At 67.7% G+C, this 113,268-nt stretch carries 108 protein-coding genes and 1 riboswitch (1 of these 109 only partly in view); of the genes, 71 read left to right on the top strand and 37 right to left on the bottom strand.

What is annotated here, in order from left to right:
* Nucleotides 1-209: 209 nt before the first annotated feature.
* Both CPH63_RS05775 and CPH63_RS05780 read left to right on the top strand, forming a co-directional pair.
* A complete protein-coding gene (locus CPH63_RS05775; protein WP_157749313.1) occupies nt 210-932 on the top strand; it encodes a hypothetical protein in 723 nt (240 codons plus the stop codon).
* 1,073 nt (nt 933-2,005) lie between these two features.
* The gene (locus tag CPH63_RS05780) at nt 2,006-2,548 is read left to right on the top strand and encodes a DsbA family protein (protein ID WP_096301966.1); all 543 of its coding nucleotides are present in this window, start codon (nt 2,006-2,008) and stop codon (nt 2,546-2,548) included.
* Here CPH63_RS05780 and nhaA read toward each other — a convergent pair.
* The gene (gene nhaA / locus CPH63_RS05785; RefSeq protein ID WP_096301967.1) at nt 2,510-3,916 is read right to left on the bottom strand and encodes a Na+/H+ antiporter NhaA; all 1,407 of its coding nucleotides are present in this window, start codon (nt 3,914-3,916) and stop codon (nt 2,510-2,512) included. The two genes, CPH63_RS05780 and nhaA, sit on opposite strands and share 39 nt — an antisense overlap.
* 57 nt (nt 3,917-3,973) lie before the next feature.
* On the bottom strand, nt 3,974-4,444 hold the full coding sequence (locus CPH63_RS05790) for a PaaI family thioesterase (RefSeq protein WP_096301968.1): 471 nt from the start codon (nt 4,442-4,444) through the stop codon (nt 3,974-3,976).
* Between the two features lie 94 nt (nt 4,445-4,538).
* On the opposite strand from CPH63_RS05790, the gene CPH63_RS05795 reads away from it, so the two are divergent.
* Nucleotides 4,539-6,785 carry an FUSC family protein gene (locus tag CPH63_RS05795; RefSeq protein ID WP_197704593.1) on the top strand — a complete coding sequence of 749 codons (2,247 nt, stop codon included), beginning with the start codon at nt 4,539-4,541 and terminating at the stop codon, nt 6,783-6,785.
* Between the two features lie 8 nt (nt 6,786-6,793).
* Here the strand turns inward: CPH63_RS05795 and CPH63_RS05800 are convergent, their stop codons facing one another.
* Nucleotides 6,794-7,477, bottom strand: a complete 684-nt coding sequence (locus CPH63_RS05800; protein WP_096301970.1) for a TetR/AcrR family transcriptional regulator — start codon at nt 7,475-7,477, stop codon at nt 6,794-6,796.
* 301 nt (nt 7,478-7,778) lie between these two features.
* On the opposite strand from CPH63_RS05800, the gene CPH63_RS05805 reads away from it, so the two are divergent.
* From CPH63_RS05805 to CPH63_RS05815, 3 genes are read left to right on the top strand one after another with little or no spacing between them, the layout of a single operon-like run.
* Entirely contained in the window at nt 7,779-8,792 is a 1,014-nt protein-coding gene (locus tag CPH63_RS05805) for a patatin-like phospholipase family protein (RefSeq protein ID WP_096301971.1), read from the top strand.
* A 15-nt stretch (nt 8,793-8,807) separates the two neighbouring features.
* Nucleotides 8,808-10,121: a YbhN family protein gene (locus CPH63_RS05810; protein WP_096301972.1), complete on the top strand. Its 1,314-nt coding sequence runs from the start codon at nt 8,808-8,810 to the stop codon at nt 10,119-10,121.
* Between the two features lie 32 nt (nt 10,122-10,153).
* Nucleotides 10,154-10,423, top strand: a complete 270-nt coding sequence (locus CPH63_RS05815; protein ID WP_096301973.1) for a hypothetical protein — start codon at nt 10,154-10,156, stop codon at nt 10,421-10,423.
* A 25-nt stretch (nt 10,424-10,448) separates the two neighbouring features.
* On the opposite strand, the gene CPH63_RS22740 is transcribed toward CPH63_RS05815, so the two are convergent.
* From CPH63_RS22740 to CPH63_RS05830, 3 genes are read right to left on the bottom strand one after another with little or no spacing between them, the layout of a single operon-like run.
* A complete protein-coding gene (locus tag CPH63_RS22740) occupies nt 10,449-10,904 on the bottom strand; it encodes a hypothetical protein (RefSeq protein WP_096301974.1) in 456 nt (151 codons plus the stop codon).
* Nucleotides 10,862-11,695: an SDR family oxidoreductase gene (locus CPH63_RS05825; RefSeq protein ID WP_096301975.1), complete on the bottom strand. Its 834-nt coding sequence runs from the start codon at nt 11,693-11,695 to the stop codon at nt 10,862-10,864. The genes CPH63_RS22740 and CPH63_RS05825 overlap by 43 nt, the downstream gene beginning before the upstream one ends.
* 58 nt (nt 11,696-11,753) lie before the next feature.
* A complete protein-coding gene (locus CPH63_RS05830) occupies nt 11,754-12,524 on the bottom strand; it encodes a crotonase/enoyl-CoA hydratase family protein (protein ID WP_096301976.1) in 771 nt (256 codons plus the stop codon).
* 99 nt (nt 12,525-12,623) lie between these two features.
* Here CPH63_RS05830 and CPH63_RS22110 point away from each other — a divergent pair, with 99 nt between their 5' ends.
* Together CPH63_RS22110 and CPH63_RS05835 are read left to right on the top strand one after the other, a co-directional pair.
* The gene (locus CPH63_RS22110; protein ID WP_157749314.1) at nt 12,624-12,800 is read left to right on the top strand and encodes a hypothetical protein; all 177 of its coding nucleotides are present in this window, start codon (nt 12,624-12,626) and stop codon (nt 12,798-12,800) included.
* Nucleotides 12,801-12,809: 9 nt separating this feature from the next.
* Entirely contained in the window at nt 12,810-13,265 is a 456-nt protein-coding gene (locus CPH63_RS05835; protein WP_096301977.1) for a hotdog fold domain-containing protein, read from the top strand.
* Between the two features lie 53 nt (nt 13,266-13,318).
* Here CPH63_RS05835 and CPH63_RS05840 read toward each other — a convergent pair whose 3' ends face one another.
* Nucleotides 13,319-14,800: an HNH endonuclease signature motif containing protein gene (locus tag CPH63_RS05840; protein ID WP_096301978.1), complete on the bottom strand. Its 1,482-nt coding sequence runs from the start codon at nt 14,798-14,800 to the stop codon at nt 13,319-13,321.
* A 496-nt stretch (nt 14,801-15,296) separates the two neighbouring features.
* On the opposite strand from CPH63_RS05840, the gene CPH63_RS05845 reads away from it, so the two are divergent.
* From CPH63_RS05845 to CPH63_RS05865, 5 genes are all read left to right on the top strand, one after another.
* Nucleotides 15,297-17,144, top strand: coding sequence for a DNA polymerase (locus CPH63_RS05845; RefSeq protein ID WP_096301979.1), 1,848 nt, complete (start codon nt 15,297-15,299; stop codon nt 17,142-17,144).
* Between the two features lie 634 nt (nt 17,145-17,778).
* On the top strand, nt 17,779-19,077 hold the full coding sequence (locus tag CPH63_RS05850; RefSeq protein WP_096301980.1) for an MFS transporter: 1,299 nt from the start codon (nt 17,779-17,781) through the stop codon (nt 19,075-19,077).
* Nucleotides 19,078-19,129: 52 nt separating this feature from the next.
* A complete protein-coding gene (locus CPH63_RS05855; RefSeq protein WP_096301981.1) occupies nt 19,130-20,287 on the top strand; it encodes an EfeM/EfeO family lipoprotein in 1,158 nt (385 codons plus the stop codon).
* Complete coding sequence (efeB, locus tag CPH63_RS05860; protein WP_096301982.1) at nt 20,284-21,522, top strand: iron uptake transporter deferrochelatase/peroxidase subunit; 1,239 nt, start codon at nt 20,284-20,286, stop codon at nt 21,520-21,522. The genes CPH63_RS05855 and efeB overlap by 4 nt, the downstream gene beginning before the upstream one ends.
* A gap of 165 nt (nt 21,523-21,687) precedes the next feature.
* On the top strand, nt 21,688-23,343 hold the full coding sequence (locus tag CPH63_RS05865) for a phospholipase C (protein WP_206745650.1): 1,656 nt from the start codon (nt 21,688-21,690) through the stop codon (nt 23,341-23,343).
* Between the two features lie 78 nt (nt 23,344-23,421).
* On the opposite strand, the gene CPH63_RS05870 is transcribed toward CPH63_RS05865, so the two are convergent.
* Complete coding sequence (locus CPH63_RS05870) at nt 23,422-24,894, bottom strand: glycosyltransferase family 39 protein (RefSeq protein ID WP_096301984.1); 1,473 nt, start codon at nt 24,892-24,894, stop codon at nt 23,422-23,424.
* 8 nt (nt 24,895-24,902) lie between these two features.
* The gene (locus CPH63_RS05875) at nt 24,903-26,477 is read right to left on the bottom strand and encodes a PucR family transcriptional regulator (protein ID WP_096301985.1); all 1,575 of its coding nucleotides are present in this window, start codon (nt 26,475-26,477) and stop codon (nt 24,903-24,905) included.
* 99 nt (nt 26,478-26,576) lie between these two features.
* Here CPH63_RS05875 and pruA point away from each other — a divergent pair, with 99 nt between their 5' ends.
* From pruA to CPH63_RS05895, 4 genes are all read left to right on the top strand, one after another.
* A complete protein-coding gene (pruA, locus tag CPH63_RS05880; RefSeq protein WP_096301986.1) occupies nt 26,577-28,226 on the top strand; it encodes an L-glutamate gamma-semialdehyde dehydrogenase in 1,650 nt (549 codons plus the stop codon).
* Nucleotides 28,227-28,242: 16 nt separating this feature from the next.
* Nucleotides 28,243-29,172 (top strand): proline dehydrogenase family protein, encoded by a 930-nt coding sequence (locus CPH63_RS05885; RefSeq protein WP_197704692.1) that lies wholly within the window; start codon nt 28,243-28,245, stop codon nt 29,170-29,172.
* Between the two features lie 132 nt (nt 29,173-29,304).
* Nucleotides 29,305-29,631 carry a hypothetical protein gene (locus CPH63_RS05890; RefSeq protein WP_157749315.1) on the top strand — a complete coding sequence of 109 codons (327 nt, stop codon included), beginning with the start codon at nt 29,305-29,307 and terminating at the stop codon, nt 29,629-29,631.
* Entirely contained in the window at nt 29,628-29,933 is a 306-nt protein-coding gene (locus CPH63_RS05895; RefSeq protein ID WP_157749316.1) for a hypothetical protein, read from the top strand. Before CPH63_RS05890 ends, CPH63_RS05895 begins: the two co-directional genes overlap by 4 nt.
* Nucleotides 29,934-30,037: 104 nt before the next feature.
* Here the strand turns inward: CPH63_RS05895 and CPH63_RS05900 are convergent, their stop codons facing one another.
* Entirely contained in the window at nt 30,038-30,760 is a 723-nt protein-coding gene (locus CPH63_RS05900) for a GntR family transcriptional regulator (protein WP_096304975.1), read from the bottom strand.
* 142 nt (nt 30,761-30,902) lie between these two features.
* Here CPH63_RS05900 and CPH63_RS05905 point away from each other — a divergent pair, with 142 nt between their 5' ends.
* The 9 genes from CPH63_RS05905 (at nt 30,903) to CPH63_RS05945 (ending at nt 41,691) form a co-directional block, all read left to right on the top strand.
* The gene (locus tag CPH63_RS05905; protein ID WP_157749317.1) at nt 30,903-32,405 is read left to right on the top strand and encodes a glycoside hydrolase family 3 protein; all 1,503 of its coding nucleotides are present in this window, start codon (nt 30,903-30,905) and stop codon (nt 32,403-32,405) included.
* Between the two features lie 107 nt (nt 32,406-32,512).
* Nucleotides 32,513-33,505 (top strand): SIS domain-containing protein, encoded by a 993-nt coding sequence (locus CPH63_RS05910; protein WP_371364875.1) that lies wholly within the window; start codon nt 32,513-32,515, stop codon nt 33,503-33,505.
* Nucleotides 33,499-34,350: an N-acetylmuramic acid 6-phosphate etherase gene (locus CPH63_RS05915; protein WP_157749318.1), complete on the top strand. Its 852-nt coding sequence runs from the start codon at nt 33,499-33,501 to the stop codon at nt 34,348-34,350. Before CPH63_RS05910 ends, CPH63_RS05915 begins: the two co-directional genes overlap by 7 nt.
* Before the next feature lie 176 nt (nt 34,351-34,526).
* A complete protein-coding gene (locus CPH63_RS05920; protein WP_197704594.1) occupies nt 34,527-35,825 on the top strand; it encodes an extracellular solute-binding protein in 1,299 nt (432 codons plus the stop codon).
* A gap of 84 nt (nt 35,826-35,909) precedes the next feature.
* The gene (locus CPH63_RS05925; protein ID WP_197704595.1) at nt 35,910-36,902 is read left to right on the top strand and encodes a carbohydrate ABC transporter permease; all 993 of its coding nucleotides are present in this window, start codon (nt 35,910-35,912) and stop codon (nt 36,900-36,902) included.
* Nucleotides 36,899-37,813, top strand: coding sequence for a carbohydrate ABC transporter permease (locus tag CPH63_RS05930; RefSeq protein WP_096301995.1), 915 nt, complete (start codon nt 36,899-36,901; stop codon nt 37,811-37,813). Before CPH63_RS05925 ends, CPH63_RS05930 begins: the two co-directional genes overlap by 4 nt.
* A gap of 4 nt (nt 37,814-37,817) precedes the next feature.
* Complete coding sequence (locus CPH63_RS05935) at nt 37,818-38,723, top strand: ROK family protein (RefSeq protein ID WP_096301996.1); 906 nt, start codon at nt 37,818-37,820, stop codon at nt 38,721-38,723.
* Nucleotides 38,720-39,859 (top strand): N-acetylglucosamine-6-phosphate deacetylase, encoded by a 1,140-nt coding sequence (nagA, locus tag CPH63_RS05940; RefSeq protein WP_096301997.1) that lies wholly within the window; start codon nt 38,720-38,722, stop codon nt 39,857-39,859. Before CPH63_RS05935 ends, nagA begins: the two co-directional genes overlap by 4 nt.
* Nucleotides 39,860-39,915: 56 nt before the next feature.
* A complete protein-coding gene (locus tag CPH63_RS05945) occupies nt 39,916-41,691 on the top strand; it encodes a hypothetical protein (protein WP_197704596.1) in 1,776 nt (591 codons plus the stop codon).
* Nucleotides 41,692-41,708: 17 nt separating this feature from the next.
* Here CPH63_RS05945 and CPH63_RS05950 read toward each other — a convergent pair whose 3' ends face one another.
* Entirely contained in the window at nt 41,709-42,515 is an 807-nt protein-coding gene (locus CPH63_RS05950; protein ID WP_096301998.1) for an SDR family oxidoreductase, read from the bottom strand.
* Nucleotides 42,516-42,670: 155 nt separating this feature from the next.
* Between CPH63_RS05950 and CPH63_RS05955 the strand changes: the two genes are divergently transcribed.
* The 3 genes from CPH63_RS05955 (at nt 42,671) to CPH63_RS05965 (ending at nt 46,334) form a co-directional block, all read left to right on the top strand.
* On the top strand, nt 42,671-43,726 hold the full coding sequence (locus tag CPH63_RS05955; RefSeq protein ID WP_096301999.1) for a CoA ester lyase: 1,056 nt from the start codon (nt 42,671-42,673) through the stop codon (nt 43,724-43,726).
* An 80-nt stretch (nt 43,727-43,806) separates the two neighbouring features.
* Nucleotides 43,807-45,144: a cytochrome P450 gene (locus CPH63_RS05960; RefSeq protein ID WP_096302000.1), complete on the top strand. Its 1,338-nt coding sequence runs from the start codon at nt 43,807-43,809 to the stop codon at nt 45,142-45,144.
* Between the two features lie 92 nt (nt 45,145-45,236).
* Entirely contained in the window at nt 45,237-46,334 is a 1,098-nt protein-coding gene (locus CPH63_RS05965) for an LLM class flavin-dependent oxidoreductase (RefSeq protein WP_096302001.1), read from the top strand.
* Here CPH63_RS05965 and CPH63_RS05970 read toward each other — a convergent pair whose 3' ends face one another.
* From CPH63_RS05970 to CPH63_RS05990, 5 genes are all read right to left on the bottom strand, one after another.
* A complete protein-coding gene (locus CPH63_RS05970) occupies nt 46,335-47,069 on the bottom strand; it encodes a 3-keto-5-aminohexanoate cleavage protein (RefSeq protein ID WP_157749319.1) in 735 nt (244 codons plus the stop codon). It lies immediately after the preceding gene.
* 27 nt (nt 47,070-47,096) lie between these two features.
* Nucleotides 47,097-47,288 carry a hypothetical protein gene (locus CPH63_RS05975; RefSeq protein WP_096302003.1) on the bottom strand — a complete coding sequence of 64 codons (192 nt, stop codon included), beginning with the start codon at nt 47,286-47,288 and terminating at the stop codon, nt 47,097-47,099.
* 453 nt (nt 47,289-47,741) lie between these two features.
* Nucleotides 47,742-48,410, bottom strand: coding sequence for an acetoacetate decarboxylase family protein (locus CPH63_RS05980; RefSeq protein WP_096302004.1), 669 nt, complete (start codon nt 48,408-48,410; stop codon nt 47,742-47,744).
* Nucleotides 48,407-50,197, bottom strand: a complete 1,791-nt coding sequence (locus tag CPH63_RS05985) for a GMC oxidoreductase (RefSeq protein ID WP_096302005.1) — start codon at nt 50,195-50,197, stop codon at nt 48,407-48,409. The genes CPH63_RS05980 and CPH63_RS05985 overlap by 4 nt, the downstream gene beginning before the upstream one ends.
* Nucleotides 50,194-50,895, bottom strand: coding sequence for a TetR/AcrR family transcriptional regulator (locus CPH63_RS05990; RefSeq protein ID WP_096302006.1), 702 nt, complete (start codon nt 50,893-50,895; stop codon nt 50,194-50,196). Before CPH63_RS05990 ends, CPH63_RS05985 begins: the two co-directional genes overlap by 4 nt.
* Nucleotides 50,896-51,046: 151 nt before the next feature.
* Between CPH63_RS05990 and CPH63_RS05995 the strand changes: the two genes are divergently transcribed.
* The 3 genes from CPH63_RS05995 to CPH63_RS06005 all read left to right on the top strand — a co-directional run bounded on the left by CPH63_RS05995 (nt 51,047) and on the right by CPH63_RS06005 (nt 54,350).
* Nucleotides 51,047-52,432 carry an NAD(P)-binding domain-containing protein gene (locus CPH63_RS05995; protein ID WP_096302007.1) on the top strand — a complete coding sequence of 462 codons (1,386 nt, stop codon included), beginning with the start codon at nt 51,047-51,049 and terminating at the stop codon, nt 52,430-52,432.
* A gap of 9 nt (nt 52,433-52,441) precedes the next feature.
* Nucleotides 52,442-53,341, top strand: a complete 900-nt coding sequence (locus CPH63_RS06000) for a carbohydrate kinase family protein (RefSeq protein ID WP_096302008.1) — start codon at nt 52,442-52,444, stop codon at nt 53,339-53,341.
* An 82-nt stretch (nt 53,342-53,423) separates the two neighbouring features.
* Nucleotides 53,424-54,350, top strand: coding sequence for a pseudouridine-5'-phosphate glycosidase (locus CPH63_RS06005; protein ID WP_096302009.1), 927 nt, complete (start codon nt 53,424-53,426; stop codon nt 54,348-54,350).
* Between the two features lie 9 nt (nt 54,351-54,359).
* Here the strand turns inward: CPH63_RS06005 and CPH63_RS06010 are convergent, their stop codons facing one another.
* The 3 genes from CPH63_RS06010 to CPH63_RS06020 are packed head-to-tail and all read right to left on the bottom strand — an operon-like array spanning nt 54,360 to nt 58,000.
* Entirely contained in the window at nt 54,360-55,154 is a 795-nt protein-coding gene (locus tag CPH63_RS06010) for a mechanosensitive ion channel domain-containing protein (protein WP_096302010.1), read from the bottom strand.
* Between the two features lie 9 nt (nt 55,155-55,163).
* On the bottom strand, nt 55,164-55,910 hold the full coding sequence (locus CPH63_RS06015; protein WP_096302011.1) for an HAD family hydrolase: 747 nt from the start codon (nt 55,908-55,910) through the stop codon (nt 55,164-55,166).
* A 23-nt stretch (nt 55,911-55,933) separates the two neighbouring features.
* On the bottom strand, nt 55,934-58,000 hold the full coding sequence (locus tag CPH63_RS06020; protein ID WP_096302012.1) for a phosphocholine-specific phospholipase C: 2,067 nt from the start codon (nt 57,998-58,000) through the stop codon (nt 55,934-55,936).
* Between the two features lie 159 nt (nt 58,001-58,159).
* Here CPH63_RS06020 and CPH63_RS06025 point away from each other — a divergent pair, with 159 nt between their 5' ends.
* Genes CPH63_RS06025 through CPH63_RS06035 form a run of 3 tightly spaced genes read left to right on the top strand, consistent with a single transcriptional unit; the run spans nt 58,160 to nt 60,336 of the window.
* On the top strand, nt 58,160-58,633 hold the full coding sequence (locus CPH63_RS06025; RefSeq protein WP_197704597.1) for a GNAT family N-acetyltransferase: 474 nt from the start codon (nt 58,160-58,162) through the stop codon (nt 58,631-58,633).
* 11 nt (nt 58,634-58,644) lie between these two features.
* Nucleotides 58,645-59,037: a nitroreductase family deazaflavin-dependent oxidoreductase gene (locus tag CPH63_RS06030; protein WP_096302014.1), complete on the top strand. Its 393-nt coding sequence runs from the start codon at nt 58,645-58,647 to the stop codon at nt 59,035-59,037.
* Nucleotides 59,038-59,046: 9 nt separating this feature from the next.
* A complete protein-coding gene (locus tag CPH63_RS06035; RefSeq protein WP_096302015.1) occupies nt 59,047-60,336 on the top strand; it encodes an adenosylmethionine--8-amino-7-oxononanoate transaminase in 1,290 nt (429 codons plus the stop codon).
* Nucleotide 60,337: 1 nt separating this feature from the next.
* On the opposite strand, the gene CPH63_RS06040 is transcribed toward CPH63_RS06035, so the two are convergent.
* A complete protein-coding gene (locus CPH63_RS06040) occupies nt 60,338-60,916 on the bottom strand; it encodes a hypothetical protein (RefSeq protein WP_096302016.1) in 579 nt (192 codons plus the stop codon).
* 320 nt (nt 60,917-61,236) lie between these two features.
* Here CPH63_RS06040 and CPH63_RS06045 point away from each other — a divergent pair, with 320 nt between their 5' ends.
* The 13 genes from CPH63_RS06045 to CPH63_RS06105 all read left to right on the top strand — a co-directional run bounded on the left by CPH63_RS06045 (nt 61,237) and on the right by CPH63_RS06105 (nt 74,264).
* Complete coding sequence (locus CPH63_RS06045) at nt 61,237-61,812, top strand: TerD family protein (protein WP_096302017.1); 576 nt, start codon at nt 61,237-61,239, stop codon at nt 61,810-61,812.
* 70 nt (nt 61,813-61,882) lie between these two features.
* Entirely contained in the window at nt 61,883-63,070 is a 1,188-nt protein-coding gene (locus CPH63_RS06050; protein ID WP_096302018.1) for a DUF475 domain-containing protein, read from the top strand.
* A 124-nt stretch (nt 63,071-63,194) separates the two neighbouring features.
* Nucleotides 63,195-63,908, top strand: a complete 714-nt coding sequence (locus CPH63_RS06055; RefSeq protein WP_096302019.1) for a tellurium resistance protein — start codon at nt 63,195-63,197, stop codon at nt 63,906-63,908.
* A gap of 107 nt (nt 63,909-64,015) precedes the next feature.
* The gene (locus CPH63_RS06060; RefSeq protein ID WP_096302020.1) at nt 64,016-65,293 is read left to right on the top strand and encodes a toxic anion resistance protein; all 1,278 of its coding nucleotides are present in this window, start codon (nt 64,016-64,018) and stop codon (nt 65,291-65,293) included.
* Nucleotides 65,294-65,377: 84 nt separating this feature from the next.
* The gene (locus CPH63_RS06065) at nt 65,378-65,878 is read left to right on the top strand and encodes a hypothetical protein (protein WP_096302021.1); all 501 of its coding nucleotides are present in this window, start codon (nt 65,378-65,380) and stop codon (nt 65,876-65,878) included.
* 26 nt (nt 65,879-65,904) lie between these two features.
* Complete coding sequence (locus CPH63_RS06070; RefSeq protein ID WP_197704598.1) at nt 65,905-66,459, top strand: TerD family protein; 555 nt, start codon at nt 65,905-65,907, stop codon at nt 66,457-66,459.
* Nucleotides 66,456-67,418 (top strand): hypothetical protein, encoded by a 963-nt coding sequence (locus CPH63_RS22115; RefSeq protein ID WP_157749320.1) that lies wholly within the window; start codon nt 66,456-66,458, stop codon nt 67,416-67,418. The genes CPH63_RS06070 and CPH63_RS22115 overlap by 4 nt, the downstream gene beginning before the upstream one ends.
* A gap of 78 nt (nt 67,419-67,496) precedes the next feature.
* Nucleotides 67,497-68,693: an HpcH/HpaI aldolase/citrate lyase family protein gene (locus tag CPH63_RS06080; RefSeq protein ID WP_096302024.1), complete on the top strand. Its 1,197-nt coding sequence runs from the start codon at nt 67,497-67,499 to the stop codon at nt 68,691-68,693.
* Entirely contained in the window at nt 68,690-71,344 is a 2,655-nt protein-coding gene (locus tag CPH63_RS06085; protein ID WP_172892166.1) for a phosphoribosyltransferase domain-containing protein, read from the top strand. The genes CPH63_RS06080 and CPH63_RS06085 overlap by 4 nt, the downstream gene beginning before the upstream one ends.
* Complete coding sequence (locus CPH63_RS06090) at nt 71,341-72,237, top strand: HAD family hydrolase (RefSeq protein WP_157749321.1); 897 nt, start codon at nt 71,341-71,343, stop codon at nt 72,235-72,237. Before CPH63_RS06085 ends, CPH63_RS06090 begins: the two co-directional genes overlap by 4 nt.
* A riboswitch (cobalamin riboswitch) is annotated at nt 72,204-72,358 on the top strand. It overlaps the preceding gene by 34 nt.
* A 33-nt stretch (nt 72,359-72,391) precedes the next feature.
* The gene (locus tag CPH63_RS06095) at nt 72,392-72,619 is read left to right on the top strand and encodes a CbtB-domain containing protein (RefSeq protein WP_096302025.1); all 228 of its coding nucleotides are present in this window, start codon (nt 72,392-72,394) and stop codon (nt 72,617-72,619) included.
* 28 nt (nt 72,620-72,647) lie between these two features.
* Complete coding sequence (locus CPH63_RS06100) at nt 72,648-73,508, top strand: CbtA family protein (protein WP_096302026.1); 861 nt, start codon at nt 72,648-72,650, stop codon at nt 73,506-73,508.
* 60 nt (nt 73,509-73,568) lie between these two features.
* Nucleotides 73,569-74,264: a (2Fe-2S)-binding protein gene (locus tag CPH63_RS06105; protein WP_096302027.1), complete on the top strand. Its 696-nt coding sequence runs from the start codon at nt 73,569-73,571 to the stop codon at nt 74,262-74,264.
* A 128-nt stretch (nt 74,265-74,392) separates the two neighbouring features.
* On the opposite strand, the gene CPH63_RS06110 is transcribed toward CPH63_RS06105, so the two are convergent.
* The 7 genes from CPH63_RS06110 to CPH63_RS06140 form a co-directional block, all read right to left on the bottom strand.
* The gene (locus tag CPH63_RS06110) at nt 74,393-74,740 is read right to left on the bottom strand and encodes a UBP-type zinc finger domain-containing protein (RefSeq protein WP_096302028.1); all 348 of its coding nucleotides are present in this window, start codon (nt 74,738-74,740) and stop codon (nt 74,393-74,395) included.
* An 8-nt stretch (nt 74,741-74,748) separates the two neighbouring features.
* Nucleotides 74,749-76,209, bottom strand: a complete 1,461-nt coding sequence (locus tag CPH63_RS06115; RefSeq protein ID WP_172892167.1) for an ATP-binding protein — start codon at nt 76,207-76,209, stop codon at nt 74,749-74,751.
* A 35-nt stretch (nt 76,210-76,244) separates the two neighbouring features.
* Nucleotides 76,245-77,921 (bottom strand): FAD-dependent oxidoreductase, encoded by a 1,677-nt coding sequence (locus CPH63_RS06120; RefSeq protein WP_096302029.1) that lies wholly within the window; start codon nt 77,919-77,921, stop codon nt 76,245-76,247.
* The gene (locus CPH63_RS06125) at nt 77,918-78,445 is read right to left on the bottom strand and encodes a hemerythrin domain-containing protein (RefSeq protein ID WP_096302030.1); all 528 of its coding nucleotides are present in this window, start codon (nt 78,443-78,445) and stop codon (nt 77,918-77,920) included. The genes CPH63_RS06120 and CPH63_RS06125 overlap by 4 nt, the downstream gene beginning before the upstream one ends.
* Before the next feature lie 89 nt (nt 78,446-78,534).
* Nucleotides 78,535-79,872 carry an MFS transporter gene (locus tag CPH63_RS06130; RefSeq protein WP_096302031.1) on the bottom strand — a complete coding sequence of 446 codons (1,338 nt, stop codon included), beginning with the start codon at nt 79,870-79,872 and terminating at the stop codon, nt 78,535-78,537.
* Nucleotides 79,869-80,342, bottom strand: a complete 474-nt coding sequence (locus tag CPH63_RS06135; RefSeq protein WP_096302032.1) for a MarR family winged helix-turn-helix transcriptional regulator — start codon at nt 80,340-80,342, stop codon at nt 79,869-79,871. The genes CPH63_RS06130 and CPH63_RS06135 overlap by 4 nt, the downstream gene beginning before the upstream one ends.
* A 141-nt stretch (nt 80,343-80,483) precedes the next feature.
* Entirely contained in the window at nt 80,484-81,098 is a 615-nt protein-coding gene (locus tag CPH63_RS06140) for an isochorismatase family cysteine hydrolase (RefSeq protein WP_157749322.1), read from the bottom strand.
* 159 nt (nt 81,099-81,257) lie between these two features.
* Here CPH63_RS06140 and CPH63_RS06145 point away from each other — a divergent pair, with 159 nt between their 5' ends.
* Entirely contained in the window at nt 81,258-82,457 is a 1,200-nt protein-coding gene (locus CPH63_RS06145; protein WP_096302034.1) for an MFS transporter, read from the top strand.
* An 85-nt stretch (nt 82,458-82,542) separates the two neighbouring features.
* Here the strand turns inward: CPH63_RS06145 and CPH63_RS06150 are convergent, their stop codons facing one another.
* Nucleotides 82,543-83,271: a hypothetical protein gene (locus tag CPH63_RS06150; RefSeq protein WP_096302035.1), complete on the bottom strand. Its 729-nt coding sequence runs from the start codon at nt 83,269-83,271 to the stop codon at nt 82,543-82,545.
* Nucleotides 83,272-83,340: 69 nt separating this feature from the next.
* Between CPH63_RS06150 and CPH63_RS06155 the strand changes: the two genes are divergently transcribed.
* The 3 genes from CPH63_RS06155 to CPH63_RS06165 are packed head-to-tail and all read left to right on the top strand — an operon-like array spanning nt 83,341 to nt 86,629.
* A complete protein-coding gene (locus CPH63_RS06155; protein WP_157749323.1) occupies nt 83,341-84,513 on the top strand; it encodes a CaiB/BaiF CoA-transferase family protein in 1,173 nt (390 codons plus the stop codon).
* Nucleotides 84,510-85,478, top strand: a complete 969-nt coding sequence (locus CPH63_RS06160) for an LLM class flavin-dependent oxidoreductase (RefSeq protein WP_096302037.1) — start codon at nt 84,510-84,512, stop codon at nt 85,476-85,478. Before CPH63_RS06155 ends, CPH63_RS06160 begins: the two co-directional genes overlap by 4 nt.
* Nucleotides 85,463-86,629, top strand: coding sequence for a CaiB/BaiF CoA-transferase family protein (locus CPH63_RS06165; protein ID WP_172892168.1), 1,167 nt, complete (start codon nt 85,463-85,465; stop codon nt 86,627-86,629). The genes CPH63_RS06160 and CPH63_RS06165 overlap by 16 nt, the downstream gene beginning before the upstream one ends.
* Here CPH63_RS06165 and CPH63_RS06170 read toward each other — a convergent pair.
* Together CPH63_RS06170 and CPH63_RS06175 are read right to left on the bottom strand one after the other, a co-directional pair.
* Nucleotides 86,611-87,402, bottom strand: a complete 792-nt coding sequence (locus CPH63_RS06170; protein WP_096302038.1) for an enoyl-CoA hydratase-related protein — start codon at nt 87,400-87,402, stop codon at nt 86,611-86,613. The genes CPH63_RS06165 and CPH63_RS06170 overlap by 19 nt on opposite strands.
* Complete coding sequence (locus CPH63_RS06175) at nt 87,399-88,352, bottom strand: TIGR03619 family F420-dependent LLM class oxidoreductase (RefSeq protein WP_157749324.1); 954 nt, start codon at nt 88,350-88,352, stop codon at nt 87,399-87,401. The genes CPH63_RS06170 and CPH63_RS06175 overlap by 4 nt, the downstream gene beginning before the upstream one ends.
* Nucleotides 88,353-88,472: 120 nt before the next feature.
* On the opposite strand from CPH63_RS06175, the gene CPH63_RS06180 reads away from it, so the two are divergent.
* From CPH63_RS06180 to CPH63_RS06195, 4 genes are all read left to right on the top strand, one after another.
* Nucleotides 88,473-89,279 (top strand): SDR family NAD(P)-dependent oxidoreductase, encoded by an 807-nt coding sequence (locus tag CPH63_RS06180; RefSeq protein ID WP_096302040.1) that lies wholly within the window; start codon nt 88,473-88,475, stop codon nt 89,277-89,279.
* Nucleotides 89,280-89,462: 183 nt separating this feature from the next.
* Complete coding sequence (locus tag CPH63_RS06185) at nt 89,463-90,344, top strand: branched-chain amino acid ABC transporter permease (protein WP_157749325.1); 882 nt, start codon at nt 89,463-89,465, stop codon at nt 90,342-90,344.
* A 32-nt stretch (nt 90,345-90,376) separates the two neighbouring features.
* On the top strand, nt 90,377-92,281 hold the full coding sequence (locus tag CPH63_RS06190; protein WP_157749326.1) for an ATP-binding cassette domain-containing protein: 1,905 nt from the start codon (nt 90,377-90,379) through the stop codon (nt 92,279-92,281).
* Nucleotides 92,278-93,183, top strand: a complete 906-nt coding sequence (locus CPH63_RS06195) for an ABC transporter ATP-binding protein (protein WP_157749327.1) — start codon at nt 92,278-92,280, stop codon at nt 93,181-93,183. The genes CPH63_RS06190 and CPH63_RS06195 overlap by 4 nt, the downstream gene beginning before the upstream one ends.
* 84 nt (nt 93,184-93,267) lie before the next feature.
* Here the strand turns inward: CPH63_RS06195 and CPH63_RS06200 are convergent, their stop codons facing one another.
* Nucleotides 93,268-94,539, bottom strand: coding sequence for a cytochrome P450 (locus CPH63_RS06200; RefSeq protein ID WP_096302044.1), 1,272 nt, complete (start codon nt 94,537-94,539; stop codon nt 93,268-93,270).
* A 20-nt stretch (nt 94,540-94,559) separates the two neighbouring features.
* Between CPH63_RS06200 and CPH63_RS06205 the strand changes: the two genes are divergently transcribed.
* The 4 genes from CPH63_RS06205 (at nt 94,560) to CPH63_RS06220 (ending at nt 97,062) form a co-directional block, all read left to right on the top strand.
* Complete coding sequence (locus CPH63_RS06205) at nt 94,560-95,096, top strand: nuclear transport factor 2 family protein (protein WP_157749328.1); 537 nt, start codon at nt 94,560-94,562, stop codon at nt 95,094-95,096.
* Nucleotides 95,089-95,580, top strand: a complete 492-nt coding sequence (locus CPH63_RS06210; RefSeq protein WP_096302046.1) for a VOC family protein — start codon at nt 95,089-95,091, stop codon at nt 95,578-95,580. Before CPH63_RS06205 ends, CPH63_RS06210 begins: the two co-directional genes overlap by 8 nt.
* Nucleotides 95,577-95,774 (top strand): ferredoxin, encoded by a 198-nt coding sequence (locus tag CPH63_RS06215; RefSeq protein WP_096302047.1) that lies wholly within the window; start codon nt 95,577-95,579, stop codon nt 95,772-95,774. Before CPH63_RS06210 ends, CPH63_RS06215 begins: the two co-directional genes overlap by 4 nt.
* A gap of 127 nt (nt 95,775-95,901) precedes the next feature.
* Complete coding sequence (locus CPH63_RS06220) at nt 95,902-97,062, top strand: ABC transporter substrate-binding protein (RefSeq protein ID WP_157749329.1); 1,161 nt, start codon at nt 95,902-95,904, stop codon at nt 97,060-97,062.
* A gap of 99 nt (nt 97,063-97,161) precedes the next feature.
* Here the strand turns inward: CPH63_RS06220 and CPH63_RS06225 are convergent, their stop codons facing one another.
* Entirely contained in the window at nt 97,162-97,656 is a 495-nt protein-coding gene (locus CPH63_RS06225; protein ID WP_096302049.1) for a nuclear transport factor 2 family protein, read from the bottom strand.
* Between the two features lie 86 nt (nt 97,657-97,742).
* On the opposite strand from CPH63_RS06225, the gene CPH63_RS06230 reads away from it, so the two are divergent.
* Genes CPH63_RS06230 through CPH63_RS06245 form a run of 5 tightly spaced genes read left to right on the top strand, consistent with a single transcriptional unit; the run spans nt 97,743 to nt 101,662 of the window.
* Entirely contained in the window at nt 97,743-98,279 is a 537-nt protein-coding gene (locus CPH63_RS06230; protein WP_157749330.1) for a hypothetical protein, read from the top strand.
* Nucleotides 98,276-99,355 (top strand): hypothetical protein, encoded by a 1,080-nt coding sequence (locus CPH63_RS06235; protein ID WP_197704599.1) that lies wholly within the window; start codon nt 98,276-98,278, stop codon nt 99,353-99,355. Before CPH63_RS06230 ends, CPH63_RS06235 begins: the two co-directional genes overlap by 4 nt.
* Nucleotides 99,356-99,391: 36 nt before the next feature.
* Entirely contained in the window at nt 99,392-99,649 is a 258-nt protein-coding gene (locus tag CPH63_RS22560; RefSeq protein ID WP_172892169.1) for a hypothetical protein, read from the top strand.
* On the top strand, nt 99,603-100,919 hold the full coding sequence (locus tag CPH63_RS06240) for a cytochrome P450 (RefSeq protein WP_172892170.1): 1,317 nt from the start codon (nt 99,603-99,605) through the stop codon (nt 100,917-100,919). Before CPH63_RS22560 ends, CPH63_RS06240 begins: the two co-directional genes overlap by 47 nt.
* On the top strand, nt 100,919-101,662 hold the full coding sequence (locus CPH63_RS06245) for an SDR family NAD(P)-dependent oxidoreductase (protein WP_096302052.1): 744 nt from the start codon (nt 100,919-100,921) through the stop codon (nt 101,660-101,662). Before CPH63_RS06240 ends, CPH63_RS06245 begins: the two co-directional genes overlap by 1 nt.
* Here the strand turns inward: CPH63_RS06245 and CPH63_RS06250 are convergent.
* Together CPH63_RS06250 and CPH63_RS06255 are read right to left on the bottom strand one after the other, a co-directional pair.
* Nucleotides 101,659-102,558: a CoA ester lyase gene (locus CPH63_RS06250; protein WP_096302053.1), complete on the bottom strand. Its 900-nt coding sequence runs from the start codon at nt 102,556-102,558 to the stop codon at nt 101,659-101,661. The two genes, CPH63_RS06245 and CPH63_RS06250, sit on opposite strands and share 4 nt — an antisense overlap.
* Nucleotides 102,558-103,751 (bottom strand): CaiB/BaiF CoA-transferase family protein, encoded by a 1,194-nt coding sequence (locus tag CPH63_RS06255; protein WP_096302054.1) that lies wholly within the window; start codon nt 103,749-103,751, stop codon nt 102,558-102,560. Before CPH63_RS06255 ends, CPH63_RS06250 begins: the two co-directional genes overlap by 1 nt.
* Nucleotides 103,752-103,921: 170 nt before the next feature.
* Between CPH63_RS06255 and CPH63_RS06260 the strand changes: the two genes are divergently transcribed.
* Nucleotides 103,922-105,412, top strand: coding sequence for an aldehyde dehydrogenase family protein (locus CPH63_RS06260; RefSeq protein WP_096302055.1), 1,491 nt, complete (start codon nt 103,922-103,924; stop codon nt 105,410-105,412).
* Between the two features lie 83 nt (nt 105,413-105,495).
* Here CPH63_RS06260 and CPH63_RS06265 read toward each other — a convergent pair whose 3' ends face one another.
* Complete coding sequence (locus tag CPH63_RS06265) at nt 105,496-106,764, bottom strand: amidohydrolase family protein (protein ID WP_096302056.1); 1,269 nt, start codon at nt 106,762-106,764, stop codon at nt 105,496-105,498.
* Nucleotides 106,765-106,841: 77 nt separating this feature from the next.
* Nucleotides 106,842-107,618: a FadR/GntR family transcriptional regulator gene (locus tag CPH63_RS06270; protein ID WP_157749331.1), complete on the bottom strand. Its 777-nt coding sequence runs from the start codon at nt 107,616-107,618 to the stop codon at nt 106,842-106,844.
* Nucleotides 107,619-107,850: 232 nt separating this feature from the next.
* Here CPH63_RS06270 and CPH63_RS06275 point away from each other — a divergent pair, with 232 nt between their 5' ends.
* From CPH63_RS06275 to CPH63_RS06290, 4 genes are read left to right on the top strand one after another with little or no spacing between them, the layout of a single operon-like run.
* A complete protein-coding gene (locus tag CPH63_RS06275; protein WP_157749332.1) occupies nt 107,851-108,654 on the top strand; it encodes an SDR family oxidoreductase in 804 nt (267 codons plus the stop codon).
* Nucleotides 108,651-109,673 (top strand): phosphotransferase family protein, encoded by a 1,023-nt coding sequence (locus CPH63_RS06280; protein WP_096302059.1) that lies wholly within the window; start codon nt 108,651-108,653, stop codon nt 109,671-109,673. The genes CPH63_RS06275 and CPH63_RS06280 overlap by 4 nt, the downstream gene beginning before the upstream one ends.
* 1 nt (nt 109,674) lies before the next feature.
* Complete coding sequence (locus CPH63_RS06285; RefSeq protein ID WP_096302060.1) at nt 109,675-110,628, top strand: LLM class flavin-dependent oxidoreductase; 954 nt, start codon at nt 109,675-109,677, stop codon at nt 110,626-110,628.
* Entirely contained in the window at nt 110,629-111,864 is a 1,236-nt protein-coding gene (locus CPH63_RS06290) for a CaiB/BaiF CoA-transferase family protein (protein ID WP_096302061.1), read from the top strand.
* A gap of 77 nt (nt 111,865-111,941) precedes the next feature.
* Here the strand turns inward: CPH63_RS06290 and CPH63_RS06295 are convergent, their stop codons facing one another.
* Nucleotides 111,942-112,463, bottom strand: a complete 522-nt coding sequence (locus CPH63_RS06295) for a nuclear transport factor 2 family protein (RefSeq protein WP_096302062.1) — start codon at nt 112,461-112,463, stop codon at nt 111,942-111,944.
* Between the two features lie 45 nt (nt 112,464-112,508).
* Between CPH63_RS06295 and CPH63_RS06300 the strand changes: the two genes are divergently transcribed.
* On the top strand, nt 112,509-113,268 hold the 5' portion of the coding sequence (locus CPH63_RS06300; protein ID WP_096302063.1) for an acyl-CoA dehydrogenase family protein. 578 nt of this gene lie beyond the right edge of the window; the window shows 760 of its 1,338 coding nt (coding positions 1-760); the start codon lies at nt 112,509-112,511; its stop codon lies beyond the right edge, outside the window.

Below are 113,268 nucleotides of genomic sequence, written 5' to 3' on the forward strand. Positions count from 1 at the left end.
AGTCCGACATTCGTTCGATTTCCGCATCGTGAGAACTTTCTTTACTGGTTTAAACCCGGCGGCTCCGCCGCCGGGGGGTGGTCGGCCTGGCGGCAGAGCTGGTCGCTCTCGCGTCGGCTGGCTTGTGTCCTCGCTTCGCTGCGGGCCCGCCAGCCGACGCCCGCTCCCCGCGCTCCGCCACCAGGCCGACCCTCGGATATCGTCGCAGCGTGGCCGCCATGTCAGACAGCATCACGCTCGGTACGTGGCCGGCGTGGATCTCTGCTGTCGGATCAACACTTGCGTTCCTTGTCGCGGCAGTCTCGTACCGTCGCAGCGTCATCATTCGACGAGAGGCGCAGGCGCGCTTGGTGTACTCGCGGATGACCGATGTGACATTTCACGAGCAAGGGGTTGCCCTGCCCATCAAAACGCCGGGGCTGATCGTCTCGGGGACGGCGGCGATAGTGCCCCCGGGGACCATGACAACCCTGGCGTCAGAATTCACCCTGAAACCAGCCGTGCAGATGACGATCACGATCTACAACGGCAGCCCAGAACTTGTCGGGCCTGTAAAGGTCCGTGTGGTGAACAATGGTCTGAGGGAGGTCTTGGAGGACTTCGCCTTTGTATTTGCGTCGATCCGCCCTACCTCCGAAGAGTCGGTCACATTCACATTTCCCTGGACGCAGGCCCCCGGGCAACCGAGTCTTGGGAGCACGATCGTATTCCGTGATTCAAGCGGCACATGGTGGCGACGACACTTGGTCGAGCCAATCGAACGAGTGCACGCCGACCCGGAGAACGGGAGCTTGCCCAAGGCGATGCGTGACCAGTTCGCCGCGAATGCCGCGGCCATGGGATCCGAGCCAACGCCCGAGCCGAGGGTTTCCTGGCGCACCAGACTTGCACGCCGAGTTCGAACTATTCGGGGCGAGTCCGGCATTCCGTAACCGCCAAGCAGAACGATCGTCGAGGGGGCAGTGCATCAGGTGCAATGTTGCCCATGCCCCCGAGATGTCCCCGGACTCGCCCAAACGTCCCCGTCGAGTCCACCTCATACTGCACCAACCAGCAATGAAACATTGGGGGAGCGCACCAAAACGCGCACCGGATGGGACTCGAAATGAGGTTTGTCCGGAGTTCGATTCTCCGAGGCGGCTCCACCTACAGCCTCGATTTGCCGGCCCGGGCCGAGCGGACGCTGGTTCCGCCCAGGCCTCTAAGGCGCGCGTTCGTACTTCGGGCTCTGTGTAGTTGTCAAGCAGCGAGGCCGGCAGCGGGCCGGTGTAGATCACGAGCGGGCGGTCTCAGTTTCGGTCTCAGTTCACCTTCGTCAAGACCGTCCGAGACGTTCATCAGACGGTCCGAAGTACGGCGAATCGGGGGACCGAAGACGCCCGAACAAGCGAAGACAGTCCTCGAAATCGTGTGAGGTTAATCCCTCCGTGGGTTCAAATCCCACCGCCACCGCCACAAAATCCCCGGAACTGCTGGGCTTCAAGCCTGATGCTGCCGGGGATTTTTAGTGCAGCGTCGCTCGGGCGAACGATCCCGTAATTTTGTCGGCTCCACCCAACCGTTTTGCCGTGCGAGGACTATTACCTGGTGTGAGGCACGCGAAAACCTTGGTTGATCGGGGCGACACGGCTGTCCCAGACACTGATGCTCGCGCCGGCGAGCACGCGGATCCCCGGACAACCGGTCTCGCCTGCCAGTTCATGGGATCGCCACGTTCCGCGGCCGGCCGAAGTCCGCTGATCCGTCTTCGTCGACCAACTATGGCGGTTGCTCCTACCAGTTTCGATACGCCGACGGCACGGTACGCATCGTGCAGAGTTCGTTGAACATGATGTCGGGACCGCGACCGACGAGCAGCGGACGATCAGTTACACCGAACCGACTTCGTGCGCCTTCTGGGGATGAGCGAGGAGCTCAAGCGACGAGTTCGGCCGGCAGCTTCGACTAGATTCGCCTCAGGGGTCCCCGCCGTCAAGTGGGCCGGCCGACAACCAGAGGAGTCCTAGTGGAAGACGCTGAGTTTGCTACCCGGCATGTCTACGGGCAGCCTGATGCGCCGGTGACGCTGCTGGAGTTCGGTGACTTCGAGTGCCCCTACTGCGCCGGGGCCGCGCCGATCCTGCGCGACCTGGTTGACGGCTCCGAAGGGCAGACCCGCCTTGTTTTCCGGCACTTTCCGCTATTCGAGCCGCACCCGCACGCCCTCATCGCGGCGCTGGCCGCCGAGGCCGCCGGCGAACAGGGCGCGTTCTGGCAGATGCACGACGAGCTCTTCGGCCACCAGGCCCACCTCGGTGACGCTGACCTGGTTCGTTACGGCGAGCGCCTGGGCCTGGACACGAGCGCCATGGTCGGCGAGGCGGCTCAGCGCTTCGGGCCGGCCATTCAGACCGACTATGCCGCCGGGGCCGAGATGGGCGTCCACGGCACTCCGACGATCTTCGTCAATGGAGACGCCTACACCGGCCGCCTCGACCTGGCGACGCTGCGAACCACGGTCGCTCGGGCGCTACGCGACACCGACCGCGGCCGGGTCGCGCCAGGGTAGCGGCGGCAGCATCGGGATCACCGTCTCGTCGTCGAGGGTGCACATCGGGAGCCGTTCACCGAGGTAGCGCAGCAGGAATGAACCGAGCACGGCGGCCAGCAGCGACCCGGTGAGGACGCCGATCTTGGCCAGATCCCGGAGGTGTGGGCTGTCGAAGGCCAGATCGGTGACGAAGAGGGAGATGGTGAAACCGATCCCGGCCAGCACCGCGCCACCGATCACGTGCCCGTAGCGCACCCCGCCCGGCAGCCGCCCGAGCCCGGTCTGCAGGGCGATCGTCGCCCCGAGGGTGATCCCCACGGTGTTCCCGACCAGCAGAGCGAGGATGATCCCGATGGTCACGCGTGAGGTCAGCGCGTCCTGCAGGACGTCCGCGTTGAGGTGCACGCCGGCGTTGGCCAACCCGAAGAGCGGCACCACGATGAAGGCGCTCACCGGATGCAGCGCCTCCTGTAGCCGGTCGTTGGCCGGTACGGCGGCCCGCGCAGCCGAGACGGCCAGCCGGGCCCGTCCGGGCGAGGCCCGTTCGATCAGGGCCTGACCGAAGTAGCGCAGCCGTTCACGCTCCACCGAATCGACGGTCTTGGCCGGCACGAGCAGGCCGACGAGCACACCGGCCAGCGTCGGGTGCACCCCGCTGGCATAGACGGCGAGCCAGAGCAGGATGCCGACGCCGACGTATGGGGTCAGCCGCCACACCCCCAGCCAGCGCAGCAGCGCCAGCACCCCGACGAGCAGCGCCGAGATCAGCAACGCCACCATCGAGACGTCCTTGGTGTAGAAGATCCCGAGCACCGCGATGGCCCCGATGTCGTCGACGATGGCCAAGGTAAGTAGGAAGAGCCGCAGCCGATCCGGGCAGCGCGGCCCGAAGAGGGCCAGGATGCCGACCAGGAAGGCGGTGTCGGTCGACATCGGGATGCCCCACCCATGCGCCCCCGGGCCACCGTGATTGATCAGCAGATACAGCAGCGCCGGGACGGCGAGCCCACCGATCGCGCCGAGTGCGGGTGCGGCCACCGACTTGACCGTGCGCAGGTCCCCGACCGTCACCTCGCGGCTGATCTCCAGGCCAACGACCAGGAAAAATATGGCCATCGCGGCATCGTTGATCCAGTGCTGCAGGTCCAGGGAGAGCCCGTGATTGCCCACCTCGATGGAGATCGGGGTGGACCAGAAGGAGATGTAGGAGTGCCACTGCGGCAGGTTCGCCCAGATCAGGGCGGCCACCGTGGCCACGAGCAGCAGCATCGCACTGCCGGCCTCGGTCTGCAGGAAGCGGCGGACCCCGGGCGAGAGCCGGGGCAGCGGGACGACGACCCGTGTCGTCGGCCCGGGCCGGGGCGGGAGGGTGACCGGGGTCGACATTCGCTCATTATGTCGCCCGTTTGTTAAACCGATTCACACCCGGTCTCCGCGCCGAAGTCAGCGGGGGCGCCAGCGTTTCCAGAGCGCCGTCGCGGTGGCGCGCGGCTTCTCCTCCCAGCGCAGTTCCACGGTGGCGGTGATCTCGAATTCGCTGGCCTCGATCACCTCGGCCCAGAGCTCTACCGGTTCGGTGAGTGGCGCCGGGCGCAGGTAGCGGACGTCAAGGCCGGCAGTGACGTACGGCAGCGCCGCCCCGCCGAGGGCCGGCCACCCGCGTCGATGGGCCTCCAGCACGACGGCGGCCGCGCTGTGACAGTCCAGCACGGTCGAGATGATGCCGCCGTTGAGGTAGCCGAGGCCGTTGTTGTGCTCCGGCCACGGGACGAAGGAGGCCGAGACCCCACCGTCAGCGGCATAGCTGCGCAGCTGCAGACCCTGCTCATTCACCGGCCCACAGCCGAAGCAGGGCAGTTCTGGGTAGAACTGCTCCTGGATGCTGAGCGCCTCGTCGTTCGGTTCCGGCTGCATGCCCGAGACTCTAACGCCGCGCGGAATCCCACGACGCGCGCTGGGCGGCGGGGCGAACTTGCCGCCGGGGTGGCCCGCGATAAATCATGAGCCGGTGACTCCTCTGCGGTGGCTGGCCGCGCACGATCGGGACTTCGTTGCGTTACGCCGGGCCGGTCGCACCGCGATCGTGATGCCGCTGATGTTCGCCCTCGGCGACAAGGTCTTCGACAACGCCGCGCTGGCGACCTTCGCCGCCTTCGGCTCCTTCGCGATGCTGATCTTCGTCGACTTCGGCGGGCCCATGCGAGATCGCCTGCAGGCGCAGGTCGCGTTGATCGTGACCGGAGCGGTATTCGTCTGTGTCGGCACGCTCTGCTCCCAGGTTGTCTGGCTCTCCGCCGTGGCGATGGCGGTGGTCGGGTTCGCCGTCCTCTTCGCCGGGGTCGTCAGTTCGGTGCTGGCCAGCGCGACCACCTCGCTGCTGCTGGCCTTCATCCTGCCGGTGACGCTCTCCGGTCCGCCGTCACAGATCCCTGACCGGCTGGCCGGTTGGGGTCTGGCCGGAGCGGCGTCGCTGATCGCGATAACCGTGCTGTGGCCGGCGCCGATCCGCGAACCGCTGCGTCGGGGGGCCAGCGCCGCCTGCCGGGCGCTGGCCGCTCGGCTGCGGACCGAGGTCGCCTACCTGCTCAGCAACCGGGACGAGACCTTCGCCCAGGAGCACCAGCAGGCGATCGAGCAGGCCCAGGCCGCCGTGCACGCCCTGCACACCGGCTTCCTGGCCACGCCGTACCGACCCACCGGCTTGAGCACCTCGAACCGCACGATCGTCCGGCTGGTCGATGAACTCACCTGGCTCGACACGATCGTCGTGCAGTCCGGCCAGTGGCCCTCGAGTCGGCCAGCGAACCCGGCCGCCTGCGCGGTGAAGGGGGCGGCGGCCAACGTTCTCGAGCGGGGGGCTGACCTGCTCGATGTGAGCGGCGGCGACCCGAAGCAGCTGGCGGCGGCGCAGGCCGAGCTGGGCGCCGCACTGGAGCGGATGGAGCGTGACGCCACCCATCAGTTGCCGGTGCGCGACGACGGCTTGGTCGAGTTCCTCACCTCGCTGGATCCCAGTTTCCGGGCCCAGGAACTCAGCTTCGCCGCGTCGGTGATTGCGGCCAACATCGACCTGACGGCGGCCGCCGAGCGACGAAGCTGGCTCGAGCGGCTACTCGGGCGGCAGCCGGGGAACCTGCTGAGCACCTTCGGGGCCGCCCGCGAGCGCGCCGGAGCTCACGTCGAGCGGCACTCCGTCTGGCTGCACAACAGCCTGCGCGGTGCGGCCGGCCTGGGGCTCGCGGTCCTGGTGGCCAACCTGACCGGGGTGCAGCACTCCTTCTGGGTGGTCCTCGGCACGCTCTCGGTGCTCCGCTCGAACGCCCTGAACACCGGACAGAACATTCTCCGCGCACTCATCGGAACGGTCATCGGCTTCGTCATCGGCGCCCTTCTGCTCGCGGTGATCGGTACGAACACGACGCTGCTCTGGTGGCTGCTGCCGCCGGTGATTCTGCTCGCCGGGGTGGCCCCAGCTGCGATCTCCTTCGCCGCCGGACAGGCCGCCTTCACACTGACGCTGGTGATCCTCTTCAACATCATCCAGCCGACCGGTTGGCAGATCGGGCTGGTCCGGGTGGAGGACATCGCGATCGGCTGCATCGTCAGCCTGCTGGTCGGGGCGCTCTTCTGGCCGCGCGGGGCCGGGGCGGCGCTTCGCCGGGCGCTGGCCGAGGCCTACGTCGACAGCGCCGAATATCTGGCCGGCGCGGTGGAAGTCGGCATGCTGCGCTGTGACTCCGGCGCCCCGCCACCGTCCGTCTCGGCCAGCGAGAGCGCGGTGCGGGCGGCTGCGGCGTCGCGGCGGCTGGACGACACCTTTCGCAATTTCCTGGCCGAGCGCGGTGCGAAACCCGTCCCGCTGGCTGAGGTGACCACGATGGTCACCGGTGTGGCCGGGCTCCGCCTGGCCGCGGATGCGGTCACCCAGCTCTGGCAGCGAGACGACGGCACCGCGGTCGGCGACCGGGTGGCAGCCCGGGCCGAGTTGCTGGCCTTCGCCGCCTCCGTGCGGGGCTGGTACGCCGACCTCGCGGTGATGCTCGTCGACGGCGGCGCCCTACGTGAACCCTCCGCGCACGACAAGGTGGCCGACGGACGGCTGGTCGAAGCGGTACGTCATGACCTACGTGGTGAGGACGGCCGGGCCAGTGCCACCGCCGTTCGGATGATCTGGACCGGTGACCACCTGGACGCGGCCCGGCGGTTGGAGCGCACCATCATCGTCGCGGCGCAGGCGGTAGCCGCGCCGGGGTAGGGGGTGAGTCAGCAGAGTCCGGTGCGCAGCACCGTGTCGCTCCACTGCACCAGTTCGCCGTCGAGTTGGGCCGCCGACACCGAGAGTCCGGGGAGGCGATCGGGATTGCGAGCCTTCATCCCGTCCAACGCGATGGCGAGATGGCGGCGCCACTGCTCGGGCGCGGTCTCCGCGGTGATCCCCATCGTGCGCAGGATGCCGAGCATCACCAGGAAGACGTCCTCCGCGGTGAGGTCGGGGCGGGCCTGTCCGGCCTGCTGAGCGCGCTGTAGCAGTTCGCCGATCAGCGCCCGGAAGCGCTCGCGCCACTGCGGTCGGATCGCGAAGAGCGGGCGGATCGCGTGATTTCGGGTGCCGACGACGAGGACGTCCTCCAGGAAGCTCACCAGTCCATGCCAGGCGTCCGGGTCGGTCAGCGCCTGCTCGGCGACGGCCTGGCGGCGGGCGAACCACCCCTCGAAGAGCTCCTGGACGAGCTGCTCCTTGGTGAAGTTACGGTGCAGCGTGGCGTTTCCCACGCCGGCCCGGCGGGCGATCTCGACGAGGCTGATGCTGAGCCCCTCGTCGGCGAAGGCCTGAGCGGCCGCGGCCAGGATCCGCTCACGGTTGCTCTTGGCGTCCGAGCGAAGCCCGTCCGAGCGCAGGCAGTCCGGTCGCACCGACGGCGGTGGATCGGCTACTGGGCGGCTCACGGTTCCGAGTGTAGCCCGATCTGGATCATGCTGTCCGGATCGTTTGACAGGCGCGGGACGCGGGAAGAATAGGTAGGCAGGTCGCGCAAGGTTCTACGCCAGCGGCGAAATGAAACGGACGTCGCCGGTGTTCTGCTGACATAGATAACTGGATAGATCTAGCCAGTTGGTGTTACGGTGAGGCGCGAAGCGGAGCGAGTAATCCGTTTGGCGCTGTCTGATAGGCGGCGGGACGAGCGAAATTGGCTGGTCAGCCGATGCAAAAAGGTGTACGAACGGTGAGACGGACGGAGGAGAGCGAATGACGTTCCTCAGTACCCGCCGCTCAGTCTCAACCGACAGTCCGGTGCTGCGACGTCTTCGGGGTCTGCGTAACTCGACCCTGCTCAGCCAGGTGATGCGCTGGCGCATGAAGCGGCAGCCCCTTCCCACTTGGGATATTCCGGCCGCCACTCGAGTGGAGACCCGTCCCAGTGGTGGCGTTGCCTTTGTTTTCCAAGGCGGTGGAAGCCTCACCGCACCGCAGGTAGGAATGCTGCGGGCCCTGACCGAAGCCGGGATTCGCCCGGATTTTGTCATCGGGTCTTCGGCCGGCGCGTTGAACGCCGTCTCCTTCGCCAATGATCCGACGCTGGCCGGCCTCGATCGTCTCGAGCAGCTGTGGATGCTGCTGCGGCGTAAGCATGTCGCCCCCTGGTCGCTGCGCGCGCTGGCCGGCGCCCTCCTCGGCCGGGCGGACGGTCTCATCTCCAACGCACCGCTACGGAACCTGCTGATGACCGGCATGGTGCCGGCCGACCTCGATGCCACCGCCATCCCGGCCTATGTCGTCACCACCGATGTCAGCACCGGCGAGCCGGTGGTCCTCGGCCAGGGCGACACAGTGTCGGCGCTACTCGCCTCCTGCGCCATCCCCGGGTTCTACCCGCCGGTGGAGATCGACGGGCGGCGCCTGGTTGACGGCGGGGTCGCCGCCGACGTGCCGATCCTGCAGGCCGAGCAGCTCGGCGCGCAGGAGAGCTACGTCTTCCCGTCGGCCGAGCCGACCCAGGGAACCGACCTGCTGCACGGCCCGCTGCAGATCGCGCTGCACGCCCTCGACCACGTGGTCGCCGCGACCATCCGCCGCGATGTCGAGGCGGCTCAGGGCGCGGTGCACGTACTGCCAACCGTCACCAGCCCGAACACCAACCCCATTGACTTCGGCGATACGGCCAACATGATCGAGCAGGGGTACCGCCTCACCGTCCAGTGGCTCGACGAGCACGCCAAGGCGGCGGCAGCCGGCACGAGACTCGCGACGAGCAGGGTCTGAGGGTGGGCTGACGCGATGACCAAACGACTGGCGATGGTGCTTGTCCTGCTCACGGTTGCCGCGATCGCGATGCGCCCCTACATCGTCCATGCCGCTGGCGCGATCTCCCACCCCAAGCCCGTCTGGTTGATCATTGCGGTGCTGGCTGAGCTCGCTTCGATGGCAGCCTTCGCCTTCCTGCAGTTGGGCCTGTTGAAGGCCGGGGGCGTGCGGGTTCCGGCTCGCAAGATGGTGGCCCTCACCTACGCCGCCAACGCGGTGAGCGTGTCACTGCCAGCCGGCTCGGCCCTCTCTACCGGCTACACCTTCAAGCGGCTGCGCGGCTGGGGCGCGAACATTCCGCTGGCCACCTTCACGCTGATCGCCTCCGGTGTGTTGAGCACCCTGTCGTTCGGGGTTCTCGCGCTCTTCGCCGGGGCCTTCGCCGGAGCTCGGCAGGGGAGTCCGGAGCTCATCCTCATCGGCCTGCCGATCGCAGTCCTCGTCGTGGTCGCGCTCCGCCGCCTGCTGCGCAACCCCGAAGCGGTGATCCACTCCATTGAGCGGATGCTTGTGCTGGTCAACCGGCTGCTGCGCCGGGAGCCACTGGCCGGGCATGACCGGGTTCGTGGAATCATCAATGAATTGCGGCAGATCAAGCCGCGCCGACGGGATTGGGCGGCCGGCGGTGCCTTCGCCGCGATCAACTGGCTGGCCGACCTGGCCTGCCTGATCGCCTGCTGCCATGCGGTTGGGATTCACAGCGCCTCGATCACGCTGGCCGTCGTCGCCTACCTCGCGGGCACCACCGCCTCCAGCGTTTCACTGCTGCCGGGCGGGTTCGGAGTCGTGGACACGGCGATGATCCTCACCCTGAGTCATGGTGGGCTCAGTGCCGTCACCGCGACCTCTGGTGTGCTGCTCTACCGGCTGGTGAGTGTCATCTTCATCGTGGCGCTCGGTTGGGTGATGTGGACAGCATGGTGGGCCATCGACCGCCGTAAGGCCAACCGGGTCACCGTCGATGCGATGATGCTCGAGGCGCTGACTCCCGGGGCCTTCCAGCCATCCCCGATGCCGTTGGTTGCTCCCGCCGCTTCGGCCGATCCTGAACCGAGGCCCGAGCGGTTGGCCGTGATGAGCAGCGCCGCCTCTGGGCCCGGCCCGGTCAATCTGCAGATGCTGGCCGCTACCGCAGCGCAGAGCTGCATCGCCCACTCTGCTCTCATCGCGATTCCCGAGGGTGGGCACCGTCCGTCGGCCACCTGCCGGTCGGCTCGTCGGCATCGACCCGATCGGGCCGGACAGCGTCGCTCGGCTCATCCGCAGTCCAGACGCCGACTCGGCTAACCGCGGCCGTCTCGACGGGGCAGACTTACGCTGTGAAGACGGCTGAGTTGCGGACCTGGATCGAAGACGCATTGACGCGTCAGGATCGGGATGCCCGTGAGCGCGGTGAGGTGCCGGCGAACGTCACGGTCGAGGAGATTGTGGATGCGGTCTGGGGACGATTGCCGCTGGAGATTCGTCGGCAGAGTTCCCGGTCCCAGGTCCAGGCCAGCCTGACGATGCTCACCCTGCGCCACGCCTACGCCGCACCCACTGACGGCACCACCGACGCACCGAGTGAGCAGGCGGCGCTGGACTCCTGATCACGCTCGGTCGCGGTGCCACGCGCTACTGGGAAGTGGCGGTTCGTTTAGCGGGGTCCGTGCCGGGGAAGGTTTGAGGTATAGCCGCAATGACGAGGAGGTCAACGATGACGAGCCCACGCGCGGACGTCTTCCCACCGATCACTCCGGAACCTATCCCCAACCCGGAGCCGAGCCCGACGCCCGTCCCCCAGCCGTCGCCGTCGCCGTCGCCGTCGCCGATGCCTGAGCCGACGCCCGTCCCCCAGCCCGCGCCGTCGCCGATGCCTGAGCCGATGCCGTCACCGGAACCGATGCCGTCACCCGAGCCGATGCCGTCACCCGAGCCGATGCCCTCGCCCGACCCAGTGCCGTCGCCCGACCCAGTGCCGTCGCCCGGGCCGAGCCCGACACCGAGCCCGGTCGGTCCGGCGCCGGGCTTTGGCTCGTGATCTGAGGTCAGTCCTTCTTGCCGTGGGCGGCGATCGAGGTCGGCTCCCACTCGCGCCACGTTGCCAATCGGGATTCGTAGTCACGCTGGGCGATGCCGAGCACGCCGTCGCCGAAGAAGATTCGAAGCGGGGGGTTCGGCGAGTCGACGACCGTCAACACAGCCTCGCGAGTGGCAGTCGGGTCGCCGGCGATGCCCGTCCGAGCCTTTCGCTGCTCGGCGACCGCGGTCCGCAGGTCGTCATAGGCGGCGATCGGTGTGGTGTGCTTGGAGGATGCGCCGCCCCAGTCGGTCGAGTATCCCGCCGGTTCGATGAGCGTCACCTTGATCCCGAAGGGCGCGACCTCTTGGGCCAGCGACTGGCTGAATCCCTCGAGCGCCCACTTCGACGCGTGATACATCCCGATGTTCGGGAAGGCCGAGATGCCACCGATCGAGGAGACCTGCACAATGTGCCCGCTGCCCTGCTCGCGTAGATATGGCAATGCGGCCTGGGTGACCCAGAGAGCACCGAATACATTCGTCTCGAGCTGGTGGCGGGCCTCCTGCTCGCTCAGCTCCTCAATCATGCCGAACTGCCCATAGCCGGCGTTGTTCACCACGATGTCGAGTCGGCCGAAATGGTCGTGGGCCTGCGTGACCGCGGCGAAGACGGCGGTACGGTCGGTGACGTCGAGGTCAATCGGGAGGATGTTCTCGCCGAACTGTTCGACGAGGTCCTTGACGCTTGCCGTGTCTCGGGCGGTCGCCACTACCTTGTCACCGCGTTCCAGGGCAGCGATCGCCCATTCGCGGCCGAAGCCTCGGGAAGTGCCGGTGATGAACCAGATCTTTGATGTCATGTGGGCAGAACACACCGCTTCGCAACGGGTATTCCCCGCGTGCGCCCGGGGGAGTGCGTCAGTCGCCGAATGATCCGTGCCGGCCGGCACCCTCGGTGAACTTCGCGGCTCCTTGGATGGCCTCGGCGGCCGAGGCCATCCCGTGAACGAACTCGTTGGCCAGTGCCGCCGTGTTGTCGAGGCCGCTCTGTTCGAGAGCGGAGAGGCGATCGTTGCGTAGGCAGATCTGCGGGAAGCTGGCGAGCTTGCGGGCCAGTTGCTGCGCGGCCGCCAGTGCGGTCCCGCTCGGCACAACGCGGTTGACCAGCCCGATGTCGTGGGCCTCCGCAGCGCCGACCGCCCGTCCGGTGAGGATGAGGTCCATGGCTCGGGAGAGGCCGATCAGCCGTGGAAGATTGACTGTTCCACCGTCGACCAGTGGAACGCCCCAGCGGCGGCAGAAGACTCCCAGCACGGCGTCATCGTCGGCCACCCGCAGATCGGCCCAGAGGGCGAGTTCGAGGCCGCCGGCTACTGCATAGCCGTTGATGGCGGCGATGACCGGCTTGCCGAGACGCAGGCGGGCTAGGCCCATCGGCGCATCACCATCGGCAGCGACGCGGTTGACGTTCTCGGTGCTGACTGCCTTCAGGTCGGCGCCGGCGCAGAAGTTGCCGCCGATTCCATGCAGGACCGCTACCGCGGCCGTCTCATCAGAGTCGAACTGCCGAAACGCCGCCGCGAGCGCCTCGGCCGTCGGCCGATCGACCGCGTTACGCACCTCCGGCCGGTTGAGACTGATCGTGGTGACGGGGCCGTCCGTCTGGACGGTTACCGGCTCGGCAAGCATGCCGGAACTCCTTACTTGACGACATTGTGTTAGTTGATGACATTGTGTAACTGATGCATTGTGCCCAAATTTGTTGGACGTTCCGTCAATACTGTTGGTATGGATACGACCCTTCGAACCTACGCCACCGCGCGCGAAGCTGGGGCTAAGCGGCTCGGCGGCGGCAGTGTCGTCGGCAGTGTCGTCGGCAGTGTCGTCGGGAGTGTCGTCGGGAATGCCGGCTCGGCCGACGCTGGTTGCGGCGGGCGGTGGGTAGCCGCTCGGGCCGGTCGGTAGTCTCGGCGGATGCGCGTGCAGCAACTCTATGAACGGTCACTGCGGGTTCCGCTTGTCGGTCGCGCAGCCTTCTCGCTGGCAGCGGCGGCAAAGGCGCCGTACTTTCTCAGCATCGCACCCACCGTGCTCGAGTTGCGTCCGAACTACGCCGAGGTGCGGGTACGCAGCTGGTGGGGCACCCACAATCACATCGGCACCGTGCACGCCATCGCGGCGGCGAACGGCCTGGAGATGGCGATGGGCGTGCTGGCGGAGGCGACGATTCCTTCACATTTGCGGTGGATTCCCAAGGGAATGCAGCTGGACTACGTTGCCCTGTCGACCTCCTCTCTGACCGCAGTCGCGGAGACTTCACCGGAGGACTGGTTGGAGCCGGGCGAGGTACCGGTGCGTGTGCGGGCGGTGCGACGTGACGGTGTGACCACAGTCGAAGGCACGATCACGCTGCACACATCCCTTCGATAGCTCAGGTACGGCCGGATCACCGGCTCGTTAAGTTACAGCGCAACGGGCGCAGATCAGAGGGGTGCTGTGCTTGTCGGAGTGCTCCTCGATTCATTGCCGTCGTCGCGGTCCGCGCGGATAGGCGCAGAGTCGAGTGGTACGGCTGGTGGGTGGTGTTGGGTGTTTCGGGTGGGTTGTTGGGTCGGGTCGATCCAGGGTGGTGGGATCCAGTAGGGGATGCCGTCGTTGATGTAGACCTGCCAGCCCATTTTCTGGAACGTCCGGTGGTGGAATCCGCAGAGCAGGCAGGTGTTGGCGACTGCGGTGATGCCGCCGTCTTGCCAGGGTGTGACGTGGTGGGCCTGCGTCCAGGTCGCGGGCATGGTGCAGCCGGGGAAACAGCAGCCCCGGTCGCGGGCGAACAACGCCAGCCGCATCGTGGGGGTGGCGCAGCGTTTCGTTCGTCCGACGTCCAGCACTCCACCGGTGCGGCTCAGGGTCGTGGTGATGATTTCGGTCTGATCAGCTAAGCCCAGCGCCTCGTCCACCGAGATCAGGTCCCCGTGCGGGGTGCACGCGTAACCCTCGCCGGTCCGCAGTTGCTCGTCGCTCATAGTGATCAGCAGCGTCGTCGGCACCCCGCCGCTGGGTGGGAGTCCACCGTCGGCCAGCAGCCGGAGGGAGGAGTCCAGCAACGCGTCATGACGGCGTTGCGCCGGGGTCCGGGAGTCACGTTCCACCACCCCGTCACCGACACCGCCGCTGTCGCCGGCCGCGCCGCCCGTCGTGCCGGTCTGGCCGGCACCGGCATCGGTGTCGCTGGCCGGGGCGGGGGTCGCGGGGGTGGGTGCGCTGAGACAGTCGAGGACAGCTTCCAACGCAGCGCCGCAGGCCGGGGTCAGCGCCCCGGTCGGGATGACCATCCCATCCTGGCGCCGGGCCAACGTGAACCCCCGGTTCTGCTGCTGACGGGTGTCAGACGGTGCGGTGCCGTCAGGGTCGAGATGGGCCACGATCCGGGTGGCGAGTTTCGCGAGGTCTCGGGGGGTGAACCAGCGGGCCTGGGCCACCAGCTCGGCCTGGACCCGGGCCCCGTGGGCGAAGTCCAGGTCCTCGCTCAACCCGTCCAGCGTGGTGGTGATGACCTTCGCATGCCCGGGCGAGATCACCCCCGTCTTCTGCGCGGCCGCGGTCTCACCGAACACCGGTTCCAGTTGTTCCCCGGTCAGACCGGTCCGCGGACCGAGGTCCTGCGCCGCTCTGACCCGGGCCTTCGCCTCCCCTGGATCGACCCGCAACACCCCCACCAACAACGCCTGCGGGGACGCGAACCCATATTCACCGGCCAGTCCTCGTCCCATCACCGCCGACAGCAGCAGATGCTCCACCGCGACCTCCCGGCGGCGGTGCGTCTCCCAGCCTTGCAGCAGTTCCAGCAGCTCCGTGGAGGTCAGCGACGGCAACGGGGCGTCGAGCAGGGTGTCGAGCGCCGCCGTGACCGCCGCGAACAGGGCAGCCACTTTCGGTGATGCGTCGACTTCAGGCCCTCCAACCATGCCCCCGACACTACTCGAACACGTGAGCGATGACAACCGGAATCATCAATAAAACTAAGGTGATTCGCACAATCAAAGAAGGCTGGAGTGGTCCCGCCGCGAACCTACAACACCCCACCGACAATCGGCGATGGTTGTCCACAGGAGGTTCGAATGAGACGTGGATCGGACCGAGACTCCGCTCATCACGGGCTGCATCGCGGCGACGGAAACTGCGGCGACGGAAACTGCGGTGTCGGGAACGGAGCGACGAGAAGCCGGGAGTCGAGGAAGCCGTGGGGCGAAGTAGCCGTGGTGCCGAAGTAGCCGTGGTGCCGAGTACGACGGTCAACGAGGAGCCCACGTAGCGATCAGGATCGATCCCAATAGGCGTCCAACCCGATGCGTTGCCGGACGGCACCTTGCCGGACGGCACCTGCCCGACACCGCTTTGTCCGACGGCCTTGTCCGACGGCCTTGTCCGACCAACCAGGCAGGATAGGGCTGTGATGGACAGGTGATCTCGGTAGCGGCGAGCGAGCTGCTCCCCGCCTTGCAGTCGGCAGAGATTCGCCGTGGGGACCTGATCGCGCTCAGCATCGCCGTGGGGCGCGGTCTCGGAATCGCCGTGACCAATGCCGACGGCAAGCCGCAGCAGTGGAGCGTCGCCGCTGACCCCTTACCGGGAAGTTCATCCGTCACCGGCCAGCCCAACTTGATCAACCTCGTTGCCGCAATTGAGGCTGCACTCCGCCCGCGCTGGGTCTGGTGGTCTATCGAGACTCCCGAGGCATTGGTCCGGGCCGGCCTGCGGGTCGCGACCTGCTGGGACGTCGCCGCCGTCCATCGCCTGCTCTTCGGCGGTTGGCAAGCCGACCCGGCCCTCGTCTGGGCCACGCTACGGGACCTCGATCTCAGTGCGATCCCGGAGCTCGGCCAGTTAAGCCTCTTAGCCGGAGTGGCTGACCAGGAGGCCGACGGCGGTGACCGGGAGACCCCGACCCGCCCGGACGGCTACCTCCGGCCGGAGTGGGCCGGCGGCGGTTGGGCCACGACCCCAGCCAGACTGGCCGCCTGGAGCGCCTGCGCGCTCCAAGCAGCGATCCAGCAGAGAACGCGCCTGGAGAACCTGCACACCGGCGGCGACGCGCTGGCTACGGCACGGTCGGAGTCGGCCGCTGAGCTGCTCTGCGCCGAGCTCGCCACCGATGGTCTGCCGGTCGACCGGCGACGCGCCGAGGAATTGATCGCGGCGGCGGCCGGCAACCGCCCGACCGACACCGCCGAGGAGCTGGCGATCCGAGCCCGTCGCGACCGGGGGGTACTGCAGCACGTGAGAAGCGGCAGCGAGGAGACCGACCTCCGAAACCCGGCCCAGGTCCGCCGGATGCTGGCCGAGACCGGAATCGACGTACCGGACACCCGGTCCTGGCGCCTGCAGCCCTTCGTCGGTGCGCACCCGGTTGTCGAGGCACTGCTGGCCTGGCGCAAGAACGAGCGGATCGCGACCACTTACGGCTACCGCTGGCTGGACACCAATGTCGGCCCCGACGATCGGCTCCGGGGTGCCTGGTCCGGTTGTGACGGAGCGGCCGGCCGGATGACGGCCCAGGCCGGGCTGCACAACCTCCCGGCCGAGCTCCGTCCGGCGATCGCCGCGGAGGCCGGATACGTCTTCGTCCGAGCCGACCTCGGGCAGATCGAGCCGCGGGTGCTGGCCGCCGTGTCGGGTGACTCGGCGCTCATCCGGGCCAGCGACGAGGACGACCTCTACGCGCCGGTTGCGGCCCGCCTCGGCGTCGAGCGACCGGTGGCCAAGGTGGCGATCCTGGCCGCGATGTACGGGCAGACCTCCGGGGTGGCCGGTGAGGCGTTGAAGGGCATGGAGTCGGCCTACCCGGTCGCGATGCGCTACCTGCGCGCGGCGAGCGACGCCGGCAAGGCCGGGCGTCCGGTGCGAACCTACGGCGGCCGGCTGGTTCGCATCGGGGCTCCGCCGACCGGCCTGCCGGAGGCCCAGCTGCGCGCGGCATTGGCCGCCCGTGGCCGATTCGCCCGCAACGCCGTCGTTCAAGGCGCGGCCGCTGAGTTCTTCAAGGCCTGGGCGGTAACCCTGCGGGCGCGGGCGGCGCCCCTCGGCGCCCGGATCGTGCTCTGCCTGCATGACGAGCTGCTCGTACACACCCCGATCGAGCAGGGCAGCGCGGTCGCCGACCTGCTCGTCAGCTGCCTGGCCGAGACCGCCTCGCGCTTCAAACCCGATCGGCCGGTGCGCTTCGTGGCCGACGTCAGCATCGTGAACCGCTGGTCTGAGGCCAAGGAGACGGCGCCAAAAGCGGCCGTCGACCCACCGCTGAACGAATAGTGCGCCGCGTCACTCGGGCAATTCCGGTTTCAAGTTGACGTCGAATAGTTTCCAAGGAAACATTCTTCTTGTTGGTACCGGGGGGTACAGCAACACAACGCAGTGGAGTAACAGCAGTCGAGAGGATCGGGGGATCCAAACGGCTGTGGCGGTCGGCGCAGTTCCAACGGTCCTCTGGGGGGATCACGACGCTGACAGACCAGCTCGGGGGAGCCGGTCAGGCAAATTACATACAATGCGTTATGCAGCAGCGACGCGGCGTCGGGCTACGATCTTCGTAGCCCGGAGCCGCGTTTCTGCGTAAAAGTCGCCATGTTTGCTGGCCTGTCACCTGACAGGCGACTATAGGGTCATCACTACTTCACATCTATTCGGATGTTGTGTCATGCTTATGCAGCGATCGAAGAGAAGCACCCCCGAGCGGATCGACGATCGAGATTCATGTGAGTGTCATCGCGGATTCCCCCGAGTCCGACAGACAGTCTCTTTGCAGAAGTCGTTCAAGCAACGTTGAGGGCACCCCCGAGCCCCCAGCCTGAACGATCAAAACTGAAAAGCAGTACGAGACGCACGCCGTCCGGGAACCCCCAGTCCTGGAAAGCGTGCGTTTCGCTATTTCGGCATACTGAAAGTCATGGCGCTGCAGACCGAACCGAAGGTGCGCGCCGTCACCCTTCGTTCCATCGCACCGTCGGCGTTTCTGCCGGCTCTGGTCTACGAGATCGGCAACGGGGCGATCGCCCCGGTCATCGCCCTCACGGCACTCGACGTCGGCGCCTCGGCCGGGATCGCGGCCTTCATGCTGGCGCTACTGGGCATCGGACAGATCCTGGGCGACGTCCCAGCCGCCGCGCTGGCTGACCGCGTCGGCGATCGTCGGGCGATGGTGCTCGCCGCCGGGGTCGCAGTGCTGGCGCTGACCGCCTGCTTCTTCGCCAACTCGCTGGCCATCCTCGGCCCGGCGCTCATCGTTATCGGAGCCTCGAACTCGACCTTCTATCTGGCCCGGCAGTCCTACCTCACTGAGGTCGTCCCCATCTCACTGCGCGCCCGCGCCATGTCCACCCTCGGCGGTTCGCACCGCATCGGCCTGTTCATCGGTCCGTTCATCGGTGCTCTGGCCATCAGCGTCGGCGGTCTGCGGGCGGCCTATCTGGTCGCCATCGTCGCCGTCACCTCGGCCGCGGTGCTGCTGATGGTGATCCCGGACGTCGATCCGCTGCCCGATCAACCCGTCGCCGTGCGGGGTGCGGTCAGCTCCTGGTCGATGCTCAAGACCTACCATCATCTCTTCGCCACGCTGGGCATCGCGGTGCTGTCGGTGGGCGCGGTACGGGCCGCCCGCCAGACCGTGCTGCCGCTCTGGGCCGAACACCTCGGCCTGAGCCCGGAGCAGACGAGTCTGATGTTCGGAGTCGCCAGTGCGGTCGACATGGCGCTCTTCTACCCCTCGGGGAAGGTGATGGATCGCTATGGACGTTTGGCGATCGCGCTCCCGTCGATGGTGATTCTCGGCGGCGCGATGATCTGCATCCCGCTCACCGACGGGTTCGTCTCACTGACCGCGGTGGCTATGGTGATGAGCTTCGGCAACGGGATCGGCTCCGGGATCATGATGACCCTCGGCGCGGACGTCGCCCCGGCCGACAGTCGCACCCGCTTCCTGGCCGTCTGGCGCCTCTTCAGCGATTCCGGCAACGCCGCCGGGCCGGTGATCGTCTCGATCGTGGCGACCGCCGCGACGCTGGCGGTCGGGATCTCCACGGTCGGTGGCGTCGGTCTCATCGCGGCCGCGGCCCTCGCCCGCTGGGTCCCCCGATACTCGGCCTACGCAACTCCGGCCTCGACCCGAGCCCTCCGCGCCGGCGCCGCAGACCCGGGCCCGAGCCAGCCGGGCGGCGGCTCAGACGAAGATCGAGTGAAGCATGGGTGAACGTAGGGCGAAACGGCCGGTCCGCGCCTGATCGCCTCCATACGATGGCGGCATGCTCCGCCGGATCTGCCTGCTCGCGCTCGTCGTCGCCGCCGGACCGCTAGCCGGATGCAGCGGGAAGAAGGCGGCCGACGCCGGACGCCCGCCGATCACGGTCAACGTCTCCGTCGGGGAGTGCGGTAGCGGTTGGAGCGATCCCCAGCCGGGGCCGCAGCAGTTCCTGCTGCACAACACCGACACCCGGGCCGGCGAGGTGCTCCTCACCGACGCGAAGTCGGGAGCCGTCTTCGCCGACGTCGAGCCGGTCGGCCCGGGCACCAGCACCGCGCTGAACATCGATCTCGGGTCGGGCGGGTACGCCTTCCGCTGCGCGATGGAGGACGAGTCGACGGTCACCGGAGCGACGGTCACCGTCCCGGGCGACGTGAAGCGACCAGTCGAGCCGGTGGCCGCGGTGGCTCAGGGGGATCTCATCGAGGCGACCAAGGGCTACGAGCAGTACGTCAGTGGTCAGTTGCCGAAGCTGATCTCGTTGACCGATGCGCTGGCCGCGGACATCGCGCGCGGTAATCTGCCGGCCGCCCGGGCCGCCTGGCTGTCGGCCCACCTGGAGTACGAGCGGCTCGGTGCCGCCTATGGGGCCTTCGGCGATCTCGACGCGGCGATCAACGGCTTGCCGAACGGGCTGTCGAAGGGCACCGCCGATCCGGATTGGACCGGCTTCCACCGTCTGGAGTTCGGACTCTGGCACGCCGCCACCGCCGCCTCGCTGAACCCGACGGCGACCAGACTGCGCAGTGACGTCGACGAACTGCGGCAGACCTTCGCCGCGGCCCAGATCGATCCGCTGGAGTTGTCGATCCGTGCACACGAGATCACCGAGAACGCGCTGCAGTTCGAGCTGACCGGCGAGACCGACTTCGGCAGCGGTTCGACCCTGGCCACTGTGGCGGCCAACCTGGAAGGGACGGCCACCGTGCTGCAGATCATCCGCCCGCTGCTGGTGCCCCGTTACCGGCAGCTGTCGACCCTCACCGCCGCGCTCGCCGCGTCGGCCCGTGACGTCACACAGCTGCGGGATGGGACCGGCTGGCCGCCGCTCGGCGCGCTCTCGACGCCCCAGCGTGAGCTCGTCGACTCCGACCTCAGCCAGCTCAGCGAGCTGTTGGCCCCGGTCGCCTCCATCCTCGAGCCCCGGCGCCCGTCATGAGCATCGAGCGCAGACAGTTCCTGCAAGGGGCCGTGGTGGCGTTGGGTGGCGCGGCGGCCGGCGTGGTCGGAAGGGACGTGCTGACCCCCCAGCCGGCGGCGGCCGAGACGAGCTCGACTCAGCCCGCCGATCGCAGCATCGCCTTTCACGGGGCCAATCAGGCCGGCATCCTCACTGAGCGGCAGTCGCACGCGGCCTTCGTCTCCTTCGACGTCACCGCTCGCAACCGGAGCGAACTCACCGCCCTGATGCAGACCCTGACCGAGCGGGCCCGCTTCCTCACCGTCGGCGGCACCCCGCCCAACCTGGGGATATCCGCGCCGCCGTCGGACTCCGGGCTGCTGGGCCCGACGGTCCCGCCCGGCGGGCTGACGGTCACCGTCGCGCTCGGCTCGGGGATCTTCGGCGAACGCTTCGGCCTCACGGGCAAGAAGCCGGCCCGGCTGCGTCCGATGGACACCTTCGCCAACGACAACCTCGATCCGGCCCGCAGCGACGGTGACGTGCTGCTGCAACTATGCGCCGATGAGCGGGACACCGTGTTGCATGCGCTGCGCGACATCACCCGGCACACCCGCGGTGGTCTGCAGCCGCGGTGGCGGACGGACGGCTTCAACGCGCCGCCCCGTCCCAGCGGAACACCCAGGAATCTGCTGGGATTCAGGGACGGCACGGTCAACCCGAAGGTCACCGACGATGCCGAGATGCGCAGGCTCGTCTGGGTGCAATCCGGCGGTGCCGAGCCCGCCTGGACTGCCGGCGGCAGCTACCAGGTGGTTCGCCTGATCAGGATGCTCACCGAATTCTGGGACCGGGTCACCATCTCCGAGCAGGAGCGGATGATCGGCCGCCGGCGCGACAGTGGTGCGCCGCTATCGGGAAACGTCGAGACGGATACGCCGGATTACAGCGACGACCCGCTCGGTTCGACTACGCCACTCGACGCGCACATCCGGGTCGCCAACCCGCACACCGCGGCGACCGACTCGAGCCGGCTGCTGCGCCGCGGCTACAACTACGACAGCGGTATCGACAGCAACGGCAATCTCGACATGGGACTGATCTTCAGTTGCTTCCAGCAGGATCTCGATCGGCAGTTCGTCGCGGTCCAGAAGCGACTGGCCGACGAGCCGCTGGTCGACTACATCTCGCCGGTCGGCGGCGGCTACTTCTTCGCGCTCCCCGGCGTCCGCGATGCCAACGACTGGTACGCCCGCGGGCTGCTCGGCGGCTGACCAGGTTAGGTCAGCCTAATTAGTTAGCCCGGCTAAGGGACGACTTTTGCGAAGGATTCACCCGTCGTTCACCGGATGGACGGGCAGACGACGACTGTCGGCGCGAGGGTCGATACGTCCCCAGCTTGGGCTTCATCGAACCGTTGTTCACCGAGAGGAATTGACGTGCCGATCCATCTAACGCGCCGCCGGGCGCTGGCCACGGTTGGTCTCGTCGCTGCGACCGCGACCGCTCTGGTCGTCTCGAGCACTGTGCCGTCCTCGGCGCATCCGCAGCGACCGACCCCGAACCGCTCCGCCCAGACGGCGAGCCCGATCAAGCATGTCGTCGTCTTCTACGACGAGAACGTCTCCTACGACCACTACTTCGGCACCTACCCGAAGGCCGCCAACACCGACGGCACGAAGTTCGTCGCCACCACCCATACCCCGAAGAACAACAACCTGTTGACCTCGGGTGCGCTGACCAGCAACCCGAACCTGTACTACCCGACGCGGCTGACCGCCGACCAGGCGCTGACCTGCGACCAGAACCACAGCTACCTGCCCGAGCAGAAGGCCGAGAACGGCGGCCAGATGGACAAGTTCGTGCAGAACGTGAGCGTCGACAGCTGCACCGGCGAGTACGGCGCTCCGGGCCTGTCGATGGACTACTACGACGGCAACACCGTCACCGGGATGTGGAACTACGCGCAGCAGTACGCGATGTCCGACGCCTCCTTCGACGCCACCTTCGGCCCGTCCACCCCGGGTGCGCTGAACCTGATCTCCGGCCAGACGCACGGCTTCCGCGAGGTCGACTCGGTCACCGGCCAGCAGGTCGCGACGCCAGGCACCTACACGCTGGCCGCGCCGGACAAGAACGGCGTCGGGACGGTCGTCAACGACCCCGACCCAGCCTTCGACGACTGCTCGGACAGCAACCACACCTCGACCAACACGCTGGCCGCGGCCACCGGCCAGAACATCGGTGACCTGCTGAACCAGCGTGGGGTGACCTGGGGTTGGTTCCAGGGTGGTTTCGCGCCGACTTCGCCGGCCAGCCCGACTCAGACCTACTCGGTCTGCGGGGCGAAGAGCACGAACATCGGCGGGGCCTCGGTGAACGACTACAGCCCGCACCACAACCCGTTCGCCTACTACGCCTCGACCTCGAACCCGCACCACCTGCCGCCGTCGTCGGTGCAGAACATCGGCAAGACCGACCAGGCCAACCACAACTACGACATCAGCTACTTCGACAAGGCGCTGAACCAGGGTTCACTCCCGGCGGTCAGCTACCTGAAGGCGCCGGAGGCCCAGGATGGGCACGCTGGCTACTCCGACCCGATCGACGAGCAGCACTTCCTGGTCAGCGAGATCAACGCGATCCAGAAGTCGAAGTACTGGGACAGCACCGCGATCGTCATCGCCTACGACGACTCGGACGGCTGGTATGACCACGTCGCCCCGAAGATCACCAACTCGTCGAAGACCGCCATCGACGACACGATCTGCACCCAGTCGACGGCTAAGCAGGCCGGTGACTACGCCGATCGCTGCGGGCCGAGCCAGCGCCTGCCGCTGCTGGTCATCTCGCCGTACGCCAAGACGAACTACATCGGCCACTCGGTCGTCACCCAGCCGTCGGTGCTGAAGTTCATCGAGGACAACTGGTTTACCGGGCGGGTCGGTGACTCCTCCTTCGATGCGATGGCGGGCAACCTGAACAACCTCTTCAACTTCACCGAGTCCAACAACAAGCGGGTCATTCTCAAGCCGGACGGGTCGGTCAAGTCGATCACCCCGATCCGTGGTGGCCACGTCCGCTCGACGAGCTGAACGGCCTCGTCCCCTACGCTCGACCTGACACCGTGGGCCCCGGCAGCGACTTGCCGGGGCCCACGGTAGTTGAGCGCCTCAGCTTTCGTGCTTGAGCGAGGGCCAGACCGCGCCCCAACCGCCGATCGGATCGCGGCAGACGGCGATCGGTTCACCCTGCTCCTCGTTATCGACGTTCACTCGGTCGTCCAGACGGGACGCGATGACGCACGACCGAAAGAGCCGCTTCGCCTTCGCCGCCTCGCCGCCGACGAAGATCACCACACGCGCCGACGCCGGTGGAATAGCCTGGAAATACAGCTGATTGTGCGCGCTGTAGACCTTCGGTAGTGAGGAACGGGCGCCGTATCGCGCTACCGCTCCGGCCTCCCCGTAGTTGCTGGCGACGATGATCGTGTGGGCGGCGTCGGCCGGCGGGAGCGCCGCATCGACGGCCGCGATCTCCGCGACGTAGGTCGGCCAGCCCACCGAGTCCCGGGCCACCTGATTGATTCCCGGCACCGGTGTCGAACCCAGCGTCGAGAGGGCGATAACCGGCAGACCCAGCAGAACGCTGACGATGCTGTTCACGAGGATCGCCGCCGAGACCAGTGTGCCGCGCAACCGTACCCCGTGTGCCCACCGTTCGGTGGGTACGCAGCCGACGGCGAAGATCACCGCCAGCAGCCCGAACGTGTAGTAGAACTGCGACCCCATCGCGAAGACGAGGGCGACCAGTACCGGTAGCGCGACCGCGATGAATCGAAGCGGTCTCCACTCCGCGCGCCGGAACAGGCTCGCCAGGCCGGCGATCCAGATCGGCACCAGCGGCGGTCCGAGCATGATGAACAGGAACGGCACCACCAGCACGTGCACGTCGCCGGAGTTGTCGGCGGCCAGGGCCCGTCCCATACTCAGCTGCGGCCAGTCATGGGTGGCTTGGTAGACGAGGTTGGGCAGACCGATCAGCAGGCCCAGTCCGGCGGCGGCCAGTACCGGTCGTGACCAGAGCAGCCGCCGTGGACCGACCAGCAGGAGTGCCGCGACGAGAGCCAAGATCAGCACGGCTACCAGCAATTTGTTGTACATGCTCACGCCGACCACCGCCCCCGCGGCCAGCCACCAGTTCGGCTGTGCGCGGAGTAGGGCGCGAATGACGAAGAGCAGCACGGCCGGCCAGACCGGCAGATCCACCGTCGAGGTGAGCAGGGCGTGGCCCATGATCAGTGGAATGGCCGCGAACGAGTAACCCCAGGCGCAGATGCTCTGGGCGATCCGGCCACCACCCAGCTCGCGGGTGACCAGCACGAGCACGTACACCGACAGCACGGTGGCCGCCGTTGCCGGGATCCGCAGGGCCCACACCTGATCGCTGAGCTGGGAGAAGACGCGGGCCACTAACGGGGTGAACGGTGGCTCGTCCAGATACCCCCACCCGGGGTGCAGCATCCGGAAGTAGAGCTCGTCGCGGTGGTAGCCGTAGCCGTTGCTCACGGCCGTCAGCACCACCGCGAGTGTGCCCATCGCCCCGAAGACCGGGGCACGGGCCACAGCGGGCAGCGCAGGCGCCATGCCTGAGGTTAGAACACCGCGCTGCGCAGCTGCAGGTGCGCAGCCAGACGCTCGTCGGGATCGCCGAGGTTCAACCGCAGTTGCTCGCCGGCCTTCCGCAGTCGATAGCGGGCCGTGGTCGGGTGAATCCCCAGTTCCGTCGCACAGGCCACCACATCCGAGCCCAGGTCGAGGAAACAGAGCAGGGTCTGAGCGAGGAGTGGCTGGTCGCGGGTCAGTGTGGCCAACTGCGTGTCGGAGAGTTCCTCGGCCGCCTGAGCGGCCGAGGCGACGCGTTCGATGAGGAGTCGGGAGCGGACCTGATCGAAGCGAGTGAGCGCGCCGGCGACGTTCGTCGCCGAGTCCAGGGCCAGATCGGCGCCGCGCCGCGAGTGGGGCACCTGGGCAACCCCGGCGACGACCGGCCCAAGCGCCGCGCGCAGCGAACCGCCTTCTAACCGTTGGGCGTCGAGCAGCGCACTGCGCAGCCCGTCGGCGACTTCGTCGGTCGCAGTGACGTCGGGGAGCAGCAGGTAGAGCCGCCCGTCGGCCGGCGCGACCACGGCCCGGCTTCGCAGCGCAGCGGCATGCACGCGCAGCAACTTCCCGACCGCGCCCGTCCAGCGGGCGCCCTGCGCGGCGTCGACCGCGTCGTCGTCCAGGGCGAACCCGGCGACGACGCAGTCCAGCGCCGCCAGCCGTGTTGACCATCCGAGAAAGGAGGGTGATCGTCCGGCGAGGACGGCGGCGAAACGGCTCTCCACATCCGCCACCGGCGAGGCGTCGGCGCGGGCCGGTGGCGCCAGGGTGAGATCCGCCGCCGCCACCCGGGCCGCTCCGATCAACGCCGTCGCCGCGTAGCCGCCGAAGTCGGTTGAGCCCTGCTGCACCCAGATGGTCCCCAACTGCTCGGCTCCGGCGAAGACGCCGATGGCCAGCCGGCGCCGAATTCCGGAGGTCGGGTCCTCGGCCACCTCCACGACCTGATCCGGCACGCCCAGACGGTCATACACGCCGAGCTCGCGTAGCAGCGCCAGATAGGCGGCCGGCCCGCTGCGGCCAAGAATGGAGAGGCGGCGGAGTTCGTCGACCTCCTCACCGGATACGGAGTAGGCCAGTACTCGGGCCTGCATGTCCTCGATGGTCACCAGGCCGCCGGTGAGGGTGGCCAGAGTCTGGGCCAGTCCAGCCAGTTCGTCGTCGCCCCGCAGCCGGCTCGGGGGGCTGATGAGGGTGCTCAATTCGGCGTGTAGGGCACTCCAGCTGCGATCGGCGGCGAGTTGCCAGAGCGCAATGCCGGCCTCGGCCGCGGCGGAGGCGGCGGGTCGCAGGCCGAGGCGTCCACCGGCGCGCAGCACCACCAATGACGCTCCCCGCTCGGCCGCTGCCAGGACCAACTCGGCACCGGCATGGTCATGTGCACCGACGCCGAGCACGGCCGCCTCGGCCAGTCGCTCGCCGCCGGGTGGGGGTGGATCCTCAGCGGCCACGATCGCCACCGAACTGAGCCGCGAGCTACCGGGCTCGACCACCACGCTCACCAATCCCGGGCTCAACCGGACGAAGACCTCGTCCAGCGAGATGCTCGTATCCGAGGAAACCATCTGCTCAGACTATCGGAAACAAGCATCGTACGGGGACGCGAGGAGAATAGGATCGAGGTATCTGTTCCCCCGACCAGTCAAGCGGTAGGAGCTATTCCCGTGGACGCCATCACGAAGTTCCCCATCCCCCAGAACGAGCCGGTGCGCACCTATGCGCCAGGCTCCTCCGAGCGGGCCGAACTCACTCAGAAGCTGGTCGAACTGGCCGCCGCGCCGGCGGAGTTCGCCTGCACGATCGGCGGCCGAAGCCGGATGGGTGGTGGAGCGCGAGGCAAGGTGGTGCAGCCACACAGCCACCGGGCCGTCCTCGGTGAGTACGCCGAAGCCACCGCCCAGGACACCACTGATGCGATCCAGGCCGCACTCGCCGCCGCGCCGGCCTGGCGGGCGATGCCCTATGCCGAGCGGGCTGCGATCTTCCTACGGGCGGCCGACCTGCTGGCCGGTCCGTGGCGCTCGACCCTGAACGCGGCCACGATGCTCGGGCAGTCGAAGACGGCGATCCAGGCCGAGATCGATTCGGCCTGCGAACTCATCGACTTCTGGCGCTTCAACGTCGCCTTCGGTGCGCAGCTGCAGACCCAGCAGCCGGAGTCGGCGCCGGGCATCTTCAACCGCCTGGACCACCGCCCGCTGGAGGGCTTCGTCTACGCCATCACGCCCTTCAACTTCACCGCGATCGCCGCCAACCTGCCGACCGCCCCGGCCTTGATGGGCAACGTGGTGATCTGGAAGCCCTCGGAGACCCAGCTCGCCTCCGCCTGCCTCACCATGCGACTGCTGGAGGAGGCCGGTCTGCCGGCTGGTGTGATCAACCTGCTCACCGGGGACGGGCGCGCCGTCTCCGAGGTCGCACTGGCCCACCCCGACCTGGCGGCGATTCACTTCACCGGCTCCACCGCCACCTTCAAGCACCTCTGGCAGCAGGTGGGTGAGAACCTCTCGACTTACCGCACCTATCCCCGTCTGGTCGGGGAGACCGGCGGCAAGGATTTCGTGCTGGCCCACTCGTCGGCGGACCCGAAGGTGCTACTCGCCTCGCTCGTCCGGGGTGCCTTCGAATACCAGGGGCAGAAGTGCTCGGCCGCATCGCGGGCCTACCTGCCGGACTCGCTCTGGGACGGGCTGCAGTCGCGGCTGGTCGAGACGGTCGAGTCGCTGACCGTCGGCGACGTGCGTGACCTCTCGAACTTCATGGGTGCGGTGATCGACCGGCGGGCCTTCGATCGCCTCGCGGGTGTGCTGGACCGGGCCAAGAACGATCCGGCCATTGAGATCCTGGCCGGCGGAAGTGCCGATGACAGCGAGGGGTTCTTCGTCCGTCCGACGCTGCTGCTCTGCTCCGACCCGTCGCATGAGATCTTCCGTGACGAGTTCTTCGGACCCATCCTGGCGATCCACGTCTATGACGACTCGGCCCCCGATGCCTTCGCGGCGATCCTCGATACGGTCGACGGCGCCTCGCAGTACGGCCTCACCGGTGCGGTGATCGCCCGCGATCGAGCAGCAATTCTCGAGGCGTCCGAGCGGCTGCGCTTCACCGCGGGCAACTTCTACATCAACGACAAGCCCACCGGTGCCGTCGTCGGGCAGCAGCCCTTCGGCGGCGGTCGCGGGTCAGGGACCAACGACAAGGCCGGGTCAATCCTGAACCTGCAGCGTTGGGTCTCGCCGCGCACGATCAAGGAGACGTTCGTGACGCCAACCGAGATCACGCACCCGCACCAGCTCCCCGACGCCGCCGAATAGAGCTAGAAACATGGCTATTCAGCGGGAACTGCTCCTCAAGGCGGCCCGGTCGCCGATGCTGCGCACCCGGGCCGAGCGCTCGCGGGTGGCCCGCCCGGTGGTGCAGCGCTTCGTCGCCGGCCAGAGTCAGCTCGAAGCCAGTGCGGCCGTCGCCAAGCTGCTGAGCGACGGGCTGCTGGTCACGCTCGACTATCTGGGCGAGGACACCACCACCGCGGATCAGGCGGCGACAACCGTGGCCGCCTATCGCTCGATGCTGGCCGCGCTGGCCGACTCCGGTTTCGCGGATCGAGCCGAAGTGTCAGTAAAACTAAGTGCAATCGGCCAGTCGCTGCCCGCTGGCGACGGCGAGAAGATCGCGCTGGACGGCGCTCGGCAGATCTGCGAGGCGGCCGCAGCCGCCGGCACCACGGTGACCCTCGACATGGAGGATCACACCACCACTGACTCCACGCTGAGCATCGTGCAGGAGCTGCGGGCCGACTTTCCCTGGGTCGGCGCGGTGCTGCAGGCTTACCTGAAGCGGACCCTCGGTGACTGCCAGGACCTGGCTGTCACCGGATCGCGGATCCGTCTCTGCAAGGGCGCCTACGCCGAGCCCGAGTCGGTTGCCTACCGGGGCGACGCGGTCGAGGACTCCTACCGGCGCTGCTTGAATGTGCTGCTCGGTGGCAAGGGTTATCCCATGATCGCCTCGCATGACCCGGCCATGATCGCCGTCGCCCGTCGGCTGGCGCTGACCCACCAGCGCACTCCCGACAGCTACGAATTTCAGATGCTCTACGGGATCCGCCCCGAGGAGCAGTTGGCCATCGCGGCCGGCGGCAACCGGATGCGGGTCTACGTCCCCTACGGCGATGAGTGGTACGGCTATTTCATGCGTCGGCTGGCCGAGCGGCCGGCGAATCTGGCCTTCTTCCTGAGATCGCTGACCTCCCGCAGCTGATCGTCAGCCCCCGGTTCGGCGACTATTAGTTTTCTCCGCAACTACCCCTTGCGCGCAGGTGTGCACCTAGTGTGTTGTATGAGAGTGCAATAACACTCCAATCTGCACGGGAAATGGGGATATATGTCGGGAATGACACAGCTACGCAGGGCCTCCTGCGCTGCTCTGGGGCTGGCGTCGGCTGCGGTGGCGTTGACCGTCGCCGCGCCGTCGGCCAGTGCGACGGCCGATCCGCCGCACCTGGTCATCTGCAATTCGGCCACCATCTACTCGAACTGGAACAGCGCCACCGGAAAACACAGCAGCCAGGTCCTCGGCACTGTGTTGAAGGGCTGGCACGTCGGTTTCACCGAGGGGAAGAACCCGGTCTTCAACGGCTTCTGGGCTGAGGTCTTCGCCTATAACGTGGCCGGTGGCGTCTGGGGCGTCATGGAGTACAACTGCATGGCGCACTCATGATGGGCACCCGCGCCGGAGGGCGCGCGTTGGTCGTCGCTTCGCTGACTTCGGTGGCCCTGGGGACGAGCCTGCTCTTCGGTGCGGCGACGGCCTCAGCGGTCGGCGACGGCACGAAGCAGCAGGTCTGCAGCGACACGCTCTACCTGCGCACGACTGCATCCCAGACGGGACCAGCCCAGGGCACCCTCCACAAGGGCGATCACGTTCTGGTGCACTCGCACGCCGGTAACGACATGCTGTACGTCTTCGCCTACGGCCAGCTCAACCGCAACGGCTATGTCCGTGACGGTCATTTCTGCTGATCGCCCGATGCGCTGACGCGTGAGCACGACGGCGCTGTCGGTCGGTCGGTTCTGGCCGGCCGGCAGCGTCTGTCAGCGTCTGCCCGCGGAGGGCTGAGGGCGGCCTATCGCCCGGAGAGCTTGGCCACGAACACGTAGCGATCGCCGCGGTACCAGCTGCGGACCCACTCGATGGGTTTCCCATCGGCGTCGAAGCTGTGCCGCCCGAGGACCAGCATCGGAGCACCGGTGTCGGTGTGTAGCAGTTCGGCCTCGCGTGGGGACGCGGCCGCCGTCTCGATCGTCTCCTCGGCTTCGACCGGCTGGCAACCGTAGACCTCGGAGAGGACGCGGTAGAGAGAGGCGGTCTTGCGCAGTTGCTTGATGAGGCCGGGGAAGCGGGCCGCGGAGAGGTAGGAGGTCTCGACCGCCATTGGGGTGTCATCCACCAGGCGCAGTCGCTCGATGCAGTAGGTGGCCGCGCCGGCCCTGATCGAGAGCTTGCCGGCGATGTCCTCGCTCGCCTTCTCGCGCACCGATTCCAGCAGTTGGGTGGCGGCGGAGTGGCCGGTGGCCGCGGCCTGATCGGTGAAACTCGTCATCCGCAGCGGCCAGGTGATCTTTGGCTCGGCGACGTAGGTCCCCGACCCCTGACGGCGCACCAGCCGTCCCTCGCCCACCAGTTCCCCCAGTGCCTGCCGGACGGTGGTGCGAGAGGTGCCGAGTTCAGCGGTGAGCAGGCGCTCGGTGGGAACCAGGCTACCCGGCGGGAGAGTGTCGATCAGTTCGAGGAGGTGACGCTTGACCAAGTAATACTTGGGCTCACGTGGATCGCTCTCACTGCTCATCAGAACCACTCTCCCTCCCTTACCCTTCGTCGGCCGCGGATCGTAGTTTCTCATGAGTCGTGGTCCGGGAGATGTTGACAACCGGATTCCAGACGAGACACTATCAAAGTTGTCTAGTCCATTTCTCCTTCGGAGTGAAGTTTTGTCGATTGACCCGCAGCTTCGCCGCCTCGCGCTGTCGAGTCTCATGCTCGGTTTTGTCGGCCCGACGCCACCGGAATGGTTGCTCGCCGCATTGGCCGATGGCCTGGGGGGAGTCGTCCTCTTCGGCTCCAATCTGGGCGACGGCCGGGAGGTTCGCCGGCTCACCGACTCCATGCGGGCCGCGGCCGGTCATGAGATTCTCATCAGCCTCGACGAGGAGGGCGGTGAGGTCACCCGGCTGGATACCCAGCGGGGCAGCGCCTCCCCGGGGGCGGCGGCACTCGGTCAGCTCGATGACCCGGCGATGACCGAGGCGGTCTACGCCGAGATCGGTTGGCGGTTGGTCGAGGCGGGCATTGACATGAACCTGGCGCCGGTGGCCGATGTGAACACCGACCCGCTGAATCCGGTGATCGGGCTGCGCTCCTTCAGTTGCGATCCGCAGGTGGCGGCCCGGCACGTCGCCGCCGCCGTTCGTGGGCTGCAGGGCGCCGGAGTAGCGGCCTGTGTGAAGCATTTCCCGGGCCACGGTGCGACCCGGGCCGACTCCCATCACGGTGTTGCCGTCCTCGACCGCAGCCGGGCCCAGATCGAGGCCGTCGAGCTGGAGCCGTTCCGCGCGGCGATCGCGGCCGGCGCTATGTCGATCATGACCGGGCATCTGGTCGTCCCCGCACTGGACGGGTTGGTGGCGACGGTGAGCCCGGCGATCACGACCGGGCTGCTGCGCGGGGAACTCGGCTTCGCCGGGACCATCTTCACCGATGCGCTCGAGATGAAGGCGATCTCGCAGACCATCGGGATGGTCGAGGGCTTCGTCCAGGCGCTCATCGCCGGGGCGGATTCGATCGAGACCGGAGCCCTGGACTACCCGGAGCTGCTGTCCGAGATCCCGGCCGCGGTGCAGCGGGCCGTCACGGAGGGGCGGTTGAGCGAGCAGCGCCTGCGCGACGCCGCCGAACGCACCCAACGCCTCACCGGCAGCCGCCGGAGGGGTGCGCCGGCGGTTCTGACCCTGGCCGAGCGGGCGCTGCTGGCGCCGGCCGCGGCATCGGCATCGGAGAGGAGCATTGAGATCATGGGTGAGCTTCCGGTGCTGGAGCGTCCGCTGGTGGTCGAATGTGCGACTCCGGCCGGCATGGCCTCCGGTGCGCTCCCGTGGTCACTGGCCGAGCCGCTGGCCGAACTGCTCCCCGGTAGCGAGGTGCTGCGGGTTTCGAGTGCGCCTGATGTGCCCGCGATCCTGAGCCGATCTCAGGGCCGCGGCCTGGTCGTGCTGGTGCGCGACCCGGCCCGAGCCGAGTGGCAACGGCCGCTCATCGAAGCCACTCAGCGCCACCCGGCCGCCGTCATCGTCGACGCCGGCTGGCCCGAGCAACTCGCGGTGAGTACGCCGGTGATCAGGACGCGAGGGGTCGCCCCCGGGCTCATGGCCGCGGCCGCCGCCGCGCTGGCGGCACCGTATGCCAGCACGACACAGATTCAGGAGACGTCAGTATGACCAACAGCTCGCTCTCGCCCACCGCCACGCCGCAGCAGCCCGCCACGCCGCAGCAGACCGCCACGCCGCAGCAGCCCGCCACGCCGCAGCAGCCCGCCGGGTCGCTGATGGCGGCTGAGGTGGCCGAACAGCCGGCCGTGCTGCGCCGAATCCTGACCGACGGAGTCGCCGAGATCGCCGAGGTAGCGGCCGAGATCGGTCGGGTCGCACCTCGATTCGTCCTCTTCGCCGCCCGCGGCACCAGTGACCACGCAGCGCTCTACGCCAAGTACCTCACCGAGATCCGCCTCGGCCGGCCGGCTGGCCTGGCCTCTCCGTCCTCGACCACCGTCTACGGCGCCCGTCCCGACCTCAGCGATGTGCTGTATGTGGCGGTGAGCCAGTCCGGCGGCTCGCCCGACCTCGTCGACTCGGTCGCCGCCGCCCGCGAGTGTGGGGCGATGACCGTCGCGGTGACCAACAACCCGTCCTCGCCGCTGGCCGCCGCCGCGTTGCGTCATATCGATGTGCGGGCCGGCGCGGAGCTGGCGGTGGCGGCCACCAAGACCTATAGCGCTGAACTGCTGGCCCTCTTCCTCCTCCTCGGCGGCCCGAAGGCCGCGGCCGAGGCGGCTGGACTGGCCGACGCGGCCGAGGAGACACTGGCCGACCCAGCACCGCTGGAGGCGGCGGCGCGTTACCGTTACGCCGACCGGCTGGTCACCACCGCCCGGGGCTACTCGTATCCGACGGCCCGGGAGGCCGCCCTGAAGCTGATGGAGACGAGCTACCTGAGCGCGCAGGCCTTCTCCGGCGCCGATCTACTGCACGGCCCGCTGGCCATGCTGGACTCGGGCGTGCCGGTTATCGCCGTGGTCTCGCCCGGACGGGGTGGCGCGGCGATGGCCCCGGTGATCGAACGTCTCAACCAATCCGGCAGTGACGTCTTGCAGGTCGGAAGTAGCGCCGGGCTGCCCATCGCCTCCGCCGGGCTGGCCGAGGAACTGCTGCCGATTCTGGAGATCCTGCCGCTGCAGCGACTGGCCTGGCGGCTGGCGCTGGACCGCGGCGAGAACCCGGACCGTCCCCGGGGTCTGGCGAAGGTGACCCAGACGTGGTGAACGAGCTGGACCTGCTCCCCACCGAGGAGGTCATCGAGTTGCTGCTGCAGGCCGAAACGCGGGTGGTACCGGCCGTCCGCGCCGCCATCCCGGGCCTAACGGCCGGGGCGGCGCGCATCGCGGATCGGCTCAATGCCGGCGGCCGGTTGATCTTCGTCGGGGCCGGAACGTCCGGGCGGATCGCCGTCGCCGAGGCGGCCGAACTCCCCGGAACCTTCGGGCTGGAACGAAGCCGGGTGCTGGCCCGGGTGGCCGGAGGTGCCGCGAGCACCGATGACGACGAGGATGACCTCGAGCTGGTCAGTCGCGATCTGGCCGAGTTGGCTCTCTCCGGACGGGACACCGTCATCGCCGTGGCGGCCAGCGGTGCCACCCCCTACACCCTCGAGGTGGCGCAGGCGGGGGTGGCGGCCGAGGCGGAGGTGATCGCCGTCGTCACCGTGGCCGGTTCACCGCTGGCCCGGTTGGCTGAAGTGAATGGCGGTGTCGCGATCGAAGCGGTGGTCGGTGAGGAGGTGCTGCGCGGCTCCACCCGGCTGACCGCCGGTACGGCTCAGAAGGTCGCCCTGAACGCGCTCACGACGGCGGCGATGGTCCGCTTCGGGCGGGTGCACGGTGATCTCATGATCGACGTGGTGGCGGCCAACGCGAAACTGAAGCTGCGCTCGGCCGCGATCGTCGCCGAGATAGCCGGATCCTCGTTGGAGGAGGCACAGCAGGCTCTTTCCGACTGCTCAGGTAGCGCGCGGGCGGCAGTATTGGTACTGGTCACCGGTCTGGCACCAGAGCAGGCCGTCGCGCGATCGCAGGCGCACCCCTCGCTGCGGGAGTTGCTCGCTCCCTAGCGATCTCGAACTGGTAACGGTCCTCGATCGGGTATCACTTTGCTCTTGACAGGAAAATTGGTCTAGCCCAATACTTTCAATCGTCTACACCAATCGGTTGATTGGTGTGAAACAGGAACATCCGAATCCAAGTGGAGGCAAGGTTGAAGCGCAAACTAGCGGGGAGAATCGTCCTATTGACGACCGCGGCGACGGTGGCCATTGCGGCCACTGCCTGCAGCTCCAGCAAGTCGTCGGACACCAAGTCCGACGCGGGCACGCTCAGCACCGATGGCAAGGGCAAGACGATCAACGTCTGGCTGCAGAGTGACGCGCAGAAGGGCTGGCCCGAGGTCGTCACCCAGGCCACCCAGCGATTCGAGGCCGCCACCGGGGCCAAGGTGAACGTGCAGTGGCAGCAGTGGTCCAACTACACCACCAAGCTCGACTCCACCTTCGCCGGCAGCAGCGGCGTCCCGGACGTCGTCGAGCTGGGCAACACGCAGACCTCCTCCTACATCGCGGCTGGGGCCTTCACCGACCTCACCGCCAGCAAGGGTGACTTCGAGAACTCGGCCACCTGGCTGCAGGGTCTGGCCGAGTCCGGAACGTCATCGGACGGCAAGCTCAGCGCGATCCCGTACTACGCCGGTAGTCGCGTCGTGATCTACCGCAAGGACCTCTGGACGAAGGCCGGCATCACGGCGGTGCCGACGACGATCAGCGAGCTCAACGCCGATCTCGACAAGGTGAAGGCGGCCAACGCCGCCGACCCGAACTTCTCGGCCTTCTACATGCCGGGCAAGTACTGGTACGCGGCGATGTCGTTCGTCTACGGCGCCGGTGGCACCATCGCCGACCAGTCCGGCGGTAAGTGGAGCGGCCAGCTGGAGAGCGACAAGGCACAGACCGGTCTCGCCGAGTGGCAGACGCTGGCCACCAAGTACTCCGTCGGCGGGGCGACCAAGGACGAGTCGGACCAGGACGCGATCATGGCCCAGGGTCACGTCAGCGCCATCGTCGGCAATGGCTGGGAACTGGGTTCGGTCACCGACCCGAAGACCGGCAACCCGAAGCTGGCCGCCGACCTCTCGACCTTCCCGATGCCCGGCACCGCGGCCGGCAACTACACGCCGTCCTTCCTCGGCGGATCGGACCTCGCCGTCCCGGCCAAGGCACCGAACGCCGGCCTCGGCGCGGAGTGGGTCAAGTACTTCACCGACAACACCAGCCAGACCGCGCTGGCGAAGTACGCGATCCCGAACACCACCTCGCTGCTCAGCGTCTACGAGGGCCAGGGGCAGGCCAACCAGTCCACCGGTGAAGCCGCGAAGAACACCTGGTTCGTTCCCAACACGCCGAACTGGGCGAATGTTGAGAGCGGAAACGTGCTGCAGAACATGCTGGAGTCGATCGCGACCGGGCACGCTACGCCGGCCGACGCGGCCAAGTCGGCCGATACTCAGATTGCGACGACACTGAACGCAACCAGCTGAGTTAGCAGCACACCGCGCACACCCGCAGCCCAACCCCGACCGCAAACCCCGGCCCGACCGCAGCCCCCGAGGAGGAGACCCACCATGACTGAACTGAAGCCAACGGTGGAGCAGCCCTCTCCTCGGGGGCGGCGTCAGGTTCGGGACCGGCGGCGGAGCACCCCGCGGGCCAAGGGGATGCGGGCGGGACGACTGCCCTACCTGCTGATCGTGCCGGCCGTCGCCGTGCTGGTCGTGGTGGTCGCCTGGCCACTGCTGAAGATCGTCACCCTCTCGCTGCAGAAGCAGGATTCGAGCAAGTACGCGCTCTTCCATGGCGGCGGTGGCACCAAGTTCGTCGGCCTGCAGAACTTCACCCACGTCCTCGGTGATGCCACCTTCTGGGCGGTGCTCGGACGCACCTTCGTCTTCACCGCGTTCAATGTCGCCCTCAGCCTGATGATCGGGATGAGCCTGGCCGTGCTGCTCAACCGCGTATCCAAATGGGCTCGCGTCATCCTGATCGTGGTGCTGCTCTTCGTCTGGGCCGTCCCCTCCACGGTGTCGACTCAGGTCTTCTACTGGCTGTTCAGCAATCAGTACGGAGCCGTCAACTATCTGCTCGACCAGATCCCCGGTGTTCACATGCACGGCCATGACTGGTTCGCCGACCCGCATCAGGGCCTGGCGGTCATCAGCGCCGTCGTAATCTGGGGCGCCATACCGCTGCTGGCGATCTCGCTGCACGCCGGAATCACCCAGATTCCCAAGGAGATTCAGGAGGCCGCCTACTGCGACGGGGCCAGTGCCTGGCAGACCTTCCGCAGCGTCACGTTTCCCTTCCTGAAGCCGCTCATCGTCATCCTCACCACGCTGTCGGTGATCTGGGACTTCGGCGTCTTCAACCAGATTTGGTTCATGCGCAACGGCCACCCCGAGCCCGGCTACCAGACCATCGGCATCTACATGTACTCCAACGGAATCGGCAGCAGTCACTACAACCTCGGCGCCACGACCGGGGTGTTGATGATGATCTGCCTGCTCTTCGTGATGGTCTTCTACATACGGCAACTCTTCCGGATCGGAGACGCGGAATGACGGTCACCGTCGAGCGGCTGTCGGCGGATGCGGCCACCTCCGACACCGGCGCACCGGCATCGCGCCGGCCACGCTTCCGCCGGCGCCAGTACGCCACGGGCGGCTGGAACCTGCTGGCGATGGTGATCGCCGTCGTCCTCGGATTCCCCATCTACTGGATGCTCATCACGTCGGTCAAGACGAGCAGTGACATCAACCGATTGGTCCCGCAGTTCTGGCCATCCCACCCGACACTGCGTGGTTTCCGCGAGGTGCTCGGTGACCCGATCTTCCGGGAGGATCTCGCCAACACCGCGGTGATCACGCTGGCCGCCGTGGTGATCAGCATCATCCTCGGCTTCTTCGGGGCGTTGGCGATCGCGAGATTCCGCTTTGCCGGAAGGAAGGTCTTCGTCTTCGCGGTCCTGATCGTGCAGATGATTCCGTTGCTGGCCCTCACCATTCCAATGTCGCTGCTGCTGGATCGCTTCCAACTGAAGAACAGCCTTACCGGCGTCATCATCGCCTACCTGATGTTCACCATGCCGTACACGATCTGGACGCTGCGGACCTTCATCGCCAACATCCCGAAGGAGATCGACGAGGCGGCCCTGGTCGATGGCTGCAGCCGCTGGCAGACCTTCTACAAGGTGATCCTGCCGCTGGTCTGGCCCGGTCTCATCGCCACCGGCGTCTACTGCTGGATCCTGGCCTGGAACGAGTTCGTGCTGGCCAACACCCTGCTGCTGGACAATGACAAGCAGACATCGATGATCTACCTGCTCATCTTCCAATCGACTCCGGTGCACGGCGCCGACTACGGCGGCCTGATGGCGGCGGCGACGCTGACGGCGCTGCCGGTGGTCATCCTCTTCGTGATCTTTCAGAGCCGCATCTCCTCCGGGCTCACCTCCGGCGCGGTCAAGGGCTGATCGAGTGAGCACTCCAACTGAGAACGTCGTCGCCATCGACGTCGGCGGCACGGGTATCAAGGGCGGGCGCTATGACCGTTCGGGATCGATGCAGGCCGAGCAGCAGGCCGCGACCCCCGCCGGTAGCGAAGCGATCGTCGCGACCATCGTCGAGGTGGCCCGGCTACTGCGCACCGATCGGACGCAGGCGCTGGGCGTCGTCGTGCCGGGTGTCGTGGACGTCGAGGCCGGTGTCGCCCGACGGGCGGCGAACCTCGGTTGGCAGGATCTGGCCCTACGGGCCGAGCTGAGCTCTGAGCTCGACCTACCGGTGAACCTCGATCACGATGTTGCCGCGGCGACCTTGGCGGAGAGCCTTTACAGCAATGAGGATCTGCTCTTCGTGTCACTCGGGACCGGCGTCGCCGCCGGGCACGTCGTGGACGGAGAGGTGTGGCGCGGGGCCACCGGTCGAGCCGGCGAACTGGGGCATATCTGCGTGGTCGACGGCGGCGAGCGCTGTGGCTGTGGACAGCACGGCTGCCTGGAGGTCTATGCCTCGGCCACCGGTATCGCCCGGCGCTATGTGGCGGCCGGGGGAGTCGTCGGGCTGGGGTCGGCTGAGATTGCCCAGCGGCTGAACAGCGATCTGATCGCAGCACAGGTCTGGGCGGAGGCGGTCAACGCATTGGCGACGGCGCTGGCCACCGACGTGCAGATCTTCGACCCGGCCTGCATCGTGATAGGCGGTGGGCTAGCCGGGGCTCGAGACCTGCTGCTGGACCCGCTGACCGCCGCCCTCGATCGTCGACTCCGCTGGCGATCGGCGCCGCCGATTCGGCTGGCCGCGCTCGGCGTCGAGTCCGGCCGCCGCGGCGCCGCGGAGCTCACCTGGCGGATGGTCGATCGGCCTTTGGTGGAGCAGCGATGAGCATCCTGACCGGGGCCCGGGTGGTTACCCCGGGCGGCGTGATCGACGACGGGCGGATCGAGATCGTCGACGACCGCATCGTCTCGGTCGCGGCGGCGGAGAACTCCCCGGCGGCTGCAGATCACCTCCGCGATGAAATGGACCTCACCGGAAGCTGGCTGCTGCCGGGCTTCATCGACCTGCACATGCACGGTGGCGGGGGGTATGACGTCACCCGCTCGGCCTCGGACATGGCGGCGGCGGTGGCGTTCCACCGCGGTCACGGCACCACCCGCACGCTCGTCTCCTTGATGGCCCAGCAGATCGATGCCATGTGCGACCAACTCGCCTGGGTCAGTGACCTGGCCGCGGCGGGCGTCGTGGCCGGGGCCCACTTGGAGGGGCCTTTCCTCAGCGCCGCTCGCTGCGGAGCGCAGCGGCCGGAGAACCTGCTGGCGCCGGACCCGCTGGTGCTGCACAAACTTCTGGAGGCCGGTCAGGGAGTGGTGCGGACCGTCACCATCGCCCCCGAGCTTCCGGGCGCCCTGGAGCTGATCCGGGACATGGTGGCCGCCGGGGTCGTGGCGGCCGTCGGACACACCGACGCCAGCTATGAGCAGACCGCCGCCGCCTTCGCCGCTGGGGCCAGTCTGGCCACGCATCTGTTCAATGCGATGGGTTCTTTCAACCAGCGCGCCCCGGGGCCGGCGATCGCCGCGCTCGACGCCGGCGTCTTCGTCGAGATGATCAACGACGGGGTACACGTCCATGAGTCTCTGACCCGTCTGGTCGAGCGGACCGCGCCGGATCGGCTGGCCTTCATCACCGATGCGATCAGCGCGACCGGGGTCGGCGACGGCGAGTATTCACTGGGCGATCAGGCGGTCCGGGTCCGCGACGGGCAGGCGCGGCTGAGTAACGGCCACAGCCTGGCCGGCAGCACACACACCATGGACGAGGCGGTCCGGCGCGCGGTGCTGGAGGTGGGCATGTCGATCGAGGCGGCGTCGCTGGCGGCCTCCGGAACGCCGGCCCGGGTCCTCGGACTCGAGCAGACCTGTGGCGCCATAGCGCCTGGGCTGAACGCCGACCTGGTGCAACTGGACGATGACCTGCGGGTGCAGCGGGTGATGGTCGGAGGTCGCTGGATATCCTAAAATTCAGATTTTCAAAAGGCTTGATTCCATAAGTAACTCGTGAGTAACCTCCTGGCATGAGCCGTTCAGGGAGTAAGCGATTCGCGACCGCGCTGCTGGCCGGAGCGGTACTGGCCACGAGTGCGGTGGCCGCCACGGCCCTGCTGGGCGCCGACGCCGCCTCAGGTGCCGCCGGGGCCAACCGCACCGAATCGATCGTGACGACGAGTTCGCCGATCACATCGGTGGTCGAATCGGTGGTGAGCCTGAAGGATCCGCTGCCGGCCGCCGACGGCGCCCGCCCGGCCGCCTGCGACTGGATCTCCTATCTGCGTTACCGCGACGCCGCCGGCCCGAGCGACTACAGCAAAGCCGACAAGATCCTCATCGCCCAGCCGGGAATCTTCGAAGGGGCGGGGGCCTTCGACAGCGTCGCCCGCAACACCGTGGCGGCGGCGGCGAAGCTGGGCAAGCACATCGAGTTCTGGGCTCTGGACCGCCGCTCGAACTGCCTGGAGGATCACACCGGAATCCAGGCCGGCCTAGCCGCGCGGGATCCCAAGACCGCGATCGACTACTACTACCACCACACGTCGGTGAACGGTAAGACGTTCGCCGGATTCCAGAGCAGCGACCAGATCGCCTGGCTCGGCCACGTCGGCATGGAGCAGACGGTGCGCGACCAGTACGACGTCATGACCGCGGCCTTCCCCAGCCAGTCCCAGCGTAAGCAGAAGTTCCTCTGCGGCGGCCACTCCCTCGGCGGCATCGTCACCGGGTTCTTCGCCGAGTGGGACTTCGACGGCCTCCCCTGGACCAAGTCCGACGCCGGCTACAACCAATGTGGCGGATTCTTCGCGCTGGACACGGTCATCTCCACCTCGATGGCCAGCCTCACCGGTATGCCCGACTCCGGGGATGTGAACACCGGTGGCATCAGCTCGGTGGGGAATGCCCTTGGCTATGCGGCGACGGAGGCCGGGCTGAATCTCGGGATCATCCCGCGGTCGGTCTCGCTGCCCACGCTGATCAACCCGGAGACGACGAACCTGCTGAGCGTGGCCGGGCTGGCGTCAGCCCTCGATCCGAACGGCAAGTCGACGCTCACCACCGACGCCCCGGACAACTTCAATCTGGACTCGACGTTGCAGATTCTCTTCTCACGGAATCTCCAGTCTTTCATTGCTGGTTCGCCGTCAATCCGTACCTTCAACATCACCAACGACGCGGTGCTGGGCGGCCTGATGGATGACAACTCCGAGCCCCTGGGCTTCCTGCAGTCAAGCGTGGGCTTCTTCACCGGCGGCCCGGTCGCCGACAAGGACTTCCCACTGTCGGGCGATCAGCTCAACGATCCGATGCTGGCCAGCCTGGCCAGCACCTTCGGTCACGACACCAAGGCGATTCCGACCCAGCCGAATGGCCCCCTCTACGGCTGGCTGAACTACGACCAGGTCGGCGGCCCGAATGACCCGGTGGCTCTGGACCGCAACGGCAAGCCGTTCACCAGTGCGGCGAAGGAGGTCACCGACATCCACGAGCTGGCGCGCAGCATGGGCGAGCAACCCCTTGATTTCACTGAGGATTACTTCCCGACCAAGATCCTGACCGACATTGCCGAGGCCGCGGCCCCGCAACTGTCGAGCAAGGCCAGCCACCCTGAGGGGCTCACCGCCGATCCCGTGCTCACCATTCGGGGCGGCGACGGGTTGATCGCCCCGGCGGTCGCGCCGGCGGGCACGGTCACCGCACCCGGCTACAACCACATCGACCTGCTCACCGCCTCGCCGGTGCAGAACGACGGCAAGCCGGAGATCGTCTCCACCACGCTGGCCGGATTCGCAGCCAAGTAGGTCGGCGAAGTAGATCGCTACTTGGAGACGCGGCGGACGACCTGCCGGGTCACCCAGTCCGGGCTGATGGCCGAGCCGGCCGCCATCAGGCGGGTCTGCCGGCCGACGGTGCGATGGGGCGAGCGCAGCGGTACCGGCCGCTCGGTGACCGTCTTCCAGGCCGCGGCCGCCACGTCCTGGGCGCTGAGGCGGACACCGAACTTCTGGGTGCCGAGCATCCGGTCGCCGTCGACGTGCACCATGTCGGTTGCGACGAACATCGGGATGAGGCTGCGTACCTTGATCCCGCTGCTCTGCCACTCCAGGTCCAGGGCCTCGGTCAGCGACTTCACCGCCGCCTTCGTCGCCGCGTAGGTGGCGATGGTCGGCTGGCCGAAGAAGGAGGAGGCCGAGCACATGTTCAGCAGCATTCCGCGCGCGGCGAGCAGGTAGGGGTAACCCTCCTTGCTGCCGTTGATGACACCCATGATGTTGATGTCGACGATCCGGCGATGGGTCTGCTCGTCCATCTCGATGAAGGGGCCGGAAGCTAGGACCCCGGCATTGTTCATCAGCACGTCCACCCCCGAACCGTGACCGCCCTCGGTGAAGGTGGCCAGCGCCGTACGCCACTCTTCGGCGCTGCGCACGTCGAGCGCCCCGCTGACCAACTCGGCTGGACTGCTGGCGCTGCGGCGGATCTCAGCGGTGGCGACGGAGACCGCGTCGGCGTCGATATCGAAGAGGCCCACCCGCCAGCCCCGGGAGTGGAAGAGCGCCGCGGTCGCCCGCCCGATTCCCTTCGCCGCGCCGCTGATGAAGATGCTCTTGGGTGACGCAGTCATGACACTCCTGATATCGGCCCGGATCCGGTGAGTTCGGATCAAGCTAACCACCGTGGTCTAGGCCTCAACGTCTAGGTACTGCTCGGACGTCCTAGTAGCTTTACAGCGTTGTCCAGCAGTCCCAACAGCAGACCCGATTCCCAGGAGCCGACCCGATGCGTAACCCCAGAGCCTTCTTCCGTCCGTTGGCGGTCGGCGCCCCGGAGCCGGTGCAGGAGGTGCCGTTCAAGCCGTCGCGGATGATCCATTTCTTCGACCCGAGCAACGAGCGGATGGCGGCCAAGGTGCCGGCACTGGTCGGCACCGTCGACATCCTGCTCGGCAACCTGGAGGATGCGATCCAGGCCGACCGCAAGGAGGCCGCTCGCGCGGGGCTGATCAACATCGCCCAGACGACGGACTTCGGTGCGACCCAGCTCTGGACCCGGATCAACAGCCTCGACTCCCCGTGGGTGCTGGACGACCTGCTCGCGCTGGTGCCGGCGATCGGGGAGAAGCTCGACGTGATCATGGTCCCGAAGGTCGAAGGCCCGGAGGACATCTACTACATCGATAGGTTGCTGGCCCAACTGGAGGCGAAGGCCGGGATCTCGCGCCCCATCCTGGTCCACGCGATCCTGGAGACCGCGGCCGGAGTCAATAACGTGGAGGCGATCGCCGCCGCCAGCCCGCGTATGCAGGGGATGTCGCTCGGCCCGGCCGATCTGGCCGCCAGCCGGCGGATGAAGACGACCCGGGTCGGCGGCGGCCACCCGGGCTACCTGGTCCGGACCGACCCGGTCGACGGCGAGATCAACGCCGACCGTCCGATTTTCCAGCAGGATCTCTGGCATTACACGATCGCTGCGATGGTCGATGCGTGCGCGGCGAACGAGATCCTGCCGTTCTACGGGCCCTTCGGCGACATCGCCGATGTGGTGGCCTGTGAGGACCAGTTCCGCAATGCCTTCCTGCTCGGATGCGTGGGCACCTGGACGCTGCACCCGGTTCAGGTGGGCATCGCGCGCAAGGTCTTCAGCCCGTCGGCGCAGGACGTGGCGTGGGCCCGCAAGGTGATCGACGCGATGGGCGACGGGACCGGTGCGGTGATGATCGACGGCAAGATGCAGGACGATGCCACGGTGAAGCAGTGCCGGGTGGTCGTCGGTCTGGCCGACGCGCTGGCCGCCAACGACCCGGAGCTGGCCGCGGCATACGCGTCAAACGTCTGATTCGCAGGCAACGTCTGAATGATTCTTAGAAACCGCAGCGAGGTCTGGCTTCTCGCGCCGCGTTGCCGCAAGATATATACATGCGTCTAGAAGCTCGTTGGTTCGTGTTGCACGGCATCGTCAGGTTCGCCACCAAGCGCTGGGCCAAACAAGGGGATACCCAGGCCCGGCTCATCGCTGATCCGTCGACCCGGATCGATCCGGTGCCACTCTTCGAGCAGATCCGATCCGACGGGCCGGTGAGCAAGACTCGCGTCTCCAACATCACCGTCGACCACGCCATCACGCACGCCGTGTTGCGGTCGGACGACTTCCGGGTCATCTCGGTCGGGGTGAACATCCCCAAGCCGCTGCGCTGGGTGGAGGCCCGTACCCGCAGTGGGTCGCTGCACCCCCTGCAGGAGCCGTCGCTACTGGCCGTCGAGCCACCGGAGCACACCCGCTACCGCACGCTCGTCTCCTCTGTCTTCACCGCGCGAGCCGTGAATGGGCTGCGTGACCGGGTCCAGCAGCGAGCCGACGGTCTGCTGGACGGGCTCCTGGCCGATGCCGCCGCTGGTACCGAGGTCGACATCGTGGCTCGGTACTGCGCGCAGCTGCCGGTGCTGGTCATCAGCGAGATCCTCGGCGTCCCCGAGTCCGAGCGGGAACGGGTGCTGAAGTTCGGCGAATATGCCGCGCCCAGCCTGGATATCGGCCTCACGCTGCAGGAGTTTCGCCTGGTGGATAAGGGACTGCGTGAATTCGACGAGTGGCTCGGTGGTCACCTGGAGAACCTGCGGCGAAACCCGGGCGAGGACCTGATGAGCCAGTTGACTCGGGCCTCGCAGGACGGCGAGAGGCTGAACGACCGTGAGCTGCGGGCGACGGCTGGTCTGGTGCTGGCCGCCGGCTTCGAGACGACCGTGAACCTGCTGGGCAGTGGGGTGCGACTCCTGCTCGACAATCCCGAGCAGCTGGCCCGGCTGCGGGCCGACCCGGCGCTCTGGTCGACGGCGGTGGATGAGGTGCTGCGGCTGGAGTCCCCGGTGCAGCTCACGGCGCGAGTGGCCCGACGGGACACCGTGCTGAGCGGAGTTCCCATGGTCGCCGGCGAGATGATCGCGCTCGTGCTGGCCGGGGCGAATCGTGATCCGAACGTCTTCGACGATCCGCACAGCTTCGATGTGACGCGGGCGAACGCCAGCAAGCACCTCTCCTTCTCTGGTGGTCGTCATTACTGTCTCGGCGCGGCGCTGGCCCGAGTTGAGGGCGATGTGGGGCTACGCAGCCTCTTCGACCGCTTCCCGGAGCTGACGCTGGCCGGCGCCGGAACGAGGCGCACGACCCGGGTGCTGCGAGGCTGGTCGAGCCTTCCCGTGCTGCTCGGCACGCCCGCCCAGCGTCCGGTGAATGTGGGCGTCTCCGCCGGGGGGTAGTTAAATCACGGTGAGTTCGACCGCTGGCCAGTTAGGGAATCCCCGCCCTCCAATGCTGTAGTTGAGTAATCAACTAGATCATTGGAGTGGTAATGCAGTTCGGAGTATTCACCGTCGGCGACGTGACGCCGGACCCGACGACCGGTAGGGCGCCGACTGAGCATGAGCGGATCAGGTCGATGATCGCGATCGCGCTCAAGGCCGAGGAGGTCGGGCTCGATGTCTTCGCCTCCGGTGAGCACCACAATCCTCCGTTCGTCCCGTCCTCGCCGACGACCCTGCTCGGGTACATCGCGGCCCAGACCTCCAAGCTCCTGCTCTCGACGTCGACGACACTGATCACCACCAATGACCCGGTGAAGATCGCCGAGGACTACGCCTTTCTCCAGCATCTGGCCGACGGCCGGGTGGACCTGATGCTGGGACGGGGCAACACCGGCCCGGTCTATCCGTGGTTCGGTCAGGACATCCAGCAGGGGATCGGGCTGGCCGTGGAGCACTACGCGCTGCTGCGACGACTCTGGCGCGAGGAGGAGGTGGACTGGGCCGGGGAGTTCCGTACGCCGCTGCAGGGCTTCACCTCGACCCCGCGACCGCTCGATGGAGTGCCGCCGTTCGTCTGGCACGGTTCGATCCGCAGCCCCGAGATCGCCGAGCAGGCCGCGTTCTACGGTGATGGATTCTTCGCCAACCACATCTTCTGGCCGAAGGAGCACTTCATCCAGCTCATCGACTTCTATCGGCAGCGCTTTGCGCACTACGGTCACGGGACGCCGGAGCAGGCCATCGTCGGGTTGGGTGGTCAGGTCTTCATGCGGCGGAACTCGCAGGACGCCATCCGGGAATTCCGCCCCTACTTCGACAAGGCGCCGGTGTACGGGCACGGCGCGTCGCTGGAGGAGTTCATGGCGCAGACCCCGTTGACCGTCGGCAGTCCGGCCGAGGTGATCGAGAAGACCCTTACTTTCCAAGAACATTTCGGTGACTACCAGCGTCAGCTCTTCCTCATCGACCACGCTGGATTGCCGTTGAAGTCAGTGCTGGAGCAACTTGACCTGCTAGGTGAGATCGTGCCGGTGCTGCGTAGGGAGCTCGAAGCTCGTCGGGCTCCCGGTGTGCCGCAGGCCCCGATGCATCCGTCTCTCAAGTCGTCGATGAGCGGGACGCCCGAGCCGGCACCGGCCAGCTGACTACCGTCGGCCGGTAGCGGCCGCCCCGGCGCCCAGACGGTGCGCCGCGCGCACCAGGGAGCCGTTACTGCTGATCGCCGCGCCCGATCGGTCGCGCTGCGTGTCCTCCAGTCCGATGCGGGTGTCGATGCCTCGCGCCACCGCGTCCTCGAGCAGAATCCAGGCGGCGTCCCCCTCGCCGTGCTGTAGTCGTGGCGCGCCGAGGCGGCGGCGATCCAGCACGGCGTGAATCTCGTCGACCATCGCGACCGACGTGCCGGCCGGCGCATTGACCGGCTCGATCAGGATTCGCGAGACGAGATTGCCGTAGCCCGACCGAGCCAGCCGCTCGGCGTCGTCGACGCTGGAGATCCCGGCCTCAATGCCGATGCCGCAGTCCAGGCAGGCCCGCATCACCGCCATGACGCCGCGCTCGGAGAGGTTCACCGACGCCGAATCGGGCCAGCGCCAGGTGCGTACGTGCTTGGCTCGCTGCTCCGGATCAGGTTCGATCCAGGCCCCGGTGGTGACGCCGACCGGTACCCGGCAGAGCTCCTTCACCCGGCGAACCGCGTCATCGACGACCTCGGCGGTGAGCTGCTCCCGGCCGCTGGCGTCGCGGGGGTGCAGGTGAATCGCTCCCGCGCCGGCCAGCACGCACTCGGCGGCGTCGGCTGCGAGTTCCGCCGGTGAGATCGGCACGGTGGCGAAGCTGTCCCTCTGGTGCGCTCCGTTGAGCGCCGCCTGCAGTAACACGACTGGCCCCGACTCGTCGCGCAGCGGTTAGCGATTGAGGATTCGACGGACGACCAGCAGGATCAGGATCGCGGCGATGCCGAGGCCGATCGCGTTACGTTTGGTGTTCGACTTGCCCGCCGTCGCCGCTTCGGTTGCGGCCTGCAGCCGGTCGCGGATCTCGCTGCTCAAGTCGTCGATGCTGTCGCGGATCTCGTCTGCGGAGTGAGTCGTCGCCATAATGCTGCTCCTCGGATCGAAGGCCATGGGCTGCGTTCGAGCCGCGAAGGCGTGCGGCTCGACCTGTTACCCAGAGTAGTGATCGGTTGCTGTGGTCCGCGTGAGGTCCGGAATAGCTGGCCCTTAGCGCATCGCGAAACAACTCGGGCAAACGTAATACAGGTGTGAGGGTGGGCACTTGGGTGCGCTGCCCCTTGACGGCGAATAGTTTCCTAGGAAACATTGTCTTCACGCAGTACTGGGGGGTACGGCGAAGCAGCGCAGCAGGGTAGTACGGCAGGTCACCGTCTCGGGGGATTCGGTGGGCGTCGCACCTGATCGACTCGGGGGACGAGATCGGGACACCACCCCGCAGGCGCGCTACACAAGTAGAAGCGCGGTTTCGGGCAGCGAGAGCGGCCCGGAACCGCGTTCTGCATTTCTCGCCCCATCAGCCGCCCAGCCGCCGCCCGCTCAGCCGCCGAAGCTCATGTCGAAGTCGTGCATGGTCAGCGTGAGGATGGGTCGACGGCCAGCCAGAAACGCCAACGGCCCGGCCGGGTTCGCCGTGAAGGTGGCGGCGGCGACACCGAGTCCGGCCCGCGAGCGAACCGGCGTGACCTTGGCGCGTCCATGTAACCGCTGAACGACCCGAAACCGGACTGGAACGCGGACCGGCAGCCGTCGCCGCGGACGGATGGTGCCGGCGGCGATCGCGCCTGACTCGTCGGCCGCGGTGAAGTCCCGGCCCCGAGCGGGCGCCGGGGCAGGCTCAGCTGAATCGTCGGAGAAGTCGAAGTCGGCCAGCTGCTTGGGGATTCCCCACAGCGCCTTACCGCCGTCGCGCGACTGCTCGCTGTCCACCCAGATATGGGTGATCGTCGGCAGCAGGCGCCACCGGCTGCGCACCAGGAGCGTCGACATCAATTCGCGGTAGTGGAGCACGCCGCCGGGCTGGTAGTCGACCCATGCCGTTGCGACCACGCATCGGCCGCCGAGGCGAACCAGGTGCACGCCCGGCGGCAGGCCCCGCGACGGTGCATCCGTCAGAGCTTCCTGCACTTCGGCCAGCGGGACCAGGAAGACCGAGGCGTGCAGTTGCCCGACGAGATGCCACGGCTCGGCCGGGTACTCAGCCGTCATGACTGCTCCCCAGCGCTCGGGGCGGCGGCCGGTAGGAAGATCGGCAGACGCAGCGCGCCGGGCGCGGGCTCCGGCACCACCGGAGACCGCGGCGTGGTGGCCGCGATTCGCCGGTAAGGGGTGCCGAGCGGAGCGCGCAGATCGTCCTCCCCGTTGTTCGGCCAGAACGAGAGCGCACGTTCGGCCTGGGCGGTGATGGTGAGCGAGGGGTTGACGCCCAGATTCACCGAGACGGTCGAGCCGTCGATGACATGCAGGCCGGTGTAGCCGTAGAGGCGCTGGTAGGCGTCGACGACCCCGGTGGACGGCGAATCGCCGATCACGCAGCCGCCGATCAGATGACCGGTGACCGGCATGTTGATGATGTCCCCGAGCGAGCCCGAGGGGGTGCCGCCGATCGTGGCGGCGACCTCGCGGGCGACCTCGTGCCCGGCCGGGATCCAGCTGGGGTTGGGCTCACCCTCGCCCGGTGTGCTGCGCAGTCGCCGCCACCCCAGACGGGACCTCATCGAGGTGGTGATCGAGTTGTCGAGACTCTGCATGACGAGCAGCACGATCGTCTGCTCGGACCAGTGCCGCGGATCGTGCAGTCCGGCCAGTTCGCGGCGGTGACGCCACATCTGTACCGCGGCCTGCCGCCAGCGAGCCTTCCCGGCCGCGTTCCCATCGATCAGGATCGCACCCATGAGGCTCAGTAGATTACTGCCCTTCCCGTACCGCACCGGCTCGACGTGGGTCGAGGGGTCGGGGTGGATCGAGGAGGTGATCGAGACGCCGCGGGAGTAGTCCCCGCCGCCGGCCGGTGGCACCTTGCTGCGGGCGGCCAGGATGGCCTCGGAGTTGGTGCGGGTGAGCTTGCCGACCCGATCGGAGATCAACGGCAGCGAGCCATCGGCCCGCAGGGTGTGCAGCAGCTTCGCCGTTCCGAGCGCACCGGCCGCGAAGATCACCTGGTCGGCGGTGAAGGTCCGGCGCTGGCCCCTTCGCTGGCCCCTTCGCTGGCCCCGACGCCCACGGCGACTGCGCCCGGTTCGATGCGTCTCGACCGTATAGCCGCCATCGGCGCGCGGGCGAACCGTCTGGACCGTGGTCATCGGATGAACCTCGGCGCCGGCCTGTTCGGCCAGGTAGAGGTAGTTCTTCACCAGCGTGTTCTTGGCATTGTGCCGGCATCCGGTCATGCACTCACCGCAGTGGATGCAGGAGCGCCGGGCTGGCCCGACCCCGCCGAAGTACGGGTCGGGGACCTCGACACCCGGTCGGGACCCGGGGGGGTCGCCCGCAGCGGTGTCGCCGAAGAAGACGCCGACATCGGCCCGCTGGAACGTCTCGCCGAAGCCGAGCTTCGTGGCGACGTCCCGCATCACGCGATCCGACGGGGTCATCCCCGGATAGGTGGCGACGCCGAGCATCCGCCGGGCCTGGTCGTAGTAGGGAGCCAGCTCAGCCCGCCAGTCGGTGATATGCGCCCACTGCCGGTCGGCGAAGACCGAATCCGGCGGTTGGTAAAGGGTGTTCGCGTAGCCGAGCGAGCCGCCACCGACGCCGGCGCCGGTGAGGATGAGCACGTCGCGCAGCGGCGTCATCCGGAAGAACCCGTAGCAGCCGGCCCGCGGAGCGAAGATGTAGTCCCGTACGTGCCAGGAGGTCTTCGGGAAGTCCTCGTCGGCGAATCGGCGGCCGGCTTCCAGGACGCCGACCCGGTACCCCTTCTCGGTGAGACGCAGCGCGCTGACGCTCCCGCCGAAGCCCGAGCCGATGACAAGGACGTCGTAGTGATCGCTCACGACGCAACTCCGATCGATGCCGATGAGATGACGACGGCGACGAGGCGGCGCGCGTGGGCCGTCCGCACCCGCTTGGTGGTGCCGTAGAGGACGAGTGCGGAGTCCAGCCCCGGCTCGAACGGGGCCAGGGCGAGATGGGGGAGCAGCAGGATGGTGATGCTCAGCAGGGCGTCCACGTCGGTCTCCTCGGCGAGTTCTCCGCGGGCGATCGCATCGGCGAAGAGCGGTCGCAGCGCCTGGGCGTAGAGACGATGAACGGGCTCCCGGACGGCCAGCCGGATCGCCGGGTCGAGCTCGAAGTTGGTCGCTGCGGTGACTCCGCGCTCCAACGGGTGTGAGCTCATGTAGTCGATCCACACCTCGACCAGTCGCGTGAAGGTCTCCAGAAATGCATCGCTCGCTGCATCGCCGGCTCCGTCGCCAGCTCCGTGGCCCGCTCCGGGTTCGGCCTCCGCGCGGTCGAGATGGGGGGCGAGAGCGGCGTAGATGCTAAGTGACACGTGCTCGGCGATGTGGGCGAAGAGGTCGAACTTGTCCTCGAAGTACTGGAAGAGGGAGCCCTTCGCGACCCCGGCCTCGCGGGCGATGACGTTGAGGCTGCCGCCCGAGTAGCCCCGCCGCCCGAACTCGGACATGGCGGCCAGCAGCACCCGTTCGCGGCGCTGCTCATCGAGATTCACCCAAGTTGATCTTGGCATTGCGCACCCGTCTGCTCGCTGTCATAGTGAGTATGACCACCCGGTCACAATTAGACAAGCTATCGGCCGTAGCTGCTTGAAAATTGCTCCGGCTCGGTCGGGTGCCGGTCGGACACAAGTCGAATACCTGTCGGATACAGCGGAGGAATACATGAACGAACGGGTCTGCATCATCGGTGCAGGGTCATCCGGAATCGCGGCGGCGCAGGTTCTGGCCGATCGCGGGATCGACTTCGACTGCTTCGAGGCGGGCTCGGAGGTCGGCGGAAACTGGCGCTACCTCAACGACAACGGCATGTCCTCCTCCTACCGTTCGCTGCACATCAACACCTCGCGGCAGATCATGGAATATGCCTCGTACGGCATGGACGACAGTTACCCGACCTACCCCAATCACGTGCAGATCGCGCGGTACTTCGACGAGTTCGTCGACCACTGGGGACTGCGTAAATACATCCAGTTCCGCACCGAGGTGACCAATGTGGTGCCGGCCGCGGGCGGTGGCTGGGAGGTGAGCACCCGGCCGCGGGGAAGCGCGGAGCTGACTACCGAGCACTACGCCGCGGTGATCGTCGCCAACGGCCATCACTGGGACGCGCGGATGCCGGAGCCGGCCTTCCCCGGTGCCGAGACCTTCACTGGCGAGCAGACGCACTCGCACTACTACAAGACGTTCGATGGCTTCGAGGGGAAGCGGGTGCTCGTGCTGGGCATCGGCAACTCAGCCTGCGACATCGCCGTCGAGACCTCCAAGGTGTCGGCCCGGACGTTCCTGGCCATGCGCCGTGGCGCGCACGTGCTCCCCAAGTACGTCTTCGGCATCCCGACCGACCACCTCACCACCTCGCCCCTGGCCCGGATCCGGATCTTTCCGATGCAGCGGACGCTGCTGGGACTGACCGTCCGGCTGGCTCGCGGGAATGTCGTCGACTACGGTCTGCCGGCCCCGGACCACAAGATCGCGTCGGCCCACCCGACCATCTCCGACGACCTGCTCACCCGACTCGGTCACGGAGACATCACAGTGAAGCCGAACATCGAACGGATCGACGGAGACACTGTGCACTTCGTCGATGGAACGTCCGAGCAGATCGACCGGATCGTCTACTGCACCGGATACAAGATCAGCTTCCCGTTCCTCGACCCGCAGCTGATCACCGCGCCCGACAACCAGATCGAGCTCTACCACCGGGTGGTCGATCCGAACCATCCCGGGCTCTACTTCGTGGGGCTGGTGCAGCCGCTGGGCGCGATCATGCCGCTGGCCGAGGCGCAGGCGGGCTGGGTGGCCGATCTCCTCGACGGCACCGCGACGCTCCCCAGCCAGGGCGAGATGCAGAAGGAGATCAGCGGTTACCGCCGCTCGATCGCGAAGCGCTACGTCGCCTCCAAGCGGCACACCATCCAGGTCGACTTCCTGGAGCACCTGCGCGAGATCAAGTTGGAACGGGCAGCGGGAGCCCGGCGGCACGGCCAGTCACGGGCCCTGATCAAGGATCGGACACAGGTGGTACGTCCGCTCGGAAATTCTGCATAAACTCAGCCAATGACCGCGCAATATCTCCGACGGCAGGCCGAGCAAGGGGTCCTGGTAGCCGTCGGCGACCTCGTCGAGGACATCGTGGTCTGGCGTACCCGCGACGTTCACCCCGGCACCGACAATGAGGCGGCCATCTTCCGCTCGCGCGGTGGTAGCGCCGCGAATGTCGCTTTTTTTGCGGCTGATCTGGTCCCGTCCCGCTTCATCGGCTGTGTCGGTGAGGACGCGGCGGCAACCATGCTGGTCGCCGAGCTGACCGATCGGGGCGTCGACGTACGGGTCCAGCGTCGAGGGCGCACCGGCACCATCGTGGTGCTCGTCGACGCCGACGGTGAGCGCACCATGTACCCGGATCGGGCGGCCGCCGGTCAGCTGCAGGAGGTCTCGGACATGTGGCTGGTCTCAGCCGGTTGCCTGCACGTCCCCGCCTACTGCTTCGCCACCGAGCCGACTGCGGGCTCGGTGCGCCGCCTCATCGACTCGGCCCGCCGGCGCGGTGTGCCGGTCTCGATCGACGCCTCGTCGACCGGGATGATCACCGACTACGGCGTCGAGCGTTTCCGTCAGCTGCTGGACTCGGTGCAGCCTCAGTTGCTCTTCGCCAACGCCGACGAAGCGGCGCTGCTCGACCTGGCCAACGATCGTTTCAGCGGCACCCTCACGGTGGTGAAGGACGGCCCCCGACCGACGGCCGTCCGCCCGGTCTTCGGCGACGAGCTGCTCGTTCCGGTCCCGCCGCTGGCCGGGGTGCGCGACTCGACGGGCGCCGGTGACGCCTTCGCGGCGGGCTTCCTCAGTGCCTGGCTGGGGCACAGCGACCTGGCCGAGTGTGCCCGCTTCGGCCATGCGCTGGCCCGCTCGGTGCTACTCACTCCGGGGGCCCAGTCGAGCAGCCCGGTGGGCTGAAGCTTCCGGCCGGCGCCCCGAGGACCGCCCCGGCCGGCGGTTTCGCTGTCGTGCGGCGGGGCCGGGCTGGAATGATCGCGGTATGACTGAACAAGCTGCGCACCTTCCGGCGACGGCGTTACGGGTCTCGGAGGCAGTGGCGACGGCGCTGGCCGAGGGGCGTCCGATCGTGGCGATGGAGTCGACCATCTTCTCCAGCCTCGGCCTCCCCTCGCCGGCCAATCTGGAGGCGCTGCGGCGCTGTGAGGCGGCGGTGACGGCGGCCGGTGCGCTCCCCGCGGTCACCGCGATCCTCGACGGCCAGGCCCGCATCGGGCTCGAACCCGGTGAGGAACTGCGCGTGCTGGCCGGCACCCGGAAGGTGGCCGAACGAGATATCGCGGTGGCCCTGGCCGAGCGGATCGAGGTCGGCGTCACCACGGTCTCGGCCTCGGTGGCGCTGGCCCACGCCGTCGGGATAGAGGTCTTCGCCACCGGCGGGATCGGCGGAGTGCACCGGCAGGCCGAGATCACCGGGGACATCTCGGCCGACCTCGATGCCCTGGCCAACCATCCCGTCGTCACGGTCTGCGCCGGCGCGAAGGCCTTCCTGGACCTACCGCGAACCCTGGAGTACCTGGAGGCGGCCGGCGTTCCGGTGCTCGGCTGGCAGCACGACTGGTTCCCGGCGTTCTACACCCGCTCCAGCGGGCTGCCGGTGCCGCACCGGGTCGAGTCGGCCGCAGTGGTGGCGAGGGTGCTGCGAAATCGGATCCGGGCGCGCAGCGGTGTGCTGCTGACCGTGCCGGTCCCGGAGGCCGACGAGCTCGACGCCGAGCATCTCGCCGGTGCCCTGGAGGCGGCGCTGGCCGACTCTGCGGCGCAGGGCATCACCGGCGCCGCGGTCACCCCGTTCATCCTCGGCCGCATCGGTGAAGCGACGGCCGGCGCGAGCGTGCCGGCCAACCTGGCGCTGGCCGAGAACAACGCTCGGGTGGCCGCACTGGTCGCGATCGAGTTGGCGGGCTGAGTCGGCTCGCTAGAGAACCTGGCTTCCGGGCGGCGAGCCGTCGCCGGGGAGCGCTTGCGGGTGCTGCTCCGGCTGCGTCTGGGTCTTGGGTTCGGTCTCGGTGGCGGCGGCCGCCTCTCGCTCCCGGGCCGCACTGGCCATCTCCTCCTCGGTGATCGGTCCGACGGCCGCCGCGAGCAGAGCGCCGTTGGGGATGTTGAGCGGGCCGTCAGCGGTGACCACCATCGTGTACAGGAGGCCGACAGTGGTGACCACCCCATCATGCGGGCCGCCGAGCGCGCCCGAGTGGATCCGCACCCGCTCGCCCGGTACGTACGGGCGGGAGAAGAGCAGCACCAGCCCGGCGACCAGATTCCCGAGGACCTGCTGTCCGGCGATGCCGAGGATGATCGCGGTGAAGCCGCCGCCGACCAGGAACCGTCCGGCATCGATCTCGAGCACGTTGATGACCGCGGTGAAGGTGAAGAGGAAGCCGACCAGCAGCACGCCGACGCGCAGGGCCGCCGCCGCCGACGCTCCGGCTCGGGCGTCGCTGACCCGGGAGACCTCATTGGCCGCGCTGCGGGTGCCCAGCACACCGAAGATCGCCACCAGCGCGGCGCAGCCCCAGGAGATCAGGCGGACGTGCAGCGTTTCGTCGTGCACACCGCCGAGGGTCGCGTTGAGGATCAGCGCGCAGACCGCCAGGACGCCGAAGACGACGCTACGCCGGAAATCGGGGCGGACCCGCGACTCCAGGGTGCGCAGGGCATCTATCGTCGCCGGCGGGAGCATTTGCTTGGCCCGTCCCCGATGCCACCTCATAGCTACTGTCTAGCAGCAAATCCCGGCGGCCTGCCGCAGGGCGTCGGCGGCACGCAGCGCCGGGTCGGGCTCGACGAAGACAAACGGGCAGCCAATCGCAGTCGACCCGCCGTCGGCGTGTGGGTTGTCACCGACCATCACGCAGTGCGCGGGCGTGACGCCCAGGTGCGCGCAGGCGATCCGGAAGATCTCCGGATCGGGCTTCATCACACCTACCTCATAAGAGAGGACGAGTTCATCGATGAGGCCGAGGGCGCCGTGGGTGGATAGCACCGGGCGCGGGTCCCAGCCGATGTTGCTCACCATGGCCGTCGGAATCCCCAGGGCCTTCAGGCGCGTCAAGACCGCCAAAGTCTCCGGATAGGGTCGCCAGGCGGCCACGCTGACGCCCCGTTCGTAGAGGCGCGCCGCTTCGTCGGCCGAGAGCCCGGTATGCCGGCTCATCCCGGAGTAGGCCTCCCGGTGGGCGGCCAATGAGAGGTCCCGGCGAGCCCAGACGTCCTGCAAATGTAGGGGTATCTGCTCCGGGCCGCTGCTTCCGTTCAGAGCGCCACCGTCGTGCAGGCGCTTGGCCCATCGAGCCGGGTCCAGCCCCGCCGCCGTGGTGGCCGCCTCGGACGATTCGATGTAGAAGAGCGTGGCCGAGAAGTCGAAGAGGACACCCCGGTAACGGCCCCCGACGTCGCCTTCGACGTCGCCTCCGACATCGCCTCCGACATCGGCCTCGCGCTGGCCGCTGCCGTGCTCGTCCGTCACCTCGGCGACGCTATCAGCGCTCCTCAGCGGACCCCGATTCGCCCCGCATAGCGGTAGGCGAAGTGCGGGTCGGTGTCGGCGGTGATGGTGAAGTCATAACGCCCCTCGACCGTCGGCCAGGTCAACTCGCTGTGTCCGCCGCCGGTTACCAGCACGGTGACCTTTCGCGGTCCGTGGTCGTTCGAGCGGATGGTGAAGCGTTCCCCGGCCCGTCCGCGGTTCTCCAGCCGGATGAGCACGGCGTCAGTGGCCGTCTTCGGCAGCCTCACCGACGCCCCCGGGATTGCCCCGGCGTGTGGAAGGACCAGGGTGACCGCCCCCGCGAAGGTGCGCAGGAAGCCATCGGGGCCGTGCAGCGCCAGGTCGTAGCGCAGCCCACTGAGCAGCGTCTCGTTCGGGTAGCTCGCGCTCTCACCGGGTCGGACCAGCAGCGGCGTCGCCACGAACGGGACGCGGTGCGTGGAGTAGACCGACAGCGGTAGCGCCAGCGAGCCGAGGTTGGTGACGGTGGCGGTTACCTGGCCGGTCTTGGTGTCGACGCTCAGGTTCCCGTCGGCCCGGTACCCGAGCGTCCGGGACTTCCGCCCGCCCAGTTCGGTGATCGGCGCCGGCTGGCCTCCCAGTGCCGGGATGGCCACCGCCGGAAGGGATTTCTCCCGGTCCGCCTCGGCCACCAGTTCGGCGGTGTCGGGCAGCTTGGGAATGCTGGGGTCGAAGGAGTCGAAGTCGAAGCAGCTGGTGAGGTCACCACAGACGGCGCGGCGCCAGTCGGAGATATTCGGTTCGCGGACTCCCGTCACTTGTTCAAGGAAGCGGATCACCGAGGTGTGGTCGTGCGTCTGGGAGTTGACCCAGCCGCCGCGACTCCACGGCGAGACGACGGTCATCGGCACCCGGGGACCGAGCCCGATCGGAAGTCCGTCGACGATCTCGCCTGGGGTACCGGGCCCCGCGAAGGGGGCCGGGATGTGGTCGAAGAACCCGTCATTCTCGTCGAAGTTGATGAGCACGGCGGTGGACTCCCAGAGCTTCGGGTTCTCCCACAGAGCCCTGAGCACCCGGTTGGTGTAGTTCGCCCCGTCGGCCGGGCGAGCCCGCGGGTGCTCGCAGTACCCGTACGGGGCCACCACCCAGGAGACGGTCGGTAGCGAACCGCTGGCGCAATCGTCAATGAATTGCTGCAGAACATGGTCGACGTTCTGGCCTTGACCGGAGTCCGGCTTCCATTCGGTACGCAGGCTGGCCCGATCGGCGAGCTGGCGGACCTTCGGGTCGGACGAGGCGAGCGCGTCATGGTAGGCCTGGAAGAGCCAGAGCGGGTTGTCGCCGTAGTCGCCCAGCCAGCCGTCGTCCCCGTCGCCGACCTCGTCATTGGCGTAGACCTGCCAGCTGACACCGGCCTGCTGCAGCCGCTCCGGATAGGTCTTCCAGTTGTAGACCGGCAGGTAGTCGTCCGGGTTGGAGATCGCCGGACCCCCGGCCTGACCCTGCGGGTCGATCGTCCCGGTCCAGAGGTAGAGCCGGTTCGGTGTCGTCGGGCCCTGGATGGAGCAGAAGTACTGATCGCAGATGGTGAAGGCGTCGGCCAGCGCGTACTGCCAGGGAATGTCGGCCCGGGTGAAGTAGCCCATGGTCTCCTCGCCCTTCGCGCCGACCCACCCGTCCCAGGCCCCGCCGTTCCAGGCCGCGTGCGTCCCCAGCCAGCTGTGGTCGAGGTCGCTGGCCTCCTGGGCGTTGAACCTGGTGGTGTCCATGTGGAATGGGCTCAGCGTGGAGGTGCCGAGGCGGGCCAGGTCGGGTTGGGCGAAGACGTCGCCGCCGCGGGGGTAGGTGAGTGCCTGGCGGTCGGCGAAGCCGCGGACACCGCCGAGTGATCCGTAGTAATGGTCGAAGGAGCGGTTCTCCTGCATCAGGATCACCACATGCTTGACGTCCTTGATGCTGCCCCGGTGACCGCGTTTCGCGGCGGGATCGGCTGACGGCACGGTCGCCGCGTCGGCCGTGCCGGCTCCGGGCAGTTGGCTCGCCGCCACCGCACCGGCCGCGGCGGCCGCGCCGCCCAGGAAGTTTCGTCGCGACACGCCGCTCATAGCTCTGCTCCATTGGTCGGGGGACAGCGAAGGAAGAAGTGCATTCAGCTCAGCCCACGAAGGTGGAACTGAGGTGAACGGTTCGCCTCAGCCAGGCGAAACTGAGGCGACATCCGCGCCAGCCCGGCTCCTGCGCGAGGTCCGCGTAAAATTTCACCTGTGGATGACAGCGTGATCTCGACCGAAGACCCCCGGACGCCCGACATTCGCGCCCTGCTGGAGCGCCATCTTGCCTTCGCCAACCTGCACAGCCCGCCCGAAGACGTCCATGCGCTGAACGTCGAGGCGCTGCTGGATCCGAGCATCTCCTTCTTCGCGCTGCGGCGAGCCGGCGCGCTGCTCGGGGTGGGTGCGCTGCGGCAATTCAACGCCCATGAGGGCGAGTTGAAGTCGATGCACGTGGCGGCGGAGGCTCGGGGGGAGGGCGCCGGGCGAAGAATACTCAATCATTTGCTGGGAGTTGCGCGAGAGCGCGGGCTGCGTCGGGTCAGCCTGGAGACCGGCACGATGGCCGCCTTCGACGCGGCGCGCTCACTCTATGAGAGTGCCGGGTTCGTGCCGTGTGGACCGTTCAGTGACTATCCGCTGAGCTCGAACAGTGCCTACCTGACGCTGACGCTGGAGGTCGACTAGAAGGGATCGTCATGCCCGTTCCGAGAATGGTGGCCCGGCTCAATCGGGCCGGTCTGAACAAGGTGACGAGTCGAGTTGTGCCCTGGGCTCCCGGGTTCGGCCTGGTCACCCACCACGGACGCCGTTCGGGGCGGGAGTTCCATACGCCGGTCAACGTCTTCACAGTCGCCGACGGGTTCCTGATCGCGCTGACCTATGGCGTCGAGAGTGACTGGGTGAAGAACGTGCTGGCCGAGGGCGGGTGCGGGCTCACCACCCGCAGCCGGACGTACCAGCTCACCGCGCCGCGGGTGCTGCACGATCCGTCCCGCGCGCAGGCCCGGGTGGTGGAGCGGCAGATTCTCGGCTTGCTGCGCGTCTATGACTTCCTGCTGCTGAAGAGGAGCGACCCAGCCTCGAACTAGGCTGCCGGGATGGCATCCGCGTGGGAGCAGCTCGTCCGGTACGACTCCGGCCACGTCTGGCACCCGTACGGTCCGATGCCGGCCCGAACTCAGCCGTTGCCGGTCAGCTCAGCCCGCGGGGTGCGCCTGCGCCAGCCGGACGGCGAGGATCTGATCGACGGCATGTCCTCTTGGTGGGCGGCGATCCACGGCTATCGCCACCCGGAACTGGACACGGCGATTCAGGAGCAGCTCGGCGAGATGGCCCACGTGATGTTCGGCGGGCTCACCCATGAACCCGGTATCCGGTTGGCCCAACGGCTGATCGAGATGACCCCGGCCGGGCTGGAGCACGTCTTCTTCGCCGATTCGGGTTCGGTCTCGGTCGAGGTGGCGATCAAGCTCAGCCTGCAGTACTGGCAGGCCCGTGGCCGGGGCGGGAAGACGCGCCTGCTGGCCCTGCGCGGCGGTTACCACGGTGACACCTTCGGGGCTATGTCCGTCTGTGATCCGGTGGGTGGGATGCACAGCATGTTCGCCGGTGTACTGCCCAAACACCTCTTCGCCGACCGGCCGCCGGCCGGGTTCGAGACGCCGCTGCAGCCTCAGTATCTGGCCCACCTCGAGGAGTTGGTCGCCGGTCACGCCGATGAGTTGGCCGCGGTGATCGTCGAGCCGGTGGTCCAGGGCGCCGGTGGGATGCACTTCTACAACCCGGGCTACCTGCGGGTGCTGCGTGAGCTCTGCGACGAGCACGGAGTGCTCCTCATCCTTGATGAGATCGCCACCGGCTTCGGTCGCAGTGGGGCTCTCTTCGCGGCCGAGCATGCCGGCATCAGTCCCGATCTGATGTGCGTCGGCAAAGCACTCACCGGGGGGTATCTCTCCCTGGCGGCGGCGCTCTGCACGAGCGAGGTGGCGGCGGTGGTCTCGGCCGGCGAGGCGGGCGGCCTCATGCATGGCCCGACCTTCATGGCCAACCCGCTGGCCTGCGCGGTCGCCCTGGCCAGCACCGATCTCATTCAGCGGGGTGGCTGGCGCCGCGGCGTGCCGCGGATCGAAGGGGTGCTGCGGGCACAGCTGGAGCCGGCCCGAGAACTGCCGAGCGTGGCCGATGTACGGGTGCTCGGAGCAATCGGCGTCATCGAACTGCACCAGCCGGTCGACGTGCCCGCGGCCACGGTGGTGGCGACCCGGCGCGGCGTGTGGCTAAGGCCCTTCCGCAACCTGGTCTACACGATGCCGCCGTACGTCAGCACGGATGCTGACGTACGGCAGATCGCGGACGCTGCGGTTGCGGTTGCGGTTGCGGCCGGTTAGGTCAGCTGTTCTCTAGGGCGGCGCACTTGGTCAGGCCGTAGCTGGTCATGAACTTCGCCAGCTGGGCGCTGTGGTCCGGTGTCTTGCCCACGGCCGTGAGGAGGGTATTCACCTTGGCCTCGTCCTCCGCCTGAGCGGCCGCGATGAGCTCGTCGAAGATCGGCTTCGACGCCGTCCAATCCGCGTTCTCGATGCTAAGCCACTTAGCCTGTAGGGTCGCGGCGTCGGCTGCCTGGCTGACAAGCGGGGTCAGAGCGGCGAAGTACTCGGAGTGGACCTCCTCCTCCTGCGCGCTGCTCGAGGCCACAGCCGCGAAGCTCCCCTCCTCGCTCGGGTCGGGAATGGCGTCCGACTTCTTCTTGGTGGCCGTGCAGAGCGCGTTGGCCTGGACGATGAACTGCGCCTTGGTGAGCGGGGTCGGGGTGGGCACCGGGGTGGCCGTGGGGGCCGGCGTTGCCGAGGCGGACACCTTGCTCGGCGCCGAGGCGGCGGTGGAGGCGTCGCTGCCGCAGGCGGCGAGGGTGAGGGTGAGTGCCGCAGCTGCGGCAGCGCTGCCGACAGCGATGGGGAATTTGCGCATTTCGTTCGGCTCCAGGCGATGGAAGGACGGTGGAAGTGGTCTTAATTAACCGCTAAACCGCAACAAATCCCATTCAATCGGACAGGTATGCGGTAAAGCGCAGGTAAGCAGAACCCGTGCGCTGCCCTTACGCAACTCAAAGCGATTCATCTCTCGCTCCCAGCGTCAGTCGCCGTGGGGCATCGAGCAGACTGGGACGCGGAACTGTGAGGACTCGTCGTGAGTTCTCAGTGAGAACGCAGTCCCCACCGTCGCCAGCACTGCGACGGTGAGCCACTTCGGCCCGGCACCCTGCCCCGCCGACAACCTCTGGAGTCAAAGTGTCAGTCAGCCTCACCAAGGGCGGGAACGTCTCGCTCACCAAGCAAGCCCCCGGCCTGACCGCTGTCCTCGTCGGCCTCGGCTGGGACGCCCGAACCACCGACGGGCAGGAGTTCGACCTCGATGCCAGCGCCATCGCGTGCGACGCCAACAACCGGGTGCTCTCCGACGGGCACTTCGTCTTCTTCAACAACCTCACCAGCCCGGACGGATCGATCGAGCACACCGGTGACAACCTCACCGGCGAGGGCGAAGGCGACGACGAGGCGATCAAGGTGAACCTCGCGGCCGTGCCGGCCGAGATCGACAAGATCGTCTTCCCGGTCTCCATCTACAACGCCGAGGCCGGCGGACAGAGCTTCGGGCAGGTGCGCAACGCCTTCATCCGGATCGTCAACCAGGCCGGCGGGGCGGAGATCGCTCGCTACGACCTCAGCGAGGACGCCTCCACCGAGACCGCGATGGTCTTCGGCGAGCTCTACCGCAACGCCGGTGAGTGGAAGTTCCGGGCCGTGGGTCAGGGATATGCCGCGGGACTGGCCGGGATCGCCCGCGACTATGGCGTGAACGTCTAGGTCCGGCAACCTCTTAACCGGCAACCTCTTCGACTGGCAACGTCCGACCGCCGACAACAGCTAGGAAATAATGCTGCTCCGCACCTTCCGCGTGTCCTTCGGGATAACGCTGCTGGGATTGCTCGCTGCCTTCCTCTATGGCGGCACCACCGCGCTGACGGTGACCGCGATCCTGGCGGTGCTCGAGGTCTCCGTCTCCTTCGACAATGCGGTCGTCAACGCGACCGTATTGGAGCGGATGAACGACTTCTGGCAGCGCATCTTCCTCACCGTGGGTGTGCTGATCGCCGTCTTCGGCATGCGGCTGCTCTTCCCGGTGCTGATCGTCTGTGTCACCGCGAAGCTCTCTCCCTCTGAGGCGTACCGGCTGGCGATCGAGGGTGGCAGCATCGACACCCCCGGGACGTACGCCTACCTGCTGCACGACGCCCACCCGGCCATCGCGGCCTTCGGCGGCATCTTCCTGCTGATGCTTTTCCTCGACTTCATCTTCGAGGAGCGGGAGATCACCTGGCTGACCTGGATCGAGAAGCCGCTGGCCAAGATCGGGATGCTCGACCAGCTCTCGGTCGTGGTGGCGGTGGTGGCGCTGCTGATCACCGCGAACACGTTGGCGCCGGAGGGGAAGGACAGCACCGTCCTGGTCTCCGGTTGCATGGGGTTGATCGTCTATCTACTCGTCAACGGGCTCGGTTCGCTATTCGAGGCCGGTGAGGACGAGATGATCGAGGCGGCGGTAGAAGAGTCGGTGGCCGACGGTTCGGCCGACACCAGCGCCGAATTGACTGGTTCTGAGCAGACTGCTTCTGGGGCGGGCGACTCTGTTCGCAGCGTGGTGAAGGTGGCCGGCAAGGCGGCGTTCTTCCTCTTCCTCTACCTCGAGGTGCTCGACGCCACCTTCAGCTTCGACGGTGTCATCGGGGCCTTCGCCATCACCTCCGACCCGATCATCATCGCGATCGGGCTCGGCATCGGCGCGCTCTATATCCGTTCGCTCACCGTTTTCCTGGTGCGGAAGGGGACGCTGGCCGAGTACGTCTTCCTGGAGCATGGGGCACAGTGGGCGATCGGCGCCCTCGCGGTGTTGCTGCTCTTCACCATCAAGTACGAGGTGCCCGAGGTCGTCACCGGCCTCATCGGGGTCTCCTTCATCGGCGCCGCGCTCGCCTCGTCGATCAGGCGCAATCGTCGGCTGGCGGCGGAGGCGGCGGCCGCGTCCCAGAGTACGGCCGTCGCGACGACGACGGCGGCCGGATGAGATGGCTGATGGGCGACGCCAACGACAGGCGGTGCCCCGGGATTACCATCGGGGACACGCTGCAGAAGCACGGCTGCCGTCGCAGCACAGCGACGCACGATTCGAGCAGAGGGAAGTACAGCTAATGGGTATCGACTACACGAAACGACCGAAGGCCGCCGAACCGGTCGCACCAGTGGCTGAGGCCGCACCGGCACCGGCTGCATCCCCGGCGCCGGCCAAGGTGACCCTGACCAAGGCGGCGCCCACCGTGTCGCTCACCAAGCGCGGCTCAGCGGGCGGGATGCTGCGGGTCAATCTGAACTGGAACGCCCGCCCGGCCGCGGCCGCGGGCGCGGGATTCTTCAAGCGACTCGCCCCCCAGGCCGGTATCGACCTCGACCTGGGTTGCCTCTTCGAGTTCACCGACGGCTCCAAGGGCGTGGTGCAGGCATTGGGTAACGCCTTCTCCGCCAGCCCGAAGGGCGTCATGGCGCCGGTGATCCGTCTCGACGGTGATGACCGTTCGGGCACGAACAACGCCGGTGAGAACCTCTTCGTCGACCTCAGCTACGTCAACCAGATCAAGCGGATCATGGTCTTCGCCTTTATTTACCAGGGTGTTGCCAACTGGGCGGCGGCCGACGGGCTGGTCACGCTCTATCCGGCAGCGGGTCCGCAGGTCGAGGTGCGGCTGGATGAGGCGCGTGACGGCGCGCGGATCTGTGGCATCGCGCTACTGGAGAGCCACAACGGCGAACTGACCGTTCGCCGTGAGGTGAACTACGTCGACGGCGGTCAGAGTGCATTGGATCGGGCCTACGGTTGGGGTATGAATTGGGCCCCGGGCCGCAAGTAATGGGCTTCTCGGGAGGAAGCGCCCGCGCAGCTGTCCGGCCTGCAGTGGTTCTCAGCGTCGACGAGTAAGTTTCAACTGGTTTCATTCCTGGAGAAGGAGCTTCACCTATGTCAGAGCTTGACCTCGGGGCGACCCCGGCGCCGGCCCCGGCCGCCGCGCCGGCAACGAGCACGGCGCTGGTCCTCACCCCTCCGGCTCCGGTCCCGGTCGTCGAGCAGGAGCAGGCCGCCGGCGCGGTTCCGGTGGACAGCGCCCGCCAGTTGGAGCTGAAGGCGCGGGCCGACTCGTTCGCCACCGAACTGGCCGCCCTGGATGTCCGGTCGCCGGAGTTCTCGCAGAAGGTCAACGCGATCACCACGATGGGCGACGCCGACATGCGCTCCTCGGCCAACGTCTCCAGCCGGATGCTCGATCGCCCGGCCGCGGCTCTGAGCGCGGCGAAGGGGAAGGGCGGTGGAGACGCCCAGACCCGGGTGGCGAACACCCTCGTCGACCTGCGGGCCACCGTAACCGAACTCGACCCGGCGCGGGCCGATCTGGGCGGTGCGAAGAAGGTGCTCAAATTCCTTCCCGGTGGTGACAAGATTCAGCGCTACTTCGCCAAGTACGAGACCGCGCAGAGTCACCTGAATGCCATCATCAAGTCGCTCGCCTCCGGTCAGGACGAACTGCGCAAGGACAACGCCAGTATCGAGACCGAGAAGGCGAACATGTGGACGGCGATGGAGAAACTCAGCGAGTACAACGAGCTGGCCTCCGCCCTCGACGCCGCCGTGGAGGCGAAGGCAGCTGAGCTTGACGCGGCCGGCAACACTCAGGCTGCCACGACGCTGCGGGCCGATGCGCTCTTCCCGATCCGGCAGCGCCGTCAGGACATCATGACGCAGATGGCGGTCTCGGTGCAGGGTTACATGGCGCTTGATCTCGTCCGCAAGAACAACATCGAGCTCATCAAGGGCGTGGACCGCGCCCAGACCACCACCATCGCCGCGCTGCGCACCGCCGTCATCGTGGCCCAGGCCCTCTCCCGGCAGAAGCTAGTGCTCGACCAGATCACCGCGCTCAACACGGTCACCTCGAACCTCATCGAATCGACCTCCGAGCAGCTGCGCATCCAGGGCGGGCAGATCAACCAGCAGGCGGCGAGTAGCACGATCGATATCGACAAGCTGCAGACCGCCTTCGACAACGTCTTCCAGACGATGGATGCGATCGACACCTTCCGGGCCCAGGCCGTCGACAGCATGAGTCAGACGGTGACCGCCCTGGAGGGGCAGATCACCCGGGCCAAGCCCTACCTGGAGCGCACCCGCCAGGGTGAGGTCTCCGAGTCGCGGGCCCCGGCCGTGGGCACTTCGACGCCGCCGCCGCAGCTCGGCTCCTGACGAAGGCCGGGGCTGGGCTGAGTACAGAATTGGATACGCTGGCACGACGGGGAGGGCACGGTGGCCTGGTTTCGTAGGGAGATCATGCCGAGCGGAGCCGGCGACGACCGGGCGCGGACCCCGTCGGGGAAGAAGGGTGTTGCCCCCGCGGCCGACGCCGAGGACAGCCCGGCGATGCTGCGTTGGAACGCCTACGAGCTCAACCGGCTCATCAACTCCAACGCCGGAAAGCTGCCAGGCGAGGCGGTCGTCGCCGCGCGGCGGGTCACTGACACGCTGCGCGAAGTCATCGACACGTCCGAGGTTCGTGAGCTGGACATCTATGCGGTGGTTACGGTGAAGGGCGTGCTGAACGACTACCTGCCGACGACGCTGCGCAGCTACCTTGCCCTCGATGCGGGCGTGGTGAACACCCCGCGTCCGTCGGGACATTCGCCATCCCAGTCGCTGGTCGAGCAGATTGACTCGCTGCGTCTGGCCGGCACCCAACTGCTGTCCGCGGTGCGCGATCAGGACGCCGACGCGCTGCTGGCCCAGGGGCGATTTCTGCAGGCGAAGTTCACCGGCTCCGACCTGGATCTGTAGGGGGATCTGCAAGCACAATGGCGACGATGATGCGCGGGGCGAATGTGTCCCTAACCCGTGAGATACCCACCCTCACGGGGGTGGTTCTCGGCATCAGCTGGGACGCCGGGTCGGAGGCTGCGCTGGCCGAGAACCTGGTAGTGGCGGCGCTGCTCTGCGACGCCGACCAGCGGGTTCTCTCCGCGGAGCACTTCGTCTTCTTCAACCAGCTCACCTCACCGGACCTCTCGGTCAGCCAGCTGGAACAGGCGCTGGGTGGCGACGACGAACAGATCGAGATCGCGCTCGACCAGGTGCCGCCGGAGGTGAGCCGGATAGTCGTGATTCTCTACGTCAACGAGGGGTCGCTGCAGCGGCGCACCCTCGGGCAACTGCGCCACTGCACGGTTCGGGTGCTGAACCGGGACGGAGACGCTGAACTGGTCCGCTCCGAGGACCTGGCTGCCTCGCTGGCCGGGGAGATGGCGGCATCGCTGGGCGAGCTGTACCGGCGCGGGGACGAGTGGAAGTTCAAAGTGCTGGGCCAGGGCTACTCGAAGGGAATCGCCGGGCTGGCCGCCGACTACGGGCTGACCCTGTGACGCCGGCCGACCCCCGCTCACCGCAGAGCGCGCCGCCGCGCGGTGATCTGACCTTTCTGCGGCACCGCTCCCGCCCGCGACCGGCGCCGCCGTCCGTGCGGACCCCAGCTCCCGCGGCAGAACCAGCGCCCGCGGCAAAACCGGCTCCCGCGGCAAAACCAGCAGCCGCCCCAGCCGCCCCAGCCGCCCCAGCCGCGCCGGTCTCCGGCTCGCTGCTGGATCTCTCCTCCCCGGCTACACCCACGGCGCCGACCGCGGCACCCACGGCGCCTCCCACGGCGCCGACTGCGGCACCGGCTCCGGTCGCCGCAGCGGGGGAGCAACGAATTCACGTCACCCACCGCACGACCCGGCGCGCACCGACCTTCGTGGAGCCGCGCGCGATCTCCGGAACGCGAACAATTCTCAGTGCAAAGTCCCCGACCATAACGCTCACGCGGCTCCAGAGCGGCGTCGGATCGCTGAAATTCGAAGCGGCCTGCTCGCCGGCGGTCGGCGACCTTCGTCTCGGTTGCGCTTATCAGCTTCGCGATGGGCACGCCTCCACCGCCCAGCACGCCCAGGGCAGTCGCTACGGACCGAAGTCGTCCAAGCGGCCGGTGGTGATGACGTCCCGCGATGAATACGAAGAGATCTCGTTGGATCTTCGGCAGAACCAGCTCCTGGAGCGAGTGCTCATCTACGCCTTCTCCGAGAGCGGTGCCTACGCGGGCGGGCAGACACCGCTGAACTGGGGCGGCACCTTTGTAGTCACAACCTTCGGCGGCGCCCGCATCGAGGTACCGATCGAGCTGGCTCCGGCCGCCGGCACCCTGGCTCTCATGTCGCTCTACAACATCCGGGGCGAGTTCGTGCTCCGGGCCGAGATGGAACTCATTGCCGGGCCGATACGTGAAGCATGTAAGGCCTATGGGTATGACCGGATCAGCTGGTTGGACGATCGCACCCCGGTCGAGTAGCACCCAGCCCAGTTTGTGTGTCGTTCAACTACGTCAGGTAGACCATCCGAACAGACCTTCCAAGCAAGGGGGACTCAGATGCGACACTTCCATTTCCTCAATGAGTCCGAACGGTCGCGCCTGTTCCACCGAGAACCGCAGGATTTCTCCGCCGACGGTGACAGCGAACTGCTGGCCATCGCCCTCGGTGCGACGCTCTACACGCCGGGCACCCGGCGCACTCTGGCCGACGACCTCGCCAAGCGAAATGCCGAGGGGCTGGTCAGCAGCGTGATCTGCCTGGAGGACTCGGTGCCCGACGACGAGGTCGACACCGCCGAAGTGAACGTCGTCGCGCAGATCCGGGAGTATGCCCGCCGGGGCGGGGGCGGCCCGGTGAACGGGCCGCTCATCTTCGTCCGGGTGCGATCGGCCGACCAGATCGCCACCATCGTCACCGGGCTCGGGGAGCACGTCGACGTCCTCACCGGCTTCGTACTGCCCAAGTTCACCCCGCAGACCGGGCCCCCCTTTCTGGAGAGCGTTGAGAAGGCGAGTGCGGAGATCGGTCGGCAACTGCTGGCGATGCCGGTCATCGAATCGCCCGAGGTGATCTTCGCCGAGTCCCGGATCCCGACCCTGCTCGCGATCCGTGACCTGCTGCGCCAACACCGTCAGAGCGTGCTGGCGGTGCGCATCGGGGCCACCGATCTCTCTTCGGTCTACGGTCTGCGCCGGGCGCGCGGCCTCACAGTCTATGACGTGCGGATCATCGCTGATGTGATCGCCGACGTGGTCAACGTGATCGGCCGGCGGGATACGGCGGGTGAGGCAGACGGGGCTGATGAGGGCTTCATCGTCACTGGGCCGGTGTGGGAGTACTTCGCGGCGGCCGAGCGCATCTTCAAGCCGCAGTTGCGCGAGTCGCCCTTCATCGTGCGCGAAGAGCGAGCGCTGCGTACCCAGCTGATCGCCAAGGACCTGGACGGCCTGATCCGGGAGGTGGCCCTGGACAAGGCCAATGGACTGACCGGCAAGACGGTGATTCACCCGACGCACGTCGCCGCCGTCCATGCGCTCTCAGTGGTAACGCACGAGGAGTTCGTCGATGCCCTCGACGTGGTCGGCACGGCGGCCCAGGGGGGAGCGGCGGCGTCGCCGTACAACAACAAGATGAACGAGAGCAAGCCGCACGCCGCCTGGGCCCGGCGCATCCTGCTGCGCGCCCGCGTCTTCGGTGTCGCCAATCCGGAAGTCTCCTTCGTCGACCTCCTCGGCGCCGGCCTGCATCTGTGACCGACAATCTCAGCGCGATCGTCGCCGACCCGTGGCCTGGCCAATGGGTCAGCGACCGTCTCGATCTGCGTCTCAGGACCCAGAGTTCACCCGTCGGGCTGGAGCTGACCGACCTGCTCGGGCTGGCGCTGCGGCGCAATCCGCGGCGGGTGCAGTTGCTGGTCTCGACGGTCCTCGGAAAGCACGTGCCGACCGATCCGCGAGTGGTCTACGGGGCCGGGCGGCTGCTCGGACTGCTGGTCAGCCAACGGCTCGTCGGCGGTCACTCTGACGGGAGCGCTCAACGGCGCGGCGGTGAGCTGCTGCGGGCTGCCCTCGACGGCATTCCGGGCGCCGGGCCGGCGCTGCTGGAACTCTGTGACGACGAGCAGCGGGTCGGGGTTGATCAACCCCTCCGGCCGATCGTTCTGGGTTACGCCGAGACGGCGACCGCGTTGGGGCACGCCGTCGCCGACTCGCTGGCGGCCGACTACCTGCACTCGACCCGGCGCCGGGTCCTGACGGGGGTGCCGGTCGGCGGCTTCGAGGAGGAGCACAGTCACGCCAGCAGTCATCTGCTCCTCCCCGAGGATCCTGCGTTCTTTACCGGCCACTCACCGCTGGTGCTCGTGGATGACGAGTTCTCGACCGGCACCACACTCCTCAACACGATCGCTGCGCTACAGGCTCAATCTCCGCGGGGTCACTACGTGGTGGCGGCCCTGGTTGATCTACGCGGTCCGGCCGACCGGGCCCGGCTGGACGACCTGGCGGCTGCACTCGGCGTTCGTATCGACGTGGTGTCGCTGGTCGCCGGAACGTTGCCGGTGACGCCGGCGACGATCGAGCAGGGACAGCGGTTGGTCCAGGGTCGACTGGCCGCCAACGCGACTGCTGAACCGATGTCGGTTGAGCAGCCGGAACAGGAACCGGCCGGCGCGCTGCGGCGCGTTGAGGTCGGTTGGCCGGTCAGTGTGCCGGATGGAGCTAGACACGGGGTGTCGCCCGTCGGATCGCTGGCCATCCGCCAGGCGGCCACCGCCGCGGCGGCTGCGATCGCCGAGCAATTGTCAGGTGATTCGGTGCTCGTCCTCGGCTTCGAGGAGCTGATGTACGCGCCGCTGCAGATCGCCTTAGCCCTGGCCGTAGCCCTGGCTGAGGCGCCCGACCATCCCGACCAGCCCGGTCCACCCCGTCAACCCGGTCAGCCCGATCACCCTAACGGCGTGCGCTTCTCCAGCACCACCCGTTCGCCGGTGCTGGCCGTCGACGAACCGGGGTACGCCATCAGGACGGGGCTGCGCTTCGACAGCATCGATGAAGTGCCAGCCACCGCCGACGCCGCGCGCTACGCCTACAACGTAGCCGGGCACGCCTTCACCGACGTCGTCCTCGTAGTCGATGCCGTCGCCGATACTCCAGCGCTCCGCCACGCCGACGGACTGCTCGAAAAACTAAGGGAGATCGTCCCGAACGTGCTGCTCGTGGTGCTGCCCAGCAAGGTGCCATCGCTACCCTCACCGTTGCACGCGCCGGAGTTCGGCAGCTACGCGGCGGAGGAGGTGAGCTGGCTACTCACCGACCTGAGCGGCGTCGACTTGGAGGCGCCGATCGAGGAGCGGGAGGAGGCGATCCAGGCCGGCGGCGCTCACTACGCCGAGTCCCTGCCGATCGAGTACCAGCCGAGCGTGGAGTACCAGCAGCTCTTCGTCGACGCGCTGGCCGAGTCGGCTGATCGGATCGCCCGGGCGGTCGGCGTCGTCACCGAACTGGTACTGGACGCCCGCGGTGGCGACACCGTGCTGGTCTCGCTGGCCCGTGCCGGCACCCCGGTCGGGGTCCTGATGCGCCGCTGGGCCGCCGCGACCCATGACCTGCAGTTGCCACACTTCGCGGTGAGCATCGTCCGTGGCCGCGGCATCGACAGCGTCGCACTGCGGTACCTCGTCGCCCAGTTCGGCGCATCAAGGCTGATGTTCGTCGACGGGTGGACCGGCAAGGGGGCGATCACCCGTGAACTCAGTGACGCCGTGGCGCAGGCCAACCGGGAGTTCGGCCTCGCGGGCGCCGACCGCCTCTCGCCGGAGTTGGCCGTGCTGGCCGACACCGGTGGGTGCACCGAGTTCTTCGGCACCCGGGACGATTTCCTCATCCCGTCGGCCTGCCTGAACTCGACCGTCTCCGGGCTTGTGTCGCGGACGGTACTCAACGACCGGATCGGACCGCGCCAGTTCCACGGCGCCAAGTTCTACCGGGAGCTGGCCGGCGTCGACGTCTCGGCCACCTTTCTGGACGCGGTGAGCAGACGGTTCCCCGCCGTGGCCGACCGGGTGGCGACTGAGTGGCGGCAGCTTCGGGACAGCGATCGGCACCCGACCTGGGCCGGCTGGACGGCCGTGGAGAAGATCAGCGCCGAGTACGGCATCGGCAACCTCAACCTCGTGAAACCGGGGGTCGGTGAGACGACGCGGGTGCTGCTGCGCCGGGTGCCCTGGCGGGTCCTGATGCGTCCGGACGCCGCCGCATCGCTCGGGCACATCAAGCACCTGGCGGATAGTCGTGGTGTTGGCATCGACTACGTCGAGGATCTGGCCTTCAGCTGTGTCGGGCTCATCCATCCGCAGTTCACCCGGGGCGCCGTGGGGGCCGATGGAACGGCGGTGCGCCGGTGAGATCGCCGGTGCTGGTCGCCTCCGACCTCGATCGGACCCTCATCTACTCACGGGCCGCGACCGGGCTGGACGGACCGGTGGGCGCGACGCCGGCCCCGCCGCGGGGGGTGACGGAGCTGCGCTGTGTGGAGGTCTTCGAGGGCGGGCCGTTGTCGTTCATGAGTGAACCGGCCGCTCAGTCACTGGCCGCACTGGCCGCCGAGTGCACCTTCGTGCCGGTCACCACCCGGACGGTGGCGCAGCTGCGACGGGTTCAGCTGCCCGTCCCGGCGCCCGCATCCGGCGACGGCTACGCGGTGGCTGCCAATGGCGGGGTGTTGCTGCACGACGGGGAGCCGGACGCCGACTGGGCGGCGCGGGTGGCCGTGGCGATTGGTGGGTCGCAACCGCACCACCGAGTGTGGGCCGAGTTGCAGGAACTGGCCGGGCGGGACTGGGTGCTCAAGCTACGAAGCGCGGAGGATCTCTTCTGCTACGCGGTGCTCGACCGGGGCGCCGTCCCGGCCGATTTCATCGCCGAGACCACCGCCTGGGCATCCCGGTTGGGCTGGCGGACGTCACTTCAGGGGCGCAAGCTCTACTGGGTCCCCGACGCCCTGACCAAACGGGCCGCAGTGGCCGAGGTGGCCCGTCGCCGAGGTAGTGAACTGGTGCTGGCCGCCGGCGACTCGCTGCTGGACATCGACCTGCTGGAAGGGGCCGACCGCGGAATCCGGCCCGCCCACGGGGAGTTGGACGAGCAGGGCTGGAGCGCTCCGCACGTCGAAGTGACCCGGGCGCGGGGCGTTGCCGCCGGTGCCGAGATCCTCGAATGGTTCCGCGAGGGTGTGGCGAGCCACTGCGGCGAAGCCGCCCCGCGCCTTGCCAGTGGGGTGTCGCTACCGATACGGTGAGCACGCATGATGGCATGAGGAAGCCGGTGGGAATCCGGCACGGTCGCGCCACTGTAAGCAGGCCGCCAGCGCTCAGCGCAGGCCTGTGAGTCAGATCTTCGGCCATCACCGCATCCCATCGACAAGGGACGCAAGATCCCTGAAGGAGCACCGTATGAGCAACACCGCCGCACCTACCGCCGTACCGACCACTGTCGCGACGCCGGTAGTCCTCCCGCTGTCGAAGGCGGTGCTCTGGCTCGTCGGTTCGACGATCCTGGCGCTGGCCGTCTACTACTTCGTCGGTGTCGACGAGGGTGCCATGTCGGTCTTCGGCAAGAGCATGGTCATCCACGAGTTCGTCCACGACTCGCGCCACTTCCTCGGCTTCCCCTGCCACTAGCTAGACAAGGCAACGGAGCTAACTGGACATGGTCAAGAAACTCATCCTGCGCGGCGTTCTCGCCGGCGCAGTTGCAGGCCTGCTCGCATTCGTCTTCGCTCGCATCTTCGCGGAGCCGATCATCAGCAAGGCGATCAACTATGAATCAGCCCGGGATGCAGCCCAGGAGGCGCTGAACAAGGCGGCCGGGCTGCCGACCGAGGCCGCCGAATCGGAGATCTTCAGCCGCACCATTCAGGCCAACCTCGGCATCGGGGTCGGCATGATCGCCTTCGGTGCCGCCATGGGGGCGCTCTTCGCGGTCGTCTATTGCGTCTGCCTCGGCCGGGTCGGGAATCTGCGCCCGCGCAGTCTGGCGATGCTGATCGCCGGCGGCGGGTTCCTCGCGGTCTACCTGGTTCCCTTCCTCAAGTACCCGGCCAACCCACCGTCGATCGGCCACGCCGACACGATCAAACAGCGGGGTGGTCTCTACCTGCTGATGGTCTTCGCCTCCGTGGTGCTGCTGGCCGGGGCCGTCTGGCTCGGTCAGCGGCTGAAGGCCCGCTTCGGTAACTGGAACGCCAGCCTGCTGGCCGGCGCCGCGTTCGTGGTGCTGATCGGGACGCTGATGCTGCTGCTGCCGGAGTTCGGCGAGCTCTCGGCCAACCTGCAGGCCTATGGTCGGCATGCCACCGAGACGCCGCTGCCGCTGCTCGACCCGAAGGGGAACATCGTCTTCCCGGGCTTCCCGGCCGACGACCTCTTCCAGTTCCGCCTCTATTCGGTGGCCGCGCAGGTGATTCTCTGGGGCTCGCTCGGGCTCGTCTTCGCACCGTTGGCCGATCGCCTGCTGTCGCCGGGTGCGGAGCAGAAAGCGGCGAACGCCCCGATTCCGGCCGTGGTCTAGCTGCCGCAGCTCGACGCACTGGATCAGCTCGGCGGGTACTTCGCCGTCGAGACGCATCCGGTGGACGTCGAGCCCGCACCGCCCTGGCTCACGCTCGAGACGTTGATCGGGTCGCCGGAGATCCTCTCGCAGCGGATCTCCGGCGTCCGCTCAGCATTGGGGGCGGCGGCCGGACGCTCCGCCGATGAGATCGACCACCGGGTCGCGGCCTCGGTGGCCCAGCTCGGGCTGGTGGCCCGCCTCATCTCCCCGGTGCTAGGTGCAGCCGTGCTCTCGTCGGTGCCGCTGCGCGTCGAGGCGGCCACCGCCTGGTGGCAGCCGGTGCTGGGTGGGCCCTATCCGCTATCGCTGCCCGAGTCGGCCGCGGTCACTGCGGCCGACGAGCCGGCCGTCCGCGCAGTGCTGCTGGAGCTCCTGGACGGTCCCATTCGCGGGATCGTCGAGGTGGTGGCGGCCCGGTCGGTCTCGCCGCTGGTGCTCTGGGGAAACGTCGCGTCGGCGATCAACGGCTCGGCGTCGATGCTGGTCACGCTGCGCCCGGAGGCGGCGGAGAGCGTCCGCCGAATGGCCGGGTGGATGCTGGGGTATCCACGTCTGCGCGGTGGTTTCACCGGTGTGCCGGCGGCCGAGCGGGGCGCGGGCGTCCAGTTTCAACGGCGCAGCTGCTGCCTCATCTACCGGATCTCCGAACCGCCCAGCAATGCCTACTGCGGCGACTGCATCCACCTGCTGCCGCTGTCGAGCGTCTTGCCCTGAACCCTGGTTCCTGGTTGTGATCCGGACTGGAACGCTCAAACGGAACGGCGAAGATCCTGCGTATCGGGTAGCCCGCTACGCATACCGCAGGATGTTCGGCGGCTGGACGGGCGATTGGACCGGCGGGGTCAGTGCAGGTGGCTCTGCCAGTCGGCCGGTACCCGTTCCCGAGGGCCGGGCGTGGACTGCGTCGCCGGATGGTGCTGCGGATCGGCCAGCGTCGGGCCGTCGTAGAACTCGTTACGGCTGAAGCTCCAGAACCAGTTCTCGCCCGGCTCGTAGCTGGTGATGAAGTCGTGCTGCGTCGCCAGCGCGTGCTTCGTCGCGTGCTGGGAGGGTGAGGTGTCGCAGCAGCCGATGTGCCCGCACTGGGCACAGCGGCGCAGATGCAGCCACCAGCCGTCGGTGGTGTTGCACTCCATACAGCCGTCGCCACTTGGGGCCACCGCTGGGTCGATGCCCTCGATCTCTGCCATGCTGACCTCTATCCGATCGGGTCGGTCGCGAGAGCACGCTGCTCCGCGTGTTCGTCGGGTGGGTGGATCGGCAGCGTCACGGTGAACCACGTCTGCCCGGGCTTGGAGTCGACCCGAAGGTCGCCGTGATGCTTGTTGACGACTATCCGGTAGGAGATGTCAAGGCCCAGGCCGGTTCCCTCGCCGACGGCCTTGGTGGTGAAGAACGGTTCGAAGATCCGCTCGATGATCTCCGGGGAGATCCCGCCGCCGGTATCGCCGATCGCCACCTGCACCGAGTCCTCCACCTGGGAGGTGCGGATGGTCAGTGTCCCCGAACCGGCCATCGCCGCCACCGCATTGTCGATGAGGTTGGTCCAGACCTGATTCAGTTCGGCTGCGTAGGCCGGCACCGTCGGCACCGAACGGTCGTAGTCCTTGACCACGGTGATCCCGGCGCCGAGCTTGCCCGACAGCATGACGAGCGTACTGTCCAGCAATTCATGGACGTTCGCGTTCTGGAAGGGTGCCCGGTCCAGCTGCGAGTACTGCTTGGCCGACTTCACCAAAGCCGAGATCCGCTCGGTCGAGTCCTCGATCTCGTTCATCAGCAGTTCGGTCTCGATGGTGTAGTCCAGCCACTTCACCGCGCTGGGCAGGCTCGCCTCGCCGACGGTGGCCAGCACCTTGTCCAGCCAGATGCTGTCCAGGCCCGCCTGGACCAGGTTCGGAGCGAGTTCGTAGCCCTGGCTGATCCCGTGATCGGCGAACCAGTCGGCGATCTCGTCCTCCCGGTCACTCGCCTCCAGGGCGCCCAGACGTTCAGCCACGGCGACCTGCTCGGCCGCCACCTCCTGCAGTTCGACCAGCGCGGCCAGATGCTCGGGGTCATACCGTCCGGAGGCAATGAAAGTAAGCTTCTTGCGCATCCCGGCCACCCGATCACGCAGTGCTCCAGTCGCCCGGACCGCGGCCGAAGCGGGGTTGTTCAGCTCGTGCGTGAGGCCCGCGGCCAGCGACCCCAGCGCGACCAGGCGCTCGCGCTGCCCCGCCGTCTCGTAGGAGGCCCGCATACCGAAGAAGAGCCCCTCCAGCAGGTGCAGGGCCATCGGGAACCACTCGCTCATCATCTCCGTGAGGACCTCGCTGTCCAGCACGAAGAAGGCGGCTTCGGTGGTGACCCGCAACGAATTGTTGTACGCCTGCGGCGCCCGGTCGCCGAGATAGGCCTGCCAGGCCCCGGCGTAGACGCCGCGCTGCGAGGTGCGGGTGGTGTCGACGTCGTCGGACCCGACGCGACGGGAGAGGACCGCCGTCCCCTCGAGGAGGATGTAGAACTCTCGTGGCGGCTCCCCCTCTCGGTACACGTACCCGGGCTCGAAGACCTCGATGCGCCCCTCCCGGCAGAGCCAGTCGAGGCGGTCGTCACTCAGCTTCTCGAAGAGGAAGAGGCTCCTCAGCAGATCGATACTGCAGGTGGGTGCGATCACGGCGTCTCCAAGTTCACGATCTCTGGCCCATGCCCTTACGATTTCGACAGATAACGGTGCACCAGGGTCACGGCCATCGCACCCTCGCCGACGGCTGAGGCGACCCGCTTCACCGAGTCCGACCGGACGTCCCCGGCGACGAAGACCCCCGGCAGGCTCGTCTCCAGGTGGTAGGGGTCGCGATCCAGCGGCCACCCCTCCGGCCGCCGCCCCTCCACGATGAGATCCGGGCCGGCCAGGATGAAGCCGTGGTCGTCGCGGTGGACGGAGCTGTCGAGCCAGTCGGTGCGGGGGGCGGCGCCGATGAAGACGAAGAGCCACTGGGTATCGACCGTCTCGCTCTCGCCAGTGGTGGCATTGCGCAGGGTCAGCTGCTGCAGGTGCCCGTCCCCACTGGCCCCTACCACCTCGGTGCAGGTGCGCACCACGATGTTGTCGATGGCCCGCAGCTGGTCGATCAGGTAGCTCGACATGGACGACTCCAAGCCGCTGCCGCGGACCAGGATGGTCACGGTGCGGGAGGTTCGCGCGAAGTGCACCGCCGCCTGGCCGGCCGAGTTGGCGCCGCCGACGATGTAGACGTCCTCACCGGCACAGTTGGCCGCCTCGGTGAGGGCTGAGCCGTAGTAGATGCCCTGTCCGGTGAAGTCGGCGATGCCGGGCGCGGTGAGTTGACGGTAGGAGACACCGGTGGCGACGACGACGCTGTGCGCATTCACCGTCGCGTCGTCGGCGAAGCGGACGGTGCGGGCGGCGCCATTGGCCTGGATACCGACGACCTCCCTCGTCGTGATCAGCTCGGCGCCGAACTTCACGGCCTGCCGGCGAGCTCGTTCGGTCAGCTGCGAACCGGAGACACCGTCCGGGAAACCAAGGTAATTCTCGATCCGTGAGCTCTGCCCGGCCTGGCCGCCGGTGGCCCGGCTCTCGATTACGACGGTCTTCAGACCCTCGGAGGCGGCGTAGACGGCGGCGCCCAGCCCGGCCGGCCCGCTGCCGATCACCACCACGTCGTAGAAGTCCTCGGTCGGGGCGACGCTCAGTCCCACGTGCCCGGCGATCTCGGCGTCGGTCGGGTTCACCAGCACGGTGCCGTCGGTCGTGATGATCACCGGGATGACCTGGTCGTCGATACCGGCTGCGGCCAGCAGCCGCTCGGCCTCGCTCTCGTCGGAGAAGTACCAGCGGTAGGCGACCTGATTGCGGGCCAGGAAGTCCCTTACTTTGTAGGAGCGTTGTGACCAGCGGTGCCCGATGACCTTGGTCTGGGCCACGGGGGCGTGATCGCTGGCCGTCCACTCCTTCAACAGCGTGTCGATCACCGGGTAGAACTTCTCCTCCGGTGGGTCCCACGGCTTGAGCAGGTAGTAGTCGAGGTCGACCACGTTGATCGCCTCGATCGCGGCGTTGGTGTCGGCGTAGGCGGTGAGCAGCACCCGCTTCGCCGCCGGGTAGATGTCCATCGCCTGTTCGAGAAACTCCAGGCCGTTCATCTCGGGCATCCGGTGGTCGGCCAGCATCACCGCGACGTCGTCCCCGCGCAGCTTCATCTCACGCAGCGCATCGAGGGCCAGCTGGCCGGACTCTGCGCGAACGATGCGGTACTCCCCGGCGTACTGCCGCCGTAGATCCCGCGCGACCGCCCGGGAGACGTTCGGGTCGTCGTCGACGGTGAGCAGGGCCGGCCGGCGAGCCGTCTCCGTCTCAGTCACGAATTCTCCTCGATGTACTCGGCCGGATCCCGGTCGCTGGGGTCGATGCCGCGTCCGGCCGGATGCTCGGCGTAGAACCCGAGCCAGTCAGCGGCCAGCTTGGCCCGTAGCTCGTGACTGGCGTGCTTGCGGAAATCGGGGAGAACCTCGTCCTCCTCCTCGGAGAGATGCTCGCTGTTCTCGGTACGGGCGTCACCGACGGCCTTGAACCAGGCCTCGCTACCGACCGCCTGGCGAGCGGCCTCGGCTACGGCGTCGCGGATCTTGTTGTGGTCGCGGATCGCGTCGTCGGTCTCATCCTCCGCATCCTCGCCCCCCTTCTTCAGCAGGAACGGGTAGAAGACGGTCTCCTCGGCCTCCGCGTGCGTGTCCAGGCGCTGGGCCAGTGGCGCCCAGACCGCCTTGAGCTCGGCGTCAGTGTGGGCATCGTCGAGGCGGGCGAACTGGCGCCGGAACCATTCGTGATCGTCCATGATCAGCGAGGTGATGTCGGCGGCGGCAATGTCAGGAGCGGCATCCGTCATACCGAAAGCCTACGGCGACATCCCGGGCGGCAGTTTCCGCCCACCGCGAACAGCGATCGGCCGCCGACGCGCGACGATCAGGTTGTTGCTCAGCTCGCAGCGGGGACGGGCTCGCCGGCCTCGGCCGGAAGCGGTGCCTCGGTCGCAAGCGTGTCGACGTTCTGGCTCGCGTTCGCGGCGCGCTCGGCGGCGCGGGCGTTGACCCGGCGGGCCAGCACCGCGCCGAAGGCGGCGGCGACCAGGCAGGCCACCGCGGCCAGCAGCAGCCCGGCCCGTCCGCCCCAACGTTCGGAGACCGCGCCGGCGATCGGGCCGCCGATCGGTGTCGAGCCGAGGAACGCCACCGCCCACAGCGCCATCACCCGTCCCCGCATCGCGGGGGCCGAGGCCAGCTGCAGGGTGCTGTTCCCCTTGGCCAGCACGGCCACGCTGGCCGCGCCGACCAGGAGCAGGGCCAGCAGTTCGACGATGATGTTCGGCGCGATGGCGGCCAGCAGGATGACCACCCCGAAGATGGTCGAGGAGCGGATCAGTGACTGGATGCCGGTCTTGCCGCGGGCGGCCACGTAGAGCCCGCCCACGACCGCGCCGACGCCCATCGCCGCGGTCATGAATCCGTAACCGGTGGCTCCGGCGTGGAAGGTCTCGCGGGCGACGACCGGGAGAACCACCTGGAATTCATAGGCCAGACAGCCGATGATGGCCATCATCAGCAGCGGGACGGCCAGCGCCGAGGTGTGTCGCACGTAGCGCAGCCCCTCGCGCAGCTGTCCCTTCCCGCGGGGTGTCGGCTTCGGCTGCTGGAGCTTGCTGACGTCCAGGCGCATCAGCGACGTGACCACGGCGATGAAGCTGACCGCGTTGAGCAGGAAGCAGATGCCCAGGCCGCCGGTCGCGATGATGATCCCGGCGATCGCCGGGCCGACGGCACGGGCCGCATTCACCAGGACGGAGTTGAGACTCACCGCATTGCGCAGTTCGGCCGGCCCCACCATCTCCAGTACGAAGGACTGGCGGGCCGGGTTCTCGAAGCAGTTGTTCAAGCCGAGGAGGAAGGCCAGCACGTAGATCTGCCAGAGCGTCACCTGGTGGGTGAGGGTCAGGATGCCGAGAACCAGCGCCAGCACGCCCATCATCGACTGCAGCCCGATCATCAGCTTGCGCTTGTCCATTCGATCGGCGACGACTCCGCCGTAGGGGCCGAGCAGCAGGATCGGCAGCGTCTGCAGCGCGACGACGAAGCCGACCTGGGTGCCGGAGCCGGTCAGCTGCAGGACCAGCCAGGACTGGGCGACCGTCTGCATCCAGGTGCCGATGAGCGAGATGGATTGGCCGCCGAAGTAGCGGCGGTAGTTGGGGTTGCGTAACGAGGAGAAGGTCTCGCCGCGCAGCGCGGTGAATTGGGCCCGCCGAATCGCCGCCGTCATGCCTTAGCCGGTTCGCGTGTCGCTTCGCGTGTCGTCTCACGGGCCATCTCGACGGCCAGCGCTTCGAGGGCGGGGAGGGCGTCGAGGAGCTTCTGCGCCTGCGGGGTCGGGACCTGGGCCAGTCGCTCGGCCAGCATCCGGGCTCGCTCGTCGCGCAGCCGGTTGTGCATGCGGGCGCCGGCCGGGGTGACCTTCACCTGCACCACGCGCCGGTCGGTTTCATCGGCGGTCCGCACGACGAGCCCGCGCTCCTCCAGCTTGCTGAGGATGCGGGAGAGCATGGTCGGGTTGATCCCCTCGTGGTCGGCCAGTTCGCTGGCCCCGATCGGTCCGCGGCGCCCGATCGCGCCGAGTACCGAGAGGTTCGTCCGGGTCATGCCGTCGCCGGAGACCTGGCGGTCCAGCAGTCGGGAGATACGACCGAGGGCGGCCCGCAGCCGCACGATCTCGTCGTCGTCGAAGTCTGGCATCTACTCACTCCAATTACTTGCCTGCTAGCAAGCATATACCTCGCCGAGGAGTTCGGCGACCGAGATTCTCGGTACGCGGCGGCGGTGTTGGCGACGGCGACGGCGGTGGCGGTGTTGGCGGTGGCCGTGTTGGCGGTGGCGTCAGGCCCGGGCGTGGGCGGCGAACATCTCCCGGGCCGACGCCAGCGGCAGGCCCTGGGGGCCGAGCTTGGCTTCAGTGCGCCGCTGTCGGCGTCGCGAGTAGGTGGCGGTGCAGTCGATGACGATGTTGGCGTCGAAACCCATCCGGCGCGCGGTACGCAGCGTCTTGCTGACGCACTGGTCGGTGGTGAAGCCGGCGATGAGGACGGCGCTGGCATTCAACGCGGTGAGCTGCTCCTGCAGGTCGCTGTCGGTGAAGGCGTCGAAGGCGGTACGGCCGCGGGCTATGAGGTCGCCGACCCGATAGATGTCAGGTGTCAGTTCTGAGGTCGCCTTACCGCGGGTGAAGACCAGGCCACGGGTCAATTTGGCGAAGCGGCCGTGGAGGGCGTGGGGGTCGATCACCAGTGGCGCGTGGATGATCGGCACTCCGCAGCTGCGGGCATGTTCGGCCAGCGCGACGGTGCTGGCTACGACGTCTCGTCGCGTGAGATCGGGCTCCAGGAGGCGGCGGTAGAGCCCGGCGTCCGTCCACTGCCGCTGGAACTCGACGAGCAGCAGCACCGGCCGCCGCTCGCGCTCCGGCTGCCCTGGTGATGCGGTGTCTGACTGCACGTGCGGCCTCCCATCGCGTCGTCCCTCCAGCGTACGAGGTTGGCCGGTGGCCTGCGGTAGGGATCTGATCAGATCTCGCCGGTGTTCCGTGGGTGCTCAGTGTGTCTTGCTATATGAGACACAAATCCTAGAGCGCGAGACGTGAGCTACGCTCGTCCTATGCTCGATCCATCCGCCCACCCCCGCTATCGATGGGTGATCCTGGTTATCGGGGTGCTGGCCCAGGCCGCCACCTGCACCTTCATCTACGGTCTGCCGACGCTGGTTCCGGCGCTGCGCTCGGCCGACCAGCTCACCCTGCTGCAGGCCAGCCTGGTCATCTCCGCCCCGACGGCCGGGCTGCTGCTGACGTTGATTCTCTGGGGTGCGGCGGCGGATCGTTACGGCGAGCGCATCGTGATGGCTTCGGGCACCGGGATGGCGGCGCTGCTGCTCGCGGTCAGCACCCAGCTCAGCGGCGTCGGGCCGCTGTGCATCGTGCTCGGGTTGGCCGGCGCGGCCGGGGCGTCGGTGAACGCGGCCAGTGGACGGGTGGTGATGGGCTGGTTCGCGGTCAACGAGCGGGGCTTGGCGATGGGCGCCCGCCAGACCGCCCAGCCGCTCGGAGTCGCCATTGCCGCGCTCACCCTGCCGCTGCTGGCGCACCGCTACAGCGTCGCGGTCGCCCTCGCCTTCCCGGCGGTGTTCTGCGGACTCATCGCCGTGGTGATCGCGTTCTGTGTCGTCGATCCGCCCCGCCCCGCGCCGAAGCCGGGGGAGCGCGTCGGGTCGCCGTACCGCGAGGCGACGATCTGGCGGATCCACGCCTCGAGTGCCTGCCTGGTGGTTCCGCAGTTCGCCATCTCGGCGTTCACCTTGGTCTATCTGGTCGGGGAGCGGGACTGGACGCCGGTGGATGCCGGACGACTGATCTTCATCTTCCAGCTGGCCGGCGCCTTCGGCCGGATCGGCTCGGGCGTCTGGTCGGACCGGGTGGCGAGCCGGCTGCGTCCGATGCGGCAGCTGGCCGTCGCCAGCATGCTGTTGATGCTGGCCCTGGTGCTCGGCTCGATCACCGGGCAGGCGTGGATCCTCGTCGCCTTCGGGCTGGCGGCGATCGTCACCGTCGCCGACAACGGACTGGCGTACACGTCAGTGGCTGAGATGGCCGGGCCGGCCTGGACCGGACGGGCGCTCGGGGTGCAGAACACCGGGCAGAACATCGCGTCTCTGATCACCGCTCCGGTGCTGGCCGTGGTGATCGGCTCCGGCAGCAACTATGCCGGAGCGTTCCTGCTCGCCGCCGCCCTACCCGCGCTGGCGATCGGGTTGATTCCGGTGCGGGCCGAGCAGCGCGAAGCGGAGCTGGTCAACGCCTGATTCCGGCTGAACCTCCTGCTGTTTGGGCGCCCCGACCCTCAGATGGCAGGAGGTTCGCCGCGAGTGTCGCTCCCGGGGTGGCTCGTCAGCGCTCGTCGAACCCGCATTGCAGCTCAACCCGATGCACGGTGGCGACGATCTGCGGATCGGCCAGCGCGGTCCGCATCGCGGTGCCGGTGAACCACTCCTGCGCCCACTCGTGCTGATCGAAGAGGATCAGGATGAACGCCAACGTGCTGCTCGCCGGTAGCAGGGTGCGCACCGGTCGCTGACCGGGGAGGTCGATGGCCACGGCCCCTGATTCGCTCAACACGGAATCCTCGATGATGGCCCGCAGCCCGTAGGCGTCGCGCCCCGCCTCGACCAGCTGTCGACGTAACCGCTGCACCGCCACCGCACGACCCGCCGGGGAGAGAGTGGGGGCAGCGATCTCCAGCAGATAGGCCTCGAAGGCACTCTGGCCCCGGCGGCTGTCGTAGAGCGTCTGCTGCTCAGTGGCGAAGCCGTGCCAATCCTGCAGGAAATTGCGGTGATCCTGGGCGATCTCCTCCTCGGTCGCCGCGTCGAAGGCGGCGACCCGGCCGGGGTGGCGGCGCAGCAGCACGTAGCGCCACCGAGAAGGCGGGGCGTCGAATCCGGATTCGCTCAGCCGCGATATCGCCAGCGCCGTGTGATAGGACTCGAAGGCGCCGGTTGCGCGCAGCATGCGCCGGGCCCAGACGGTGTGCCGCTGGCGGTAGTGCCGATCGCAGTCGGCGCTCGGCAGCGTCGAGGCGGGGGCGAAGAGCGAGACGGAAGCAGGGTGCATCGACATTTCGCTCGCCTTCGTAAGGGAGTCGGCAGGGTCTGCCGCTTTCCATAATTTAATCGTATAGTTCGCAGAGTGATCCCAAACGCTGCCCTCTGCTGCCTCGATGACGTGCATGTCCTTGACTTCGGCATGAACATCGCCGGCCCCCAATCGACCAGCCTGCTCAGTGACCTCGGGGCCGACGTCATCAAGGTCGAGTCGCCGCAGGGTGACACCAGCCGCTCCTTCACGCCCAAGGTAGCCGGGCTGAGCGCGATGTTCGCGGCGATGAACCGGAACAAGCGCTACCTCGCGCTCGACCTCACCCATCCCAACGCCGCCGAAGTGCTCGATCCGCTGCTGCGGTGGGCCGATGTCGTCGTGCAGAACCTTCGCCCCGGCAAGGCCGGTGAGCTGGGGATCTCGGCCGAACAGTGCCACGACATCAACCCGCGGATCGTGCACGCCAGCGTTGAGGCGTTCTATCCGGCCGAGCTGACCCGACCCGGCTACGACCTGCTGGTGCAGGCCGAGACCGGAATGATGAGTCTCACCGGAGATCCCGACGGTGAGCCGTCGCGGCTGCCGGGGAGCATCCTCGACCATGTCACCGGCCTCTGGACCGCATTCGGCGTCCTGGCCGCGTTGAACGGGACGCGCGATCGGGTCGCGCTGAACATCTCCATGAGTGACGTCGCGCAGACGCTGCTGGCCGACCGGGTCTCCGCCTATCTCCTCTCCGGCGACGTCCCGACCCGGATGGGGTCGGCGATCGGCACCAGCACCCCGCTGCAGGCGTATCCGACGGCTGACGGGGAGATCGTCGTCGGCGCGGTGAGCGATGCGCTCTTCCGGCGACTCTGCGCGGTGGTCGCCCCGGACCTCAACCAGGAACCGGAGTTCGAGACGGTCGGCGGCCGGGTGGCCCACCGCGACGAGCTCAACCGGCGGCTCTCGGCGGCCTTCGCCGGTGACTCCGCACAGGCCTGGTACGACCGGCTGGACGCCGTCGGCGTCCCCGTCGGGCGCGTGCGCACCATGCCTGATGCGGTGGCCCGCCACCGGGAACTCAGCCGCACCGGCCTGGTCGAAGTGCCGGGTATGGAGGGCATGGAGGTGGTGGCGAACCCGCTGGGGATGCGGCAGTCGCTGCCCTGTCCGGGCGCTCTCGGAGCCGACTCCGAGAGCATCGCCACTGAACTGCTGGGGCTGAGCAAGGAGCAGGTGCAGACACTCGTCGCCGACGGCGTGGTGCTGCACCGATGACGGTGTCCGACACCGGCGCTCGAGGGGTCCTCGTCGGCTCCTGGCCGCTGGGGATGCCGGCCGGTCCGGAGCACTTCTATGCCGACCTGGCCGCCGCCGTCGAGACGGGTGGCTTCGACTCGCTCTTCGTGGGCGACCATCTCTTCGCGGCCGGTCCCGGTCCGGACTCCCTGGCCCTGCTGGCCTACTTCGCCGCCCGGACGAGCCGGCTGAAGATCGGGACCTCAGTGTTACAGCTCGCACTGCGCGAGCCGGTGGCGGCGGCCAAACAGATCGCCACGATCGACGCCCTCAGCGGTGGGCGACTGCTGCTCGGAGTCGGCGTCGGCGGCGAGTTCGCCGATGAGTGGTCCGCGGCGGGGGTACCTACCGCCGGACGGGGTCGCCGCCTGGACGAGTGGCTCGAACTCGCCTCCCAACTCTGGAGCGGCCAACCGGTCGATCATCAGGGTCCACTGCGGACGGTCGCGGGGGTGGTCGGCTCCCCGGCGCCGCATCGGTCCGGCGGCCCGCCGATCTGGGTCGGCGGCCGCTCCGAGGCGGCGCTGCAGCGGGCGGCCCGCCACGACGGCTGGATCGCCTATGCCTCTAGCCTGCGCCGCATTCGCGCCTCGGTCGAGACGCTGGCCGAGCTGCGCGCCGGCGGTGCCAGTGCCAGTGGCAGTGGCGGATTGGACGGCTACCCGATCTCACTCGTCCTGTGGACCTACATCGGCGCCTCCCGTGCGCAGGCCCGCCGCGGCGTGGCCGAGGTACTCGGGGCCCGCTACCGCCAGGACTTCGACCAATTCGTCGACTCCTTCTGTGCCGTAGGCGAGGCGGCGGAGGTGCAGGATCGGATCGCGGCGTTCCGGGAGGCCGGCGTGACCAACATCCTCTTCAATCCGCAGTGTCCGGCCGGGGAGTTCCTCGAGCAGGTGCAGCGGTTGAGCGAATTGGAGACAGCGCCGTGCCCGGTCCGCTAGCGGGAGTGCGGGTCCTGGAGCTGGCCGGCCAGGGCGGCGTCCCGTTCGCCGGAATGGCGCTGGCCGACATGGGAGCCGAGGTGCTGCGCCTGGAGCGTCCCAGTGGGCGGGCGGTGAAACTCGTGCCCCCGCAGTTCGACGTCGTCGGCCGGGGTCGGCGCTCGGTCGCGATCGACTTGAAGGCCGACGGTGCCGCCGACCTGGTGCTGCAGCTCGTCACCACTGCTGACGTGCTGCTCGAAGGTTTCCGCCCCGGGGTGACCGAGCGACTCGGCCTGGGACCCGATGAGTGCCTCGCGGCCAACCCGTCGCTGGTCTACGCCCGCGTCACCGGCTGGGGGCAGCGCGGTCCGCGGGCGCTACTAGGCGGGCACGACATCAACTACATCGCGGTGACCGGGGCGCTGGCGGCGATCGGCGAACGTGATCGTCGGCCGGTGCCCCCGCTGAACCTGGTCGGAGACTTCGCCGGCGGTGGGCTCTCCGCCCTCGTCGGAATCCTCGCCGCGCTGCACAGCGTGACGACCGGGGGAGCCGGGCAGGTCGTCGACGTCGCCATGCTCGACGGCGTCAGCTCGCTGCTGAGCACGGCCTACGGCTACCGCAGCGCCGGAGCGACCAGCGATGACCGGGAGTCGAACTTCGTCGACGGTGGGTCGCCGCACTACCGCACCTACGAATGTCGCGACGGCGGCTACGTCGCGGTGGGCGCGGTTGAGCCGGTCTTCTTCGCCCGGCTCATCGAGACGCTGGGCGTGGACGTCGATCCATCCGACCAGCTGGATCGCAGTCGCTGGGCGGCGATCACCGAAGCGCTGGCCGCGGCCTTCATGACCCGCGACCGGGACGAATGGGCAGAGATCTTCGGTGATGTGGACGCGTGCGTCACCCCGGTGCTCTCACTGGTCGAGGCTCAGCAGGATCGACAGGTGCGGGCCCGGGACATCCTCATCGAGCGGGCCGGGGTCATCCAGCCGGCGCCGTCTCCCCGCTTCAGCGCGACACCCTCGGCGGCTGGACTACCGCCGCGGGTGCCGGGAGAGGACACGGTCGAGGCCCTGCTGGATTGGGGCGTACCCCGCGAGCGGATCGACGGACTGCTGGCGGGCGGCGTGCTGCGGGATGCCTCAGCTCACCGTTCCGACGGGTAGTTCGGCGGACGCCGCTGCAGGGTGGCCCGCACCGCCTCCTGGGAGTCCGGGTCGGCGCAGATGAGTGCGGTGAGGGACTGCTCGAAGGTGTAGCCCTGCTGCAACGGCAGGTTCTCGATGGTGTCCAGCGATCGCTTGGCCATCCGGATCAGTGCGCTGCTGTGGCGGGCGATCCGGGCGGCGTGCTCGTGAGCGGCGGTCAGCAGTTCGGCTTCCGGCACCACCGCGACGACCCCGCCGAGCCGCAGGAGCTGCTCGGCGGAGACGGCGTCCCCGCTGAGGTACATCCAGCGGACCCACGCCTCGGGTACGAGCCGAGCCAGGTGGCGGGCGCCGCCCATGATCCCGACCCCGATCTCGGGGGTGCCGAAGCGAGCGGTATCGGCGGCGACCACGAAGTCGCAGGAGGCGGCCAGGGCGAGGCCGGTTCCCAGCGCCACGCCGTGTACAGCGGCGATGACCGGGATCGGTGCCTCCTGTACGGCGAAGAAGGCCGCTCGGACGTCGCTCATCCGGGCTTCGCTGTTCTCCGCCGAGAGGGTGGCGAACTCCTGCAGGTCATTCCCGCCGCAGAAGTGCCGCCCCGCGCCGGTGAGGATGATGACCTTCACTCCGGCGCCGAGAAGGGTGATGTCGGCGAAGAGCCGGCGGATCTCCCGGTACATCGCCTGGCTAACCGAGTTAACCGGCGGCCGCGCCAGGTACACCGTGGCGATCGCCCCGGCGCGCTCCCAGCGCAGATGCTCGAACCCGGTCTCCTCCGGCGGCGTCATTCGCCGGCTCCGGCCGCAGGCTGGTCGGTCCCGGCGCCCCAGTCCCGGGACGAGACGAGCGGCTGCGCGCCGAGGTCGGCAGCGAGCTCGGCGGGGAGCTCATCGGCGCACCGCTCGACCCACTCGACGGCCTGCTCGCACGACATGTTCGCGAAGTCGGCGTCGAGCACCACGAAATCCGCGCCGGCCGCGCTCAGCTCCTGCACGACGGACCGCGCCTCGACCGCCGCGACGACTCGGGGGCGCACGCCGACCAGCAGTTCACGACCCGGGCTGGTGCTCTGCTGAACTCGTCTGACCTCGGCCGCGAGATCCTTGAACTGCGCACCGCTGACGTTGCTGGCGTACCACCCGTCGCCCAGACGGACGGCACGGCTGATCGCCGCTGAGCTGTGCCCACCGACCAGGATCGGCAGCCTCCGACCCTGCGTCGGAGGCGGCGCGATCCCGATGGACGGGCCGCCGTCCGGCAGTGCCGAAGGGTAGGGCCCCCAGCAGGCCCGCATGGTGCGCATCGCCAGGTCGGTGCGCCGGCCGCGATCGCCCCAGCCCTGGTCAAGCAGGGCGAACTCCTCCTGCATCCATCCCGCGCCGATGCCGAGGATGAGCCGCCCGCCGGAGAGGACGTCCAGGGAGGCCGCCTGCTTGGCCGTGACGATGGGCTGGCGCAGCGGCAGGACCAGGACGCCGGTCGCCAGCTGGACACGAGTGGTCACCGCGGCCAAGTAGGAGAGCGTGACGAACGGGTCGATGAAGGCGGTCGAGGAGTCGAACGGCGGCTTGGCGGTCTCGCTGTAGGGGTAGGCCTCGGGCGGCCGCCCCGGCATGACGATGTGGTCGGAGACCCAGACGGATCCGAATCCCCGCTGCTCGGCCGCCCGGGCGACTCGCGCCAGCGCATCAGGGCCGGCCAGCGGCCCCCAGTTCGGAACTTTGATGCCGATATGCACGGTGACGAATTCCTTCCCTTTGCGGGTATGCGGGCCTAGAGTGATTTCAAGGATAACTATGTGCATCATTTCCGTCGAGGCCCAGCCGCCCGACGGGAGCCGAGGACGGATGGAGCGCTCATGGGAACACTTGACGGCAGGGTGGCATTGGTGACCGGAGCCGGATCCGGAGTCGGTCGCGCGGTCGCACTGCGTTACGTGCGGGCCGGGGCGTCGGTGGTCGGGTTCGATCGCAACGCCGACGGCCTGGCCCGCAGCGTCGAGTTTAGCGACGGAGCCATGGTCGCCGCCGTCGGTGATGTCTGCGACCGGGCCACCCTCGATGCGGCGGTCGCCACCGCCGTGGAGCGGTTTGGAGGACTCGACATCATCGCCGCGATCGCCGGTATCTCGAAGACCGGATCGCTGTTAGAGATGTCTGATGAGGACCGGGATGCGATTCTGGGCGTCAACCTGGTGGGGGTCTGGAACGCGGCGAAGGCCGGATTGCCGGCCCTGCTGGAGCGCGGCGCCGGCGGTCGAATCCTGGCCTGTGGCTCGATCGAGTCGGTGCTGGGCGGGGCGGGACTGGCCGCGTACGTGGCCTCCAAGCATGGACTGATCGGATTGATCAAGTCGATCGCCCTGGAGCTGGCCCGGACCGGCATCACCGCCAACGTCATCTCCCCGGCCGGTGTGGACACCGAACTGCTGCGCGCCGTCGTCCCGCCGGCGAGTATCGCCCACATTGCCCACAGCACGCCGGTGGATCGGCTGAGCACGCCGGAGGAGGTGGCTGCCTTCTTCGAGTTCATGGCTGGACCGGAGACCGGGTACATGACCGGCGGCAATCTGGTCGTCGACGGTGGCGTCGCCCTGCTCAACAGTCACACCACCGGGCAATCGTGGGCCGAGACGCCCGTGACCGTAGCTATTTCTGATAACTAGTCGTATGGTTACCACTTTATCGTTGAACTGCATCGACCGCGGCGCTATCGTTGCGCCACCTGATTGCGACGGAAGGTACGGCATGACTCGTCTTCGTCTCGCGGCCGAGGTCCCGGCTACTGGTCGCGACAGGCACAAGTGTCAGACAACTGGTGCGGCGACCCGACTGTCGGCGGTGAAATCGTGAGCGACGCATTGGCTCAGGCCCTGGTCGGCGCCTTGGTGCTGGGTAGCCTCTACACGGTCGTCGGTATCGGCTTCGTCATCCTGTACAAGGCCACCCACGTCCTGAACTTCGCCCAGGGCAGCCTGATGCTGCTCGGCGGCCTCATCTTCTTCACGATCAACCAGAGCATGGGCGTTCCCTGGCCGTTTGCCATGGTGCTCAGCCTGCTGGCCATGTCGGTGATCGGCTCGGCGCTCTATCTGGTCTTCTTCCGGCGCCTGGTCGGCGCGAAGGAGTTCACCCTGGTAATCGCCACGCTGGGTCTCAGCGTCGTACTCCTAACCGTCGCGCTCATCGTCTGGGGGCCGGGCACCCGCACCATGCCGGAGCTGCTCTCCCGCCAGACGCTCGTCTCGTTCGGCAACCTGAAGTTCTCGAGTATCGACGTCTTCTCCATCGCCACCGCGCTCGTGGTCGTCTTCGTACTCGACCTGAGCCTGCGCCACACCCGGATCGGCATAAAGATGCGCGCGGTGGCCGACGAGCCGCTGCTGGCGTCGCTGATGAAGGTCAACGTCAACCGGATGTCGGCTATCGCCTGGGGGATCGCGGCGTTCTGCGCCGGGGTCGCCGGTATCGCCTACTCGATGCGGCTGTCGATCGACCCGGTCGGCTTGACCGGACTCGGGCTGCTGGCCTTTCCGGCGGTGCTGCTCGGTGGCCTCGACTCGGTACGCGGTGTGCTGGTCGGCGGCTTCCTCCTGGCCATCGTGCAGAGCGCCGCCACCTACATCTTCGGCGGTATCTGGGCCGACGTCTCGGCCTATGCGGTGCTGCTGGTCGTCCTGCTGGTCCGTCCGCGGGGCTTCTTCGGATCACGGACGGCGGTGCGGTTGTGAGCCAGACCAATGAACATGCAGAGGAGCGTTCCTTGTCCGTTCTAGAGAAGCCGCAAGGAACGCCGCCGCCCGCACCGCCAAGCGTGGCACCGCCGTCCGATTCCCCCAGTGGATGGCGCGGCCGGCTGGCCGGCGACCTTGCGAATGTCTCCGGCCAGCGCTGGTATCGCATCGCCATGACCTTCGGGCCCTGGATCGTCGGTGCGCTGATCTTCCTGGCCTTCGCCAACTCGGCCAGCACCTACATCCTCATCATCGCCGGCACCGTTCTCATCTACTCGATCAGCGCCATCGGGCTGAACCTGCTGATGGGGCAGGCCGGTCTGGTGTCGATCGGTAACGCGGCGCTGATGGCGGTCGGTGCGTACACGACCGGGATCCTCAGCTCCAAGGCCGGTTGGTCGGTCTTTCCCATACCTTTCCTGGTGAGTGCCTTCGTCGGCGGCCTGGTCGGCCTGATCATCGCCCTGCCGGCCCTGCGGCTGCGCGGCATCTACCTGGCCCTGGCCACCCTCTCCCTGCAGTTCTTCGTGGCGTTCGCCGGTGACCGTTACCAGGCGCATACCGGTGCGGTCTCCGGAGTGGCGGTAACGCCGCTGAAGATCGGCGGGACGACCTTCGTGCAGGGGAAGGACTTCGTGCTGCTGCTCGGAGTCTTCCTGGCCCTCACCGTGCTGATGGTCCGCGCGCTGACCCGGCACGCCCCCGGGCGCATGTGGAATGCGCTGCGGGAGAGCGAACTCGCGGCCACCGCGATCGGCGTCAACGCGGCCCGCTGGAAGCTCGCCGCCTTCGTCGTCAGCTCGTCGATCATCGCCGTCTCCGGCTCCCTGCTGGGCTACTACAACCAGATCGTCTCCTCGGACGCCTTCACCCTCGACTTCGCCGTGACGTTCATCGTCATGCTGATCCTCGGCGGAATGGGGCGCATATCCGGGGCCATTCTCGGCGCCACGATCGTCGTCTCGCTGCCCTACGTCCTGACGAACCTCACCGCGAACCTGCCGCAGAGCGGTGGCTTCGGCAAGTGGATCAACGACAACATCTTCTATCTGAACAACGGCCTCTACGGCATCCTGGTCCTGATCATCCTGCTCTATCTGCCCGAGGGGATCACCCCGGCGCTGGCTCGACTCGCGCGCCAGAGCGGGCAGCGACTACTGGGAACCGACACCGGTCGCACCCGGCGGGTCCGGAAGCCACGGGCGGCGATTGTGAGCCGGCCCGGTGCCGACGCGGCGCTGCTGCAGGTCGCCGGACTCGACGTCATGTACCAGACCGGAGCCCGGGCGGTCAGCGATCTTCAGCTGCGCGTGCCCGAGGGGAGCATCGTCGCGCTACTCGGTCGCAATGGGGCCGGAAAGACCAGCACACTGCGAGCGATCAGCGGATTCCTGGTTGCCGAGTCGGTGCGCGTCGACGGATCCGTTGAGTTGGCCGGCCGCGACGTGGTGGATCTCTCCCCGGCCAAGACGGCCGCCCTCGGCGTCGTCCTCGTCCCGGAGCGGAACAAGATCTTTCCGAGCCTTACGGTCGAGGAGCACTTGAAGCTGGTCACCACCCGCGGCTACGCACAGGTGCTGGAACGCCCTTATTTCCATCGGCTGAAGGAGCGGCTGGACCAACCAGCCGGCCTGCTCAGTGGCGGGGAGCGGCAGTTGCTGGCGCTCGCCTCGGCGTCGCTGCTGGAACCCAAGTTGCTCATGGTCGACGAGTTCTCCCTCGGGCTGGCTCCGGTGATGATCCAGGAGGTGGCCCGAGTGATCCGAGGGTTGCGCGATGACGGGATGACCATCCTGCTGGTCGAACAGAACGCCGCAGCGGCACTGGCTCTCGCCGATTGGTCCTACCTGATGGAAGGCGGCGAGGTCGTCGCCGAGGGAGCAGCCGCCGAGATGGCCGAACGGCTGGGCATCACGAAGGGAGCCGTATCGTGACCGTCTCGACGGCGGAGGCCTCGACGCCGGAGACTTCCACGCCGGAGGTACCCGCGCTGGTGGTCTCGAACGCGATCCTCAAGTTCGGCGGTATCACCGCCCTCGACGACGTCAGCTTCCACGTTGAGCCCGGCGAGACGTTCGGCATTATCGGGCCGAATGGCGCCGGCAAGACGGCGCTGCTCAACTGCATCTCGGGGGTGTACCGACTCACCTCGGGCTCTACGCAGCTGTACGGCGATTCGATCAGCGGCGTTCCCCCGCACCGGATCGCCGCGCTAGGTCTGTCGCGCACCTTCCAGAACATGGAGCATTTCAAGCAATTCCGGGTGATCGACTACGTGATGCTCGGCCGTATGCATCAGTCCCGCAGCTCCGTCGTGGCATCGCTGGTGGCCTGGCCCTGGATGGAGCGCGTTGAACGCCAGGAGCGGGCTCGCGCGATGGATCTGCTCGAACGCCTGCACCTGGAGCACGTGGCCCGCCGCGAACTCTCCGACCTTCCCTACGGCGTGCAGAAGCGGGTGGATATCGCCCGCGCCCTCTCGAGCAGTCCGAAGGTGCTGCTGCTCGACGAGCCGACGTCCGGGACGATCACCAGCGAGCGGGCCGATGTATCGGAGGCTATTCAGTTGGTCACCGACTACGGCGTGCCGACGGTCCTGGTCGACCATGACGTCGACTTCGTCTCCCGGCACTGCAGTCGGGTGCTGGTGCTGAGCTACGGCAAGCCGATCGGCATCGGTACGCCTGAGGCGATGCTGCGTCGCCCGGACGTGATCGAGACCTTCCTCGGATCGGTGACCGAGGACGTGGTGGAAGAGATCGAGGCGGAGATCGAAGCCGAGATCGAAGCAGGGACCGAAGCGGGGACCGAAGCAGGGACCGAAGCCGGCTCCTGACAGCAAGCTCGGATAGGCCCGGTGTCGGATCACCCGGGCCTATCTGCCTCTCCGGCCGGCGCCGGCCAGCCGGAGAGGCGCCGGCTAGTTTCCCAGCACGACGGGCAGGTACTCCGGGCCGCGGTTCATATGCGTCGAGCGCCACTGGATAGTGTCGGTCGCCACGCGCATGGCGGGGAACTTGCTGGTCAGAACACTCAATGAAATCTGGGCCTCCATGCGGGCCAATGACGCGCCCAGGCAGTGATGGGCGCCCCGCCCGAAGGTCAAGTGGGCGACGCTCGGGCGCCGGATGTCCAGCTCGTCGGCCCGCTCGAACGCCTCCTCGTCGCGATTGGCCGAGGCAATCATGACGTTGATGGTGTCGCCCTCCCGCACCGGCACCCCACCGATCTCGAAGTCAGCCGCGGCCAACTTGTCGATGTTGTGCGTCGGGGAGTCGAAGCGAAGCAGCTCCTCCACCGCGCCGGGAATCAGCTCCGGCTCGGCACAGAGTGCGTCCCAATCAGCGCGGCTCGGCCCAAGCAGTTGCACCAGCGCGTTGCCCAGAAACATCGTGGAGGTCTCGTGCCCGGCGAAGATGAACTGGGTGATCATGGCGACCAGCTCGTCTTCGGTGAAGCGGTCTCCGCCATCCCCCTCGGCCTCGATGAGCGCGGAGAGGAGGTTGGAGGTGGGGCGCCCGCGCCGATCGTCGAAGACCGCGGTCAGGTAGCTGCGGAGCTTGAAGACGCTCTCGTGCCCCTCGGCGATGATGTCCGGGTCTCGCCAGTCGGCTCCGACGAATTTCCCCAATGAATTGGCCCAGGTTCGGAGGTCATCGCGGTCGTCGGGGGAGATGTCGAGCATCTCGCTGATCACGATGAGCGGGAGGTGGAAGGCGTAGGCATCGATCAGTTCGACCGTCCCCTCACGGGGCAGCGGAGCCACCAGGCGCTCGGCGATCTCGGTGATGCGTTCGTGCATGAGCGCGACCATCTTCGGGGTGAAGGCCCGCTGCGAGAGCTTGCGAAGCCGCATGTGATGGGCCCCGTTGGTGCCGCCGAGGCGCTTCTCCAGGAAGCCGAACATCTCGGCCAGGCGGATCCGTTCGCGCTCGTCGACCTGGCTGGCCGCGGTGCGGTAGCGGGTGCCCTTGATGGCCAATCCCTGATGCACCGCCGGCGAGGTGAGGATCGTCTTGCAGTCCTCGTAGCGCGAGATGAGCACCTTGTCGACGTGTCGGAAGACCGGTGCCTGCTCGCGAATGCGTTGGTACAGCGGATAGGGATCAGCAACAAAACGATAGTCAAGAGCGAAGAAAGCGGCGACATCGTCGGCCAGTGCGCGGTTGTCCTGGAGCAAGGTTGATTCCACAATTTATGCTAACGTTAATTATGGATTTAGGGCAAGAGCCGTTTGCCGAGATCGTCGCCCGGCTGAAGGTGCTGGAGGACGAGCGAGACCTGCGCCGCCTCCTCGCGCAGTACGCCTTCTACGCCGACACCGGGCGCTCTCGTGACTGGGTGGCTCTCTTCACCGCCGATGGCGCGATCGACCTCGGAGACACCGTGCACTCCATGAGCGGCGCTGCTGCCCCCGACGGATACCCGAGCCGGGCCCGCTTCGTCGGCCATGAGGCGTTGCTCCTCGACTTCATCACCGCACTGCCCCATCGCCGGGTCGAGCGCCGCTCGGCGCATCACACGACGAGCGGCCCCATCACCTTCGATATCGACGGTGACGACGCGATCGCGGTCGGCTACTCGGTGCTGATAGCCCGAGACCCGGACGGCTTCCACGTGGAGATGGCCGCCTTCAATCGCTGGACGTTTCGGTGTGAGTCCGGGCGGTGGCTCATCGCCGAGCGGAAGATGCGACCGATCGGCTCGGCGGAGGCGATCGGCATTCTGGAAGGCAGTTCGGGTGAGTGACCCGGCGGCCGGAGCGGCGGGATGGCCGAAGCCGGCCATCCCGGTTCACATCGGTCTGGCGGTGGCTGACCTGGACGCCGCGATGGCGAAGTTCGGTCCACTGCTGGGTCTCACCTGGGGTGAACCGGTGCGTGGACTGTGGCAGGAGTATCTGGTGGCTGGGTCGCGGGTGCGCTGGTCGCTGAGCTACGTCAAGTCAACCGTCGGGCAGCCGCAGATCGAACTGCTGCAGGGTGGACCAGGGTCGACGTGGCACACCGACGCCTCCGGCGCGCTGCACCACTACGCCTTCGCCACGCCCCGCCCGGCCGCCGATCGCCGCCGGTTCCTCGGTCTCGGATGGCGGCTGGACCTGTGCCGCGCCGACGCCGACCCCGACACGTCCTTCGCATATCTGACCCGCGCCGGAGACGTGCGCGTCGAGCTTGTGCCGATTGACTCGACTCCGGTGCAACCGGTGTCCCAACAAGGAGGAAGAGCATGAAAGTTATCGCTGACGACACCAGATGCATCGGCTCCGGCCAGTGCTACCTACAGGCGCCGGGTGTCTTCGACATCGACGACGAGGAGGGGACCGTCGTCGTGCTGCAGGAGCAGCCGCCGGTCGAGTCGGAGCGTGACGTACGCGCGGCGGCGGAGATCTGCCCGTCCGGCGCGATCAAGGTTCTCGAAATTTAGTCGCATAGTTATTATATTGGTATTGAACTCCGCGTTCTGGAGAGGTACGTTTGCGGCCACCCTTCGTTACGTCGAGAGGCCTTACATGTATCAGGCACGTTTCACAGCAGTCCTAGCAGTGGCGGTCGTGACGTCGGTGACGCTCGCCGCCTGTAGCAGTGGAAGCAGTAGTGGTAGCGCCAGTGGAGGCGGCGGCGACTATCAGGTCGGGTTCAACTCAGACCTCTCCGGCAAGTACTCCCTCAACGGGGTCGGCCAGCGAGACGGTTACAAGGCGTACTTCGACTACGTGAACAGCAAAGGCGGTATCAACGGCCACAAGGTGAATGTCAACGTCACCGACGACGCATCCGACGTCACCCGCGGTACCACCAACACCACCCAGCTGATGACGGCCAAGAAGGTGTCGGCGGTCGGCGGGTACATCCTGAGCAACGTCTGTGGGGCGGCGGCGACGATCGCGGCGACCAACAAGGTGCCGATCAACTGCGGTTCGCTGGCCGAGGACCTGCTCAACCCGGCCAAGCCGTTCGTGTACTCCGCGGCGATCTCGCAGAACATGGAGGCCGGCCCGATCTTCAACATGGGCAAGACCCTCGTCGCCGACAAGCCCGCACCCAAGGCGGCGATCATCATCTTCGCCTCCGCGGCGAGCGTCTCGCTGCAGCAGGGTCTCGAGCGTTACGTGAAGTCGGCCGGTTGGAATCTGGTCGCCAACCAGTCCGTTCCGCTGACCGCGACCGACGTCAGTGCCCAGGCGGCCACCATCATCGCGGCTAAGCCGGACGTCATCATGGGTTCGCTCTACGACCCACTGGCCGTGTCGATGATGCGGGCGCTGAAGGCAGCCAATCTGTCGGTTCCGTTCGTGGACTACGACGGCGCGACCTACAAGAGCGGCCTACTCGCGCTGAAGGACCCGAACTTCTACCTCCTCTCAGCCAAGACGGCTGACGGTGTCGGTGACACGCAGTACCTGAAGGACTATCAGGCCGCGGCGGCGATGGCCGGCAAGGATCCGACCACCCCGTTCTTCAACACCGGCTACGTCCAGGCGCTGGAGATCGGCGAGGGTCTGAAGAAGTGTGGCTACCCGTGTGACGGGGCGAAACTGCAGACCACGCTCGACACGCTCGACGTCGACACTCAGGGTGTCACCAGTGGCAACGTGACCTACACCGCCTCCAACCATGAGGCAGTGCACAGCGCCAGCTTCTACGTCTGGGACGCCAGCAAGAACGCAGCAGTCGTCGCCGCAAAGGATCTACCCGAAGGCGATGGCAAGTAACCGCTGAACCAGCGCACCACCAGCACCGCCCCGGTAAGAAGACTGCGGCCCCGCTCCTCCTGAGGAGCGGGGCCGCAGTCTGTCGTTGTGCCGAACTGTTCAGTGCTGCAGTTCTGCGGCCTGCTTGTTGTCGTGACGGCTCCACCACTTGTCCGTCAGCGGCTCGCCGTGGGACCAGTCGTAGACGCACTGGCGATGGGTGATGGCCCAGACGCCGCCCCGCCGTTCGAAGGCGTCGAGGTAGCGCCCGGCATTCATATAGTCGCGAGCGCCGCTGTCCTCATTGACCGTGAGAACGCAGACGAAGTAGGACTGGCAGTCGGCCCGGTCGCCGTCCACCTCGATCTCGGTGTTTCCGATCAGGTGAAAGTTGATGGCTACCGGTGAGTTCCCCACGAAGACCGGTGAGGTGCTGCTGAGGTACTCCCGGATCGGGCCGTTGAAGCCCTCGTGATCCTCGGTGGCGTCCTCGTGGTAGCAGGAGAGGGCGGAGGCGAGGTCGCGGCTGTCGGTGGCTCGGGCCCGCCGGTACAGCACTCGCTGGATTGCGCGCTCGTCCAATAGTCGTTGTAACTCGTTGCGGTCGAGATCCATCCGAACTCCAATCGTCAGAAGCCTTGTTCCGTTTGGTGGTTAGTGGATACTATAATCAGAAATACCTAACGATGCCGGAGGTTCTGATGGTCGCAGTCCTATCGCCGCAACCAGCGCGGGTGAAGGTGAGCAAGGCGAAGTGTCCGCCGGTTGGCGGCCTGCGCGGCAAGCGGGTTGGCCTGCGGCGTGACCGGTTCTGGCTGTCTTGGGACTGGATCACCGACGAGTGGTCGCAGCTGCTGGAGAAGGACGGCGCCGAGGTCGTCATCTGGCGCGCGCCGGTCGGCAAGGGTGACAAGGAGATGGTGGAGGGCGGCGAAGAGTACGTCGAGTTCCTGGCCGCCATTGATGTGGCAGTGAGCGGCTTGGGCAACTGCGGCTCCTGCACGCTCTGGGCGATCCATGACGCCGTCGGGGCGCTTGACACCGGGCTGCCGACGGCCGCCGTGGCCAGTGAGCACTTCGAACCGCTGGCCCGCACGCTGGCCGCTCAGCGCGGGCACGATGATCTGCGGCTCAAGATCATGCCGTACCCCATTGAGGGGAAGCCGGAGGACGAGGTGCGCCAGATCGCCCGGGACAACTACGAAGACCTCCTCGCCACCTTGGGGGCCACTCGATGACGGCAACGCTGACCGGCGAACGCGTCGAGGTCCCCGACGACGTGGTCGCCTTCTCCGAGGACGCGCTGCGCCGGGGCTGGTCGGATGGCCTGCCCTGCGTGCCGCCGACCGAGGAGCGCGTGCAGGCCTACGTCGAAGCATCTGGACTGGATGCCCAGCACACGCTGGGGATTCTCTACCCGCTGGGCATCGATTGCACGGTGGAGTTACTGGCCGTCAACGCGGTCATGGCCGGCGCCCCCGCCGCGGCGATGCCGCTGATGGCGGCCTGCGTGTCGGCGATGGCCGACCAGGCCTTCGATCTGGCTGGAATCAACGCGACCACGGCCTCCGTCGTACCGGCGTTCGTCGTCAGTGGACCGGTACGCGACGAGCTGGGTCTGCCATACAAGCACTCGGCGATCGGAGGCGCGGCCGGTCCGGCGCCGGCCATCGGCCGTGCCCTGCGCCTGCTGGTCCGAAACGTCGCCGGACAGGTGGCCGGTCTCAGCTCGGAGTCCGTCTTCGGCCAGCCCGGACGGGTCACCGGCATCGTCACATCGGAGTGGCTGGAGGAGTCCCCCTGGCCATCGCTGGGCGAGCGCCGCGGTTTTCCGGGCGATTCGGTCACCGTCTTCGGCGTGCTCGGCACCGCGAACATTCTCAACAGCTACGGAAGCAGCGGCAGCGAGATCCTCGAAGTCGTCGGGAAGTCGCTCTCCTACATGGGCAACAACAACATGGACCACTCGGCCCAGTTCGCCCACCAACTGGTTGCGCTGAACCCGGTATGGGCGCGCATCGTGGCTCGGGAGTTCCCGGACATGCAGGACGTCCAGGAGCGGCTGTACCACCACTCGGCGGTGCCGATCGAGAACTTCCCCGAATCCCTGCACGGCCCGCTGCAGGAGGCCCACGACGTACGGTCGGACGGGAAGGTGTACCTGATGGACACACCGGAGGACGTCTCCGTCATCGTCAACGGCGGCAAGGGGAGTCTGCACGCGTGCATGTTCCCGGCGATGTCGAACATGCTGCCGGTGACCCGCTCACTGAACCCGGAGACTTGGCAACCACCGACCGGCACGAGCGACTGATACCCAGATGCGATACCTAGATGAGCGGAGAACGACGTGACAGCAACTACTGAGGACCTGCGCGCGGCCATCACCGAGATCCAGAGCATCGTCTCGGCCGACGGCGCCCGACTGGATGTGGTCGACGAGACGCAGAGTGCGGTGCGCTTCCGCCTCGACCTGAGCGATGCGTCGTGTGCCGACTGCGTGCTGCCGCCGGCCAGCCTGCTCGACGTCGTGCAGCTGTCGATGCGCCGGCGGACCGGCGATGACGATCTCACCGTGCGCATCGACGACCCCCGCGACGGTGAGTGACGGGGACGACCCTGGGCGGACGGGCCCGAGTGGACTGAACGGGCTGGCTCTGCTGCCGGTTGACCTGCAGTCGGTCGACGTCCTCGAATGTCCTTACCCGGCCTATAAAACGCTGCGCGAATCCGCACCGGTCTTCCACAGCGACCGGGGCTACTGGGTGGTGACGCGCTATGAGGACGTGGCCGCGATCCTGCTGGACACCGCGCGCTTCAGCGGCTACGTGCCGCGCCCACCGGACGCCGAGATCGACGCCATCCTCGACGAGGGCTACCCCGAGATACCAACCCTGATCTCGGCCGACGCGCCGATGCACAGCCAGTACCGGGCGTTGGTGAACAAGGCGTTCCTACCCGGCCGGGTGGCGCAGCTGGAGTCGGAGATCGCCGCGATCGCCGACGAGTTGATCGATCGTTTCATCGACGCCGGCCGGGTCGAGCTGATCGGCCAGTTCGCCGTCGGTCTCCCGCTCACCGTGATCGCCGACGCGCTCGGGGTCTCCCGGGCGGACCTGCCGACCTTCAAACGGTGGAGTGATGACATCGTCGCCCCGCGATCGGGCCTGCTCACCCGCCCCGAGTTGCTCGCCGCGACCCGCAGCCTGGTCGAGATGCAGCAATACATGGCGCAGCGCTGCGAGCAGCGTCGCCGCGAACCGAGGGACGACCTGCTCACCGACCTCGTGCAGGCCACCTTCGATGCCGGCGATCGAGCCGGCGAGCAGCTGAGCCTGAACGAGGTGATCGGAATCATCCGGCAATTACTGGTTGCCGGCAACGAGACGACCACCTCGCTCATCGCCAACGTGATGACCCTGCTGATCGAGCACCCGGAGCAGATGCAGGCCGTCCGAGCCGACTCGGCCCAGCTGACACCGATCATCGAGGAGTCGCTGCGTCTCGATGCACCGATCCAGATGCTGCCGCGCCGGGCCCGGGTGGACGTCGAGATCGGCGGTACCAGGGTGGCGGCCGGAGATCTGCTCTACGTCGTCTACGCCTCGGCCAACCACGATGAGAGCCGATTTGCCGTTCCCGCCGAGTTCGATCCGCAGCGTGCCAATATTCGCAAGCACCTCGCTTTCGGCAAGGGCGCGCACTTCTGCGTCGGTGCATCGCTGGCCCGGGGGGAGGCCCGGATCGCCTTCGAGCGACTTCTGAGCCGGGCCACTGACTGGGCGCTGGCGACCGACCGGGACGAACCGGTGCGGCGAGGGCTCTCCATGCAGTTGCGTGGCCTCTCCCATCTCGACCTGACCTTCCGAGCTCGCTGATGGGCGTGCTGCTCATCAGCGGGGCCGCCGGCGGCATCGGTGCGGCACTATGTGAGTCGCTGGCCCGGCGCGGACACACCGTGGTCGGCGGCGACATCGCACCCGGACGGCCGCCGGGGGCGGCGGCGACCATGCATCTGGACGTCACCGACGCCGGGTCGTGGGCCCAGGTCGTCGCCGCGGTCGGTGAGCGCTACGGCCGACTCGACGGGCTGGTCAACAACGCCGGAGTGCTCGGAGTGGGTAGCCTGCTCGACCTCTCCCCGGCCGACTTCGACGCTGTCTGCGCGGTGAATCAGCGGGGCTGCTTCCTCGGGATGCGCGCGGCGGCGGCGTCGATGCGCCACACCGGCGGCGGGTCGATCGTGAACCTCTCCTCGGTGGCCGGCCTCGGCGGATCGGCCGACCTCTTCGCCTATACGACGACGAAGTGGGCCGTGCGGGGTATGACCCGATCGGCCGCGCTGGAGCTCGGACCGTTGGGTATCCGGGTCAACGCGGTACTGCCGGGAACCGTCGCCGCCGGGCTGGCCGACGGGGTCGATGACCAGGCCCGGGCCGAATTCTTCGAGCGTCTGCCGCTGGGGCGAAAGGCTCATCCGGTCGAGATCGCCGACGCCGTGGCCTATCTGCTGGGGCCGGAGAGTAGCTATCTGACCGGCACCGATCTGGTGGTCGACGGTGGTCTCAGCGCCCGCGTGCCGATGCCACCGCGCCTGAGCCCGCCTGAGCCCGCCTGCTAGCGGGCGCGGGCCACCAGGCTGCGGGCCTTCTCGTAGTCGTGCACGAGCACCGTCTCACCGCTGGCGGTCAGGGCGGCCGGGCGGCCCTGGGCGAGTACCTCTTCGTAGAGCTCGATCAGCTCCTGGGCCGCCTCGATCTCCTCGGCGCTGGGTGTGAAGATCTCATGGATGATCGCGACGTGCGGCGGGTAGAACGTCGAGAGCGCGGTGAAGCCCTGCCGGCGTGACTCCACGCCCCGACGGCGTACCTCCGCGTAGTCACGGTAGTCGGGTGCGTAGACGATGTCGCTGACGCCGATGTGCGCGGCGGCGGCGGCGACCACTGCCTGCGACTTCATCGGCTGGAAGACCGGGTTCAGATCGCCGTTCGGCTCTAGGAGTGGGATGCCCATCTCGACGCTCATGTCGCCTGGGCCGAACATCAGCGACACCACCTGCGGGTGACGGCTGATCTCCTTGATATCCATCATCGCGCCGGATGCCTCCACGATCGCGTAGATGTCCGGGGTCGCCCCGTGTTCGGCCAGGAGTTCGATGATCTCCAGCAACTCCTCGTAGGACTCGAGCTTCGGGTACGCCATGCAGCCCACCCCCGCCTCGGCCAGCGCGATGACGTCCTCGCGCCCCCACACGGTGCTGAGATGATTCGGCCGGGCCAGCGTCGGGCGGCCGCCGAAGAACGAAGGGTCGCGCAGGTAGCCGACGGCGCGCTCGCGGGCCGGCTCCTTGCTGGCCGGGGGGACGGAGTCCTCGAGGTCGAGGAAGATCATGTCGGCTGGAATGTCCGGGATCTTGGCCCACTTGTAGTCGTCCATGATCGGTGTCTCGAAGATGCTTCGAATCGAGCGGTAAGCGGCCCGACGGGTGGCGTCTGCGTCGCTGTGGTTGGTGCTCATCAGATGACTCCCAGCTTGTGCAACTCGGCTACTTTCTCCTCGGGAATTCCGAGCCAGTCCTGATAGACGAGGGCGTTGTCCTCGCCGAGCTTCGGGCCGACGCGCCAGACCTGCCCGGGGCGCTGATGCAGCATCGGGACGACGCCCTGCATGCGCACCTGGCCGAGGTCGGGGTCGGCGACGGAGATGATGTCCCCGCGTTCGGCGTATGTCTTGTCGTTGACGATGTCCTCGGCGCTGAAGATGCGGGAGGCGACCACCTCAAGGGCGCTCATCGCGTGCAGGCACTCATCGGCCGTCCGCTGCGAGATCCACTCCGAGAGGAGCTTGTCGAGGCGATCCTTGCGTTCGGCCTGCTGGGCTGCGGTGTCGTAGTCGGCCAGTGGCTCGCCGAGAAGCTGGGCGATGTTGCGAACCGAGCGGGGCGTGGCCGAGGTGACGGTCAGCCAGATGTCGTCGGAGGTCGAGTAGGTATTCACTACCGCGCCCGGGGCGACGGCCATCTGGTTTCCGGCCCGCTCGGGGGAGACCCCGAACTGGTCGTAGAAGATGACCTGCCACTCGATGAGCCGGTAGAGGGTTTCGAAGAGCGCGATGTCGATCCATTCGCCTTCGAAATCCGGATCATTGCGCCGCACCAGCGCGGCCGACACCGCGAAGGCGCCCATCAGCGCCGTGGTCGTGTCAGCGTGCGAGAAGCCGGTATGAACCGGGGGGCCGTCCGGAAAGCCGGTGACGTGGACGACGCCGCTGCGGGCCTCGCCGACCTTTCCGAATCCCGGATCGTTGTAGTTCGAGGCGGTGGCGCCGTTGCCGGTGATCTGCAGCATCACCGCGCGCGGGTTCACCGCATGCACGCCGGCCCAGTCCAGGCCCCATTTCTTCAGGGTGTCTACCCGGAAGTTGGTCACCACGACGTCGGCCCAGGCCACCAGTTCGCGCGCGACGGCCTGCCCCTCCGGGTTGCGTAGGTCCAGCGTCACTGAACGCTTGTTGCGGGCTGAGACCTTCCACCACAGGTGCACGCCGTCCTTGGTGGGCCCCTGGTGCCGGCCCGGGTCGCCATGCAGCGGGTCCTCGACGTGCACCACGTCGGCGCCGAGGTCAGCCATCAGCGTGCCGGCCAGTGGGCCCGCGATGACGTGCGCGAACTCTACGATCTTTACCCCGGATAGGGCCGGAATGCTCACCATCAGTCTGTCTCACCCATTCCGTTGCCACTCGGTTGTCGCGCAATGTTGATCGCCTAGTGACTAACCTAGGGTTTTATGCGCATGATAGTCAAGAACATCATTATCGGGTCACACCGGCCCGATGTCGAACCGGCCGCCGCGGCTGGCCGGCACGGAGTGAAGGGAAGCCAATGTCTGTCGACTTGACGGAGAAACCAAAGGAAGCGATCGATGCTCGGTGGGACGCCCTGCCGCTGCTCATCGGGGGTGCGTTCGTGGCCGGCCGGGGGGAACCGATCGTCGTCGAGAACCCGGCCACCGAGCAGGTCATCGCCCGGATCGCGACGGCCGACGCCGAGCAGGTCGACGCTGCCGTCGGCGCGGCCCGTCAGGCGTTCACATCAGGACCGTGGGCGTCGATGACCGGCCGCGACCGCCGGGCCGCCCTGCATCGCTTCGCCGATACCTTCGAGGCCTACGCCGATCGCTTCGCCGAGGCCATCATCGCCGAGCTCGGGACGCCCATCTCGATCGCCGGGCCGCTGCACGTGGTGTGGCCCATCGATCACCTGCGCTGGTATGCCGATCAAGCCGCGGTGGATCGCACTGAGGATCTCGGGGTGCACAGCCGTCCGGTGGCCTCGAAGAGCGAGGTCGCCTACCGGCCGGTCGGAGTGGTTGCGGCCATCTCGGCCTACAACTTCCCGTTGACGCTGGCCGTGCACAAGCTGGGCGCCGCGCTGGCCGCCGGCTGCACGGTGGTGCTCATGCCGTCCCCGCGAACGCCGATCTCGACGATGCTGCTGGCCCAGGCGATCGCCGAGTGCGGCCTGCCGGAGGGGGTCGTCAACGTCATCGCCGGCGAGGCCGAGGTTGCCCGTCGGCTGACTGAGCACCCCGGCGTGGACAAGATCGCGTTCACCGGATCAACGGCGGTCGGGACCGAGGTCATGCGGCAGGCGGCGGCGAATCTACGCGGCGTCGTCCTGGAGCTCGGAGGTAAGTCACCGGCCATCCTGATGCCTGGCAGCGACATCGCCGCCGTCACGCCCGGCCTGCACCTGAGGTACTGCCGAAACGGTGGCCAGGCCTGCGCCGCACCGACCCGGCTGCTCGTGCCGCGGGAGGACTGGGAGGAGTTCCTCGCCGTCAGCCGGCGCGTCTACGCCGAGATCCCGGTCGGTGATCCGCTCGACCCGGCGACGGTCGTGGGTCCGATGATCTCCCAAGCCCACCGCGATCGCGTCGAGGGTTATGTGAACGCAGCCATCGCCCAGGGAGCCACCGTCGTCGCCGGCGGTGGTCGGCCGGAGATCGCCCATGGTTGGTACACCAACCCGGTGCTGCTCTGCGACGTCGACAACTCCTGGCCGATCGCCCAGGAGGAGGTCTTCGGTCCGGTCGCCATCGCCACGCCCTACGACGACCTGGAGGAGGCGGTCGCGCTGGCCAATGATTCCCGCTACGGGCTGCACGCCTATCTCTTCTCACCCGACCTCGACGCGGCCCGGGCGCTGGCCGGGCGATTGCGGGTCGGCGCGGTGACGATCAACGGCGGCGGCGGCTTCCGCCCGGACGCGCCGATGGGCGGCTTCGGCGTCAGCGGGGTGGGGCGTGAGGTCGGCAAGTGGGGGATCCTCGAGTATCTGGAGCCCCAGCACATCCAATGGGCCACCGGCTGAGTGCAGCGCGCAGACGGCGGGGGCCCGCGACCCTAGTCGCGGTCCCCCGCCGTTAGCAGGAATTCCTTGGCGGCGCCGCAGTCTTACTGCGGCAGTTCGATGTTGTACAGCTCGACGGCGTTGTCCTGAAGCACGCGCTTCTTGACGTCAACCGGCAGGTCGGCGAGCACCCGGATGAAGTGCTCCTTCGGGTTGGGGTAGAGGCAGGTCGGGTGTGGAATGTCCGTCTCCACCAGCACATTGTTGACGCCGATCGTCTCGATGAGCTTCTCCGGACCGCTCTTCTCGAACCAGAACATCACGTAGATGTGGTCACGGAAGTACTCCGACGGGCGCTTGCGGGTCATGTTGACCTCGTCCTCCTCGGTCACCATCTCGTCGAACTGGAACTCCAGTGCCTCGAGCATGAACGGGATCCAGCCGATGCCGCTCTCGGCCGAGACGATCTTCAGATTGGGGAAGCGGTCGAAGAGGTCGCTCATGCACAGGTTCACGATGATGCGCAGATTGCTCATGTACATCTGGGTCGAGAACGCGGCCAGCCGCCGCTGGTGGCCGAACTGCGACCAGGTCGGGCTCACGGCGGAGCCGCTTAGCCGCTGCGTGGAGCGCGGCTGGTTGCGGGAGTTTCGGATCGCTTCGATCTCCTCCTTTCGGGAGCCGGCACCGATGTGGAAGTTCGCGACCAGGTGGTTGTCGTTCAACAGCTGCCACATCGGAGTCCAGTAGTCCTCCCAGAGTTCGGGCAGGCCGATCATCTCCGGCTTGTCCGACATGGTGAAGCCCTTCATACCCCGGGCGGAGAGGCGCTTGATCTCACCCACGGTGAGGTCCATGTCCCAGACCGGGAGCAGCCCCTGTGGGAAGAGCCGGCCGTTGGACTCGGTCTGCACGTCGATGAGGAAATCGTTGTAGATCTGCAGCACTGCGGTCCGCAGTTCGAGATCCTCGATGGCGAAGATGTGATTGGATGCGAAGCCGATGCCGTTGGGGTAGAGGATCTGGGCGTAGACGCCGATGCTGTCGAGCAGCTCCAGCCGCTCCTTCACGGCAAAGGCCGACTTGTCGATCAGCTCGTAGGGCTGCACGACGTGGGTGCCGTGGACCTTGTGGGCGTTGCCATCCTTGTCGGTCTGGATGGTGTTGCCGCCGATGCTGGCCCAGAGCTCACCCTCGATGTACCAGGCAGTGATGCCGTCGACGGTTCGCAGGATCGGCATCCGGTTGATCAGGTGCTCCGGCGCTCGCGACGTCCACAGCTCCGCTGGTTCTGTGAAGTGCGCGTCGCAGTCGATGATCCTGACATCTTTCAGGGTGTCGACCTCGGCCGGTGATGTTTCCATGACAGTCATGGAGCCTCCATCTGAAAAGCAAGTAGTGGGATGACTCCATTTAAGCGGTTGATGCGCATAAATACAAGGACAGCTGGCTAACTCCAGTCGACGACGTCGTCCATCCGGGCCGGATACCGGATCTCGCAGTACTGCTGGTAGTGCTCCATGTGCTCGCGCATCAGCTTGTCCGCCCGGCGGGCGTCGTGCTTCTCGATGGCCTTGGTGATGGCCTCGTGCTGATGGATCACCTCGGGGCGATCCTCGGCCGAGAAGAGCACGGTGGTGACGCGCTGCGACCAGATGCTCTGGATCGACTTCGCCGCCAGCGCGATCACCGGATTGCCGCCGGCGTCGCAGACCGTGGCGTGAAACCCGCTGGTGACCGCGGCGTAGGTCGAGTCGTCCGTGGTCGGCTCCTTGCCCCGCTCCATCGCCGCCCGTACCCGTTCAGCCGCCTCGTTGCCCGGCTGCTGGGCGGCCATGCGAGCTAGCAGGGCTTCGTACTCGGTGCGGGCTTCGAGCAGTTGACGGTAGGTCGCTCCGATCGACTGCAGATGCAGCGTCGACATCTGGCCGAAGTTCTGCGGGTCCATCGAGGCGACGATCGGGCCGCCGCCCGGGCCGGTCTTGATGGTGACCAGTCCGTTGACTTCGAGGATCCGCAGCGCTTCGCGCAGCGAGCCGCGTCCGATATCGAAGCGTTCGAGCATGACGCTCTCCGGCGGCAGCATCGCTCCAGCCTGCAGGTCCTGGCGCTTGATGTCGCGCAGAATCTGACGAGCCACGGTCTCAGCGATCTTCTCGGTGCGCCGGCGAGACGTGACGCGCCCCATGTCCGCGACGTTGTTCGCGGTTGTCCCTGCTGGTGGCACCGTGCCCTCCGGTTCATCGTGTGCGGTCGGGTGACGCGCGACCCTCACAGGTTACCGGGAGGTTCGAGCCGCGCCCGCGACATTGCGGCCCGGTGTCCCCTCCCCAAAAGCCCCGTCCTGAAAGTATGCAGTTTATTCGGTGAAATAGGTGCATCTCGGAGGAAGTTCTTCTGATCCGTTGACTCTACGGCATTCTATCGGATAATAATCAGAGATTCGGATGGAGGCACGTGTGAACGAATCTGAGCCCGCAGCGGCTTCGCCGTCGAGCAAGGTGGCGGTGGTAACTGGAGCGACTCGCGGCATCGGGCGGGCGACGACCCAGCGACTGGCCGACCGCGGAGTGGCCGTCGTGATGAACGGCCGTGATCCCGAAACGTTGGAACTCGAGGTGAAGCGGGTCCTCGACACCGGCGGCCGAGCAGTGGGCGTGCGCGGCAGCGTCAACAACCCGGAGCTGCCGCAACTGCTCATCGACACTGCGGTGCGGGAGTTCGGGGGCATCGACTACGTCGTGAACAACGCCGCGACCACCGCGACCTACGGGAAGATGATGGATGTCGACCGGGACGGCTTCGTCAAGACCATGGTCGCGAACACCTGGCCGGCACTCGCCCTGGTGCAGTGCGCGGTCCGGGCCGGCCTGCGCGACGGGGCCGTGGTGAACGTCTCGACCACCGGCGCCCAGCGAGTGCATTCGGTGACCGGCCCCTACACCGCAAGCAAGGCGGCGTTGGAGAGCATGACGGCCACCCTGGCCCGTGAATTGGGTCCGTTGGGAATCACGGTGAACGCCGTGGCCCCCGGACTGGTGCGGACCGACCTGGCCCGGGTGCTCTGGGAGGGTGATCGACTGCCCCAGGAGGAGCGCCTGGTTCCCCTGCAGCGCCTCGGTGAGCCGGATGACATCGCGGGGGCGATCGCCTTCCTGCTCGGCCCGGACGCCCGCTGGGTCACCGGTTCAGTCATCCGGGTCGATGGCGGCCGGTTCCACGTCGGTGGCGAACCGGCCGACCTCATCGGTGTCTACGAATGACGCCTGACCTGTTCAGCGGCCTGGCCACCTCCATCGCGCAGGCCCTGGGCGATGGGGTCCGGGTCACCGGTCTGGTCACGCTCGAGGGCGGTCGCTCCGGGGTTACCCTGCTGGCCGACGTGGACGGACTCGGCACGAGCGGGATGGCCGGGACGGAGCAGGTCGTGGTCAAGGCGGCCCCGGCCGGCCGCAGCCCGGTGGGGCGGCACGACGTGCTCCGACAGGCGCGCATCCTGACCGCGGTCGCGTCGTCCGAGGGTGTGGTGGTGCCGGCAGTACTGGCGACGGGAACCGTGCCCGTGCACTTCTACGTGATGACCCGGAGCGCCGGCGAGGCGGTGGAGCCGGTGCTGGATGCCGCTCGGGTTCACCTGCCGGCTCAACTGGTGACCGATCGTGCGATACAGGCTGCGAGAATGCTGGCCGCCCTGCACCGGGTGACCGATTTCCCCGACACCCCGGAAGGTGAGCCGGAGCCGGAGGCCGACCTGCAGCTGGAGCTGGAGCGCTGGCGAGCCACCGGTGCGGCGGCCGATCCGCAGATCCTCGTCGGCGGCGAGCGGCTGGCGACGTTGCTCGAGGCGCAGATCCCCTCGCCGCACGCGCCGTCAGTGCTGGTGCACGGGGACTTCCGGCTGGGAAATCTGGTCTACGACGGCCCGACCCCCACCGGTTTGATCGACTGGGAGATCTGGGGACGCACCCATCCCGGGATCGATCTCGGCTGGTTCCTCGTCTTCTGCGACCCCGACCTCTTCCCCGGCATCGGCGAACGCGTCGCCGGCCTGCCCAGCAGTGCGGAGCTGGCCCAGTGCTATCGCGACGCTGGCGGCCGGCAGTTCGGGAACCTCGAATGGTTCGAGGCGTTCGGGCGATTCAAGATGGCGGCGATCATGGCGCACAACCTGCGCCGACATCGCGAGGGCCGCCATCACGACCCGTTCCAGGAGAAGCTGCCACCCACGATTGCCCGACTCGTCGAGACCGGCATCGAGAAGCTCGAGAGCATGGAGCACTGACGTGACGAAGCCATTCGCGCCCGGGACGATCTCGCTGGGACTCTCGGCCGTCGGTGGGACGGCGAGCGAGGTGCTGACCCGAATGACCACCGAGTCCCGAGCCGCCGTCGCCGCCGGCTTCGACGGCGTCACGATCAGCGAGCATCACGCCGGGTTTCCCCGGTATGTTTCGAGCCCCCTGGCCATCTCGGCCCTGCTGCTGGCGCGTCTGGAGCGGGGCTGGGCCGTCGCGGCGCCGACCGTCCTGCCGCTGCGCAACCCGATCCCGGTCGCCGAGGATCTGGCCTGGCTGGCGGCGGCGTATCCGGGGCGCGTCGGCGCCGCCTTCGTCGCCGGATACCAGCGGCGTGACTTCGAGGTGATCGGGGTCGACTTCGATAGCCGCCATCGAATGCTCTGGGAAGGCGTGGCGAAGATTCGCGCCGTCTTCGAGGATGAGTCACCGCTGGCGGCGGACCCGGCCATTGCCCAAGCGACGGGCGCGTCGCTGCCGCTGCTGGTCGGCATCGGCGGCCCGGTGGGGGCGCATCGGGCCGGCGGCCTCGGCCTCGGGATCCTGGCCACTTCGCTACGTCCACCCAATGAATTGAGGGCAATAGTCGATGAGTATCGGGAAGCCGGTGGTGCCGGTCCGGCCGTGCTGATCAGGCGCATTCACGTGGGTCAGGCCGCCTCGGGCTTCGCCGGGAGCATGGAGCACTGGCGGGCCCAGGCGCCGGGTAGCGCCGACTGGCTGCAGGCCGACGAGAGCGCGCTGCTCCTGGGATCGGCCGAGGATGTCGCCGAGCGGCTGGTCTCGGCGCTGCTCACCTCCGGCTGCACGGCACTGAACATCCGGATCGATGCCTACGCCACACGCCCGGAGCTGGTCGCCGAGCAGATCGAGCTGATCGGCAGCGGTGTGCTGCCGATGGTGCGGGCCGCGCTCACCAGCCAGATGGCGCTGACCGAGTAGATGACCACTCAGCAGAAGCAGTCGCAGCCGCCCAGTGACCGGGCTGCGCGCGGCCAGGGACCGCTGGCCGGGGTCAAGGTGCTGGAGCTGGCGCACCTGGTCGCCGGCCCGATGGCCGGCACTCTGCTGGCCGATCTCGGAGCCGAGGTCGTGCACGTCGAGGATCCGAAGGTCGGGGACGCGGCCCGCCGGCAGGGGCCGCTGAAGGACGGCACCCACCTGTGGTGGAAGGTCTCCGGGCGCAACAAGCGATCGGTGACCATCGATCTGCGGCAGCCGGCCGGGCAGGCGCTGGCCCATGAACTCGTCGGCTGGGCCGATGTTCTCATCACGAACATGCGGGTGAACACCCTCCGCAAGTGGGAACTGGACTGGGAGAGCCTGCACGTGCGGCACCCGAAGCTGGTCATGCTGCACGTCAGTGGCAACGGCCTGGCGGCGGCGTCGGCCAACGAGCCCGGCTTCGGCAAGGTCGGCGAAGCGCGCAGCGGCGTGGTGGCCGTGACCGGCTTCGCCGACGCCCCACCGGTGCACGCGGGCTTCTCGCACGCTGACACGGTCACGGCGCTGATGGGCGCCTTCGGGATCTGCGCGGCCATGGTCGATCGCCTCGATCCGGATTTCCAAGGGGAACTCATCGACCTGGCCCTGGACGAATCGCTCTTCCGACTCATAGATTGGCAGGTCGTCGTCGCCGATCAGCTGGGCTATGCACCGCCGCGGGCCGGCAATCAACTGGCGATCGCCCCGGGGGTGCTGGTGAACACCTATGAATCGGCGGACGGGCGCTGGCTGACCGTCACCTCGGGAACGCCCCGCTCGGTCATGAACATCGCGACCCTCATCGGCCAGGACCCGGCCGACTTCCAGACCCAGCAGCAGCTGCGGGAGCGGGTTCCCGAACTGGACGCCCGCCTTCGGGATTGGATCTCCGAACGGAAGCTGGACGACGCCCTGGCGGCGATGAAGGAGTGCGAGGTGGTCGCGGCTCCGGTGCTCAGCGGCATGGACATCCTCGTCGATCCACTCTTCGCCGAACGGGGCGACATCATCACGATCGCCGACGAGGACCTGGGCCCGCTGCGAATGCAAGGGGTCATTCCCCGGCTCGTCCGACGCCCCGGCTCGGTGCGGCGCACCGGACCGCAACTCGGGGCGGACACCGATGACGTGCTGCGATCACTGGGGCACAGCGAGGACGAGCTGGCCGGCTGGCGGGCCGACGGCGTGGTCTAGCACCCCGGATCGCTTCGACGTCCAGAGATCGCACAGCGGAAGCGTGGGCGCAGCCCAGGGGCGAACGGGCGTGCCACCTATCCGCGCAGTTCGCGATCCCAGTCGAGGTACTCACCGATCCGCAGCGGCCGGTCGGAGGAGAACTCGCCGGCCACCAGGCAGGTCAGCGACACCTGCCACCAGCCGTCGTGGTGCCTAACCCAGGTGTCGATGTAGCGCGCGTAGCGGTGACGGTCGGCCACCGCGGGGTACTGCGCGAACCGCTGCCAGGAGTACAGGTAGCAATACATGGTTGCGGTGTCGGCGTCGCTGAAGACGAACTCGAAGTTCGAGACGTGATGGCTGCTGGCCACGACCGAGGTGAGACGAGTCGAGTACCACTCGCGCAGCGTCTCCCGGCCCAGCAGGGGCGGCCCGTCAGGGGTGTAGCTGATCCGGCAATCCTCGGTGAAGCGCGCGACCATGCGCTCTGCGTCGCAGGCGTCCGCCGCCCGAATGTAGGCATGTTTGCGGTCGATTATCTCGCTGCGGTCAAGCAGTTGCCGTAGTTGCGCGTCGAGCTCCATGTCGTCCTCTCCGTTTACTTCCCGACTGATCATCGCTGATGCACGTTGACCAGGCTATTCATACGCATTATTGTCAGAATGACAGATGACGCCAGCGAGGAGAACACTGTGTGGGGCTTCGAGACCGATCCTGAGTATCAGGCCAAGCTCGACTGGGCGGATGACTTTCTTCGCACCAAGGTCGAGCCGCTGCAATACGTGATCAACCATCCGCTCGACCTCAATGACCCGGTGCGGCAGGAGCTGGTGCCTCCGCTGCAGGAGGAGGTTCGCCGTCAGGGACTCTGGGCCAGCCACCTCGGCCCGGAGCTGGGCGGCCCCGGATTCGGTCAGGTGAAGCTCGCCCTGCTCAACGAGATCCTGGGGCGCACCGGTCCCGGTCCGACGGTCGGGCCGGTCGTCTTCGGCTGTGCCGCACCGGATACCGGCAACGCCGAGATCCTCGCCCACTACGGAACAGACGAGCAGAAGCAGCGTTACCTCAAACCCCTCCTGGAAGGCACGATGTTCTCGGCCTTCTCCATGACCGAGCCGCAGGGTGGGTCGGACCCCAAGGTCTTCACCACGACCGCCCGCAGCGATGGCGATGAGTGGGTGATCAGCGGCGAGAAGTGGTTCTCCTCAAACGCGCGCTGGGCCGAGATCCTGATCGTGCTCGCGGTGACCGACCCGGACGCGGCCCCGTCTCGGCGCATGTCGATGTTCGTCGTACCGACGGCGACTCCCGGCGTCGAGTTCGTGCGTCACGTCGGCGTCGCCGGCTGGGTCGAGGGAGAGGGCGGCGGCGACCACAGCTATATCCGCTACAACGACGTCCGGATCCCCAAGGACTTCATCC

Origin of the sequence: Jatrophihabitans sp. GAS493 (genome assembly GCF_900230215.1) — a bacterium.
Lineage (GTDB): Bacteria > Actinomycetota > Actinomycetes > Mycobacteriales > Jatrophihabitantaceae > MT45.

Bases quoted from the DNA above. Each gene is read 5' to 3' on its own strand.
- nhaA (WP_096301967.1), bottom strand. From the start codon at position 3,916: ATGTCGACCCCGGTCACCCTCCCGCCCCGGCCCGGGCCGACGACACGG.
- CPH63_RS05790 (WP_096301968.1), bottom strand. From the start codon at position 4,444: ATGCAGCCGGAACCGAACGACGAGGCGCTCAGCATCCAGGAGCAGTTC.
- CPH63_RS05805 (WP_096301971.1), top strand. From the start codon at position 7,779: ATGACGTTCCTCAGTACCCGCCGCTCAGTCTCAACCGACAGTCCGGTG.
- CPH63_RS05810 (WP_096301972.1), top strand. From the start codon at position 8,808: ATGACCAAACGACTGGCGATGGTGCTTGTCCTGCTCACGGTTGCCGCG.
- CPH63_RS05825 (WP_096301975.1), bottom strand. From the start codon at position 11,695: ATGACATCAAAGATCTGGTTCATCACCGGCACTTCCCGAGGCTTCGGC.
- CPH63_RS05830 (WP_096301976.1), bottom strand. From the start codon at position 12,524: ATGCTTGCCGAGCCGGTAACCGTCCAGACGGACGGCCCCGTCACCACG.
- CPH63_RS22110 (WP_157749314.1), top strand. From the start codon at position 12,624: ATGGATACGACCCTTCGAACCTACGCCACCGCGCGCGAAGCTGGGGCT.
- CPH63_RS05835 (WP_096301977.1), top strand. From the start codon at position 12,810: ATGCGCGTGCAGCAACTCTATGAACGGTCACTGCGGGTTCCGCTTGTC.
- CPH63_RS05840 (WP_096301978.1), bottom strand. From the start codon at position 14,800: ATGGTTGGAGGGCCTGAAGTCGACGCATCACCGAAAGTGGCTGCCCTG.
- CPH63_RS05850 (WP_096301980.1), top strand. From the start codon at position 17,779: ATGGCGCTGCAGACCGAACCGAAGGTGCGCGCCGTCACCCTTCGTTCC.
- CPH63_RS05855 (WP_096301981.1), top strand. From the start codon at position 19,130: ATGCTCCGCCGGATCTGCCTGCTCGCGCTCGTCGTCGCCGCCGGACCG.
- efeB (WP_096301982.1), top strand. From the start codon at position 20,284: ATGAGCATCGAGCGCAGACAGTTCCTGCAAGGGGCCGTGGTGGCGTTG.
- CPH63_RS05870 (WP_096301984.1), bottom strand. From the start codon at position 24,894: ATGGCGCCTGCGCTGCCCGCTGTGGCCCGTGCCCCGGTCTTCGGGGCG.
- CPH63_RS05875 (WP_096301985.1), bottom strand. From the start codon at position 26,477: ATGGTTTCCTCGGATACGAGCATCTCGCTGGACGAGGTCTTCGTCCGG.
- CPH63_RS05890 (WP_157749315.1), top strand. From the start codon at position 29,305: ATGACACAGCTACGCAGGGCCTCCTGCGCTGCTCTGGGGCTGGCGTCG.
- CPH63_RS05895 (WP_157749316.1), top strand. From the start codon at position 29,628: ATGATGGGCACCCGCGCCGGAGGGCGCGCGTTGGTCGTCGCTTCGCTG.
- CPH63_RS05900 (WP_096304975.1), bottom strand. From the start codon at position 30,760: ATGAGCAGTGAGAGCGATCCACGTGAGCCCAAGTATTACTTGGTCAAG.
- CPH63_RS05910 (WP_371364875.1), top strand. From the start codon at position 32,513: ATGGCGGCTGAGGTGGCCGAACAGCCGGCCGTGCTGCGCCGAATCCTG.
- CPH63_RS05925 (WP_197704595.1), top strand. From the start codon at position 35,910: ATGACTGAACTGAAGCCAACGGTGGAGCAGCCCTCTCCTCGGGGGCGG.
- CPH63_RS05930 (WP_096301995.1), top strand. From the start codon at position 36,899: ATGACGGTCACCGTCGAGCGGCTGTCGGCGGATGCGGCCACCTCCGAC.
- nagA (WP_096301997.1), top strand. From the start codon at position 38,720: ATGAGCATCCTGACCGGGGCCCGGGTGGTTACCCCGGGCGGCGTGATC.
- CPH63_RS05945 (WP_197704596.1), top strand. From the start codon at position 39,916: ATGAGCCGTTCAGGGAGTAAGCGATTCGCGACCGCGCTGCTGGCCGGA.
- CPH63_RS05950 (WP_096301998.1), bottom strand. From the start codon at position 42,515: ATGACTGCGTCACCCAAGAGCATCTTCATCAGCGGCGCGGCGAAGGGA.
- CPH63_RS05955 (WP_096301999.1), top strand. From the start codon at position 42,671: ATGCGTAACCCCAGAGCCTTCTTCCGTCCGTTGGCGGTCGGCGCCCCG.
- CPH63_RS05960 (WP_096302000.1), top strand. From the start codon at position 43,807: ATGCGTCTAGAAGCTCGTTGGTTCGTGTTGCACGGCATCGTCAGGTTC.
- CPH63_RS05965 (WP_096302001.1), top strand. From the start codon at position 45,237: ATGCAGTTCGGAGTATTCACCGTCGGCGACGTGACGCCGGACCCGACG.
- CPH63_RS05975 (WP_096302003.1), bottom strand. From the start codon at position 47,288: ATGGCGACGACTCACTCCGCAGACGAGATCCGCGACAGCATCGACGAC.
- CPH63_RS05980 (WP_096302004.1), bottom strand. From the start codon at position 48,410: ATGACGGCTGAGTACCCGGCCGAGCCGTGGCATCTCGTCGGGCAACTG.
- CPH63_RS05990 (WP_096302006.1), bottom strand. From the start codon at position 50,895: ATGCCAAGATCAACTTGGGTGAATCTCGATGAGCAGCGCCGCGAACGG.
- CPH63_RS05995 (WP_096302007.1), top strand. From the start codon at position 51,047: ATGAACGAACGGGTCTGCATCATCGGTGCAGGGTCATCCGGAATCGCG.
- CPH63_RS06000 (WP_096302008.1), top strand. From the start codon at position 52,442: ATGACCGCGCAATATCTCCGACGGCAGGCCGAGCAAGGGGTCCTGGTA.
- CPH63_RS06005 (WP_096302009.1), top strand. From the start codon at position 53,424: ATGACTGAACAAGCTGCGCACCTTCCGGCGACGGCGTTACGGGTCTCG.
- CPH63_RS06010 (WP_096302010.1), bottom strand. From the start codon at position 55,154: ATGAGGTGGCATCGGGGACGGGCCAAGCAAATGCTCCCGCCGGCGACG.
- CPH63_RS06020 (WP_096302012.1), bottom strand. From the start codon at position 58,000: ATGAGCGGCGTGTCGCGACGAAACTTCCTGGGCGGCGCGGCCGCCGCG.
- CPH63_RS06030 (WP_096302014.1), top strand. From the start codon at position 58,645: ATGCCCGTTCCGAGAATGGTGGCCCGGCTCAATCGGGCCGGTCTGAAC.
- CPH63_RS06035 (WP_096302015.1), top strand. From the start codon at position 59,047: ATGGCATCCGCGTGGGAGCAGCTCGTCCGGTACGACTCCGGCCACGTC.
- CPH63_RS06040 (WP_096302016.1), bottom strand. From the start codon at position 60,916: ATGCGCAAATTCCCCATCGCTGTCGGCAGCGCTGCCGCAGCTGCGGCA.
- CPH63_RS06050 (WP_096302018.1), top strand. From the start codon at position 61,883: ATGCTGCTCCGCACCTTCCGCGTGTCCTTCGGGATAACGCTGCTGGGA.
- CPH63_RS06055 (WP_096302019.1), top strand. From the start codon at position 63,195: ATGGGTATCGACTACACGAAACGACCGAAGGCCGCCGAACCGGTCGCA.
- CPH63_RS06060 (WP_096302020.1), top strand. From the start codon at position 64,016: ATGTCAGAGCTTGACCTCGGGGCGACCCCGGCGCCGGCCCCGGCCGCC.
- CPH63_RS06065 (WP_096302021.1), top strand. From the start codon at position 65,378: ATGCCGAGCGGAGCCGGCGACGACCGGGCGCGGACCCCGTCGGGGAAG.
- CPH63_RS06070 (WP_197704598.1), top strand. From the start codon at position 65,905: ATGATGCGCGGGGCGAATGTGTCCCTAACCCGTGAGATACCCACCCTC.
- CPH63_RS06080 (WP_096302024.1), top strand. From the start codon at position 67,497: ATGCGACACTTCCATTTCCTCAATGAGTCCGAACGGTCGCGCCTGTTC.
- CPH63_RS06095 (WP_096302025.1), top strand. From the start codon at position 72,392: ATGAGCAACACCGCCGCACCTACCGCCGTACCGACCACTGTCGCGACG.
- CPH63_RS06100 (WP_096302026.1), top strand. From the start codon at position 72,648: ATGGTCAAGAAACTCATCCTGCGCGGCGTTCTCGCCGGCGCAGTTGCA.
- CPH63_RS06110 (WP_096302028.1), bottom strand. From the start codon at position 74,740: ATGGCAGAGATCGAGGGCATCGACCCAGCGGTGGCCCCAAGTGGCGAC.
- CPH63_RS06125 (WP_096302030.1), bottom strand. From the start codon at position 78,445: ATGACGGATGCCGCTCCTGACATTGCCGCCGCCGACATCACCTCGCTG.
- CPH63_RS06130 (WP_096302031.1), bottom strand. From the start codon at position 79,872: ATGACGGCGGCGATTCGGCGGGCCCAATTCACCGCGCTGCGCGGCGAG.
- CPH63_RS06135 (WP_096302032.1), bottom strand. From the start codon at position 80,342: ATGCCAGACTTCGACGACGACGAGATCGTGCGGCTGCGGGCCGCCCTC.
- CPH63_RS06145 (WP_096302034.1), top strand. From the start codon at position 81,258: ATGCTCGATCCATCCGCCCACCCCCGCTATCGATGGGTGATCCTGGTT.
- CPH63_RS06150 (WP_096302035.1), bottom strand. From the start codon at position 83,271: ATGTCGATGCACCCTGCTTCCGTCTCGCTCTTCGCCCCCGCCTCGACG.
- CPH63_RS06160 (WP_096302037.1), top strand. From the start codon at position 84,510: ATGACGGTGTCCGACACCGGCGCTCGAGGGGTCCTCGTCGGCTCCTGG.
- CPH63_RS06170 (WP_096302038.1), bottom strand. From the start codon at position 87,402: ATGACGCCGCCGGAGGAGACCGGGTTCGAGCATCTGCGCTGGGAGCGC.
- CPH63_RS06180 (WP_096302040.1), top strand. From the start codon at position 88,473: ATGGGAACACTTGACGGCAGGGTGGCATTGGTGACCGGAGCCGGATCC.
- CPH63_RS06205 (WP_157749328.1), top strand. From the start codon at position 94,560: ATGGATTTAGGGCAAGAGCCGTTTGCCGAGATCGTCGCCCGGCTGAAG.
- CPH63_RS06215 (WP_096302047.1), top strand. From the start codon at position 95,577: ATGAAAGTTATCGCTGACGACACCAGATGCATCGGCTCCGGCCAGTGC.
- CPH63_RS06225 (WP_096302049.1), bottom strand. From the start codon at position 97,656: ATGGATCTCGACCGCAACGAGTTACAACGACTATTGGACGAGCGCGCA.
- CPH63_RS06230 (WP_157749330.1), top strand. From the start codon at position 97,743: ATGGTCGCAGTCCTATCGCCGCAACCAGCGCGGGTGAAGGTGAGCAAG.
- CPH63_RS06235 (WP_197704599.1), top strand. From the start codon at position 98,276: ATGACGGCAACGCTGACCGGCGAACGCGTCGAGGTCCCCGACGACGTG.
- CPH63_RS06240 (WP_172892170.1), top strand. From the start codon at position 99,603: ATGACGATCTCACCGTGCGCATCGACGACCCCCGCGACGGTGAGTGAC.
- CPH63_RS06245 (WP_096302052.1), top strand. From the start codon at position 100,919: ATGGGCGTGCTGCTCATCAGCGGGGCCGCCGGCGGCATCGGTGCGGCA.
- CPH63_RS06250 (WP_096302053.1), bottom strand. From the start codon at position 102,558: ATGAGCACCAACCACAGCGACGCAGACGCCACCCGTCGGGCCGCTTAC.
- CPH63_RS06255 (WP_096302054.1), bottom strand. From the start codon at position 103,751: ATGGTGAGCATTCCGGCCCTATCCGGGGTAAAGATCGTAGAGTTCGCG.
- CPH63_RS06260 (WP_096302055.1), top strand. From the start codon at position 103,922: ATGTCTGTCGACTTGACGGAGAAACCAAAGGAAGCGATCGATGCTCGG.
- CPH63_RS06265 (WP_096302056.1), bottom strand. From the start codon at position 106,764: ATGACTGTCATGGAAACATCACCGGCCGAGGTCGACACCCTGAAAGAT.
- CPH63_RS06280 (WP_096302059.1), top strand. From the start codon at position 108,651: ATGACGCCTGACCTGTTCAGCGGCCTGGCCACCTCCATCGCGCAGGCC.
- CPH63_RS06290 (WP_096302061.1), top strand. From the start codon at position 110,629: ATGACCACTCAGCAGAAGCAGTCGCAGCCGCCCAGTGACCGGGCTGCG.
- CPH63_RS06295 (WP_096302062.1), bottom strand. From the start codon at position 112,463: ATGATCAGTCGGGAAGTAAACGGAGAGGACGACATGGAGCTCGACGCG.